This is a genomic window from Paenibacillus sonchi (assembly GCF_016772475.1).
Classification (GTDB): domain Bacteria; phylum Bacillota; class Bacilli; order Paenibacillales; family Paenibacillaceae; genus Paenibacillus_AQ; species Paenibacillus_AQ sonchi.
Genome location: NZ_CP068595.1, coordinates 402,711 through 518,053, shown reverse-complemented (window position 1 = coordinate 518,053; position 115,343 = coordinate 402,711). Strand labels below are relative to the sequence as shown.

The 115,343-nt window shown below is 45.0% G+C and carries 94 protein-coding genes, 5 pseudogenes and 1 riboswitch (2 of these 100 cut by a window edge); of the genes and pseudogenes, 90 read left to right on the top strand and 9 right to left on the bottom strand.

The features are described from left to right. The 21 genes and pseudogenes from JI735_RS02355 to JI735_RS02255 all read left to right on the top strand — a co-directional run. Positions 1 to 732, top strand: partial view of a YveK family protein gene (locus tag JI735_RS02355; RefSeq protein ID WP_020430234.1) — the 3' portion only. 45 nt of this gene lie to the left of the window's left edge; the window shows 732 of its 777 coding nt (coding positions 46-777); its start codon lies off the left edge, out of view; it ends in the stop codon at positions 730 to 732. Next, positions 713 to 1,399 carry a CpsD/CapB family tyrosine-protein kinase gene (locus tag JI735_RS02350; RefSeq protein WP_039838054.1) on the top strand — a complete coding sequence of 229 codons (687 nt, stop codon included), beginning with the start codon at positions 713 to 715 and terminating at the stop codon, positions 1,397 to 1,399. The genes JI735_RS02355 and JI735_RS02350 overlap by 20 nt, the downstream gene beginning before the upstream one ends. Before the next feature lie 42 nt (positions 1,400 to 1,441). Beyond that, positions 1,442 to 3,274: a polysaccharide biosynthesis protein gene (locus JI735_RS02345; protein WP_039838053.1), complete on the top strand. Its 1,833-nt coding sequence runs from the start codon at positions 1,442 to 1,444 to the stop codon at positions 3,272 to 3,274. Between the two features lie 24 nt (positions 3,275 to 3,298). Continuing rightward, a complete protein-coding gene (locus JI735_RS02340) occupies positions 3,299 to 4,009 on the top strand; it encodes a RodZ family helix-turn-helix domain-containing protein (protein WP_039838052.1) in 711 nt (236 codons plus the stop codon). Between the two features lie 2 nt (positions 4,010 to 4,011). Then, positions 4,012 to 5,055, top strand: coding sequence for a copper amine oxidase N-terminal domain-containing protein (locus JI735_RS02335; protein ID WP_202677012.1), 1,044 nt, complete (start codon positions 4,012 to 4,014; stop codon positions 5,053 to 5,055). 101 nt (positions 5,056 to 5,156) lie between these two features. Then, complete coding sequence (locus tag JI735_RS02330) at positions 5,157 to 5,762, top strand: sugar transferase (RefSeq protein WP_039838049.1); 606 nt, start codon at positions 5,157 to 5,159, stop codon at positions 5,760 to 5,762. A 31-nt stretch (positions 5,763 to 5,793) separates the two neighbouring features. Continuing rightward, positions 5,794 to 6,645, top strand: a complete 852-nt coding sequence (locus JI735_RS02325; RefSeq protein ID WP_039838048.1) for an NAD-dependent epimerase/dehydratase family protein — start codon at positions 5,794 to 5,796, stop codon at positions 6,643 to 6,645. Positions 6,646 to 6,662: 17 nt separating this feature from the next. Beyond that, complete coding sequence (locus JI735_RS02320) at positions 6,663 to 7,148, top strand: glycosyltransferase (RefSeq protein ID WP_202677011.1); 486 nt, start codon at positions 6,663 to 6,665, stop codon at positions 7,146 to 7,148. Further along, entirely contained in the window at positions 7,148 to 7,495 is a 348-nt protein-coding gene (locus JI735_RS02315; protein WP_202677010.1) for a glycosyltransferase family protein, read from the top strand. The genes JI735_RS02320 and JI735_RS02315 overlap by 1 nt, the downstream gene beginning before the upstream one ends. Before the next feature lie 58 nt (positions 7,496 to 7,553). Then, on the top strand, positions 7,554 to 8,426 hold the full coding sequence (locus JI735_RS02310; RefSeq protein ID WP_039838046.1) for a glycosyltransferase: 873 nt from the start codon (positions 7,554 to 7,556) through the stop codon (positions 8,424 to 8,426). Positions 8,427 to 8,445: 19 nt separating this feature from the next. Continuing rightward, positions 8,446 to 9,366: an alpha-1,2-fucosyltransferase gene (locus JI735_RS02305; protein WP_202677009.1), complete on the top strand. Its 921-nt coding sequence runs from the start codon at positions 8,446 to 8,448 to the stop codon at positions 9,364 to 9,366. A gap of 44 nt (positions 9,367 to 9,410) precedes the next feature. Next, positions 9,411 to 10,526, top strand: coding sequence for a hypothetical protein (locus JI735_RS02300; protein WP_039838044.1), 1,116 nt, complete (start codon positions 9,411 to 9,413; stop codon positions 10,524 to 10,526). Positions 10,527 to 10,550: 24 nt separating this feature from the next. Then, positions 10,551 to 11,465 carry a glycosyltransferase family 2 protein gene (locus tag JI735_RS02295; protein WP_039838043.1) on the top strand — a complete coding sequence of 305 codons (915 nt, stop codon included), beginning with the start codon at positions 10,551 to 10,553 and terminating at the stop codon, positions 11,463 to 11,465. A gap of 4 nt (positions 11,466 to 11,469) precedes the next feature. After that, complete coding sequence (locus JI735_RS02290; RefSeq protein WP_051052151.1) at positions 11,470 to 12,912, top strand: lipopolysaccharide biosynthesis protein; 1,443 nt, start codon at positions 11,470 to 11,472, stop codon at positions 12,910 to 12,912. A gap of 449 nt (positions 12,913 to 13,361) precedes the next feature. Then, positions 13,362 to 14,171 (top strand): hypothetical protein, encoded by an 810-nt coding sequence (locus JI735_RS35185; protein ID WP_157771458.1) that lies wholly within the window; start codon positions 13,362 to 13,364, stop codon positions 14,169 to 14,171. Positions 14,172 to 14,246: 75 nt separating this feature from the next. Further along, positions 14,247 to 15,412 (top strand): annotated as a pseudogene (locus JI735_RS02280) (nucleotide sugar dehydrogenase). Positions 15,413 to 15,446: 34 nt separating this feature from the next. Next, complete coding sequence (gene rfbA, locus JI735_RS02275; RefSeq protein ID WP_039838039.1) at positions 15,447 to 16,325, top strand: glucose-1-phosphate thymidylyltransferase RfbA; 879 nt, start codon at positions 15,447 to 15,449, stop codon at positions 16,323 to 16,325. Between the two features lie 21 nt (positions 16,326 to 16,346). After that, positions 16,347 to 16,907 carry a dTDP-4-dehydrorhamnose 3,5-epimerase gene (rfbC, locus tag JI735_RS02270; RefSeq protein ID WP_039838038.1) on the top strand — a complete coding sequence of 187 codons (561 nt, stop codon included), beginning with the start codon at positions 16,347 to 16,349 and terminating at the stop codon, positions 16,905 to 16,907. Positions 16,908 to 16,941: 34 nt separating this feature from the next. Continuing rightward, positions 16,942 to 17,937, top strand: a complete 996-nt coding sequence (rfbB, locus tag JI735_RS02265; RefSeq protein WP_039838037.1) for a dTDP-glucose 4,6-dehydratase — start codon at positions 16,942 to 16,944, stop codon at positions 17,935 to 17,937. 2 nt (positions 17,938 to 17,939) lie between these two features. Further along, on the top strand, positions 17,940 to 18,587 hold the full coding sequence (locus JI735_RS02260) for a YdcF family protein (protein ID WP_039838036.1): 648 nt from the start codon (positions 17,940 to 17,942) through the stop codon (positions 18,585 to 18,587). Between the two features lie 132 nt (positions 18,588 to 18,719). Next, a complete protein-coding gene (locus JI735_RS02255) occupies positions 18,720 to 18,869 on the top strand; it encodes a hypothetical protein (protein ID WP_157771457.1) in 150 nt (49 codons plus the stop codon). Between the two features lie 62 nt (positions 18,870 to 18,931). On the opposite strand, the gene fliB is transcribed toward JI735_RS02255, so the two are convergent. Further along, positions 18,932 to 20,137 (bottom strand): flagellin lysine-N-methylase, encoded by a 1,206-nt coding sequence (fliB, locus tag JI735_RS02250; RefSeq protein WP_233476441.1) that lies wholly within the window; start codon positions 20,135 to 20,137, stop codon positions 18,932 to 18,934. A 95-nt stretch (positions 20,138 to 20,232) separates the two neighbouring features. Continuing rightward, positions 20,233 to 21,342, bottom strand: coding sequence for an acyltransferase family protein (locus JI735_RS02245; RefSeq protein ID WP_039838034.1), 1,110 nt, complete (start codon positions 21,340 to 21,342; stop codon positions 20,233 to 20,235). A 310-nt stretch (positions 21,343 to 21,652) separates the two neighbouring features. Here JI735_RS02245 and JI735_RS02240 point away from each other — a divergent pair, with 310 nt between their 5' ends. The 44 genes and pseudogenes from JI735_RS02240 to JI735_RS02030 all read left to right on the top strand — a co-directional run bounded on the left by JI735_RS02240 (position 21,653) and on the right by JI735_RS02030 (position 77,596). Next, positions 21,653 to 22,753, top strand: a complete 1,101-nt coding sequence (locus JI735_RS02240; protein WP_039838033.1) for a hypothetical protein — start codon at positions 21,653 to 21,655, stop codon at positions 22,751 to 22,753. Further along, the gene (locus JI735_RS02235) at positions 22,740 to 23,777 is read left to right on the top strand and encodes an acyltransferase family protein (RefSeq protein WP_039838032.1); all 1,038 of its coding nucleotides are present in this window, start codon (positions 22,740 to 22,742) and stop codon (positions 23,775 to 23,777) included. Before JI735_RS02240 ends, JI735_RS02235 begins: the two co-directional genes overlap by 14 nt. Before the next feature lie 39 nt (positions 23,778 to 23,816). Further along, positions 23,817 to 24,992 carry a WD40/YVTN/BNR-like repeat-containing protein gene (locus JI735_RS02230; RefSeq protein WP_202677003.1) on the top strand — a complete coding sequence of 392 codons (1,176 nt, stop codon included), beginning with the start codon at positions 23,817 to 23,819 and terminating at the stop codon, positions 24,990 to 24,992. 162 nt (positions 24,993 to 25,154) lie between these two features. After that, positions 25,155 to 25,742: a CueP family metal-binding protein gene (locus JI735_RS02225; RefSeq protein WP_039838030.1), complete on the top strand. Its 588-nt coding sequence runs from the start codon at positions 25,155 to 25,157 to the stop codon at positions 25,740 to 25,742. A gap of 328 nt (positions 25,743 to 26,070) precedes the next feature. Next, entirely contained in the window at positions 26,071 to 26,814 is a 744-nt protein-coding gene (locus tag JI735_RS02220; RefSeq protein ID WP_039838029.1) for a LytR/AlgR family response regulator transcription factor, read from the top strand. Positions 26,815 to 27,017: 203 nt separating this feature from the next. Next, the gene (locus JI735_RS02215; RefSeq protein WP_157771456.1) at positions 27,018 to 28,166 is read left to right on the top strand and encodes a sensor histidine kinase; all 1,149 of its coding nucleotides are present in this window, start codon (positions 27,018 to 27,020) and stop codon (positions 28,164 to 28,166) included. Further along, complete coding sequence (locus JI735_RS02210; RefSeq protein ID WP_202677002.1) at positions 28,139 to 28,579, top strand: accessory gene regulator B family protein; 441 nt, start codon at positions 28,139 to 28,141, stop codon at positions 28,577 to 28,579. The genes JI735_RS02215 and JI735_RS02210 overlap by 28 nt, the downstream gene beginning before the upstream one ends. A gap of 141 nt (positions 28,580 to 28,720) precedes the next feature. Continuing rightward, complete coding sequence (locus JI735_RS02205; RefSeq protein WP_082726751.1) at positions 28,721 to 28,858, top strand: cyclic lactone autoinducer peptide; 138 nt, start codon at positions 28,721 to 28,723, stop codon at positions 28,856 to 28,858. A gap of 292 nt (positions 28,859 to 29,150) precedes the next feature. After that, entirely contained in the window at positions 29,151 to 30,725 is a 1,575-nt protein-coding gene (locus tag JI735_RS02200; RefSeq protein ID WP_039838026.1) for a radical SAM protein, read from the top strand. 59 nt (positions 30,726 to 30,784) lie between these two features. Further along, positions 30,785 to 30,997 carry an Apre_1838 family putative sactipeptide bacteriocin gene (locus tag JI735_RS37675; protein ID WP_039838025.1) on the top strand — a complete coding sequence of 71 codons (213 nt, stop codon included), beginning with the start codon at positions 30,785 to 30,787 and terminating at the stop codon, positions 30,995 to 30,997. Positions 30,998 to 31,077: 80 nt separating this feature from the next. Then, positions 31,078 to 32,886, top strand: coding sequence for an ABC transporter ATP-binding protein (locus tag JI735_RS02190; RefSeq protein ID WP_039838024.1), 1,809 nt, complete (start codon positions 31,078 to 31,080; stop codon positions 32,884 to 32,886). Next, positions 32,876 to 34,111 (top strand): insulinase family protein, encoded by a 1,236-nt coding sequence (locus JI735_RS02185; protein WP_202677001.1) that lies wholly within the window; start codon positions 32,876 to 32,878, stop codon positions 34,109 to 34,111. The genes JI735_RS02190 and JI735_RS02185 overlap by 11 nt, the downstream gene beginning before the upstream one ends. 122 nt (positions 34,112 to 34,233) lie before the next feature. Then, positions 34,234 to 34,928 (top strand): annotated as a pseudogene (gene vanR / locus JI735_RS35180) (VanR-ABDEGLN family response regulator transcription factor). Between the two features lie 13 nt (positions 34,929 to 34,941). Continuing rightward, on the top strand, positions 34,942 to 36,063 hold the full coding sequence (locus JI735_RS35175) for a sensor histidine kinase (RefSeq protein WP_063822070.1): 1,122 nt from the start codon (positions 34,942 to 34,944) through the stop codon (positions 36,061 to 36,063). After that, a complete protein-coding gene (locus JI735_RS02175; RefSeq protein WP_051051591.1) occupies positions 36,056 to 36,616 on the top strand; it encodes a VanZ family protein in 561 nt (186 codons plus the stop codon). The genes JI735_RS35175 and JI735_RS02175 overlap by 8 nt, the downstream gene beginning before the upstream one ends. Positions 36,617 to 36,773: 157 nt before the next feature. Next, a complete protein-coding gene (locus tag JI735_RS02170) occupies positions 36,774 to 37,664 on the top strand; it encodes an ABC transporter ATP-binding protein (RefSeq protein WP_039833786.1) in 891 nt (296 codons plus the stop codon). Further along, positions 37,661 to 38,920, top strand: a complete 1,260-nt coding sequence (locus tag JI735_RS02165) for an ABC-2 family transporter permease (protein WP_039833785.1) — start codon at positions 37,661 to 37,663, stop codon at positions 38,918 to 38,920. Before JI735_RS02170 ends, JI735_RS02165 begins: the two co-directional genes overlap by 4 nt. A 627-nt stretch (positions 38,921 to 39,547) precedes the next feature. Then, a complete protein-coding gene (locus tag JI735_RS02160) occupies positions 39,548 to 41,158 on the top strand; it encodes an RHS repeat domain-containing protein (RefSeq protein WP_202676996.1) in 1,611 nt (536 codons plus the stop codon). A gap of 350 nt (positions 41,159 to 41,508) precedes the next feature. Then, complete coding sequence (locus JI735_RS02155) at positions 41,509 to 42,549, top strand: RICIN domain-containing protein (protein ID WP_202676995.1); 1,041 nt, start codon at positions 41,509 to 41,511, stop codon at positions 42,547 to 42,549. 255 nt (positions 42,550 to 42,804) lie between these two features. Then, positions 42,805 to 44,283 carry a carbohydrate binding domain-containing protein gene (locus tag JI735_RS02150; RefSeq protein WP_202676994.1) on the top strand — a complete coding sequence of 493 codons (1,479 nt, stop codon included), beginning with the start codon at positions 42,805 to 42,807 and terminating at the stop codon, positions 44,281 to 44,283. Next, on the top strand, positions 44,228 to 45,346 hold the full coding sequence (locus JI735_RS02145; protein WP_233476212.1) for a GBS Bsp-like repeat-containing protein: 1,119 nt from the start codon (positions 44,228 to 44,230) through the stop codon (positions 45,344 to 45,346). Before JI735_RS02150 ends, JI735_RS02145 begins: the two co-directional genes overlap by 56 nt. Next, a complete protein-coding gene (locus tag JI735_RS02140; RefSeq protein ID WP_233476211.1) occupies positions 45,270 to 45,815 on the top strand; it encodes a GBS Bsp-like repeat-containing protein in 546 nt (181 codons plus the stop codon). The genes JI735_RS02145 and JI735_RS02140 overlap by 77 nt, the downstream gene beginning before the upstream one ends. Before the next feature lie 91 nt (positions 45,816 to 45,906). Next, entirely contained in the window at positions 45,907 to 47,010 is a 1,104-nt protein-coding gene (locus tag JI735_RS02135) for a hypothetical protein (RefSeq protein ID WP_202676991.1), read from the top strand. A gap of 317 nt (positions 47,011 to 47,327) precedes the next feature. Then, positions 47,328 to 51,503, top strand: coding sequence for an RHS repeat domain-containing protein (locus JI735_RS02130; RefSeq protein WP_202676990.1), 4,176 nt, complete (start codon positions 47,328 to 47,330; stop codon positions 51,501 to 51,503). A gap of 14 nt (positions 51,504 to 51,517) precedes the next feature. Next, the gene (locus JI735_RS02125; protein ID WP_202676989.1) at positions 51,518 to 51,862 is read left to right on the top strand and encodes a hypothetical protein; all 345 of its coding nucleotides are present in this window, start codon (positions 51,518 to 51,520) and stop codon (positions 51,860 to 51,862) included. A 205-nt stretch (positions 51,863 to 52,067) separates the two neighbouring features. Continuing rightward, on the top strand, positions 52,068 to 52,364 hold the full coding sequence (locus tag JI735_RS02120; protein ID WP_039832908.1) for a hypothetical protein: 297 nt from the start codon (positions 52,068 to 52,070) through the stop codon (positions 52,362 to 52,364). Positions 52,365 to 52,668: 304 nt separating this feature from the next. Continuing rightward, on the top strand, positions 52,669 to 53,418 hold the full coding sequence (locus JI735_RS37175) for a polymorphic toxin-type HINT domain-containing protein (protein ID WP_039832909.1): 750 nt from the start codon (positions 52,669 to 52,671) through the stop codon (positions 53,416 to 53,418). A gap of 15 nt (positions 53,419 to 53,433) precedes the next feature. After that, positions 53,434 to 53,772: a hypothetical protein gene (locus JI735_RS02110; RefSeq protein ID WP_039832910.1), complete on the top strand. Its 339-nt coding sequence runs from the start codon at positions 53,434 to 53,436 to the stop codon at positions 53,770 to 53,772. Positions 53,773 to 55,109: 1,337 nt separating this feature from the next. Beyond that, positions 55,110 to 55,619, top strand: coding sequence for a polymorphic toxin-type HINT domain-containing protein (locus JI735_RS35170; protein ID WP_051051466.1), 510 nt, complete (start codon positions 55,110 to 55,112; stop codon positions 55,617 to 55,619). 2 nt (positions 55,620 to 55,621) lie between these two features. Then, positions 55,622 to 55,870: a CPCC family cysteine-rich protein gene (locus tag JI735_RS02100; RefSeq protein ID WP_039832911.1), complete on the top strand. Its 249-nt coding sequence runs from the start codon at positions 55,622 to 55,624 to the stop codon at positions 55,868 to 55,870. A gap of 449 nt (positions 55,871 to 56,319) precedes the next feature. After that, the gene (locus tag JI735_RS02095; RefSeq protein ID WP_157771251.1) at positions 56,320 to 56,469 is read left to right on the top strand and encodes a hypothetical protein; all 150 of its coding nucleotides are present in this window, start codon (positions 56,320 to 56,322) and stop codon (positions 56,467 to 56,469) included. A 27-nt stretch (positions 56,470 to 56,496) separates the two neighbouring features. Beyond that, a complete protein-coding gene (locus JI735_RS02090; RefSeq protein ID WP_039832913.1) occupies positions 56,497 to 56,772 on the top strand; it encodes a hypothetical protein in 276 nt (91 codons plus the stop codon). Positions 56,773 to 57,111: 339 nt separating this feature from the next. Continuing rightward, positions 57,112 to 58,011, top strand: a complete 900-nt coding sequence (locus JI735_RS02085) for an RHS repeat-associated core domain-containing protein (protein WP_233476210.1) — start codon at positions 57,112 to 57,114, stop codon at positions 58,009 to 58,011. A 4-nt stretch (positions 58,012 to 58,015) separates the two neighbouring features. Beyond that, a complete protein-coding gene (locus tag JI735_RS02080) occupies positions 58,016 to 58,600 on the top strand; it encodes a hypothetical protein (RefSeq protein WP_039832696.1) in 585 nt (194 codons plus the stop codon). Positions 58,601 to 59,173: 573 nt separating this feature from the next. Continuing rightward, positions 59,174 to 60,580: an FG-GAP-like repeat-containing protein gene (locus tag JI735_RS02075; RefSeq protein WP_202676987.1), complete on the top strand. Its 1,407-nt coding sequence runs from the start codon at positions 59,174 to 59,176 to the stop codon at positions 60,578 to 60,580. A gap of 451 nt (positions 60,581 to 61,031) precedes the next feature. After that, positions 61,032 to 61,481, top strand: coding sequence for a hypothetical protein (locus JI735_RS02070; protein WP_202676986.1), 450 nt, complete (start codon positions 61,032 to 61,034; stop codon positions 61,479 to 61,481). Continuing rightward, positions 61,478 to 61,966, top strand: coding sequence for a hypothetical protein (locus JI735_RS02065; protein WP_202676985.1), 489 nt, complete (start codon positions 61,478 to 61,480; stop codon positions 61,964 to 61,966). The genes JI735_RS02070 and JI735_RS02065 overlap by 4 nt, the downstream gene beginning before the upstream one ends. Next, positions 61,963 to 63,018, top strand: coding sequence for an RHS repeat domain-containing protein (locus JI735_RS02060; RefSeq protein WP_202676984.1), 1,056 nt, complete (start codon positions 61,963 to 61,965; stop codon positions 63,016 to 63,018). The genes JI735_RS02065 and JI735_RS02060 overlap by 4 nt, the downstream gene beginning before the upstream one ends. A 396-nt stretch (positions 63,019 to 63,414) precedes the next feature. Continuing rightward, entirely contained in the window at positions 63,415 to 65,331 is a 1,917-nt protein-coding gene (locus tag JI735_RS02055) for a PA14 domain-containing protein (RefSeq protein ID WP_202676983.1), read from the top strand. Between the two features lie 301 nt (positions 65,332 to 65,632). Next, positions 65,633 to 66,772 carry an FG-GAP repeat domain-containing protein gene (locus JI735_RS02050; protein ID WP_202676982.1) on the top strand — a complete coding sequence of 380 codons (1,140 nt, stop codon included), beginning with the start codon at positions 65,633 to 65,635 and terminating at the stop codon, positions 66,770 to 66,772. Positions 66,773 to 67,101: 329 nt separating this feature from the next. After that, complete coding sequence (locus JI735_RS02045) at positions 67,102 to 72,558, top strand: RHS repeat domain-containing protein (RefSeq protein WP_039833647.1); 5,457 nt, start codon at positions 67,102 to 67,104, stop codon at positions 72,556 to 72,558. Positions 72,559 to 72,577: 19 nt separating this feature from the next. Further along, positions 72,578 to 73,027 (top strand): hypothetical protein, encoded by a 450-nt coding sequence (locus JI735_RS02040; protein WP_039833646.1) that lies wholly within the window; start codon positions 72,578 to 72,580, stop codon positions 73,025 to 73,027. A 1,284-nt stretch (positions 73,028 to 74,311) separates the two neighbouring features. Next, positions 74,312 to 76,126, top strand: a complete 1,815-nt coding sequence (locus tag JI735_RS02035; protein WP_039833644.1) for a hypothetical protein — start codon at positions 74,312 to 74,314, stop codon at positions 76,124 to 76,126. Between the two features lie 444 nt (positions 76,127 to 76,570). After that, positions 76,571 to 77,596: an HD-GYP domain-containing protein gene (locus tag JI735_RS02030; protein ID WP_233476209.1), complete on the top strand. Its 1,026-nt coding sequence runs from the start codon at positions 76,571 to 76,573 to the stop codon at positions 77,594 to 77,596. A gap of 98 nt (positions 77,597 to 77,694) precedes the next feature. On the opposite strand, the gene hpt is transcribed toward JI735_RS02030, so the two are convergent. The 3 genes from hpt to JI735_RS02015 all read right to left on the bottom strand — a co-directional run bounded on the left by hpt (position 77,695) and on the right by JI735_RS02015 (position 80,411). Next, a complete protein-coding gene (hpt, locus tag JI735_RS02025) occupies positions 77,695 to 78,225 on the bottom strand; it encodes a hypoxanthine phosphoribosyltransferase (RefSeq protein ID WP_039833642.1) in 531 nt (176 codons plus the stop codon). 76 nt (positions 78,226 to 78,301) lie between these two features. After that, positions 78,302 to 79,816, bottom strand: coding sequence for an IMP dehydrogenase (locus JI735_RS02020; RefSeq protein ID WP_039833641.1), 1,515 nt, complete (start codon positions 79,814 to 79,816; stop codon positions 78,302 to 78,304). A 34-nt stretch (positions 79,817 to 79,850) separates the two neighbouring features. Further along, positions 79,851 to 80,411 carry a phosphoribosyltransferase gene (locus JI735_RS02015; protein WP_039833640.1) on the bottom strand — a complete coding sequence of 187 codons (561 nt, stop codon included), beginning with the start codon at positions 80,409 to 80,411 and terminating at the stop codon, positions 79,851 to 79,853. A 150-nt stretch (positions 80,412 to 80,561) separates the two neighbouring features. Further along, positions 80,562 to 80,664: riboswitch (purine riboswitch) on the bottom strand. A 171-nt stretch (positions 80,665 to 80,835) separates the two neighbouring features. Here JI735_RS02015 and JI735_RS02010 point away from each other — a divergent pair. The 4 genes from JI735_RS02010 to JI735_RS01995 all read left to right on the top strand — a co-directional run bounded on the left by JI735_RS02010 (position 80,836) and on the right by JI735_RS01995 (position 85,570). Next, a complete protein-coding gene (locus JI735_RS02010; RefSeq protein ID WP_051051569.1) occupies positions 80,836 to 81,678 on the top strand; it encodes a protein phosphatase 2C domain-containing protein in 843 nt (280 codons plus the stop codon). A 267-nt stretch (positions 81,679 to 81,945) separates the two neighbouring features. Further along, positions 81,946 to 83,337, top strand: coding sequence for a glutamyl-tRNA reductase (gene hemA / locus JI735_RS02005; protein ID WP_039833639.1), 1,392 nt, complete (start codon positions 81,946 to 81,948; stop codon positions 83,335 to 83,337). Between the two features lie 5 nt (positions 83,338 to 83,342). Further along, positions 83,343 to 84,167 carry a cytochrome c biogenesis protein CcsA gene (ccsA, locus tag JI735_RS02000; RefSeq protein WP_039833649.1) on the top strand — a complete coding sequence of 275 codons (825 nt, stop codon included), beginning with the start codon at positions 83,343 to 83,345 and terminating at the stop codon, positions 84,165 to 84,167. Positions 84,168 to 84,922: 755 nt separating this feature from the next. Beyond that, complete coding sequence (locus JI735_RS01995; protein ID WP_039833638.1) at positions 84,923 to 85,570, top strand: precorrin-2 dehydrogenase/sirohydrochlorin ferrochelatase family protein; 648 nt, start codon at positions 84,923 to 84,925, stop codon at positions 85,568 to 85,570. A 36-nt stretch (positions 85,571 to 85,606) separates the two neighbouring features. Here the strand turns inward: JI735_RS01995 and JI735_RS01990 are convergent, their stop codons facing one another. Then, entirely contained in the window at positions 85,607 to 86,182 is a 576-nt protein-coding gene (locus JI735_RS01990; RefSeq protein WP_202676981.1) for a hypothetical protein, read from the bottom strand. 144 nt (positions 86,183 to 86,326) lie between these two features. Between JI735_RS01990 and hemC the strand changes: the two genes are divergently transcribed. The 5 genes and pseudogenes from hemC to JI735_RS01965 all read left to right on the top strand — a co-directional run bounded on the left by hemC (position 86,327) and on the right by JI735_RS01965 (position 92,349). After that, positions 86,327 to 87,277, top strand: a complete 951-nt coding sequence (hemC, locus tag JI735_RS01985; RefSeq protein ID WP_202676980.1) for a hydroxymethylbilane synthase — start codon at positions 86,327 to 86,329, stop codon at positions 87,275 to 87,277. A 5-nt stretch (positions 87,278 to 87,282) separates the two neighbouring features. Beyond that, positions 87,283 to 88,829, top strand: a pseudogene (cobA, locus tag JI735_RS01980) (uroporphyrinogen-III C-methyltransferase). A 94-nt stretch (positions 88,830 to 88,923) separates the two neighbouring features. Further along, on the top strand, positions 88,924 to 89,922 hold the full coding sequence (gene hemB, locus JI735_RS01975; protein WP_020426932.1) for a porphobilinogen synthase: 999 nt from the start codon (positions 88,924 to 88,926) through the stop codon (positions 89,920 to 89,922). A gap of 32 nt (positions 89,923 to 89,954) precedes the next feature. Beyond that, positions 89,955 to 91,255: pseudogene (gene hemL / locus JI735_RS01970) on the top strand (glutamate-1-semialdehyde 2,1-aminomutase). Positions 91,256 to 91,278: 23 nt separating this feature from the next. Beyond that, complete coding sequence (locus JI735_RS01965; protein ID WP_202676979.1) at positions 91,279 to 92,349, top strand: RluA family pseudouridine synthase; 1,071 nt, start codon at positions 91,279 to 91,281, stop codon at positions 92,347 to 92,349. A 251-nt stretch (positions 92,350 to 92,600) separates the two neighbouring features. Here JI735_RS01965 and JI735_RS01960 read toward each other — a convergent pair whose 3' ends face one another. Next, positions 92,601 to 92,834 (bottom strand): hypothetical protein, encoded by a 234-nt coding sequence (locus JI735_RS01960; protein ID WP_039833626.1) that lies wholly within the window; start codon positions 92,832 to 92,834, stop codon positions 92,601 to 92,603. Between the two features lie 576 nt (positions 92,835 to 93,410). Between JI735_RS01960 and ypfJ the strand changes: the two genes are divergently transcribed. Together ypfJ and ltrA are read left to right on the top strand one after the other, a co-directional pair. After that, positions 93,411 to 94,259, top strand: coding sequence for a KPN_02809 family neutral zinc metallopeptidase (gene ypfJ, locus JI735_RS01955; protein ID WP_039833624.1), 849 nt, complete (start codon positions 93,411 to 93,413; stop codon positions 94,257 to 94,259). Positions 94,260 to 95,889: 1,630 nt separating this feature from the next. Continuing rightward, the gene (gene ltrA, locus JI735_RS01950) at positions 95,890 to 97,224 is read left to right on the top strand and encodes a group II intron reverse transcriptase/maturase (protein WP_039832572.1); all 1,335 of its coding nucleotides are present in this window, start codon (positions 95,890 to 95,892) and stop codon (positions 97,222 to 97,224) included. Between the two features lie 156 nt (positions 97,225 to 97,380). Here ltrA and JI735_RS01945 read toward each other — a convergent pair whose 3' ends face one another. Together JI735_RS01945 and JI735_RS01940 are read right to left on the bottom strand one after the other, a co-directional pair. Continuing rightward, entirely contained in the window at positions 97,381 to 97,518 is a 138-nt protein-coding gene (locus tag JI735_RS01945; RefSeq protein WP_202676978.1) for a hypothetical protein, read from the bottom strand. Positions 97,519 to 97,701: 183 nt separating this feature from the next. Next, positions 97,702 to 98,943, bottom strand: coding sequence for a GGDEF domain-containing protein (locus tag JI735_RS01940; protein WP_039834169.1), 1,242 nt, complete (start codon positions 98,941 to 98,943; stop codon positions 97,702 to 97,704). A 163-nt stretch (positions 98,944 to 99,106) separates the two neighbouring features. Between JI735_RS01940 and JI735_RS01935 the strand changes: the two genes are divergently transcribed. The 14 genes and pseudogenes from JI735_RS01935 to JI735_RS01870 all read left to right on the top strand — a co-directional run. After that, positions 99,107 to 99,568 (top strand): glycosyltransferase, encoded by a 462-nt coding sequence (locus tag JI735_RS01935; protein ID WP_051051638.1) that lies wholly within the window; start codon positions 99,107 to 99,109, stop codon positions 99,566 to 99,568. Positions 99,569 to 99,676: 108 nt separating this feature from the next. Continuing rightward, positions 99,677 to 99,829 (top strand): hypothetical protein, encoded by a 153-nt coding sequence (locus JI735_RS01930; protein ID WP_157771305.1) that lies wholly within the window; start codon positions 99,677 to 99,679, stop codon positions 99,827 to 99,829. Next, entirely contained in the window at positions 99,819 to 100,514 is a 696-nt protein-coding gene (locus JI735_RS01925; protein WP_051051639.1) for a glycosyltransferase family 4 protein, read from the top strand. The genes JI735_RS01930 and JI735_RS01925 overlap by 11 nt, the downstream gene beginning before the upstream one ends. Positions 100,515 to 100,656: 142 nt before the next feature. Next, complete coding sequence (locus JI735_RS01920; protein WP_039834170.1) at positions 100,657 to 102,036, top strand: LysM peptidoglycan-binding domain-containing protein; 1,380 nt, start codon at positions 100,657 to 100,659, stop codon at positions 102,034 to 102,036. 578 nt (positions 102,037 to 102,614) lie between these two features. Continuing rightward, positions 102,615 to 102,866 carry a hypothetical protein gene (locus JI735_RS01915; protein WP_233476207.1) on the top strand — a complete coding sequence of 84 codons (252 nt, stop codon included), beginning with the start codon at positions 102,615 to 102,617 and terminating at the stop codon, positions 102,864 to 102,866. Positions 102,867 to 102,894: 28 nt separating this feature from the next. Then, positions 102,895 to 104,439: a right-handed parallel beta-helix repeat-containing protein gene (locus JI735_RS01910; protein WP_202676976.1), complete on the top strand. Its 1,545-nt coding sequence runs from the start codon at positions 102,895 to 102,897 to the stop codon at positions 104,437 to 104,439. A gap of 469 nt (positions 104,440 to 104,908) precedes the next feature. Beyond that, a pseudogene (locus tag JI735_RS01905) lies at positions 104,909 to 107,592 on the top strand (valine--tRNA ligase). Between the two features lie 6 nt (positions 107,593 to 107,598). Then, positions 107,599 to 108,975 (top strand): bifunctional folylpolyglutamate synthase/dihydrofolate synthase, encoded by a 1,377-nt coding sequence (locus JI735_RS01900; RefSeq protein WP_039834171.1) that lies wholly within the window; start codon positions 107,599 to 107,601, stop codon positions 108,973 to 108,975. Between the two features lie 7 nt (positions 108,976 to 108,982). Further along, positions 108,983 to 110,359, top strand: coding sequence for a UDP-N-acetylmuramate--L-alanine ligase (murC, locus tag JI735_RS01895; protein WP_202676975.1), 1,377 nt, complete (start codon positions 108,983 to 108,985; stop codon positions 110,357 to 110,359). 259 nt (positions 110,360 to 110,618) lie between these two features. Further along, complete coding sequence (locus JI735_RS01890) at positions 110,619 to 111,800, top strand: glycosyltransferase family 4 protein (protein WP_039834176.1); 1,182 nt, start codon at positions 110,619 to 110,621, stop codon at positions 111,798 to 111,800. A 192-nt stretch (positions 111,801 to 111,992) separates the two neighbouring features. Beyond that, on the top strand, positions 111,993 to 113,168 hold the full coding sequence (locus tag JI735_RS01885; protein WP_039834177.1) for a glycosyltransferase: 1,176 nt from the start codon (positions 111,993 to 111,995) through the stop codon (positions 113,166 to 113,168). A gap of 77 nt (positions 113,169 to 113,245) precedes the next feature. Next, entirely contained in the window at positions 113,246 to 114,541 is a 1,296-nt protein-coding gene (locus JI735_RS01880) for an SPOR domain-containing protein (protein WP_051051641.1), read from the top strand. A 286-nt stretch (positions 114,542 to 114,827) separates the two neighbouring features. Next, positions 114,828 to 115,073: a DUF4321 domain-containing protein gene (locus JI735_RS01875; RefSeq protein ID WP_020429308.1), complete on the top strand. Its 246-nt coding sequence runs from the start codon at positions 114,828 to 114,830 to the stop codon at positions 115,071 to 115,073. Between the two features lie 54 nt (positions 115,074 to 115,127). Beyond that, on the top strand, positions 115,128 to 115,343 hold the beginning of the coding sequence (locus JI735_RS01870) for a Maf family protein (protein WP_051051642.1). Its footprint extends 378 nt past the window's final position; the window shows 216 of its 594 coding nt (coding positions 1-216); its start codon is at positions 115,128 to 115,130; its stop codon lies beyond the right edge, outside the window.

The following is a 115,343-nucleotide window of genomic DNA, read 5'->3' as shown; positions in this document are numbered from 1 at the left end:
AGGAAGAGACTGTGGATGATTGTAAGCATTGTGGTTGCGGTTTGTATTCTTGCCGGAGTATACAGCCTATATATTAAGAATCCGGTGTATGAAGCCTCCACCAAGATTATCGTTAATCAGACGCCTACACAGTCTACTGTGGCACAGCTTGACCTTAATCAGATCAATACCAATATTCAGTTAATTAATACCTACAAGGAAATTATCAAGACACCCGCTATTCTGGATGTCGTAGCCAAGAACTATCCGCAATTCAATCTTACTGCGGAAGATCTGCTTAAGAAAGTTAATGTGAGTTCCGTAAATAATACGCAGGTGATGACACTTGTCGTTCGAGATAATTCGTACCAGAGAGCTGCAGAAATCGTGAATGCCATTTCACTTGTGTTCAAGCAGGAGATTCCGTCCCTGTTCAATGTGCAGAACGTATCCATCCTGAATGAGGCTAAGGTTGATCCGCCGGTTGCACCGGGACCTGTTGAGCCTAACGTTGTAATGAATCTGGCAATTGCTTTTATCGTTTCATTGATGATTGGTCTGGGTATCGCGTTCCTGCTGGAATATCTGGATGACACCTTGAAGACCGAAGAGGATATTGAGAAATATCTGGGTCTGCCTACGATCGCCATGATCACCAGACTGGGGCAAGAGGAAACGAAGTCCACAGAATTACAGGCCCAGAAGCTGACCAGAAAGGCAGGAGAACTCGAACATGTCACAGCAGCCAAGTAAACAACGCCATCTCATTACCGTGACCAATCCGCGTTCGCCTGTATCGGAAGCTTTTCGCGCTCTGCGGACGAACATTGATTTCTCTTCCGTAGACGAGCAGATCCAGATCATTATGGTTACCTCCTCCGGCCCTGAAGAAGGAAAGTCTACGGTTACAGCCAACCTTGCGGCAGCTTATGCCCAAGCGGACAAAAAAGTTTTGCTGATTGATGGGGATTTGCGCAAGCCTACAGCTCACAAAACATTTTCGTTAAGCAACCGTGCTGGACTGTCTTCGCTGCTGTCGCAGCAGGCTGATCTGGAGGATGTCGTTCAGGATTCAGGTGTAGCTAATCTCTCCATCATGACTTCAGGTCCAATTCCCCCAAATCCGGCAGAAATGATGGCCTCCAACAGGATGAGTGCTGTGCTGCAGGAGCTGCGTCAGCGCTACGATATGATTTTGTTCGATACTCCGCCCCTTTTGGCTGTCACAGATGCACAAATTATCGCCTCCAAGAGTGACGGAGTCATTATGGTGGTCAGCTATGGCAAAGTGAAGCGGGATATCGCAGCCAAGGCCAAGTCTAACCTTGACCGTGTTGGTGCGAAGATGCTGGGAGTCGTACTGAACAATGTGAAGCGCAAAGCCAGTGAAGGTTATTATTACTACTACTACGGAAATTAAGTTCTATATAGAAGAAAATTGTTATTTTTGGAGGCACTGAAAATGACAGCGAAAACCAGAGTTTATTTGTTATTCCTCATTGACCTTGCGATCATCTGGTTCAGTATTGTGACTTCTTATATGTTCCGGTTTTCCAAGGGCATACCTGACGAATATACGCTTCAGATGCTGGTGTTCGGTCTTATTGCGACAGTAACCTTTGGGGGCAGTCTGATCTATTTTGGCTTGTACCGCAGATTATGGCAGTATGCCAGCATTGATGAGATCATTTCTGTATTCAAAGCGATTGTTGTAGGAGCTGTCCTTTCTTTTGTGGCGGCATTTATCATTTTGCCGGAACGGGTCCCCCTCAGCATTGAGGTGCGCGCGATGGAAACGATCCTGCTCCTGGTGGGAGGAGTCCGCTTCTGCTGGAGAGTGTTCCGCAATGATCGTATTAACTCCAAGGATACAGAGACTCATACCCTGATTGTGGGTGCCGGTGACTGCGGAATACTGATCGCCCGGGAAATGATGGGCCCTTCATTTGCCCATACGCGAATTGTCGGCTTCATTGATGACAGTGCAGATAAATACCATCTGTCTATCTTGGGAGTACCCGTTCTCGGCAACCGTTATGATATTCCCCGGCTTGTGAAGGAACTCGAGATTCATGAGATTATTATCGCTATGCCTTCTGTATCCCGAACGGAAATCTCCGAAATTATTAACTTGGCGAAGGCTACCGGGGCCAAGCTGAAGATTATTCCAGCACTTAATGACTTGATTGCCGGCAAAATTTCGGTAAAAAAGCTGCGTGATGTCAGCGTAGAGGATTTGCTTGGACGCGAACCGATTGTGGCTGACATGAACAGCATTCTCGGGTATGTACATAACAAGACGGTATTAGTCACCGGGGCTGGAGGTTCAATTGGCTCAGAGCTATGCCGTCAGATATCCCCTTTTGCCCCAGACAAACTGTTAATTCTCGGACACGGCGAAAATAGCATTTACACGATAGAGATGGAGCTGCGGAAGAGCTTCCCGGATCTGAACATTGTTACCGTAATTGCGGATGTTCAGGACCGCACGCGGATGATGGAAGTATTCCAGAGTCACAGCCCGCATGTAGTCTTTCATGCGGCAGCGCATAAGCACGTTCCTCTGATGGAACGCAATCCCGCCGAGGCCATTAAGAACAATGTCTTCGGGACCCGCAATGTAGCTGACTGTGCTGACAAATATGGAGCGGAACGGTTCGTATTGATCTCCTCTGACAAAGCCGTTAATCCGACCAGTGTGATGGGAGCGACCAAACGTATCGCAGAAATGTATGTGCAGAGCCTCAACACCTCCAGCCCAACCAAATTCTCAGCAGTACGATTCGGCAATGTCTTGGGCAGCCGGGGCAGCGTCATTCCGGCCTTCAAGCAGCAGATCGCTGCGGGCGGACCGGTTACCGTGACCCATCCCGAGATGGTACGTTATTTTATGACGATTCCGGAAGCGGTGCAACTGGTCATCCAGTCCGGATCATTTGCGAATGGCGGAGAAGTCTTTGTACTGGATATGGGCCAACCAGTGAGGATTCTGACCTTAGCCGAGGACCTGATTACCTTGTCCGGCTATGAGCCTTACAAGGATATTGAGATTACCTTCTCCGGAATACGGGAAGGTGAGAAGCTGTATGAAGAACTGCTGACAGCCGAGGAGAATCTGGGTTCCACCCGGCATAACCGGATCTTCATCGGTAAACCCAACGTTCTTAGCCAGAATCAGCTGGAACTGGAGTTCAAACGTCTGGAACGTGTATTGGCTGAAGACGGAGACGCTATTCGTGAAGTCATTAACCAGATTGTGCCGATGCAGCCGGTAGCTCAAGCTGCGATTAGCTAATTCATTCCTATGGAGGTACCTGAAGTGTTCAACAAAAGATGGAAGAAAGTATTGTTCTGGACGCTGTCGGTGATTGTCGTGTTAGGAGTTGCAGGCCTGTTCGCTGCCAACTATGCAGTAGATAAGTTAATGAGTTCGATGGCTGACGGTTTCAACGTTGAAGCAAACGAGACTACCAGTAATGCTCAAGGAGAAATTGTTGAACCTCCTGTAGCTGCGGGTGACGCAACTGCGGAGCCAAATGCTTCAGCAGCACCAGGATCGAAAGTTGAGCCAACAACTGCGGTATCACCTTCGAGTACTCCGGCTTCAGATGGTGCCGGTGATAAAAAGGCGAATAATGGTGGAAAAGCGGCTGCCAGTACAAGCCAGCCGACAAGTACTCCGGTTCCAACACCTGAGGGTGTGGATGGTATAGCTCATATTTCTACTGATAAGGCTAAAGAAGTACAGGAGAGCGTAACGTTAAAAGATAAAGCTGATGTTGCATCAATAGTGGCACAACAGTTAAGTGTTTCGGATATCAAAAGACTTCAAGAGTTAGCCAAAGGCGGACTGACTAACGAAGAAAAGAAGGAAGCTCGTAGTATTATCCTTAGTAAAGTTTCTGAAGATCAATATAACGAATTAGTACAAGTCGCTAAGAAATATGGTTTGAGCCAAGGAAAGACCTATGATCAAGTAACTGGTAACAAGAAAGAAAGCGAAGAAGCCACCAAAGAAGGAAGTGAATGATGATGTCTAAAGCGAAATTTCCAGCAGTAGCATTGATGCTGCTGATGTTGATTGGGATAGCTCCACTAACTGCATCCGCTCCATTGTCTGCATCAGCATCTACAGTTACTGATTCGATCAAAGTTCCCACTATGGAAGTGAAGATGGTCTTTGACGGAGTGACCCTGCAGCCGCCTGCTGGGCAATATGTATTTATGTATAACAATACTACTTATGTACCCCTGCGTTTCATGTCCTACGCCTTGCAGAAGAGTGTGAGCTGGGACGCCAAGAATGTAAAAGTTACAGTGGCTGATCCGAGCAGTTCAGAATTGGTAGTGATCAAGGAGTACTTAATGAATGCCGGAAACGGGAGTGGCGCAGCTACTGCGAGCAAAAACATCGTACTCAGTAAAGTAAAAGCCAGCTACGTTTTTAGTGGTTCCACTAAGGCTGTTCCTTCCGGTCAAGGCAGCTATTTACTGAATGGATCGTTATATGTCCCCCTTCGTTTTTTATCGGAATCTGTAGGGAATTCCATTAGCTGGGATCAGAAAAATAAGACGATTACAGCTGCTTCCAAAACTTATCAAAAGCAATCGGATGGGAGTGCTAATGGAACAGGCCAAGGCAATGTCTCTGCTCCAGGAGCAACAGCGAATCCTACAGCTACCTCTAAGCCAAATGCGACATCCACACCAGCTGCTTCGGCTGCACCCGGTGCTGCGGGAGGAGCCACAGGCGGTGGATCTTCCAATGGTAAGGTATCTTATGAGGCTATTACTAGTGAAACTGAAGACAAGTTGAATGCATTGAAATCCGAAGCCCAATCCTCACTCGGCGGTCTTGCTTTTGAATATTTGGCAGCAACAGACGAAGCCACAAGGAATGCACTAATTGCCAAAGGTAAGGAACAACTCGCCTCATTCACATCCAGCTTTAATAGTATAGTTGCTGAAGCTGAACAAAAACTAAACAATAATGGCTATAGCACAGCGATCATTGCTGAGTATAGAAAAGCATTTAATGCGTCTGTGCAGCAGGGATTGTCGAAGCTTGGGGGATAAGTTGCAAGAGTTACTTTTGATCAATTACTGAATATCCCATCTCTTCACTTGGTAAGGGATGGGATTGCATAGTAAAGAGTTCTTAAGGATTAGGTGAACAAATGAGACCTTATATTGTAATAAAACAAATTTTAGATGTTATGATGGCTCTAATCGGAATACTCCTGTTATGGCCTTTTTTCTTGATTATCGCAGTGGTAATCAAGCTCACCTCAAAAGGGCCAGTACTATTCAAACAAAAGCGGCTAGGGAAGAACAAGAGTGAATTTTATATTTTGAAGTTTAGGACCATGCGTACGGATACACCAAGTGATATGCCGACGCATCTATTACAAGATCCAGATTTTTTTATCACTAAAGTTGGCAAATTTCTTCGGAAGACAAGTTTGGATGAACTTCCACAGATTATAAATATACTTAAAGGTGAAATGAGTATTATTGGTCCGCGACCTGCGCTTTGGAATCAATATGATTTGATTGCTGAGCGTGATAAATACAAAGCAAATAATATAAAACCTGGGCTAACTGGTTGGGCGCAAATCAATGGCAGAGATGAACTGCCTATTGAAGAGAAGGCTAAGTTTGATGGTGAATATCTAAATCTTTTATCTTTAACTTTTGATTTTCAAGTTTTTTTTAAGACGGTATACAATGTTGTTAAGAGAGAGGGGATTATCGAAGGTAACAAGCAATCTAGAACATTATAAATAAATAGATTCAATGATTCGGAGATCCTATATGAAAATACTTGTAACAGGTGAAAATGGTTATATAGGCAAGAAATTTGCAGCTTGGTTAAAACAGTGGCCAAAAGAATATAAAGTGGATTTTATATCTGTTAGAGACGATGAATGGAAGAAACATAAGTTTTCTGATTATGATGTTCTATTTCATACGGCAGCACTAGTGCATAAAAAAGAAAAGCAAGAAATGAGCGAAACATATTACAAGGTTAACAGGGATTTGACAGTTGAACTTTCTAAAAAAGCAAAAAAAGAGGGGGTTAGCCAATTTGTATTCCTGAGTACAATGGCAGTTTTTGGAATGGAGGGAAGCACCAAAAATGTGATGGTAATTGATAAAGAAACTGTAGAGAAACCAAATACTTTATATGGAAAATCAAAGTTTCAAGCTGAGAATGAAATTAGAAAAATGGAAGAGAAGAATTTTAGGGTAACAGTCATTAGGCCTCCTATTATTTATGGACCAAATTGTCCTGGAAATTACTCCAAATTAAAAAAATTAGTGCTTTGGTCTCCGCTATTTCCTGAACTTAATAATAAAAGAAGTATGCTTTATATAGATAATTTATGTGAATTTATTAGGGGAATAGTAGATAGAAAAGAAGCTGGTGTCTTCCATCCCCAAAATAAGGAATATGTTGATATTCAAGTGCTTGTTAAGCATATCGCATCAAATAATCATAAACAAGTAAGATTTTCGAGGGTTTTAGCTAATATTTTAATTTTTATTCCTGAATTCGGAATCCTTAGAAAACTATTTGGTTCATTAGTTTATGATTATGAGTTGACAGGAGATTACATGGTTGACGTTGAGGAGTTTGAAAGTTCAATTAATAAAAGTAACTAATAATTGGAGTACGTGCTATGAAAAATACAAAGTATTCTGTATTAATGTCTTTATATTATAAAGAAGATCCCAATTATTTGCGTGAAAGTATAGAAAGCATGCTGCAGCAGACTCTTAAGCCGGACGAAATAATTATAGTTAAAGATGGTACTTTAACACCATCACTTGAGCAGGTTTTGAATGAGTTTGCTAATGAGCCTTGCTTAAAAACTATACCGTTAAGGGAAAATAAGGGACTGGGCGAAGCTTTAAATATAGGAATGAATTATTGTAAAAATGAACTTATAGCTCGTATGGATACGGATGATGTTTCTAAGAAAGATCGATGTGAGAAACAAATAAAAATGTTTGAAGAAAACGAATTACTCTCAATAGTGAGTTCATCAATCATGGAATTTGAGGTTAATATTGATAAAGTCAAATCAATAAAAAGACTTCCATTAACACATGAATCAATTCTTAAGTTTGCAAAAAAAGAAATCCCTTTAACCATCCTGCTGTAATGTACAAAAAATCAGTAGTCTTACAAGCTGGGGGATATAAGCATTTTGAGCTATTTGAAGATTACTATCTATGGGCAAGAGTTCTTATGAATGGAGCGGTAAGCGCCAATATTGAGGAACCTTTACTTTATATGCGTGCTAATAGAAATATGTATAAGAGACGAGGGGGAGTTTCGTATTTTAAATGCATTATTCTCTTTAAGTGGCATCTTAGAAAAATAGGTTTTTATTCACTTTTAGACTTTTTTATGTCAGCTTTAGCTCAAGGGACGCTAGCTGTGTTACCAAATAGTATTAGAATGAAAATTTACAAGGTGTTTTTAAGAACTGGTGCTCAGGGGAAATAATATCTTTGGTATTTTGATAATTTTATCCTGTTTTTGGATGAATGTGAGGGGATAATAGATGGAGCTATGTTTGGGAGTGGTTTTGTATTATCCCAGCCAAGAAAATATAAACAATATACTATTGTATTCAAAGTTTATTAGCAAAATATATATATATGATAATACAGAGGAGCCAGATTCAAAAATTGCGGAGGCATTTTCAAATGAAAAATTCTATCATTATATGCCTCAGAAAAGCAATATGGGAATGGCAAAAGCATTAAACGATTTATGCAATAACGCAATTAAAGATGGATTTGATTATATCATCACCATGGATCAAGACAGTGTTTTTGAAAATTCGAGTTTAAATATTTTAATGGAATTTATTTCGAATAATGATTTAACGGATGTTGGAATTGTAGCGCCCAAGATAATATTCTTAAATTGGAAATCTAACAAATCAAAAACAAATTCCATGGCAAGTTTAGGCACTAACTTGTCTAATAACGTTAAATGGGTTATTACCTCAGGTAGCGCAATTAATCTTAAATCATACTCTTATACTTCAGGGTTTGATGAAAACTACTTTATTGACAGATTAGATTATGATTACTGCATGCAGTTGAACTCATTAGGCTTAAAGATAGTTGTTTTGAATAATTCCTACTTGAATCAAAGTTTAGGGGAAGGTACTAGAAATCTATTTGGGTTTCAATATTCGGAACATAATGCATTGAGGAACTATTATATTTTCAGAAATAGACTTTATTACTCAGATAAATATCTAAAAGGATTAAGAAGGTTTTCTTTTAGGTTCCTGGGAAGCTTAAAACAGATTATTTTTATTATATTTTTTGATAAAAATAAAGGTCCAAAAATCAAAATTATAAATAAAGCATATCAGGATTATACACAGGGAAGAATGAATAAGTATAATTCAATTAGGTGATGATGAAATGATAGGGTCTATGAGTAAAAAAAAGAAGATAATAATCCGAGTTATGGGTGGACTGGGAAATCAATTATTCCAATATGCGTATGCAAGATACTTACAAGAATTATACAATGCTGATATTTATTTGGATTTGAGAGGATATCAAAATTATAAAGTAAGAGAATTTTCATTAAACAAATTTCAACTGAATGATAGAGTCAATATTTTTAGTGAGGCAATGGTCACTCGTAATGATAGATATAGGTATGGGTTAACTAGGAGAATTTATCATATTGTACAGTTTATGATCAAAAAAATTACACGGAAAAATAAAATGGGAACTCTACTATTTCATTTGATGGCGAAGGGGGGGTATTTCTATAATTTTGATGTTTTTTATTACCCAACTCCAAAGTATTCGGGTAAAAAAGATATATTTGTATATGGCTATTTTCAAAGCCCCTTCTATTTTGAAGCAGTTAAAGAGGTACTGCTAAACGAATTGGTGGTTAAAAAAGATTTCCTGTCTAAAACTCAAAATATCGTTGAGGAAGTAATGTCAGTTAACAGTGTTGCAGTCAGTATTAGATGTGGTGAAGACTATTTAAATAGTAATTTGAATGTTTTTTCTGAGAGGTACTTTTACGAGGGAATAGATTACATAAAAAAACGGGTGAATAATATTAAAATTTATATTTTTAGTGATGATATTAATAAATGTAAAAATCTTTTTTCATTTGGTCAGGAAGTAACGTATATTGAAGGTGTGTCTGACTATGAAGGAATAACTATTATGAGTAAATGTAAACATTTTATTATTTCTAACAGCTCATTTTCTTGGTTTGGTGCTTATTTATCAAATTATGAAGAAAAAATAGTTATTGCACCAGAGAAATGGTATAAAAACAAAAAAGAGGGAGAAGATATTTATTTTCCTAATATGATAAGAATGTAGTTCATTTCTATATTACTATCAATCTTATGAGAGGGAACATAAAAATGAAAAGTGCAATTTATATTGTTTATGATTTTGAAAGTTATAGGAATAAAATATTGGGGCAGATGAGCTCTCTAAGAAATTTTGGATATGATACTTATCTTTTAATAATTTGTGAGAAGGGAAGTTGCGAGTTTAGTAGCTTCATTAATGGAGAAGTGAAAACAATAGAAACATTCAAGCTTCAGAATTACTCAAAATATACTTTAAAACCAAGATATGAGTTATGTTCTTATATAGATCAATTAATAAGCAGGTACGATTTTAAATTATTTTATTTCAGAAGACTTGGGTTAGATATAACAGGTTGGTCGTCAATCTTTAAAAAAATTAAAGAAAATAACTCTAGGGAAGTATTTTATGAAATACCTACATACCCCTTTGATAAAGTCAATAGAATTAAAAGTACTATTGCTACTTTTGCTGAAAATTTCTATTTTCAAAGGTTTATTTATAAGTACATAGATCGAATTCCAGTAGTCGTACAAAATGACTGTGTATTAGATCGTAAAATGGTCGAGTTTAACAATGCGATAGATATATCTTCTATAAAACATTCAAATGCAGAGCCAAAAAAAATAGTAAAGGAATTTAATGTTATGGCTCTAGCCCATGTTAATTACTGGCATGGTTATGATAGAGCTTTGCGAAGTATAGCTGCGTATAAAGGAGAAACAGAAATTTATTTTTATATCATTAGCAATGAGACTAAGGAACTCAATAACCTAAGAAAACTATCTTCTGATTTGAATATTGAAAAAAATGTGATTTTTAAAAAATATAGTGATATTGAAGATATCCAGTCGGAAGTAAGCAATTATCATGTAGCACTAGGAGGCTTGGGTTATTATAGAAGAAATGCAAAATATGATACCTCCATAAAAAATAAAGAATATTGTGCTTTTGGGCTACCTTTCGTAATAGCAAACCCTGATAAATCTTTTCCTAAGGATTTCAGATATCAATATAAGGTAATGGAAGATGAAAATATATTTGATTTTAATAATATTATTAATTGGTTTAAAGAAATATCAGCAGAAGATTACAAAAAAGAGATGATTAAATATGCATGTGAGAATCTAATATATGATTTACAAATGGATAAGATACTCAAATAATCTTTGAGGCAATAGGAGACTGAAATGGATAAGGTATGTTTTGTAGTATTGCATTATAAAGATGAAAAGGCCACATCAGATTGCATTAACTCATTGATCGATAATATCTTACGAGAAGATGTTCATATTATTGTTGTTGATAATGGATCGGGTGATGGTTCGGGAGAATTTATTAAAAAAAGCTTTGAGGCTTTTGATAATATCCACACTATAATTAATAAGGATAACATTGGCTACGCAAAAGGCAATAATATAGGGTATTGCTATGCCAAAGAGGAATTGCAGGCAAATTATATTGTAATACTTAATAATGATACATTGATAAAGCAATCTTTTTTTGTCGAGAAAATAATTCAATTATATAACGAAAAGCAATTTTATATTATGGGGCCAGACATTCTTTCATTAAGTAGGAGTCTTCATCAAAGCCCTTTAAGGGATAAACCGTTATCTAGTAAAGAACTGAGAGAGTATTTGAAGGTTTGGGATGACTTCGAAAATAAAATAATTAGAAATAGATTGAAGTATCTGATGAAAGGAGTAATTGGAAAAAAAACACTTCTATTATATAGGAAATTTAAGAATTCAAGAAGTATGAATGATAGTGATTTTTTGTATAAATACGAACAAGAAAATGTAGTGCTTCACGGGGCTTGTGTTGTATTTTCACCTTTGTACGTGTCTAGGGAAAAAGAGGCTTTTTTTTCGGAAACTTTTTTGTATTTTGAAGAAGATATTCTGACCTATCTTTGCAACAAAAAGAATATGAAAATAATATATTCACCTATAGTACAAGTATTGCACTATGAGGATCAATCAACTAATAAAGTTGTAAAAAAAGAGTTTGCTAAAGAACTATTTAAAATAAAACATCAACGGCATTCAGCAAAAGTTTTTTTGAATTTGATGGGATTAAGTCCTGGGGAGAAAGGTAATTGATACTGTGGGAAAACTTCGAAATGGAATAATAGTAACAATTATCTCTAAGTATTTATATATCATAATTATGTTTGTAGTAACCATGATCTTATCTCGAGTGCTTAGTCCAAAAGATTTTGGAATAGTGGCAGTACTTACAGTGTTCACAAACTTTTTTCTTGTAATTGGAGACATGGGCATAGGAGCAGCAATAATTCAAAAAAAGGATTTATCTGATCGAGATATTTCCAATATTTTTTTCATAATGATAATTCTAGGTTTACTTTTTGGTATATTTTTTGTAGGGATTACTGAGCTAATTGTATTGATATATAATGATACTGTTTATCGTTTGATAGGACGCTTATTGACTTTTTCTGTTGTGTTTAGTATATGGAATATTATACCTCAAGCGGTATTGCAGAAAGAAAAGAAATTCAAATTAATAGGATTGATAACTATTTTTTCTACATTGTTAAGTGGGGCAATAGCAATAATTAGTGCATTGTCTAATGTAGGTTATTTTTCAATAGTCTATCAGTCGATTTTTTACGCAATGCTCTTATTCAATATTAATTTGTATTATAGTAAAGTTAAATTTAAGTTGGAATTTAATGCTAAACCATTGAATAAAATTAAAGAATATTCAATATATCAAATGTTATTTAACCTGATAAATTATTTTGCCAGAAATCTTGATAGCTTTCTAATTGGAAAAACTATAGGTGAAGCAGCTTTGGGTTATTATAATATGGCATATAAATTGGTATTGATGCCAGTACAGTACTTAACTAATGCAGTAACACCAGTTTTACACCCGGTGCTTTCTGATTATCAGAATAATTATAGTATGATTTATAAACAATTTCTTAAAGTTGTAAGAGTATTGGCTCTATTAGGAGGATTCATTTCGATTGTATGCTTTTCTTGTGCAACTGAAATTATTACAGTCTTGTACGGATCCCAATGGAACGAAAGTATTGTTCCCTTCAAAATTATGTCCTTGTCAATAGGCTTCCAAATGATAATGTCAGCAAGTGGTTCGATATTTCAAGCTTCAGGAAATACGAAGTATTTATTTCTTTCAGGTCTAGCATCTTCTACATTAATTATTAGTGGTATAGTTTTTGGAATTCAAAAAAATGAAATAGTTTATGTTAGTATTGGAATAACCATTGCCTATATAATAAATTTTTTTCAAACCTTCTATGTACTGATAAAAGTAGTACTAAAGCAGAGTTTAAGAGAATTCATAGTTGTGATTAGATGGACTGTGATTTCAGCATTTATTACTTATATTGCAAGCGGAAATTTCAGATTATCGGGTACCCCTTTATTTACTTTGGTTTTTAAAATTGCACTTATAGGATTGATTTACTTAGGAATACTTTTAATTTCTGGAGAGCTAAAGAGAGTAATAAATATATTAGTGCCCCAAAAAAGGCCTGAGAATATGGTGAAACAATGAAAAAAATATATCAATCTATTGTAATTTTTCTACTTTTAATTGAAACGAATTTCTTTTCGTTGATTAAATTGCCGTCCTTCATTAGCGCATTAACATCATATCACACAAAGCAACTCACTTTAATCGTGTGCCTTTTTTCTTTTGTTTTATGGTTTTTATTCGAAAAAATGTCACGTCATACTGTGGTGAGGTACTATAATCCGCCGATTGTCATTTTTTTATTCTCAACGGTAGTTATTAGTATTATGAGCATGCTTATTTACAATCAATCAATTTTGAGTGTTTTGAGAGTTAGCTACTTCTACTATATTATAATATTGTTTTATTTTTTATCTTATTTTTGTTGGAAAGATAAAAGAAACTATCATTTTCTAATAAATAGCATTATTCTGTTTGGTACTATATACAGTATTTTACTTATAGTTCAATACTTATTTTTTAAAAGTGGGTTGAATGCATTTCTACTATTCGATGATGAAAATTTAGTTGTATTATCCAAAAGTATTAACCCGAGGATCGCCCGTCCAGCGGATTTTATAGCGTTTTCTTCGGTACTACTGTTTTCTAAGATAGTTAGTGGAAATGCGTTTAATAAAAGTAAAATGAAATTATGGATACCATTATTAGTTGAATTAATCTATATTCTTCTAGTTTCGCAAACACGTATGTATATAATTGCATTGCTATTTTCTTTCTCTATATCCATTTTATTTATTAAAAGAAGAAATCAAGGCATACACATAGTTGTCTATATAATCTTGGTACCCGTTATATTTCTGATGGCCAATGATGCTTTATCTAAGTTTTTCTCCTCATTTATGACAGGTGATAGAGTTAGTAGTACTCTTATAAGAAGCCAAGAAATATGGTTTTATTCTAGACAAATATTTAGCAATGGAATATTTGGTAGAGGATTTATAGATATATCTTCTCCAGATTATGTTCCCCTAAATCATGGGCCTTTTGGAACTTATAACACCTCTGATATTGGAATAATTGGATTTTTATCTATTTATGGACTTTGTGGAGGTTTATTTCTTGTATTAATAATATGGAAACTTATTAAAACTTTAAAGAATAACAAAGAAAATGCATTACAATTAAAAAGTATTGAACTTATCACCCTCTGTCCATATTTTTTGCTTATTTCCCTAACGCTATTTTATACTGACATTCAAAGAATTGTTTATTTGCCTATTATATTGACTATTTTTGAATTTGCTCATAAGGAATCAATTGAAAAAGCAAGGGATTCTTAAACCAGAGTTCGGATTGTCCTAATCCTACTTTTTATAATTGCTTATTATATATTATGTTATAAAGGTGGTTAAAACATGAAGATAACAGTTGCTGGCACAGGTTATGTAGGACTTTCAAATGCTGTATTGTTAGCTCAGTATAATGAAGTAATAGCAATTGATATAATTCAGGACAGAGTTGAAATGATTAAAAAAAGAAATCACCAATAGCAGACAAAGAAATTGAAGAGTTCCTATCTTCAAAAAGCTTGAATCTCGAAGCTACTTTAGATGAAAATAAAGCATATAAAGATGCTGAATTCGTTATTGTTGCAACACCTACAGATTATGACCCCGAAAAAAATTATTTTGATACAAAAAGCGTGGAGAGTGTTATCTCTAAAGTATTAAGAATTAATCCAAAAGCAACTTTGGTGATTAAATCCACTGTTCCAGTAGGATATACAGAAGACGCCAAGATAAAATTTAATACACAGAATATTATATTTTCACCTGAATTTTTGCGTGAAGGTAAGGCATTATACGATAATTTGTATCCTTCAAGAGTAATAGTAGGAGAGAAGTCAGAAAAAGCAGAGAAATTTGCAAATTTATTAATTGATGCCGCGTTAAAAAAAGACATACCTATCTTATTCACCAATTCAACAGAAGCTGAAGCAATTAAGCTGTTCTCTAATACTTATTTGGCGTTACGAGTTTCTTACTTTAACGAGTTAGACACATATGCTGAAACAAGAGGTTTGAATACCAAAGAGATTATAGAGGGGGTAGGACTTGATCCTAGAATAGGAAGTCACTATAACAATCCTTCTTTTGGGTATGGGGGATATTGTCTTCCAAAGGATACAAAACAATTAAAAGCAAATTATCATGATGTTCCTAACAACATTATAGGAGCGATTGTAGATGCCAATAGAACTCGAAAAGATTATATTGCATCAAAAATAATAGAAAAGAATCCTAAAATTGTAGGTATATATAGACTTACCATGAAAACTGACTCTGATAATTTCAGAGCTTCATCGATTCAGGGAATAATGAAAAGAATTAAAAGTAAAGGTATTGAAGTTGTGGTATATGAACCGGTATTAAAGGATGAATTTTTCTATGGTTCAAGAGTAGTAACGGACTTAAAAGAGTTTAAAAATTTAGCTGATGTTATAGTGTCCAATAGACAATCAAGTGAGCTTTCAGATGTTATAAGAAAGGTATATACCAGAGATCTATATAATACTGATTAAATTTTTTGATTACTAATCAAAAGGAGGAAGCATTTTGAAAGGCATAATCCTAGCCGGAGGCTCCGGAACCCGCCTATACCCATTAACTATGGTAACCAGCAAACAACTGTTACCTATTTACGACAAGCCCATGATCTATTACCCATTATCCACTCTAATGCTGGCTGGAATTAATGACATCCTAATTATCTCCACACCGGAAGATACGCCTAGATTCGAAAGTCTCTTGGGGGATGGGTCTCAGTTCGGTATATCCTTACAATACATAGTGCAGCCTAGTCCTGATGGTTTAGCTCAGGCTTTTCTTTTGGGTGAGTCTTTTATTGGGAATGACTCGGTGGCTATGATTCTTGGTGACAATATTTATTATGGCAACGGTATCCGCAAAATGTTGAAGCGTGCTTCGGAGAAAAAGCAGGGTGCGACTGTGTTTGGTTATCATGTGCAAGATCCGGAGCGTTTTGGGGTGGTGGAGTTTAATGAAGACGGTAAGGTGCTCAGTGTCGAAGAGAAGCCTGCACAGCCTAAATCTAATTATGCTATTACTGGTCTGTACTTCTATGATAACCGGGTAGTCGAGATTGCGAAGAATGTTAAGCCGTCTTCTCGGGGCGAACTTGAAATCACCTCAATTAATGAAGCCTATCTCAACCTAGGTGAGTTGGATGTTGAGCTGCTGGGCCGCGGGTTTACGTGGTTGGATACTGGTACTCATCAAAGTCTTGTGGATGCGACTAACTTTGTAAGAACTATCGAGGATCATCAAGGGATTAAGATTGCTGCTCTTGAAGAGATTGCCTATATTAATGGCTGGATCACCAAGGAACATTTGTTAAACTGCGGGCAGAAGCTGAGCAAAACAGGTTATGGTCAATATTTAATAAAAGTGGCTACCGGGAAGATTCAATATTAAGTTTTGAAGGTGTGAAAAGAAATGAAATTGACGGAAACAGCACTCCCTGGCGTAGTTATCGTTGAACCGGCGGTATTTGGCGACCATCGCGGATGGTTTATGGAAACATTTAGCGACGCGAAGTTTAAGGAGCAAGGAATAGATATTACTTTTGTCCAAGATAACCAATCTTATTCTGCTGTCAAAGGAACTCTTAGAGGCCTTCATTACCAATTGAATCCTAAAGCACAGACGAAGCTTGTCCGCTGTACACGTGGAGTCATCTACGATGTAGCTGTAGATATTAGAAAAGGCAGCCCTACATATAGTAAATGGTTTGGTCTTGAGTTAAGTGCAGAGAATAAGAAGCAGTTGCTTATCCCGAAGGGTTTTGCACATGGATTCATGACTCTTACTGAGGATGTTGAAGTTCAATATAAATGTGATGAGCTGTATGCTCCCGAATGTGATGGCGGTATTCTGTGGAATGACCCTGTAATAGGTGTTGAATGGCCCATACATGTGGTTCCTGTACTATCTGGCAAGGATGAGAAGGCTCCTTTGTTGAAGGATGCGAATTTCAATTTCACATATGGCGGCTAGGTAATTATTAATAGAGAGTTCTGAGGTGTAATTGATGAGTAAGCAAAAATTGCTGATTACGGGCGGTGCCGGTTTTATAGGCGGGAACTTTGTCCATTACATGGTTGATAAATATTCTGATTACGATGTAGTTAACCTGGATTTGTTGACCTACGCCGGCGATCTGACCAAGCATAGACAAATCGAGGATAAAGAGAACTATCGCTTCGTACAGGCAGATATTGCGGATCGGGAGGCAATCTTTGCTCTTTTTGAACAAGAGAAATTCGATTATGTGGTGCATTTCGCTGCGGAAAGTCATGTGGACCGCTCCATTACCGATCCGGCTGTATTCGTTCGTACGAATGTTATGGGGACACAAGTGCTGCTGGATGCTTCCAGGAAAATAGGCTTAACGAAATTCCTTCATGTCTCCACGGATGAGGTTTATGGTGAACTGGATTTTGATCCGAGCGTTTTCTTCACGGAGGAAACTCCTTTGCAGCCTAACAGTCCTTACAGTGCGAGTAAGGCTTCTTCGGATCTGCTTGTTCGAGCTTATTATGAAACCTACGGCTTGCCAATGAACATTACCCGTTGCTCTAACAATTACGGCCCGTACCATTTTCCGGAGAAGCTGATTCCTCTGACGATCTCAAAAGTTCTGAACGAACAGAAGGTCCCGGTCTATGGAGATGGTAAAAATATTCGGGACTGGCTGCATGTCTATGATCACTGTGCTGCAATTGATCTCGTATTGCACGAAGGTGTAAGTGGTGAAGTATACAATGTAGGCGGCCACAATGAGCGCACCAATCTGGAAGTGGTGAAGACCATTATCCATACCCTGGATAAGTCTGAGGATTTGATTAAATTTGTTGCAGACCGATTGGGGCATGACAAGCGTTATGCTATTGATCCTACCAAACTGGAGAAATTGGGCTGGAAGCCTACGTACACGTTTGAGACTGGAATTGCGCAGACGATACAGTGGTATACGGCAAATGCAGCGTGGTGGGAGCAAATTCTTAGCGGCGAGTATCGGAAATAGTTATGAAGAGTATAAAGGTTAAAAGGACGGGCAAGCGTAGAAAGAGAATTCTTTTTCTGTACTTGCCTGTTCTATTGATTCTTACATTGTGCTTCTTCGGTGCAGGGCGTTTTCTTCTCTTCAATCAATCTCCACAGCAAGCAGATGTTATTATTGTTCTTAGCGGTGGAGGCACGAATAGGATTGAGAAAGGAATCGAGTTATTTAAAAATGACTTTGCTCCATATATTCTTCTCTCTAACGCTAAGGAACCTGCGGGTACCCATGGTGACATGCTTCAAACCACACTTGCATTAGGAATTCCACAAGAAGATATTTTGACGGAGAATGAGGCTCAAAGTACTTACCAAAATGCAAAATTCACTCTGTCTATTATGGAGAACAAGGGCTTTTCGTCTGCTATTATTGTTTCTTCTGACTTCCATATGAGAAGAGTGAAATTTCTTTTCGATCATGTCTATAAGAATTCCGGGGTTGAACTTACTTATGTAGGTTCTATTTCAGGCTATGATGCTAATCATTGGTGGAGGGGTAAGTACAATCGTGAGGTAACGATTACTGAATACACTAAAATGATAGGCAATACCTTCGGTTATAATGGTTCTGAGGCAAAAAAGGTGCTTGAAAAATTTAAAAGTTGGTTGCCCTAGAGTTTACTATCACACTTCCAGCAAAACTACTAACATTTTCCCATCCCCTCTCCCACAAACCGACAAACAAACTAGGTATCCCGGTCTATAATTAGGATTAAATCTATTTTGTTGCGGTAGGAGAGAGGTCTCATGCCAAATTATTATTTTAAGGAAATCTGGACGCCTTTGAGATGGGTACATATTTGGTTCTATCGGGATGATGCGAATCGGTTGTGGGTGAAGCATGGATCGAAGCGGCGGCGGCTGGTGGGGAAGCGGGATAGTGAAACGGAGGCCTAAGGGCCTCCGTTTTTTGGCTAACTCAAATTCCGATAGTTACACTCCCGACTTGTATATCGTCGCTACTTTATCAATAAGGACATTCCCCCGAGGGTGTAATATCCCTGATCTTTTATATCTTTCAATATTGCGTTGAGGAATTTGTTGGAGAACTTGTAGTTTTTCGTATACGACTGAATAAGCTTGACGACCATATCGTCATTTAGCTCTTGTCTGTACGCTGCCATTCCAATGAGGTGAAGGCGAATGAAGGAATAATCTGCAACGAGTTTCACGAAGAAGTCGAACAGGCTGCCGCCTGCATAGATATCGGTCATGAAATTCTGGTACACATGATTAATCGCATAGTTCTCAAAAATGAACTCCTTCTCCCGGAGGTAGGGTTCATAGATTTCTTCGCGTACACTGCGGTAAGTATGTAACGATTCACTCAAGCTGCTCCCGTTGCTCTGTATGCCTTTGAGGTATTCATTCTTGCATTCATTGTAGCGGGCATTCCATAAAAACTCACTTAGGTGCGCCATTAGGGTATTGTTCAGAACCTGGAATTGGATCTGATCATTTGAGGGAAATACGTCATAGTTGCGCAGCTCCTCGTTAGTAACCAGCTCACCTCTGAATTCATCCACGAAAGAGAGAACATTATCATATGCCCCCGAACGCAGCAGCTCGTCAGTATTATCCAATAGTACTCCAATTATAATTAATCGGTGCTGAAAAGAGAACTGGCGATCACTTAAAACCTCCAGCATGATATCCCGCAAGTTCTGAATACATTGCTTTTTCTTGTTGTTGGCTCTGCCTAGTTGACTAATACGCAGATTCGGTGTATGCAGTTCATTAGTTCGGGTAAAGCTCATGGCGTCTTCAGAGAGAAGCACCAAGCGGGCGATCTCTGGACAGGACAAGAGTGCAGACACTTCAATCTCATCGGCCTCATTCAGAATTCGCGGGTAGGTCGAGCAGGTCTGTGAGAGGAATGTTTCTCCTACCTTGGCTTGAATCGTGCAGAGGCCGTCACAGAGCATAGAACAGTTGCCGGTTTTTTGGTTCATTTTAAAAGAAGCGTATGACTCAATGCTTTTTTTATTACGCACAAGATTCTTGTTAATCTCTTCGTGAAGGCTCGCATCAGGAATCTGCTTGTATTTTTCATAGGTTGATCGGTCTATGGTTATTTCCCATAAAGAGCAGCAAGTGTCTTCGCAAGCAGCCCCCGTACATTGGAATTGCCGTATATATTGAGGAGTCAGATACTCCTTCTGCATGACCTGCAAAAAAAAACCTCCTTGTGTCTCTGCTATAAGCAAGTTCATCACTTACTATATCGGGAAGAAGGAGGTAAATCTTTAATTGGCTAAGACTAGGAAGCGGCCCTCTCCATATAGCTCCTTCGAGGCGCAACTTTCTTTCTTGTCCTCCCCAGCACAAAACCGAGTCCCGGCACCCGCTTCACCGCCATACTCAGCAGCAGCGACCCTGCGACCGCAATGACTGTGGTCGGGAACCAGCCCAGGTAGCTGTCGAAGACGTAGCGTTCCACGAAGTTCAGCAGGAGGATGAAGATGCCGTAGTGGAAGATGAGGATGGCGAGTGATTCTTGGCCGATGTAGGTGAGGGTGGCGGCGAAGAATCTGGATGTGGAGAGAAGCTGGGTCATTTTGATGGCGAGCAGGCTTCCGGCGATTCCGGCGGTGTAGAAGAGGAACAGGTTGCCGTATTCTCTGTTGTTCATGTCGACATAGCTGTTGAAGTAGGCGGCTGTGAGGAAAAGCGCTATGCATACCAGGGTGCCCAGGTTGAAGACGCGGATCTTACGGAGCAGTTGGCGCTGCTTGAGCTGGTAGCCGATGAACACGAAAAGTTGGGCGACGAGCGCGACGTCGATGTTCCAGGGGAGGAAGACTACGGTGCTCAGCGCATAACCGGACAGGCTTAGGCCGGTCATGGCAGCAAGCTGCAGCAGCAGCGGGCGTCCGCTCAGATAACGCATGCTGAGGCAAAAGATGATCTGGGTCACGAATAGGCAGGTCAGAAACCAGATGGGAATATTCAGGAGCAGCCCCCCGGAATAGGTGCCGAGCGCAATAGCCTGCATAGGTTCATACCAGGCAATACCGGAATTGTGAGTGGGTTCAAGGGTGCGGAGAATGAGCCAGAGCAGGTAGCAGAGGAAAGCGGCAGAAAGATAGGGAACCACGAGGGTGAGGATACGGGTACGAAGCAGTGCGGTGAAATTGTCAAAATATTTGGAGGCACTGAACAGATAACCGGAGACGATAAAGAACAGCGGGAGCCGGAAATCTCTGAACATATCGTTCAGGACGACCGGGGTCAGACCGGCATGTCCCACAACGACGAGCAGAATGGTAATGCCTCTTACCATGTCGATTACTTTGAGCCGCGGGGTCCTGGAGGCAGCGGAAACTGATTCCGCTGCAGTTGTCACTGAAGTCGTATCCGAAGCTTGCATGGCTTGGCGGCAGCCCCCTTCCATATAAGTTATCAATAGGTTATAGGAAATAATAGGCAAGAACAATGGTACAAACTAGTTATTTCAATTACTACCTTAGTTGATTGATAAACTTAAGTAATAGTTATATAAATAAGGGTAGTTTGTATGACCCGTGCGGTGTAAATTGCATAATGATTAGAATTCATGTGAAATCTTACACTTTAGAGGGGTGGGAGATCGCAGGATTCATTTTATAATCTATATACATAGAAAACAGAGGTTTAATTTATATAGTGAAATCCATTTGAACGGAAAGGAAAGTGAGGGAATGAAGGAATATGACTATTCCTTGGATGCGATTAAGGGGATTAGCTGTATTTTGATGATCATGGCGCATATTCCGCTTTATTTTAACGGCAATGAACGGGTGTTCCAGATTGTTGCCGGTGTGGCCCCTGTACTATTCTTTGCGGTCTCAGGTGTGACTACCACCCTGCAGGTGAGAAGGCGCAGTTTCAGATCACTCCTTGGCTTCTATGTACTGTTCGCGGTCATCGGGTTTTCCTATAATCTGATGTGGAGGCCGGAGATTCAGGCTTTTCGGATCATGGACGTTCCCCAGATCATCGCGCTCGGAGTGCTTAGTGTATACCTCATAGAGAAATATCTCAAACCTCCACTCTATTTATATCTCCTGTTGTCGCTGCTAGTGTTTGCGGTACATTCGTTCATCGGCCACCGTCTGCCGGACTTTCCTTTTAAGTCTATATTGTTCACAGAAACGGTCGGGTTTACGTATTTCCCTTGGATGTTTGCGTTTGTTGCAGGAATCTTTGCCTACCGGTGCAGCAACCGGGTAAACCTTATGGCGGCTCTGGCTGCCGGAGTGCTGCTGGTTATCGTTAGTTTCGGAGGGGCGCGCGAGACGGATTTTGTGAAATACAATATGTCTGTGCAATATCTGCTGCTGTCTCTGTTTGTACTGTTCGGGGGCTTTTACCTCTTTAGAAGTAAAAAAAGCTACTCTCCCTCCAATCTGATTCTGTATTTCGGCAAGCATTCGTTTTTATTTCTGTTTACCCATCTGTTCCTGATCCTTGCTTTTGACCGGCTGGGTCTGGGACGCCTGTATATTGTGTGGATGTGGGGGCTGGTTCTGGTCTGCACCTATGCGGGCATGAACGTTCTGCTGTGGCTTAACCGTTTCATAGCACGTTACTTGGAACACCCGCTGCCTTGGGCGCTTGCCGTCATTGGTGTGGTTGCGGTTCCGCTGGTGATCCCGAACAGGGATCTGATTATTCTCGCGGAGGCTGCGCTGGGTATGCTGTTCGCGATGAATTACAAGCAGCTCTCCAGCCTGATGTCTGTCAAACCCTCTACCCGCCGCCAGCCGTCCCTTCCGGAGGTTGCCCATGAACAAGCTTAATTACAAAGCGATCAGCACGTACCGCACCCAGCTCATGGGACTGGCGATTCTGTGGGTGATGCTGTACCATTCGACGGTGAGTTTTTCCTCTGTTCCGGTGCTGGGCACTTTACAGGCCTATGGATACGGCGGGGTGGATATCTTCCTGTTGGTGTCGGGCTTGGGACTGTATTACGCCTATCGTAAAAATACTGGCACATTCACCTTCTACCGAAGAAGGCTGCAGCGGATTCTGCCCACGTATCTCCCGGTGGTGCTGATCTTTTGCCTGCTGTATTGGGGAATGGGGGAGATGCCCTTTACGGACGTGCTTCTGAATTTGACTACGCTTAGCTTCTGGCTTGGGCTGGACAGCCGGTTTGACTGGTACGTTCCCGCCCTGCTGGTGCTGTATTTGCTTACTCCGCTGTTTATGTATTTTTTCAGGGAGAAGAACAAGCTTGTTACGGTTACTGTGGCCAGCCTGGTTGGACTTCTCCTAAGCGTGGTTCTATCTGGAACACCGCTGTCTTATTTGCTGATTTTTACGATAAGAATCCCGATATTCTTCGTCGGCGTATGGGTGGGTTACCTGATCGACCAGAAACAGGCCATCTCGCGGGTGAATGGGATGCTGTACCTGGGGATGCTTCTGTCCGGTGTAGTGCTGCTGGCAGCAACCCAGAAATATATGAGCGAATATGTGTGGAGCTATGGGCTGTGGTGGTATCCTTTTATCCTGATTACCTTGCCCTTATGCCTGCTTACGGCGGGTGGGCTGCACTGGGCGGCAGAGCGCAAATGGACCCGGTATCCCTTCCTTACGTTTTGTGGCACACATAGTCTGGAAATATACCTGATTCATGAACGGGTGTTGAAAATACTGGCGGATCTCCGGCGGAGCCTGGAACTGCCTGTGAACGATTTTGTCCTGAATGCGGCGGGCATCCTGCTTACCTTGGGACTGGCCTTTGTATTGAAAAAAGCAGTTACCGGGTTCAGCGCCCGGATGAAACCCGGTACGACAGCGGCCGCCGCTTCGTGATTGCCGGGGAGGGTAAATATTCCCTGAGGAGGTGTCTCAATGATCTATACCAGAAAATTGCAGAAAAGAGCTTTAACCATTCTCTCAGCGGGCCTGCTCGCCTTTGCGGGCTGGGGAACCGCGGTGTCTCCGGCACAGGCGGCGCCCGCCGCACCGGCATCGTCCTGCAGTACGGGAGATCACGGAATTCTGCAGGATTTGCAGAAGAATCAGACGGCTAAGGGGGCGGACCCGCTTACTTTTGCAAGCGTGGACTTTCTGAATGCAGATACGGGACGGGCGGCCGGCAACGGCTTTGTGATTGGGACTTCGGACGGCGGATGCCACTTCCAGGAGATTTATCAGGGACAGTGGAGCTTCCAGCAGATCGAGTTTCCGGATAATGTGCACGGCTGGGCCCTCGCCTCTGTGAAGGGGGGACAGGTCAAATATCTGATCCGTACCACGGATGGAGGTTCCACCTGGAAGCGGCTGAGCAAGTATCCGGCGACCTTTGAGCGTATAGAATTTGTAGACGGTACAACCGGATTCGGCTATAACCGGGCTTCAACCTATTATACAAAAGATGGCGGAAGCACCTGGACCCGGATTCCTACTCCGGCCAATACGCGCGGGGCGGACTTCACTACCCGGAGCAGCGGCTGGGCGGTCGTGGTTGCACAGGGCAGCGGCTACCGGATCATGAGAACCACTGATGGCGGGGCAAGCTGGAAGCAGCTGAAGACAGTGGCCTACCCAAATCCGCAATACGCCCAGGTCTACGCTAACGCCTCGCAGGTATATACGGTGCTCTATGGCGGTTCGGGAATGTCGCAGACCTCGTACTCCCTCTATGGCAGCTCCGATGCAGGCCGCAGCTGGACCCGGATCATTGCCCAGGCAACAGCCGGCGGCGGTCCTGCTCCCGGAAGCGGACCGGCCAAACAGGAGAAGGGGCCGGCTTCAGGCAGTCCCGGAAATATGCAGGTGATCGGCAAAACCTCTGCCTTCCTGGCCGGCTATCAGCCCGCAGCCCAGATGGTCGGCACCGGCATGACCAAGAACAACGGCAGGGCGTGGAGCAACTCCAAGACAGTCCTGGGTTTTGAAGGTGTGATCTCCTTCACCGATCCTAATCAGGGCTGGCTGGCGGTACGCAATATGAACAGCTCCACCCTGTATGCCACCAAAGACGGCGGCGCGAGCTGGAAAGCTAAGTTTTCTTTTAAATTCTAGTCAGTTGGGACCCTTCGGGTCCCTGTTTTTTGTAAGTAAGGAAATTATGTGGAGTTGAACGGTGAATGAAGATTGCCTGACATAATTGTCACGCTTTCGTCTTGTCTACAATTGTGCTGGCTCGATTATAATAGGGACATAAGCCAGGAGGAGGATTCCCAAATGAAGAATAAAATGCTGGTAACCGCTGCCGGGTTGGTAGTTGTTATTGCCTTAGGAGCATACATGTTCGCGGGAAATGCAGACAAGAAAGAGTCGGGTCAAACGGATACACAAGCCGTCGGGGGAGATGTGCAAACTGCTGCAATGGATACGCCGGGACTGAAGCAATTGGTGCAAGATTTCAGCAGCCGCAGCAAAAAAGCGGAGTCCGCGTCCATTTCATCCACACAGCTGATTGTGAAGGAGAGCGATGGCAAGTCGGCAGCCTACGCATTGCCGGCCGATGAATTTTTTGTCTCTATCGCGCCTTACGTGGACCAAACCCATCCGTGCGCAACCCACAGCCTGACCGGCTGCCAGGGCGAGCTGACAGAGGAAGAGTTCAACATCTCGGTTACAGACTCGGACGGCACAGTAATTATGGACAACGAAACGGTGAAATCCCAGCCCAACGGCTTCATTGATCTGTGGCTGCCCCGGGACCGGACCTATCAAGTTACCATTGAACATGACGGCAAACAGGCAGAGTCCGAGATTTCCACGTTTGAGAAGGACGATACTTGTGTGACTACAATGCAGTTGGGGTGAAGGTTCTAGTGCAGTGTATGAACAACTGAAAAGCTCTGGTGTATTAGATTAACCTTGAATGGTACTGTGTCCATCAAGGTTTTTTTCTATGATTATTTTTTGATAAGTATTAGTTCTCTCAGATTTCAATAAAAAGAATACATTCCATTAAAATATAAAATATGGAAAAGGATTACACATTTATGTTATGATTATTATAAATTATTCCTAATGAATACTGAATTTTGGCGTTTTTTTATGGGGATAAAACCTTAAGAATGTTGTCTGGCCAGCCACTATCAAAGATTCGATATCTAAGTGAAGCCGGAAACTTATAGGGGGGAGAAGTATGTTAAATGTGGCATTGTGTGATGATGACAGCCGTTTTTTAGATGGAATTCTTCCTTTAATCAAGAAGTCGCTCACAGCTTTAAAGATCAAAGCTTCCATCTATCTATTTACAAATGCGAATACACTGATCCAAAGATTTGAAGAATACAACCCTTATTTTGATATCATTTTCCTGGATATAGATATGCCGCTGATGAACGGAAAGGAGGTGGCTAGAAGACTTCGTCTTATTGATCAAAAATTTAAGTTGGTGTTCATCACTTCATTCGAGCAGGAGGCTTTGAATACATTCCAATTTAATGTAAGCGGTTTTTTACCCAAATTATTGTTGGACAAACGTATGCCGGCAGTAATTGAACGAGTAGCCAATGCTATATATGAAGAAAACCCGCAGACGCAAATTTTCAAAATCAATGTTAACGACAACAGGAATAGGATTATCAAAGTACCTCTGAATGACATCATGTATCTCGAAAGTATTAACAGAAAAATTTACTTGCATACCAAAAGAAAAGCATATGTATTGCATTGTTATAAGTTTATGGACTTAATTGAACAATACAAAAATCTGGGGTTTGTTGAGATTTACAGAACCTGTATAGTGAATCTGAAATACATATTTTCCATCGATGATCTTGAAATCCGGTTGGATAACGGTACTACTCTACCCTTAAGCAGAAGAAAAAGACAAAACGTTCTCGACAATTTTTGCGAGATTATTAGTGAGATCAAGAGATGCTAGGGTTGGCCCATGGATTCATCTTTACATTCATAGAATCTATTCTCCAATATTGGATTATAGACGATCTTCTTAGCTGTAAAATTAAGGGGCGAAAGAGATTACCTGTACTTATTGCTGCCATATTGACGGATTCCCTTCTGGTCCAGTTTTGTCCTGTAGAATCGCCTAAGCTTAGAACATTGTTGTTGATTGGGACTTCATTAATGATCGTTCAACAATTATATAAAGACAGTATCTTCATCAAGATATTTTTGGTGGTACTTACTAACTATGTAATTATTATTAGCGATATTATGGCCGGTAACTTGTTGTCTCTGGCATACCGGACCGGCATAGATTGCATGATCTCAGAAATCTCTGGTTTAACGATAACCTTTTCTGTATTTTCCAAGATGATTGCTGTTGTGCTTGTGGCCTTATACATCCGTTTTTTTAAGAAGCTCGACTTTAATATATCAACTAAATATTGGGTTATTATGGATCTTGTTGTAGGTTTTTTTGTGGTTGTGATGAACTTTTTTATGATGGTTAACCGGATGCTGCAGCATGAGGGCTCCCTGTATTCATTATTGATGTTTAGAATATCTATCTGTTTCCTCCTCATGTCTGTATTAATCATCTATCTTTTTGGCGAGATTTGCTTGTTTTATCAGAAAGAGCAGCACAGATATACGCTTGATTTACAGAATAGGGCACTGGAGCATCAACTGGCCTTTCAAGAAACGGCAGCTTCCGACTTAAAGAGAATAAGGCATGATATACAGAATAACCTTGCGAATATAGGCTATTTATTGAAGGAAAACTACATTGAGGAGTCCGTGAAGTATATCAATGCGATTTCGGATACCCTGGAAGCGACGAAGTCAGTAATCAGCTGCGGCAACAAATATATCGATTCCATCTTGAATTATGAGCTTGCTTTGTGCAAAAAAATGAATATCGACGTACGGTTTCAGATTGATACTATCCCGGAGTTAGGCATTCCGCCTACGGAGTTATCTTCTATCATTTCTAATGTTCTTAACAATGCTATTGAGGCAAATCTAAAGCTCGCCGAGCAGGACAGATATCTTTCCGTGAAGATGTTCTGCTATAAGAACTTCTTGTCGATTGTAGTCGAAAATCCCTATAACCACACTCTATTGGAGGCTGGCGGGATGCTGAAAACAACTAAAAAAAACAAGTTATATCATGGCCAGGGATTAAAATCGATAAGAACCTCAGTTCAATATTGCGGCGGGACTTTTAAGTATTCATATGAGAGCAATGTATTTACGTCAACAATTATTATACCGCTAACCAAACAAAATGTAGGGGATGCTTTATGGTCAAGCAGATGGCAGAGAAGCTAAGTCGGCGCTTGGTAGCAAACCATATTATCACCATGGAGGACAGGAGATTTTATACATATGGCCTTGAATTGATTCTAAATGATATTTTGATTTTTGTAGTGATTGCCGTTATCTCTGTTGTTACAAATACGATAGGAATTACAGCCATCTTCACTGTTGTGTTTTGCGTGCTGCGTGCCTTCACTGGAGGATACCACAGCAAATCCTATCTCGGGTGCTTCTTAATTACGTTGCTGAATTATTTGGCGATGTTATGGGTAGTTTCCAACCTGGATGCTGCAGGATTAGCTGTTGGGTGTGGAATGATGTTTTTGGCTACAGCGGTTATTTGGAGGCTGGCACCCATTGAACATAGGAATAACCCCTTCGGTGACGATGAAAAAAGAAATACAAAAGAATCAGCAGGATTCTGAGCCTTATTCTTGTCTTTCTTTTCGTTATATCCGTTGCTTTTTTCCCAAATGAGATTATGTTCACCATATCCTGGTCAGTGTTTGCAACAGCGGTCTTAATGCTGTTAGCGATAATCGTTCAAAAAAAGGAGGGTACGACAAATGAAGAAAAAGCATCTTGAGGTTATAGCAGCTATGGCGCAAATGGCAATCAGACAGGCCAATAACACAGCTTCGCGTTACTGGTCCTATCAACCGCAGGCTCCAGAAGGAATCAAATCTTTTCATGCAGGTAAATAAATATTAGGATTGGATATGCAATATAGATTATAGGTAAGGCCTCTAATCGGCAGGTACTCTTTCTCATGGATTTCGGGAAAGAATATCTGTTTTTTTTATTTTTTATGAAAATACCATTCGGTTGGAAAAGGGTACCACTCGGTCGTAAAGCGTATACATTTTTTTTTAACAATGTTAATTTGTGATCAGAAAGATAAAGAAGCATACGAATGGATCTGCGTCATCAACTTTGTGAATTTTATAACAAAACAGATATTGGTTTTAGGAAATCATTAAACTGGAGGGATAACCTATGATTAATGAGAAGCTGGACTCCAAAATTATGAAGTACAAGCAGCAGTTCAATGACCTGAAAAAGGATAATCATTTCTACCGGTTAGGAAAACCTTTTGAAACGTCGGGAAAGAAATACTTTTATGATACAGGCACCGGTAAGATCTTTCAGATTAATGAAAATGTCTATTCCGTTTTATCCTGTCTCTTTGACTCGGATCAGTTCGATAGTCTTTTGGAGCTGGGTATGGAAGAGGATGCCTTGGAAGCAGCTTTGCAAGAAATCATAGAATGCATATCTGAAGAACATATCCTGTCAGCGCCGCCGGTCACTTGCTTCTCCGGACCCCATGTCAGCGCCCTGGAAAATTATTTACAGTACAATATGAATCAGCTCACTTTAGAGGTAACTGAAAGATGTAACCTGAGATGCAACTATTGCATCTATCAAGATTCACATAATGATTTTCATGGATACAATGACCGGGATATGACGTTTGAAACCGCAAAAAAAGCAATTGATTATACATACCCGAGGGTAGATGAAGATTTTTTCCTGGCCTTTTACGGTGGAGAACCTCTGTTGAACTTTAAACTGATTAAGCAATGTGTAGAGTATGCCGAGAATCTTGTTACAGATAAGAAATTGGGATTTTCAATGACTACCAATGCAGTATTAATTTCCAAAGAAATAGCTGAGTACCTGGTTGAACATAATTTTGTGGTTTTAGTAAGCCTGGACGGTCCTGAAGAGATTCATAATGAGAACCGGGTATTCCAGGATGGTACGGGGAGCTTCAAATATGTGATGCGCGGAATAAAACACCTGGTAGAAGCTAAAGAGAAAAATCACTCAAAGGATGAAAGCGGCGATACCCTCTACTTCAGCCTGGTTGCAAGTGGTTCCAATCTGGTAGAGAAATACTATAAAATTCAAGAGTTTTTTGATAATACAGAGTGGCTGCCCAAACCCGTAACGGTAAATGCTTCTTATGTGTCTTACGGCCGTACTGCAGAAGAGTATCTGAAACCAAGCAGTATCGAAGATAAATCCTATAGAGAAGATAAAACGATCGACCCTCTGTTTTCGTGGAGCGTTGAGAATAAAAGAGACAGCAGCAATGAGAAAAAATTATTTTCAAACGGCCAGATGAGAAAGTTTTTACACATGATTCACAGACGGGATATTAGACAAGTGCCTATGGAGAATTATTATTTTAACGGCTGCTGTGTGCCGGGTTCAAGACGTCTTCACGTAAATGTGGATGGAAATTTCCTGCCATGTGAACGTGTGGGAAGTGTCCCGTTCCTGGGGAATGTTGACAATGGGTTTGATATTCCGTCGATCAATAAACATTATGTTAATGATTTCATGAATAAATCTGTCGAATATTGTAAGGATTGCTGGGCAGTACATCTGTGCACAAGCTGTTATATCGATTGTTTCGACGAGGAGAAAGTGAATTTATCATATCGCCATAGCGGCTGCAGATATATCAGGTACCTGCTGGATCAAAGCCTTAGTCTATACCATGAGATTGTAGAACATGATCCGGAATCCTTAAGAGAGCTCAACGACATCATTGCTAAATAGCGGTAAAAATATACACCTGTATATTTTTATAAAATTTTACCAGGAAAGGAGGGCTATACATGAAATTGATTAATCCGATTGGACGGGATATTAATTCCGGTCTGGAAGCGCACTTTGAGCCGATGGCATGCATGTGCGGTTCCGGCGGAGGTCAATTCACTGGAGCACGCGGAAATAGTGACAGCTGTTTCCATTGCGGCTGCGATTGTACCTCATCTAGTTATGGTTCCGGCAATGATAGAAATGCGACGACTACCATTCACAGAAGCTAATGTAATCTGAATGAACAGGGAGAAGTTCTGGCGAAGGACTTCTTCCTGTTGAATTTTAGTGGGTGAATAGGATGAGATCAATGAAGAATAATTTAAGAGGGAATCTGGTTATTACCCAAAGAACTTTGCAGTTCGTCTGGAACGCATCCAGACAAACGATGACTGCTATATTAATCATAACTTTCCTCTTAGGTATTATTGTGCCCGTAAATACGATTGTCTGGAGCCGTTTTCTGGATGCATTGGCTAACATTAATTCGGATGATCATTTATCCAAGGTTATATTGTGGCTTGCCTTAAATTGCGGACTGTGGGTGCTGAATGGCATGCTCCAAAAAATAAATAAATATTATAAGGATATGCAGAGTGACTACGTGAATTTATACATAACCAATAAGGTTCTTGATAAAATCAACAGCTTAGAAATAATACATTTTGACGACCCCAATGTGTATGACCAAATCAACAAGGTGAACAGTGAGGCCTTAAACAGATCCATCAGTATTCTGAACAATCTGGTATCCATTATTCAGAATGGTGTGATTTTGCTAGGGGTCATTGGGATCATTATATTATATAAACCGGCGATGATAGCCTTACTATTGCTGACGTTTATCCCCATCTTGATTATAAATATTAAGATATCCTCCAAACTGCACAATATTTATAACAGCAGACTTGAGAATCTGCGCTTAGTCACCGCTATTAAGTCATTAATGATTAGATATGACAACATTAAAGAGCTTAAAATCACCCAAATGGGAAATGAACTCCTGCTTCGGGTTTCCAATACTTATAAAAAATATTTGGCTGAAGATAAAAAAATCAGAAGAAGGAATACAACAATTCAAACGTTTGGCGATTCGGTGGAACTGCTTACTAAATTTTTCTTTACGCTGTACATTATCATAGACTGCATCAAAAGGAAGTTTAGTGTAGGTAACATTGTAATGTATATCACCTCCATCGATAATCTTATGCAGGCTATTGGCAATATCATTGTTACTTTTGCAAACACCTACAATGATAATTTATATATGCGGACTTTATTTGATTTTTTGGATAAGGAAATTCCAGCCTCGGAACATGAGCGAACTGTGTCATTGAACCATTTTAAAAGCATTAAATTACAGCATGTCTTTTTCAAATACCCAAAATTGGATAAATATGTTCTGGAGGATATTAATCTTGAAATAGAAGCAGGCAAATCTTATCTGATTGTCGGACTTAACGGCTCTGGCAAAACCACGCTCATTAAAATTCTCAGCGGGCTCTACGAACCCAGTTCCGGAGAAATCTCCGTGGATGGTGTTGATGTATTAACCTATGACAAAAATTCTTACAGAAACAATTTCGCGGTGGTATTTCAGGATTTTATTCATTACCCCATGGATGTGGCCGATAATATTAAATTTGGCAGGTATGCGGATAAGGATAATAATTCGAAAATGTATAGGGCTGCCCAACAATCCGGAGCTATCGAATTTATTAATAAACTCCCGGATGCTTATGAAACACAACTGCAAAATGAATGGTCAGAAGGAACCGAAATATCAGTTGGACAATGGCAAAAGCTTGCCATCACCAGAGCCTTCTTTTCAGATGCCCCCATTACCATTATGGATGAGCCTACTGCTTCTCTTGATCCCATTGCAGAAAATGAATTTTATCTGGGAATAGAAGAGATGATCAAAAGCAGAACCTGCATAATGATCTCGCACAGATTCACTACAGCTAAGCTTGTAGATAAAATTATCGTGATTGATAACCACAGAATCAGTGAATGCGGTTCGTTTGAAGAGCTTATAAGCAGGGAAGGGAAATTCAAGGAATTGTTCACTCTTCAAGCTGAGAAATATAATCTGGGGGATGTTGTGTATGAAGCATGACCGTTTATCCATGGATGAAAATTTGAATATACGCTACATGCACTACATCACAAAAGACCCTGCCAATATAGCCAAAGTCACACTCGCTGTAAAAGTGGGTTCGGTCAACGATGGAGATTCTAAAGGAATCGCCCATTTTCTAGAGCATATGTTAATTGTATCGCTAAGCAATGCTGCCCAAATCGCTCCTGATAAATTCAGGATTAAAGGAACAACCGATTTTGACAAAACATTATATGAAATATCCTGCGCTGACACACCTGAAGATATCAATCAAGCTATTACTCTTCTGCTCGAAATCTATTCCGGACGGTTATTGAAGATCATCGACATGATTGAAGTCCGTAAAGATGTGGCAGAAGAACATGACCGGTTTGATGAAAATGGCCAGACGGGTCTATTCAGAACACTGATCGATAATGCTGAACTGCTGGACTCACTGCCAATTGGAAGCAGAAGGTATATAGAAAGGATCTCTTTTGAGGAATTGCAGGCATTTCATCAGAGGAACTATCTTACGACAGATGCCCATATATTAATTGTGAGCGGGAGCGATGATGAGTTCATTAGACAATTTCTTTACCGCAGAGTTGAAACACTTGGAATATTACGGAAAATAAATGATAGACAAAATCACAGTACGATTAAATATATATCCAAGAAATATCTTTTTACAACTGCCCATGACACCAAGCGGAGTATATTTCTGCATGATGCACCGGGAAGCAGCGTGGTGCCGGGCATGGGGAAGATTATTAAGGATGTTGCATTTGTAGTTTTGGATTATTGCTTAAACCATATTTTTGTAACAGACCGTATCTTTGTCACTAAGCTGCGTTACAGCGAAATTTATAAGTTTGTGTGTATCATCCTTCCAGTTCCATCCATACAGCGGCAAAGTACCTATGAAAATCAGGTTTCCAAATATCTGTTTCAAGAAACCTCATCATTATTAAATAAAGAGCTGTTTCGGGAAATTATGCAAACCTATATCCGCCAAATATCACAAAGCTCACTTACAAGAGACATAGCTATGAAAGAACTAATATCGTATGCCATATATAATGAACCTATTTTTGGAGGCCGGGTGTATTGTACGATGCTCCACACAGTATCCTATGAGCAAGTACTAGAGCAATTGTCGCAATGGCTTAATCAAGGAGAAGAAATTTCTATTATTGTTGATGACAGTTGGGAGCTGCCGGCTGTGCCTGACACTTACTGAAGAGTATGTGTTTGTTCATCTTAGGGAAATCTTAAGAATTTAACAAGAAAAATACCACATAAATTCCTGGGGTTTTCTGATACAATGGCTATATTTCATGCAGTAAAGGCAGGTGATACCACTTGATTGAAAATATCCTGGTGGTGGATGACGAGCAGGCCATTACCGATCTAATCGAAATCTACTTAAAAAATGAAAATTATAAGGTTACGAAGTTTTATAACGCGCAGGATGCCCTGAAGTATATTGAAATCGAAAAGGTAGACTTAGCCATTCTGGATGTTATGCTCCCGGATATGAACGGTTTTGCACTGTGCCGGCGTATCCGGGAAAACTACCATTTTCCTGTGATTATGCTTACGGCCAAGGATGAAGAAACCGACAAGATTACCGGCCTTACCATGGGGGCTGATGATTATATGACCAAACCGTTTCGTCCGCTTGAAATGGTGGCCCGGGTAAAGGCGCAGTTGCGCAGATATAAAAAATATCAGACGATGCCAACGCCAGATGAAGCGGTCATCTCTTATTCGGGGCTGGTAATGGATGTGAACACGCATGAGTGTTGGCTGAACGGGCAGCCTTTATCACTCACGCCTACGGAATTCTCAATCTTAAGGGTTCTTTGTGAGAATAAGGGTAAAGTGATAAGCTCTGAACAGCTATTCCATGCGGTATGGGGCAACGAATATTACAATAAAAATAACAATACCATCACTGTGCATATCAGGCATCTACGGGAAAAAATGAATGACTCGGTAGATCAGCCGAAATGGATCCGGACGATATGGGGGTGGGGTACAAAATTGAAAAGTAATAAACAGATCAATATGAATTATGCCAAGCTTAGAATGAAAGTATTCGTGCGAATGCTTAGCCTGATCCTCCTTGCTCTTATAGCGGTGGACGTACTTTATTCATTGGTTCGGGGGCGGCTGGGTGAGGCGGGGGTCCGGCTGTTACAATATGTTTTTGGTTACGAATATGATCATGCGCTTTCCATTTATGAAAGTGTGCTGCGGGATCATTGGGAGATCATCATGCTGATAGCCATATCGGCTTTTTTTCTTATATTCTTCTACTTTTCGTTATCGTGGTTCACCAAATACTTCAATGAAGTCAATGCAGGAATTGACGCTTTAGTTACGGATGAAGCAGACATTAAGCTGTCGCCGGAGATGTCCTCCATGGAGCAGAAGCTGGTATTCGTTAAGCAAACCCTCCAAAAACGTGAGCTGGAAGTGCAGCTGGCGGAACAAAATAAAAGAGATTTGGTGATGTATCTGGCACATGATATAAAAACGCCGCTTACCTCCGTCATTGGCTATTTGAGTTTACTTCACGAAGCCCCTGATATGCCTAAAGAGCAAAAAGAGAACTATACGAAAATAACCTTAGAAAAGGCGTATCATCTGGAGCGTCTGATCAATGATTTTTTTGAAGTCGAAAGATATAACCAGCAAACGATCCAGCTTAAGAAACAGAACGTCGATCTCTCCTATATGTTGATCCAAATGCCGGATGAATTCTATCCCTCTCTCACGCCTGCCGGCAAAAGGATGATTGTTAACGTGGAAGATACTATTACTGTGTATGGTGATTCCGAGAAGCTGGCGCGGGTTTTTAACAATATTCTCAAAAATGCAATTGCCTACAGTGATGATAACAGTACCATTGAGGTGTCGGCAAAAGTTCAGAAGGATATGGCAGCCGTTACCTGTACGAATACCGGAACAACGATTCCGCCGGATAAGCATAATCAAATATTTGATAAGTTCTACCGGCTGAATGATGCCCGTTCAACGAATACGGGAGGTGCAGGTCTGGGCCTTGCCATTGCCAAGGAAATTGTAGCTCTGCATGAAGGACAAATCGACATGCAGAGTGAAAACGGAAAAACCGTATTTAGTGTAAAGCTGCCGCTTATCTCACAAGGAGGTTACCATGGATGATTTAATGGGTTACTTTATTATAGGAGGCATACTCATCGGAGCAGTTATTATATTGTATCTGCCGGTATTCTTTTTGCTGAAGGGACGGGTAAGTGTAATCCGGCAGTTGAGCATAGTATTGCTCGCTGCATGCAGCTGTATAGTGTTATATGCAACCATAATTTCAGCATGGGGACAAGACGCATTCCATCCGGCGCAGCATCACTTGAATCTGCTCCCTTTACGCATGTTAGATGAGTCTGGGGGCATGTTAACGGATAAAATGGTGGTGCAGATTTTTGCCAATATCCTTATGTTTATCCCCTGCGGATTTTTGCTGCCCATCGTTTTTTCAGTGATGCGTTCTTTTGGGAGAACGGCATTAATGATTTTTTTTGCAAGCTTTTCAATCGAATTTGTGCAATATTTTCTTGGAGCGGCTGCAGACATAGACGATGTTATCCTGAACCTTCTGGGAGGAATTCTGGGATATGTCCTATTTGCCGGGGGTTCCCGCTATTTGCAGCGTAAACATGCCCGGTTAAAGCTGTCAGGCGGTAATCACTACAGATAATAGAAAAACTTATTGCTTTCTTAGGATTTTCTAAATAAATAAACGGTTCAATCTTAAAGTTCAGTCTGCTTGCCGGCGGTAGAATAAATACCGGGCAGGCGGATTTTTTTGTATGCAATGGCAATGCGGACAGAGTACCAGAGAGGGAGGACGAGATATGGAATTAGTGCTGAATAAACTTACCAAACAATTTGGCCGCAAAACTGCGGTCGATCAAATGACAATTACGATGAAGCCGGGAGTGTATGGCTTGCTTGGTGCCAACGGGGCAGGGAAAACAACCTTAATGAGAATGGTCTGCGGGGTGCTGAATCCTACCGCGGGCGATGTTTATCTGGACGGAAACCGTGCCGCGGATTTAGGGGAAGAGTATCGCAGCCTCCTCGGGTATCTTCCGCAGGATTTTGGATATTATCCCGATTTCACAGCCGGGGAATTTATGCTCTACGTCGCTGCACTGAAAGGTATTTCACCGGAGAAAGCAAGAATCCGCAGCAAAGAGCTATTAGCGTTGGTCGGCCTAACTGAAGTGTCAGCGAAAAAAATCCGTACGTTCTCCGGCGGGATGAAGCAGAGACTGGGCATTGCGCAAGCTGTTTTGAACGACCCCCGAATCCTGGTCCTGGACGAACCTACTGCCGGACTTGACCCGAAGGAGCGGGTTCATTTCCGCAATTTAATTGCGAACTTCTCCAAAGACAAGATTGTCATTCTTTCTACTCATATTGTATCCGACATAGAATATATATCCGACACGGTTCTAATGATCAAAGACGGCAAGCTGATTATCAACCGCCCAGCCGACAACATCGCGCACGAAATGGACGGTAAGGTGTGGAGATGTGTGGTTGCGAAGGAGGCGGCCCCTGCCATCAGCAGTTCCTTTTGCGTAGCCAATCTGCACCACGGGGACGATGATACCGTCATCCTTCGTGTTCTTAGTGATGAGCTCCCGATGGACGGCGCCATGAACGAGGTACCTACGCTTGAGGATTTGTACTTGTACCATTTTCAGAATGACATTGCCGAATATAGGGGGACCAAATGAACAATTTATTCAAATATGAGTTTATGAAAATTGCCAAAAAGAGAATGAACATTGTTGTTGTTCTGGTTAGTTTGTTCTTAACCCTTTTATTCTTTATCATGCCTGTCAAAAATTATATTGCGCTGGAGCGTGACGGCAGTCAGGTAAATGGTACGGCGGCAATCCGGCTTGAGAAAGAATACGCTAAAGAGCTTGAAGGAACACTGACTGAGGAACGGGTTGCCAAAGATATTAAAGCATATCAGGCATTGTTCTCTAATCCTGAGAATGTGGTGAAAGACGGGGATCAGGTGAATTTGAAGGATGACATTTATGCCCGTTCTGTATTGCCGCATTTCGCTTACTTTAAAATGATTGACGAAGCTTTTGTGAAGCCGCAGGTCACCGATAACGGACTTACCGCACTCAGAGATATGCGGCTCAACAAGGATACTGCGGGATTTTATCAGGCGCGCGCAGACAAAGTTAAGAGTTACTTGGATATGGACTATTCGGACTGGAAATATTCAGAGCAGGAAAAGCAATTCTGGAACACCCACAACAGCCAGGTTGAAACTCCTTATGAATACGGCTATCACGCCGGCTGGAAGAGCCTGTTCCAGTGTTTTGAATTGCTGATTGTTTCTATTATTGCTATCTGCATTTGTGTTGCTCCAGTATTCGCTGGAGAATATCAATCGGGTGCTGACAGCGTCATCCTGTCTACCCGGTACGGGAAATCAAAATTGATCCAGGCCAAAATATCAGCGGCCTTTCTGTTTGCACTGCTTGTCTTTTCCGTAAATCTTGTGTTGGCTGTAGGGATTCAATTATACGCGTTTGGGACCGGGGGCTGGAACCTGCCGCTGCAAATTTTGAATGTTACTGTTCCCTATAATCTATCCATGCTGGAAGCAGCAGTAGTATGTGTGTCCATCCTATATCTGGTTTTGCTGGGGATGGTCGCTGTAACCCTGCTTCTGTCCGCAAAAATGAAAACTGCATTTGTGGTGCTGGTGATTGATGTGCTAATCATATTGCTTCCTGTCTTTCTGGGGCTGAGCGGAACCAACGGCATCCTGAATCATATTCTGATGCTGCTTCCGTACATGGCAGTGCAGCCCGTTTTTCCAGCGGACTATACTTCATATTTTTCATACCCCCTTCCCGGCTTAACCTTGAGCATTATTACCGTGAGAATCGTCCTTTATGTGGTGATATGTTCAGTATGCCTGCCCTTTGTCGGGCGTGTATTTAAGCGTCACCAGGTGCAATAGGTCTTACTCCACACCAGATAGAGCCAGCACCTGACAATGGGCGCTGGCTCTCAGTTTGTCTAGAAGCTCAGGTTATTGTTGACCTTGGGTTTCTTTTTAGATTTAGCGTATCTGAATCGGAAAAAGAAGGGAGGCTCCCTGTTTTTCCAGGAGAACAGAAGGAGCGCCATCTTTTTCATGTTCTCCCTGGCAGCGGTCAATCGTTCGGTACTGGAGTTCGCTGCGCCTGAATCAGCCTATTTGGAGTGTTTATGGGACTGGCTTGAACGGTGTGTACATGTCTGGTCTATCCGCCGAATATCTCTTCACAAGATCAAGGCTGTTTGAAAGGGCACTAGTTGCAGAGAATGGCATAAAATATGGAGATCAAAAAACTTGAATCTTTTCTCAAGGTTTTTCTGTGATTAGGAGATCGAATGATTTTCTTATATTTACAAATTTATAAAATTACATCTTAGTTGTGGCTAATTTATTGATGCCTTCGACAAAACATATTTCAATTCGACAAAATACCACCGTTTGAAAAAAATAGAACGTGACTTATGATTGGTAAGAAGGTTGTCTTGGAAAATGGGGGGAATCCAAAGGTATTAAGTAATATAGATGGACATAATGAGGAGTTGTAATATGAAATTCACGTTTAATCGATGTATTTTTATTTTTGGCATTGCATTATTTGTGTTTTTAGATGTCACCTCAAATTCTGCATTGGCTATGAAGTCATATTTTTACGATACGAATGGAAGGTTGGTTCAAGAAAGTGCTCTAACAGGTGAAACAGTCAGATATTCATATGATCAGAATGGAAATCTTAAATCTAAAAGTTCAGGGGAATCTTTCTTTCAATATCTTTCAGCCTTCAGCTCAGAACAAGGGCAAAGCAATTGGTATTACCAAATATGGAACGGTACACGTTACGAAGATATGACATGGAATGCTGTAGAATCAAGATGGAGAGGGAAGAAGGATTGGGATATCATCAGCAAAGAGTGGATGCATCCGGACGGTAATGATGTAGCGCTGAAATGGGTCGCACCACAAACCGGCTCCATACGGATAACAGGGAAAGTAGCTAAACATCCGATCAACCTACAAGGGGACGGTGTCCGGGTAAAAATAATGAAAAATGGCACCCAAGTTTGGCCAGCATCGGGGTGGCAGAATATAAACGGCGATGATTCTGTTGGAGTTACTCCCACTGTTAATGTGAATGTAGTGATAGGAGACTCCCTTTACTTTATTGTTAACCAAAATGGGAACAATGGGTACGATGGTACGACATGGAATCCAGCGATAACCTATATCGAAAAGTTCTCATCCGCCTTCAGCACAGAACAAGGAAGAAACAATTGGTATTATCAAACTTGGAGCGGTATGCGTTACGAAGACATGGTTTGGAATGCAGCCGAATCGAGATGGCAGGGCAGAAAGACTTGGAACATCATCAGCAAAGAGTGGATGCATCCGGACGGTGATGTAGCGCTGAAATGGGTCGCACCACAGACCGGTTCCATACGGATAACGGGGAAAGTAGCTAAATATCCTACCAACTTACAGGGGGACGGTGTCCGGGTAAAAATAATGAAAAACGGCACGCAAGTTTGGCCAGCATCGGGGTGGCAGAATATAAATGGCGATGACTCTGTTGGAATTACTCCCACTGTTAATGTGAATGTAGCGATAGGGGATTCCCTCTACTTTATTGTTAACCAGAATGGTAACTACGGGTACGACGGTACAACATGGAATCCAGCGATAACCTATATCGAAAAATTCTCATCCGCCTTCAGCACAGAACAAGGGCAAAGCAATTGGTATTATCAAATATGGAACGGTACACGTTACGAAGATATGACATGGAATGCTGTAGAATCAAGATGGAGAGGGAAGAAGGATTGGGATATCATCAGCAAAGAGTGGATGCATCCGGACGGTAATGATGTAGCGCTGAAATGGGTCGCACCCCAAACCGGTCCCATACGGATAACGGGGAAAGTAGCTAAGCATCCTATCAATCTACAAGGGGACGGTGTCCGGGTAAAAATAATGAAAAATGGCACCCAAGTTTGGCCAGCATCGGGGTGGCAGAATATAAATGGCGGTGATGCTGTTGGAGTTACTCCTGCTGTTAACGTGAATGTAACGATAGGAGATGCCCTTTACTTTATTGTTAACCAAAATGGTAACAATGGGTATGATGCTACGACATGGAATCCAGCGATTAATTATCTCAACTAAAAACTTATATTTACTATTAGCTATAAAATATTATCAAAAGCCCTTGGGATTTCCCAAGGGTTTTTGGTTTCCGGAAAAGCAGTTTTTTACTCCTAGACACAAATTATCGATTTTCTATTTAAGATGTGACTAACTTATTGACGAATTCGACAAAATGAATACTATTTCGACAAAATACAGCCATTTTAAAAGAGGAGAGAGTGACTTATGATTACTGAGGAAGAATTTGAGCTTTATTTTAGAGTGGCTTAGGAGTGTGAATATCAATTGAAAAGAACTAGAATATCTATCTAGTTGCTACCCACTAGTTACCTAATCTCAACATATAAAAAGATTGGAGGATGCATTTTATGAAAAAGTATATATCATTTATAGTTATTCTCATTTTTATCATAGTTAATTCCCAGACAGCTGGCGCTATGAAATACACCTATACCAAAACAGGAGCGTTAAGTCTGGTGACTATTTCAGAGGGGAAATATGTGAATTTTCAGTATGATAACAACGGCAACCTGATTGGGAAGAAGAATCTAAGCTGCAAGCCTTCAGAATATAAATTAATGAATGTGAACAGTAACAAGGCTCTGGATGTTTTTGCGGGAAATACAACCAATGGCACAAAAATTCAGATTGAATCAGATAACGGAACAGATGCACAGCGGTGGTTGCTGTGTAGTACATTGAATAATTCCTTTAAGCTCATCAATGTAAATAGTGGAAAAGCCCTCGATGTAGCCGGGGGAGGAACTGCGGACGGGACAAACATCCATCTATGGAATGATAACGGCACAGAAGCTCAGGCATGGAACCTTGTAGATAAGGGTGACGGCACATATGAGCTTGTAAATATACATAGTAACAAAGTTCTTGATGTAACAAACGGAGCAACAACAAATGGAACCTCTGTGCAGATATGGACCCGGAATGGAACAACCGCTCAGAAGTGGAGACTCGTCAAGGCGATTTCAAATGGAGCTGAGTATAAGCTATTAAATGCTGGTAATGGAAAAGCGGTGGATGTCACAGGAGGAAATACTGCAGACGGAACACCGGTCCAAATTTGGACAGATAACGGGACGACTTCTCAAAGATGGCAGGTTTATGATAAAGGCGGCAATAAGTATAAATTGATTAATGTGAATAGCGGGAAGGCTCTGGAAGTATCAGGTGGCGGCACAGACAACGGATCAGCCGTTCAAATCTGGACAGATAATGGAACAACATCACAGGAATGGATTTTTAGACAGAATGCAGATGGCTCAATGAGCTTAATAAATGTTAATAGTAACAAAGTACTGGATATACCCGGAGGAAATACTGCGGATGGTACGCGCTTGCAGATTTACACTGACAACGGAACAAGCTCGCAAAGTTGGAAGCTGGTCAAATAGAAAGGTATGGATAAGATAGTTTAGAACTACGGCAAAATAAAGGAGAAAACTATGTCTAAAAGGTGTTTTACATTTTTGGTATGTTTCTTGTCAATACTGTTGTTTAGTTCACTAGCCCTGGCAGATAAGAATGAAAGCATCTATTTTTACAATGCTGCAGGACAATTAATAGAAGTCAGTAACTCGAGTGGAACCATAATGAGCCAATATGATAGTAATGGGAATTTAATTCATAAGTATAGAACAAATAATTTATTGGCTAATTCTAATTTTGAAGCTTATAGCGGATTAAACGGAATTGCAGATGGCTGGAACGCCTTTGCAAGCCCCGAAGCCATAGGGCAATATGAAGTGGTATCGAACCCGGTATCAGAAGGAAGCCGGGCACAGAAAATTAGTGTCAGCGATATGCCGAAAGCGAAGCAGGGCATGAATATCTGGCAGGATACGAACGTACGGGGAGGAAGTAAATACGAGATCAGTGGACGGGTGAAGCTGGAGAATATGGTCAACATGCAAATGTCGATCGTCATACATTACTTCGATTCAAATAACCAGTTGGTTGGTCAGTATGGAATGGATTACAAGCAGAATACGATGGACTGGGTAAAATTGTCGGGGATCCTGAACGTTCCGACGAACGCTACAACGGCCCGAATTCATTTTCATATGAGCTCCACCGGGGAACATGGGAAGGGAACGGCGTATGTGGATGGTACGGCTTTGGTCTTGGGGGAAAGCGTTAATGAGTTGTTCAATCCAGGCTTCGAGAAGAGTGTCAAAACTAACGGAGTAGCAGATGGCTGGAACGCCTTTGTAAGCCCCGAAGCCGTAGGGCAATATGAAGTGGTATTGAACCCGGTATCAGAAGGAAGCCGGGCACAGAAAATTAGTGTCAGCGATATGCCGAAAGCGAAGCAGGGCATGAATATCTGGCAGGATACGAACGTACGGGGAGGAAGTAAATACGAGATCAGTGGACGGGTGAAGCTGGAGAATATGGTCAACATGCAAATGTCGATCGTCATACACTACTTCGATTCAAATAACCAGTTGGTTGGTCAGTATGGAATGGAATACAAGCAGAATACGATGGACTGGGTAAAATTGTCGGGGATCCTGAACGTTCCGACGAACGCTACAACGGCCCGTATTCATTTTCATATGAACTCCACCGGAGAACATGGGAAGGGAACGGCGTATGTGGATGGTACGGCTTTGGTCTTGGGAGAAAGAGTTAATGAGTTGTTCAATCCAGGCTTCGAGAAGAGTGTCAAAACTAACGGAGTAGCCGATGGCTGGAACATCTTTGTAAGCCCCGAAGTCGTAGGGCAATACGAAGTGGTATCGAACCCGGTATCAGAAGGAAGCCGGGCACAGAAAATTAATGTCAGCGATATGCCGAAAGCGAAGCAGGGCATGAACATTTGGCAGGATACGAACGTACGGGGAGGAAGTAAATACGAGATCAGTGGACGGGTGAAGCTGGAGAATATGGTCAACATGCAAATGTCGATCGTCATACACTACTTCGATTCAAATAACCAGTTGGTTGGTCAGTATGGAATGGAATACAAGCAGAATACGATGGACTGGGTAAAATTGTCGGGGATCCTGAACGTTCCGACGAACGCTACAACGGCCCGTATTCATTTTCATATGAACTCCACCGGAGAACATGGAAAAGGAACGGCGTATGTGGATGATACGGCTTTGGTTCTTGTTGGGATTTAAACAGGATCTGGTGTTTAATCGATTCAATTTTCCGCAGTTTGCAGTGGACGGGAGAATAAGAAAAAAATCAATAATTAAAAGGGGGAACAATGATCCTATTACGAGATTCTCATGTATCAGAATAAATCAATTTAGAACTATAATTTTAAGCAGTCTCTTAATCTATTTATTTTCAATATTGTTTTCCCCTGCAGTTTGGGCAGAGGAAACGAAAACCTCCAGCTACATCATTGTCAATATGGCAGGAACTAGTCAGAAACAGAAGAATTTTGTGTATAACAGAGGCAGACTTGAAACAGAGATCTTGCCGGATAATTCGATGATTCAATATACATACGATCCTAATGGAAATCTGCTCAAGCGAACGAAGGGTTATTCTGTTGAGCCTTATGTGATCAGTACTTCGGCAGTCTCTTATGATATTTACTTAAAGAATGTTCCGGACGGTGTGCGGGAAGTCCGTTTTCCAACATGGACGGAACTGAACGGTCAGGATGATATTGATTGGATCGTCGGTGAGAAAGTTGCTCCAGGTTTGTGGAAATGCACAGTTGTCCTCTCCAAGCATGGTGGAATCACCGGTACTTATATTACGCATATCTATGCAGATGGTGTAGGCGCTGGAGGTTTGACGGCACAGATTCAAAACACACTCAAAGTCACTTCTCCTCAGGCAGCCTCGCTCGCCGATGGATCGTATGAGGTAAGAGTGGAAGGTGTGGCCAGAACCGTTAGTGAGGTGCGTTTCCCTACATGGACCGAAAATAATGGACAGGATGATTTGGAGAATCCCTGGATTATGGGGAAAAGGTCAATGATACCACATGGAAGATTCGGGTACCGTTTGCTAAGCACAATTTTGAAACCGGGAATTATTTCACTCATTTTTATTACTTTGACAAGTATGGGACGATGGCTGGAATTAGTGGTACGACCGTTACGGTTAAGGGGGCACAGGGGGCTCCAAAGAAACGGATATTTCAGGTGTGTCCTACGATGTTTTTATTTATGGGGTAGATCCGAAGGTCCAAAAAGTCCAATTTCCGACATGGACGGCCTATAAAGATCAGGATGATATTGAGTGGATTGACGGGGTGAAGATAGGGAACGGGGTATGGAAAGCAACGGTAGTCTACTCCAAACATAACTCAGAACTTGGGAGATACATCACCCATATCTATGCAGATGGAAAATATGCGGGGGCATGGGAATTTACAGTGGTAGATGCGTTGAAGCTTACGTATCCATCCGTCGCTTATCTCAGTAGTGGTTTCTATGATCTTACAGTTGAGGGGATTTCCTCCAATGTAACAACAGTACGCTTTCCCACTTGGACGGAAAGAAATGGTCAAGATGACCTGGAAAATCCTTGGATTGAGGGAGAACGGATAACCAGTACAAGCTGGAGAATCCGTATTCCATACCACAAGCATAACAAGGAGACGGGGGTGTACAACACTCATATCTATTCCTATGATGCTTATGGGAATAGCAGAGGAGTTGGGGGATTGACGGTGGAGGTACGGAATTAAATGAGTGAAGGGTTCTATCGTTAGGGAACGATTGAGTTTTTCACAATTATAGCGTGGTATTTTATTATTCATAAAGACAGGGGAGTTTACATTGAAACATTTCAAAAAGGTAAAATCTTTTCTATCGATCATTTTATCGATCGCCTTGTTATTATCATGTTTTCCAACGACTAATGGAACAGTAGCTGCTCAAGGAACTGGTCAGGAATCGTATGCTAAAACTACCTCGAGCGCTAGTGATACACCCAGTCCCACTCCATCCCCGGCTCCAGATCCATTGAACGATCTCCTTTCAAATTCTAAATTCTTACCTGAGCCTACACCTGGATATTCAGAACGTAACGCCAAGACCGTACTAAAAGTGAAAGTCCCTCCATTAGAAGTGGAAGCTTCGGTTCAAGGGGCCGTGTATGGGCAAGAACAGCCGGCCCTTTTCCTCGTTCCTAAAGCCCTAATGTTGGAGAAGCAAGGTCTCTTGAGCGATGCCTTGCTCCGTCGAGCTGCCTTGCAGTCTGAAGATGGAGATGTAATCCAATCCTCACACGATTTGAGTACAGAAGTGATCAAAACGTTGATGCAAGCGGGAGCGTCAAAAGAAGATCTGTACTGGGTGAATCTGTTGATGCTGGATGCGCCTCCTAAGCAGACCCCATTAGAGCTTCTGAAATGGCATCAGCAGGGGAAGTTAAGCTGGGAGGGAATTCAGGAGCATCTTACCTCCGCTCATACGGAATTCAACGCCGATGCTCCCGTCACTGATTCCGTATACCGAGAACCAGCGGCATCTTCCTTGCAGCAGCGAAGCACAGTGACATCGGAAGTTTATGGTGCACCTCTAGTCACGGGAGAGAAGATGAAGCGGGCGGCAGCTGTAGTGACCTCCTTTGATATGGCCGTTTCCAGTGTAATTGACGCGATCAAAATGGCCCAAATCAATCAGACAAATAAACCACAATTCGAAGATCGAAGCAGCACCAATGAAATGGTGGACCCGGTTTCGGGTGGCTTAACCTGGAAACAGAACCTGATCCATTTACCAGGACGGGACGGACTGGATTTGGATCTGGGCTTAACGTATACCTCCTCTTCCTTATATGCATTCACCAGAGAGTACAGCGACTATTACGGGTATAGGACTCGGGAGGAGCATATTCTTCCCTGGGACTGGGGTGGTCGTTCCAACTCCCTCATCTGAGCGGATCGGCACAGGAAAACAATTGGTATTATCATGATGGTAAAGGCAGTGCTTATCAAATTTTTGATGAAGGTCCTCTTGCTTCGTACACCCATCTTCGAAACTACAACGGCAAGGATAAACGTTTTGTATATGATCGATCAGGAACGTTCAGTAATGGTCAGCAAACAGGCATTTATTATTTGGAGTACGCGGATCACAAACGGGAATACTTTTCAGCTGTAGGCCAATTAGTCGGAATCGTAGACCGATTCGGGAATAGCATTACTTATAAATATGTAACCGAATCCCCCCTTCCCAATGTAGGACGTACCAATGTGCTCTCATCGATTACAGACTCATTGGGCCGGGAAATACGATTTTCGTATGAAAACAGCAATCTGGGTGAATCGGTTAACTTTAACGGGGAACATGTCTATATTCAAGTGTTCGATGGCGGACGAGAGGTTGAGAAGGTCACCTTGAATAAAGGCCGGGCGCAAGCGACAGTCAATGAACTTCAAATGTATGTGCCTTTTTTGTCATCCATTACGAATCAGGCAGGCGAGACGACTTTTCTGGAATATCAATTCGCATTTGGCAAATATAATCCGCATAGTTTGTTTTATGGGGAACAGGATTATAATATGTTCGGATTGCTCAAGAAAGTGAGTTATCCGCACTCCACAACGAATTATGATTACAACATAGTGGTTCGACATATTTGGTATTATGAGACAATGCAAGAATATCAGGTGACGGGGCGCAGTGATCAGACGGGGAATACACTGTATAACCAGATGAAGTACATGTATATTGGAAATTACACAGGGTCTTCACTTGAAGACTATCCAGGCATGATCCCTGAAAGCAATTACTATAGTTCCATCATTACCACTCAAAGCACGACGAATGAAAATGGGAAACAAACCACCTACAATTTTGACGGTAAAGGCCGATTACTGTCCTTGGATGTTCAGGCCGCAAACGGAGAACGGAAAGTTGAGAATTATTCAGGATTTCATCCTTTGTTTATTTACTCACCGACTAGAACGACCTTACTTGAATATGGGGTAGGAGATAACGAGACTACCGCAAATCAATTGATCACAGAAACAAGTTATAATGATTGGGGATACGTGGCTTCGCAAACGAAGCCCATGCCCATTGATCAGTTCAATAATGCAAATTTGCGGCAGCATTACACCACAAGCTACACGTATGAACCCAATTTTCATTTTCTGGAATCCAAATCGTGGTACCAGAATGAGAGTGATGCAAGTCCGCTTACGGAGCGCTATACGTACACCGGGAACGGCCGTCAAGAGACTGTGACCAACGCCAAAAACGAGCGGACGTTCTATACCTACGGCTACTTTGATGGATTAGGCAAGATTGAACGAGCAACCGTCGAAACCTGGGCAGATAATCGACTTGCCGCTAAGTCTGTGGTTCGGTATGGCAGTGAAAATGACTACGCTTATCCAACGGAACAACAACAGTGGTTCAATGTTGGTACTGCAGAGGAAAAAGTCGTCAAAACCTTGATCGCATACGATAAAGGAAACGGTCAAATTATCCAGAAAACGGATGGAAACAATCAATCGGTTACCTATGAATACGATGCTGGGGGCCGTCTGAAAAAAGAAACTCATCCAGTCCGAACCAATGCCAACGGAGAAAGATATAGTGATGTGACCGATTATAATTATTATTATCAGACCTCCGGAAACTTTGATTCCGTCAATGCAGGGACACCGATTTTAAAAGTCGATTCCATTCATACCGTTACGAACCTATCCAATAACAGTGTGATCAAAACCTATGCCAATGTGCTCTATAACGGGATGGGTCTCGTTCTGTTGGAAGAGCACTACGATGATAATGCGGGAAAATGGGTATACCAGCAATATCATTATGACGATATGGGGCGTCCGGTGTATTCCATTGACCCCGCTGGAAATACATTGACTGTCAGCTACGATGCGTGGGGCAGACAGAACCGGGCCACGAATGCCAACGGAGATCTCATCGTCAGCGACTATTCATTCAAAGCGCGCACCAACACAAGCTACATTCAGGATAAGAACACAGGCGAAAAGCTGAACTATGTCCAGGACACCTACGATGCCTGGGGAAATAAAATTTCGGCTTCCACCTATAAGGATTGGCCAACGAATCAACAACAGATTACCGAATCCTATCGATACGATATCGCGGGAAACATCACAGGTTACACCGATCCTAATCATAATGTGAACGAGGACGGGGTTACGACCACCTATGCCTATGATGCCTTAGGCCGTTTATCCGCCATAAAAGATGCGCTGAACCAGACCACCAACTACAGCTATGACGGGAATGGGCAGGTATCGAAAGTGACGATACAGGCTAAAAACGGCTCGCCGCAAACCCTGAATACCAAGACGTATAATGAACTGGGCCTGCTTAAAGTGAAACAGGACGGGGCTTCACAAAATGAAAGCTATACCTACAACAGCGCAGGCCAATTGGCAGCAAAAACAGACCGCAATGGCAGCACGTTTGGATATACGTATGACGAAAGCGGCCAACTGAAAAAGAGCACGATCAGCGGGATGATCAACAATGTAGCGCAAACGCAGGAAACGAATGTGATTTTCGGCAAGGATAATCCGAGAACTCAGGTGATTCAAACCCTTACGAATAACGTGGTGACCGCCACTCAAACGCAAGTGATGGATAGCTTGGGCCAAGTGCGTTCGACTTTCTCCGTTGCGGGCAATCACTCGGCGTCTATCGGGAACCAGAGAGATGTACTGGGACGGATGACACAGATCAATGACAGCTTTATGGGCTTTTACACGAACTATCAGTATAACAAGCAGCGGCTGGATAAAGTACAAACCAACGGGAGTTCCACGGTCACAGGTTCGGCTTCGGCCAATGTGCAGTACAGCTACTTCGCGAACGATTTGGTGAAGTCGATTACGTACCCGACGCTTACAGATGGCAGCATCCTGAAGACGGAATATACGTACAACAAAGCGCTGGGCTGGACCGAGAGCATGACGAACACCAAAGGGAGTGACGTGCTTTCGGGATACAGCTATGGTTACGACAATAACGGGAATCGCGTCTCCGTAAGCGAGGTGCGTAAAGGCAGCAGCACCGCGCAAACAACAAGTTATACCTATGACGCGCTGAACCGCCTGTTGTCCATTACCCGGCCGGATGGCGGAAAAACGACGTACACCTATGACGTGCGGGGCAACCGGCAGACGTCATCGGATACGGGCAACGTCAATCTGGACACGATGGATACGAGCTACACCTATGACTTGCAGAACACCTTAACCTCCGTCACCAAAGGAGGAAGTGCAACCAGCTTTAAGTATTATGCCGATGGTATGCGTTTCATGAAAACGAATGGCAGTACCCAGACCCAGGTGAACTATAACCTCAGTGGTGAGGTGATCTCGCAAGAAAAGATTGTGAGTGGCGTGTTCGTGGAACAAGCGAACTTTGTGCGTGGGGACCGGGTGTTGGTGAAGAAGGACAAAAAGAACAACAGCGTCACGGATTACTATTACCTGTACAATGGGCACGGTGACGTCGTGCAGATCGTGGATACCAGCGGGGTGGTAATCAACAACTATACCTACGATGAGTGGGGAAACATCACCAGCCAGGTGGAGGGAACCTCTAACTCCTTCAAGTACACAGGAGAAGTGTACGATGCCGAAACCGGGCTTTACTATCTGCGGGCACGCTATTATGATCCGAGCATGGGGCGGTTTTTAAATGAGGATACGTATGAAGGGCAGATTGATAATCCGTTAAGTCAGAATCTGTATACGTATGTGCATAATAATCCGTTGAGATATGCTGACCCGAGCGGACATTTTACGAAGGATACTTATGACGTTCAAGAATTAAAACAATTGCTGAGTGAAGCGAGTTCTATCAGTAAAGACAGCAAATATTTTAACGCATACAAAACAAAAATAATGGAACGCTACGGCTTTGACAGTATCATGGATGAGAATCAATATAATTACTTGTATGGCTTATTAACGGGAACGAGTGCATATGAGAACAGTGCTGGCAGGTCTGATTGGGCGAGCGATCAGTTCGTAAGTGCGTACTATGAGTCCCAAGAGGCAGCGTATCTTCTCATGTATGCTGCAGGTATGGCAGGTGGTGTAGGTGGCAGAGGGGGAGGTTCTAAAAAAGCAGGAAATACTTCAAAGTTTACTCCAAATGAAAATGGATATTTTGGAATAGTAGGTCAAAGCGGAAGTACTAAAGTAAGAAATCTAACAGGAGGAGATAAGGCAGCTAAACAATTTTTTGGAGAAAAAACTCGAGGATTCAAAACAGAAAAAGACCTTGGCAATGGTAAGGTCCTAAGGGTTATGGATGATGGAACAGTAATAACTTACAGGCCTATTTCGCATTCTGATGGTACTCCAGCGGTTGATATTAATGGGGGCAATACTTTCAGACAACAAAAAATTCATTTCATACCCTAGAAGGTGAGGATAAAATGGAATACGTTATTAAGAATAATATAGAGCTAGAGCAAATTAAATTATTAAAAAGTATTGAAGGAGCTTCATCATTGAGGCTCTATATCGAAGAGGTTGGAGAATTTGCACTCAACCTTTTTATTGAAAGTCATGATAGAACTATATGTATCAAAAATATTCCTAACATTGCATCTGATGGTGATGATTATCCCAAGTTAATAATCGAATATGTAATGACACCAAGTTCCGATTGTGAATTATTGTATGAAGGTAATGATTTTGAGTCGATACTTATTTTGAAGGATGCAATAACTTGGGAGGGGATGACATTAGTTGGAAGGTGGAAGTCGATATCGGCATAAAGATAGTTTTCCAACAAGAACAGTTTTTATTACTTGCTCAGGATTCATTAGCAGGACTACTCAAAGTATTCAGACTTAGTACGGTGCCTGTGGAGGAGGTATTAGAGAGCTACTGGTCAATGAAAACTGATAAAATTGATTCCTTAATAAGAAAAGAAATGAGAGTATAGTTGTGTAAAGCAACCATGATTTCCCCCTTTCAGGGTTGGGAAGTTTAGAATATGAAATAGGAATTTGGTCGGAGACAACTGATTTTTTTGAGAGACAAGATACTATTGCTGAGTTTTCAATTAAGTATAATGAAAATCAGTTCAACGTAGTGATTAAACTAAAAGAGTTTAGCTTTAATGCGATAAAAACTATTTTTGCTTCGTTGGTGAGGTTTATTGAGTATAAATCAACATTCTATGTCAGGGAAGATAAAGAAAGTTCAATCGAGTATTACCTGCTCTCTTCAACTGACAACAAAAAAGCGTTCTTGATTCATATCGTTTTTCAATAAATTTATGACCTTGGGGGCGATAATCCTCAAGGTCTTTTCTTTACCCCCACCCAGTGTCGAATGAACTGAATCGGTTCATTCAAATAAACTTAACTGTCGTATTCCCACGATAACTATTTCTCCGATTTAAGTCTAATACTATGAACCATTAAACAATCAAATGCCTATACCAATACAAGGATTGGAATGGTACCTGTTCCTAAGAAAATGGGGGAGTATATGTACGAATAGTGCTGGCAAGTCTGATTGAGCGAGAGATCAATTAGTGGATGCGTATTATGAATCACAAGAGGCGGCATAAGTTATGATGTATGCTGCAGGCATGGCAGGTGGTCTAAGCGGCCGAGCGGGAGGTTCCAAAAAGTCTGGTTGTAACTGCTTTAAAGCGGGGACAAAGGTTCAAACAGACGAAGGGGAGAAGAATATCGAAGACATTGAAGTTGGAGATGAGGTTCTCTCAAAGGATGAAACGACTGGCGAGGTAGCTTATCAAGAAGTTACCTATACATTCAACCATGAGACGGATGCGATCTACAATATCCATGTAGGCGGTCAGACGATAGAATCGACCTTTAACCATCCGTTCTATGTGAAGGACAAGGGATGGACGTATGTCAAAGACCTCAAGGTCGGTGACTTGCTAGTTCAGAGCGACGGGAATACACTGGAAATAACCAGTATTGAGCTGTTGCACAAGCATGTCACGGTTTACAACATGACGGTTGATGATTTCCATACGTATTTCGTCAGTGACCTTGGGATTTGGGTTCATAATAGTGAATGTGGTGTAACAATCTCAAAGGCGGCGGCTAGGGTAGCAAAGAAACTATCCCCCGAGGCAAAAAAAGGTTACGAGGCTGCAATTATGGGTCTTGAAACTGGAGATTTGAGAGGACTAAATGCTCATCCACTTTCAGGCACTAGAAAAGGCCAGTGGGCAGTAGATATCAAGGGGTCAGGAAGTGGCCGTGGGGATGCCAGGGTAATTTACACAAAAGATTCTGATGAAAATATTAACGTAGTAGAAGTAATAACAACCCATAATGATTACTAAAATTGAGGTGTTTCAATGAAGCTTAGGCATGTTCTTATAGAGGTTTATTGTGAAAACAATACTTCTCAGCCTCCTTTATGTTGTAAAGATGGAATAGGTAACCCTGGATATCATTGTTTATCAGAGAATTGTCCAAACGTTAGCTATACGTATGCTCCACATGAACTTGCTTACGCAGGAGAATTTGGGGTAGTACCCGACTCTAAAGCATGGATTGGGTTTGGGGGTGACATGTTCCCTGTTGATAAAGATGAAAATAAGGAAGCTGAGTTAAAAGAATTATGGGAACGTATATGTAGGCAGAAAATTCAGGAAGCCTACGAGGAGTACATGAAACAAATGAAAGAAATTTAGTATTTATGTTTATCTAGACCTTGAGGACATTCTCAAGGTCGTTCTTTTACCCCCACCCAGTGCCGAATGAATCGGGAGTTGAGTCCAAACATGCGTAACCCATGTAATACCAATATAAGAAAATCTTTAATTCCTTGTACGCACATCCATGCTTGAGAAAGTATACCTAAATAAAGCAATGCAGTTACACGATTCAGGTCGATTATGGTCAGATACCACCATGATTGACCTGTATTTTGTTATCTTCGCTTTCTTGCGTTTTTTCTAATATGAGTCGCAACTGTAGAATACCCTGTCCCGATAGATAAGGAGAGATGGTCAGAAGACACACCTTTTTGAATGAATGACACGACAATTCATAGTAGGGGCGGCAAACTTGAAGGATGATGCTGTCTGCAACTGAACTGACCTTTACAGCGATTGTTATCGTGAAAGAAAGAATTCTGCTGACGAGCAGTTAACATAAACAGGTAAGGCAATGTGAAGGCTAGCCGCCTTGCCCTCTAATTATAGACGGAAATTCGTTAAAAAATTTCCGCAGGGGGCTAATCATGGAAGGAGTAAAGGTTTCGATTGACCGTATTGTGGTGGACTTTACGAACGTGTATTGGAAGTTCTTCAATCCACTTCGTCAGTGACTTTGTGATTACTATAACGCTGCGTTTTACGTTAAGGACAAGGGATTCAAGTACCGTGTACGGGGCAGAGAGGGAAAACATTGGGCGTATCTTTCGTACCAGCTAGTTTATGCCCGAATGGCAAGAAAGCATACGCTTCGGCTAGAATGCCCTCCTTAAATTACAAGAAATGAGTATCGGCGGCAGGGGCAAAGACCGCAACCAACGGCAAGGAAACCGAGCATTGAACAAGATTCTGTGGGGATTAGCGGTTAGACAAGTGCATAACGCAAGAACATCCAGTAAGCCGCTCAATCCCTTATTCCGTGAATACTACGAGAAGCGGTTGAGTGAAGGCAAAAAGAAGAAGCAAGTCATCATCTGCATATGCGTAAGCTAGTGAAATTCTTTACAGCATGATGAAGAATAAAACCGAATACCGTCTTACCGCTTTAGCTGAACGGGTGGCGAGCTAATATACAATGGTGGTAGCTGAAACAGTTACCACCTTCTTTCTTCCCTGAATCAAGTTTCTAACTAACGAAGGGGAGAAACCTATCGAGGAAATCGAGGTAGGGGATAAGGTTTAGCCAAGTCTGATGAAACCGGAGAAGTGATATAAAGAGGTCGTGGGGCTGTTCCAAAAGCAGGCTGACGTCAATCTACTATGTCCATATCGGGGATGAAATCATCGAGGTTACGGGTGAACATCCGTTTTGGTTGGATGGTAAGGGATGGACGTTCGTTAAAGACCTGAAAGTTGGCGACTTGCTTGTTTCGAGTGATGGTTCTAAACTGGCAATAGATAAGATTGAGAAAGGGCCGAGAGAGGCAACAGTCTATAACTTTGAGGTAGCTGATTTTCATTCATATTTTGTGTCAAACCTTGGGATTTGGGTGCATAATTGTGCATGGGCTGCAAATACTTTTGCAGCCGGAAAACTTGATGAGCATTTTACTAAGCATGTTGTAAAAAAACAAGAATGGGCTGATCTAGGTTACTCGCTTACAAAAGAAGGTTACTTTAATAGGGCTAAAAATTTATTGAATAGCAGTATTGGTGGGGACGTACGGGGATTTACATCAAAGAATGGCTACGTTTTTCGATATAATTCAAAAACTAACGAGTTTGCTACAGCAAAACCTGATGGTACTATCGAAACATTATTTAGACCCAAAGATGGGATGAAGTACTGGGAAGATCAAGTTAAGATGTATGGGGGGAGCTAGATATGCCAAGAAAATATGCATGCCCTTGTTGTGGTTATTTAACATTGCCTGATGAACCACCGGGGACTTTTGAGATTTGTCCTGTCTGCTACTGGGAGGATGATAATCTACAGCATGCTGAACCGGAACGAGAAGGCGGGGCTAACTCTATTTCACTGATAGAAGCGAGAGAGAACTTCAAGAAACATGGGGCGATGTCTCTAGAGTTTTTGGATGTAGTACGATTACCGTTGCAAGAAGAACAACCATGATCGTTTGGTGACGGTTATTGAGACCTTGGGGACGTCAATCCTCAAGGTCGTTCTTTTTACCCCCACCCAGTGCCGAATAAACTCATCATTCAACTAATAACGCACTTAACCCCTGCAATACCGATACAAGGATACCTGCAATTCAATGTACGCATACGAAGGCTTTAATTTTATAACCTAATTAATGCCTTAGTGTTACATCTAACAGGTTGATTATGGTCGGATACCACCTTGATTGACCCGTAGTAGTGTGGTCTTTTTGGAATTGATGGATGATTTTATCTTTTTTGTATTGAGATTTTGGGAGAAAAAATGTATGGAGATGCTGGATTGGCCATGGAATTTACTGTTGATGCTAGTGAATCTGCGCAATTCAAAGGTCTAGTTTTCAAATCTGCTAGTGGAAATTGGGAACGTTATGTGACCCTTGGGCGACAAAAGAAAGTTAATTGATAATTGATTATGTTACTGGTCCATTTTTAGCAAATCCAAATGATCTTGGTAAAGGTAAAGCATTAACTCCAAAAGGAAACCAAATTGCGATTCGTTCTGTAAAAATGGCTGTATGGTTGTTTAAAGGTTTTGCTGGATTCGAATAATGATAGATGAATTAAAGGAGATGTCAAATGAAAAAATTTAGGTATGCAACAACAGAAGAAGCGCGGGAATTTTGTGAAGGAATTATGATTGAGATGATTAAACTGTTTAATATAAGTGAGGAAGAGGCATGGGGGAGAGTGAATGATTTCTGGAAAAGCCCTTTTAAAGAAGATTACGACATAAGTTACCATGAGACATTTAACTACTGGGCAAATACCATATATTTTGGTAAGGAAGCCCGGTGGTGGAAAAGAGAAGGTGATCCAACATTAATGCCTGTGCCTTATCCATATCAGAACTAATAAAAGAAGTGCAGTGCCCTATATATAGTTATATGTGGGGCACTTTTTTTAACTATAATAATATCCAATTCTTACTTATGTGTTACTGATAACCCATATAGAGGCAGATGGCGTAAGTTGTCCTGCGGTTGACGGCCATACTCACCGCAGCAGCGTAGTAATGCGGGGAATCATGACAATTCTCCCTGAATCACGCGCTTCACCATATGGTCATTTTCAATCCGATGCTTGTTCTGTGCGCTGTAGATCAAGGCGTGGGTACAGAACTTGTTTACAAACCAGGCGCGCCGTGAGCATATTATTATCTGTATAATGGTCACGGTGATATGATGCATATTATTGACACCAACGGCTAGGTTAAGAACAATCATGTGTTTGATGGACTGGGGAATATTACTTCTAAAAAAGATGAGATTTGAACTCCTCGAGTATGCTGGAGAATGCTTTGATCCAGAAACCGGGCTTTACTATTTGCGGGCACGGTATTATGATCCGAGCATGGGGCGGTTTTTAAATGAGGATACGGTTGAGGGGCAGATTGATAATCCGCTGAGTTTGAATTTGTATACGTATGTGAGTAATAATCCGTTGATTTATAGTGATCCAAGCGGTCATAGTCAAGAAATCGGAGGCTCAGCATTCGAAAGTAGAACAATAGGTTCAAATGGCGTTCTTTATAACAAAAATGGTAGCGTGGCATGGGATTATTATCTTGCTTGGCGGAAGAGTGATCGATTGGGGTTTGACAAACTTGCAAACTCAGGAAAAGGTATTTCTAAAGACCAGATGATGGTCATGCGACTTACGCTATCATTTGTGACATATGCAGATGATGGCACATTAGTATTATTAATGGAAAGTGACGGGCAGTATGGACTAGCTAAAGGAATTATGGAGAAGTATGGAGTTAAAGTTGAAGAAAAGATTGTTCTTAAGAACACAGCTAAAATTGCCAATTTTAATTCTATTAATTTTGACAATAAGCAGTTAGGGAAAAAATATGGAGAGCATAAGCTTGATTACCCTGGAATGACACATCAACAATACAAAGAGTATGCTATTAGCATATTCGAGAATCCAGATAGAGCTGTCTTTGACGCAAATAATAATGAGTTTTATTATATTAGAGGAGACGATTTGTTGAGAGTCAAAGAAAATGGCGATTTTATCAGTCTTTATCCTGGTGCTGATTCCACAAGAGTGAAAAGGGCAATTAATGAAGCGAATGGTGGAAGGTGAATAAATGAGTGCTAAATTCAATATAATCATATTTACAAGAAACGTAATTGATTTAAATTGGCTCCTTGGAGTCGTGGAAGCAAAAGGGCTTAACGCAACTATTAATGAGATTGAGTCTGTAGAAAATTGGGAATTCGAAGATTTGCAAATCCATGCGTGTGAAAATGATACTAATGAAATTTTAGGGCTTCTTGAAGAAGGAAGAATTATATCAATAATCGGGGAGGTTAATTCCAATAAATTTGCAGTGATGTTAAGTAAGATAGAAAACATCTATGAGATAAGAGTTTCCCTAGACACAAAGCACATTGTTTACTTAGACAGTGATATGCTTGATGAACTTACCCAGCCTATTTATGATGAAGTCTCGAATATATTATTATCTTCTGAGATGGTTGATAGTTTACTTATTTCTGCATTAGGTGTAGAGGTGATTGTGGATTACTATGACGATTTTCAAAAGATGAATCTTAATAGTTATAATGTGGTGAGATGGGTTTTTGGAACTCACAAGACAAGAAGTAATCATAGTCTTAAGGGCTATAGGCAGGTGTCAACCAATATTTGGGATAAAATTGGAAAGGTCTAATATTTTACAATAGCTATGAGGCGACGCTTGTTGTTTTAGTTTGGATTATGGTGATTGATCACTTTTTGTTCGTTAAAAAACTTTAGTTCATCATTTTTAGCTCTATTAGTCATTTATTGACCACATGGTATATCAACTCCCATGTGGTTTCTTTTTACCTTTTCGAGTTAGCCCACCCGTGTCGAATGGACTGAATCGGTTCATTCTGCCGAAAGAAAAAAAGTATTAGACTAAAAAATTTGGAGAATCGCTGTCTTGTTGTCTTGTCACAACCTCTAGAAAGATTGACTTCCCCGTATTATTATATTAAAGGTGGAATTTAAGGAGCATTGTAGTAGATGCTCCCCCTCAACTCTCCGAGGTGCAGTATGCGTTAAAGACAGCCTTATTTTTATGATTAGTTATGGGTTATCGAACTACAGTTAAATGAAACTGGCTGTGTAAGACAGGTACATTCTGTATTTTCGATACAAGTTTTTACTATGCTTGGAATGGAATGGCTGTTACATTATACTAGTAATTTCCTTACGTTTAATACATACATAGCAGTCAAATGAATGTGGAGGTTTTTTTGTGATTATTAAGATATGGCCGAATTCAGGTAAACTAGGAACAATTAGACGATTAATCTTAGCACTAGGTGTACTTTTTACTATGAGTTCAACTCTTGGCGCTGATAAAACAAGTGCCACAAATGCTGCAGCAGGCTATATGCCTTGGACTTGGAATTCAAGCGCAAGAATACTTGAGGACAACAGCAATATGTGGTTTGCCGATGTAAACGGAGATGGCAAGGCAGATATGATCTCTAAAGGTGAGGCAGGGGCATGGAATGCGGGTTTTGTATATGTAGCATTGAGTAACGGAACTGGCTATCCTTCATGGTCCTGGGATTCTGGAAAACGGATGATTGACGATAACAGTACGATCTGGTTTGCCGATGTAAACGGAGATGGCAAGGCCGATCTGATTTCTAAAGGACAGGCTGGAGCATACAATGCGGGATTTATATATGTATCTCTTAGTAACGGAAAAGGATATTCGGGCTGGACCTGGAATTCGAGCGCAAGAATACTTGAAGACAATAGTAAGCTGTGGCTTCACGATGTCAATGGAGATGGTAAAACGGATTTGATCTCCAAAGGTGAAGCCGGAGCATGGAATGCAGGCATTGTATATGTGGCTCTGAGCAACGGAACTGGCTACCCCTCATGGTCCTGGGATTCTGGAAAACGAATGATTGACGATAACAGTACCATGTGGTTTGCGGATGTAAATGGCGATAAGAAGGCCGATCTACTTACCAAAGGTCAAGCGGGTGCTGCGAATGCAGGTTTTGTATATGTTTCCTTAAGCACAGGTAGCAGTTACCCGTATTGGACCTGGAATTCAAGTAGACGGATGATTGATGATAACGGCAGTATGTGGTTTGCCGATATCAATGGAGATGGGAAATCAGATTTGGTTTCTAAAGGACAAGCTGGTGCCGCGAATTCTGGCCAAGTATATGTTTGTTTAAGTAATGGGACCGGCTATCCATGGTGGACCTGGGATTCGGGCTCCCGAATGATCGATGACAACAGTACTATGTGGTTTGCAGATGTAAACGGGGACGGAAAAACAGAATTGCTCACCATTGGACAAGCCGGAGCGATTAATGATGGTTGGTTATATTTTTCATTAAGTAACGGAACAGGTTTTGAACCCTGGACGTGGTACTCAGGCCGAAAGATTATTAACAATACCACAAGCTCATGGTTGGCAGATGTTAACGGGGATGGGAAGAGTGACATAATAACGAAAGGAGAGGCACCAGGGCCTACAGCAGGATATGTTTTTGTTTCTTTGAGCACAGATCTATTAATAACGAAGTACGAGTACAATGCTGCGGGGCAGATCAAGACAGTAACGTATCCCGACGGGATAAAAATCTACTATGAATATGACAATAACGGGAATTTAATTAGCAGAAAAAAGTAATCTCATAAACGTAATAGATCGAAAAAGCTCATGGATTGAATTCCAAGAGCTTTTTTAGTACCCCGGCATAGGCGTCATCTCTAGGGTGAAAGTCACGAATAGGGGCTGGCAAACGCCTACCGTTGACAACTCAATAGAAATAACAAGCCAATATAGGTGATTGGGTGAATTAATAAAAAAATGTGTCGAATATAAAGATGAAATCGACAATAAACTTGGTTTTTCGATAAATTACCACCATTTTCAAAATTGGACGAGTGTCATATGATTGTTGAGGAGTTATGACCTCCAACGAGTTTGAGAATTTTATCGATCTATATAAAAAGGGACAAGATAATGGTGAAGCATAGCAGGTTACATTTAATTTACTTGATTCTTTTTTAGTTCAAATCTCAGCCGCGTAGTAACTGCTAATTGAATTTTCCTATAGCCCCTAAGGAGTGTGAATCTTTTGAAAAGAACCAGGTTATTCATCTATTTAATACAGACTGTCTTTTTTATTTTTATGCTAAGTATTGGTCAGAGTAAAGCATTTGGAGCGGAAAATATTATCGTACCTAGAGAAACATACGAAAGTGGAAGTTATGCTGGCACTAGTTATGTTCCGGTCAATGGGACGATTACCAGTGATCCACAAAAAGTAGTGAATGGGAAATACTCTGCGTTCTTAAACGCCCTTCCATCAGAAGTCTGGAAAGAATTTAATTATACGGATTCAAGTAAAGTTAAATTCGAAAAGAATACTACTTATTCTGTGACTTTCTCTTATAAATCCATAGATATGAGCCAGCAGATGCCAACCGCTTTTTCTACTTTCTTGCGCGAAGTACAGATACAAAGGAGGATAATGGATATACCTCTTGGACGGATGCGAGCGGAGATGGTGGGATCAGAACGATGACTTTTACAACCGGAAATAAAGAAAACTATTATTTGATTTGGGGAATTCACGGAGGCGGAGCACTCTCCATTGATAACATTCAGATTGTGAAAACCACTCCTGCCAGTAGCGAATCTTTTGAAAAAGGTACGTTCGCTTCCACTAATTTTTTGGCAGGCTCCGGTATGATTACAAATGATCCAACAAAAACAGTGAGCGGACAATACTCGGCGTATCTCAGCTCCTTGCGGACAGAGGACTGGAAGGCACTCGCATACACAGATAAGAATAAAGTCAAGTTTGAAAAAAACACTACTTATAAAGTTACCTTCTCATATAAGGCTATTGATATGGAGCCAGCAGGGGCGAATCGCTGCTTCTATTTTCTGGCAAGGAGTACTGATGATTCAGAAGATAAGGGATGGACTACCTGGAATGAGGTCAGTGGAAACAAGGGAACCCGTACGGTAACATTCACAACGGAAACAAGGAAAATTACTATTTGATCTGGGGAATCTACAAAGGTGGAGCACTTTCGTTAGATGATATAGAGATCACCAAGACGAATGAATCTTTCGAAAGCGGTGCGTATACGAATACAAATTTTACTGCGGGCTCCGGTATGATTACAAATGATCCTGCGAAAGTAATTACGGGACAGTATTCTGCCTATCTTACATCACCGTTGAGTAAGGTGTGGAAAGAATTTACATATAGTGACCCCAGTAAGTTTAAGTTCGAAGGGAATACAACGTATTCAGTGACCTTTTCCTATAAATCATTAGATATGGATGCTTTGGAGAGTGAGCGATTTTTCTACTTTTTGGCTAGAAGCACCGATAATCTGGAAGATAAGGGCTGGATGACTTGGAAGGCTTCAACGGGGAATAAGGAAAAGAAAACTATAACTTTTACGACTGGAAGCAAAGAAAATTACTATTTGATATGGGGCATCCATAAGGGAGGCGCACTTTCCTTGGATGATATCACGATCCATAAAGTAAGTGAATCTTTTGAAAGGGGTTCGTATAGTGGGACTGACTTTTTACCTGTAGTTGGAATCATTTCGAGCGATCCTTCAAAGGTAGTTAACGGATTTTATTCTGCCTATTTGAGTTCCCCAACATCCAAGGAATGGATCGAGTTTGCCTCTACGGATACTAATAAAGTGAAGTTTCAGAGCAATACAACCTACACTGTGAGCTTTGCTTATAGATCCATCGATATGCAGCCAACAGATAGCAATCGCTTTTTTTATTTTTCCGCTCGTGGGATCGATAATACAGAAGTGAAAGGCTGGACCAGTTGGAACGATGTCACAGGTACTCAAGGAACAAAAACCGTAACGTTTACTACAGGAGATCAAACTAATTACTATTTGTTTTGGGGAATCCACGGGGGTGGTGCCCTCTCGATCGATGATATCGTTATCCAGCAATTAACAACCTATCAGTATGATGCGAATGGAAGATTAGTGCAAATAAGAATGCCGGATAATCAAGTTGTTAGATACTCGTATGACCTGAACGGGAATCTAATAAGTACGAAGGTGGATTGAGATATTTGGGATATTGGGGATTTTATGATTTAAGAGGGCTTTATCCTAAAAAGATTGCACAAAAATTCAGATCGACTCATATAACAGAACAAATGCACAGTGATGGTTGCTTTGAAGTACGTTAAACCCGGAATAATATAACAGCTCAGAAGTGGAGACTCGTCAAGGCTATTTCAAATGAAGCTGAGTAATAAGGTGTTAAATGCTGGTAATGGAAAAGCGGTGACCGGTAATGGATTAGATGAAATGGACATCATCAAGTTTTAACGATACCCAAGGAGACTCCATACTAGAATTAAAGTTGGTTTTACTACCTTTATAAGGGGAATGAGTATATTGAGACTAATAAAACGGATATCTGGGTTGGTAGTTACTCTTGTCCTGCTTTTCAATTTCATGGATATTATTCTTAATCAGCATTATTTAACCACATCTAATAAATGGATAGCTTCAGCAGCGGAGAGCAATGGGTTAAAAGGGGAGTACTATGATAATCTGGATCTCAATGGACTTAAATTAACACGAACGGATGCGAATATCAATTTTAATTGGGGTGAAGGTTCACCAAACTCTGCAATTGGGGTAGACACATTCTCTGTTCGGTGGACAGGCACCATTAAGCCCAAATATAGCGAAACCTATACGTTTTATGTGGTTGCAGATGATGGTGTCAGACTTTGGGTGGATGGCCGGTTAATACTGGATAAATGGGTGCCGCAGGCCAGTGAATTAACCAGTCTGCCGATTGCGCTAACCAGTGGGAAAAATCATGATATACGGATAGAATATTTCGAAAATGACGGGGGAGCGACAGCCATTTTACAATGGTCGAGTACCAGTCAAAATAAACAGGTTGTGCCTCAAAGCCAGCTGTATACTCCCGCTGAATCTCCTGGTATGGGTCTAAAGGGAGAGTACTATGACAATCTGGATCTCAATGGACTTAAGTTAACACGCACGGATGCCAATGTTAATTTCAGCTGGGGCTTAGGTTCTCCAAACTCCACCATAGGAGAAGATACATTCTCAGTAAGATGGACAGGGACCATCAAACCTAAATATAGCGAAACCTATACTTTTTATATGGTTGCAGATGATGGTGTCAGGCTATGGATCGATGGTCGATTGATATTGGATAAATGGGTGCCGCAGGCCAGTGAATTAACCAGTCTGCCAATCACACTGACAGCTGGACAAAACTATGATATATGCCTCGAATACTTTGAAAATGATGGGGGAGCAAATGCAATATTACAGTGGTCGAGTGCCAGTCAGGTCAAGCAAATCGTGCCCCAAAGTCAATTGTATCTTCCAGCGGAAGTTCAAGGGACCGGTCTTAAAGGGGAGTATTACGACAATCTGGATCTCAATGGATTAAAACTGACTAGAACGGACGCCATCGTCAATTTTAATTGGGGAACTGCTTCGCCGGATAGTTCTATGGAGCCTGATACTTTTTCTATTCGGTGGACGGGAAAGATTAAGCCAAAGTATAGCGAAACCTATAGATTTTATATCAATGCAGATGACGGAGCACGTGTATGGATTGACGGGAAGCTTATTTTGAATCGCTGGTTGAACCAATCTAATCAATTTGAAAGTCAGACGATTAATTTAGTTGCAGGCAATCAATATGATATCCAAATCGAATATTTTGAAAATTTAGTTGGTGCAGCAATTGGACTGTTATGGGAAAGTCCTACTCAAGTGAAAGAGTTCGTGCCTCAAAGCCAGCTGTATTCATCAGCTATTGGATTTCAAGGTGTGGGGCTTAAGGGAGAATACTATGACAAGACGGACCTAACAGACTTTAAACTCTCACGCACGGATGCCAGCATCAATTTTGGATGGGGTGAAGGTTCGCCGGATGCCTCCATAGGAGCAGATACGTTTTCAGTCAGGTGGACAGGAACCGTACGGCCGAAATACAACGGAACCTACACTTTCTATGCAGAATCAGACGATGGCGTACGTCTCTGGGTAAACGGCCAATTACTTATCGATAAATGGGTACCGCAGGCCAGTCAATTGACAAGTCTCCCTATTAACCTGATCGCAGGACAAAACTATGACATACGCATTGAATATTTTGAAAACGATGGCGGTGCTTCCTTTCAATTGTCCTGGTCAAGTGCTGCTCAGGTGAAGGAGGTTATTCCACAAGCCCAGTTGTATTTGCCCGCAAGATCTTATACTCCAGTAGAGTATCATTATGATGCTAATGGGCGGTTGGACTATGTACGAAATTCAGATTCTACTATTGTTCGCTACTACTATGATAACAATGGGAACCTGCTTAAGAAAACTCAATAATTGAACGGAGAAAAATAATCCTACTATGAAAGTCTCAAATATTTTACTTCTCTAACACCTGGGCAGAGGACATTAAAGCCTCCAGCTACGTCATTGTCGATATGGCAGGACCTAGCCAGAAACAGAGATCTTACCGGATAACTCCATGATTCAATATACATACGATGCAAACGGAAATCTGCTCAAGCGAACGAAGGGGTATTCCGCAGAGCTCTATGTGTTTAGTATTTTGGCAATTTTTATGATATTTATGTAAGAATGTACCGGATAAGAAAACCCTCTTGAACTTCTGAATTTTGAAATGGAGATAAAGATTATAATGAAAAATAAATGCGGATTTAACCTGATAATAAAGACGCATATTTTTGTGATCGTATTATTTATTGTATCTTCAACACCAATCTCAGCAAATGCTCAAACTGTAGAAGAAATGTATAAACTATTTGCTAATAATGGATATCTTTATTCTTACGATCAGACAGGTCGTTTAACGGATTATCAAAATCAAAGTTCAGTTACCAAATATGAATATGATTTAAACGGTAACATTTTAAGCAAAAAAACACTCTCAAGAACATTGAACCAGTGGCAATTAGGAAATGGAGTTGGCTCAAATTCTCAATTCGTATCGGATGTAAATGGAGATGGAAAGTCAGACGCGGTTTTATTTTTTAAAGATAGTGGAAGTTGGTATGTTTCACTCTCCAATGGTCAGCAATTTACAAGTTACCAAAAATGGATAGCTGGACATGGCGTAGGATCTGGACATCAATTTCTAGCAGATGCGGATGGCGATGGAAAGGCAGATGCTGTCATAGAGAATAATGGAAGCTGGTATGTGGCGTTGTCCAATGGTAGCGGGTTTGAAGGCTATAAATTATGGATTTCCGGTCATGGCGTAGGAGCCAATGCATTATTCCTATCGGACGTGAATGGAGATGGAAAAGCGGATGCGGTAATAGAAAATAGCGGAAATTGGTATGTGGCCCTTTCAACGGGCAAAGGCTTTGAGGCGTACAGCAAATGGATTTCTGGGCACGGTGTAGGAGCCACAAAGGAATTTCTAACAGATGTGAATGGAGATAAGAGAGCGGATGCTGTTGTCTTCTTTGAAAAAGAGGGTTCGTGGTACGTTTCATTATCCAATGGTAAAAGCTTTATTGAGTACAAACGTTGGATTTACGGTCATGGAATTGGATCAGAAGAACAAATATTAGCGGATGTGAATGGTGACGGGAAGTCGGATGCGGTCATTGTTAATCATGGAAGTTGGTATGTATCTATAACAGACGGTGAGAGATTCACAAGTTACGACATCTGGATCTCGGGCTACGGGTTCGGTTCAAAGTCATATTTGTTAGCTGATATTGACGGAGATCATAAAGCAGAGGCAATTGTAATTTATCCCAATGAATCCTGGTATGTGTGGGATTACTCGTAACCTAAACCAGAGTTCCTTTGGGGAAATTTACAAACTTAAAAATGTTTCAAAAGACAGAGGGAGGTTATATTGAAAGACCTTAAGAATGCATCCCGTTTCTATTACTATTTGATAAAAATTATACAATGACAGGAGAACTGTAGGATGAAGCTTAATTTCCAATTTAGTCGCTGTGTTAGCTGTTATTCTATCAATCACTTATATATGGAGTGGATTTCCACATTTTATCCTCAATAAAAATGGGACAGCAGCTATGATGGGGCGAATTGGAAGCCAGTATTCACGTATTTAGATTAATAATTACAAACATCCTAAGGAGGAACACCAAATTGAAGAATAACTCTTTTCTGAGCAAACTGTTCTTAATTATCCTGTCAGTTACAATCATGATGCCAAACTATCATTCAAGTGCAACCGGTATTAAAGAAGAGACGCTAAAAACTACGAATGACAATATTGAAAGTGCAGTTCCATCTGATAGTCAAACTTCATTAACAAAAACAAATCATAGACTCCAAGATGTGCCTTCAGTTGCAAATTCGGTCTATGACTCCGGGTTTAATCCAAAAATTGAAAGAATAAAAGCTCTGACTTTACAAAGTAAAAACAAAGCAAAACAGGCACTGAGCAGTGAATCAAATAAATCAAATCAATCAACTTTAAGAGATTTAACAAAGGAAGAAATTGACGAACTTTTTCTTTCGGGGGCGGGGAAAGAAGATGTTTACTGGGTTAATCTACTAATTAAAGACAGCAATCTGACTCCAGATAAGATATTTCAGATGAAAAAAAATGGGGGAAAGGCATGGGAAGACATACAGAAGCAACTGCTGAATGAGGAGATGTTACCTTCCACGGTTAAAGAAGCTGTTTATGATGATGTTTTAAATTCTGTTTCCGTAGAAGAGACAGTTTATACTGAAAATAAGTTGCCGTTAAGTACCTTTAGCAAATCTATTTCAACCTTTGATGCTATGGTAAACAGCGCATTTGATTCCTTGATTACCCAGCAAATGATCAATCAAACCAATAAGCCGCAATATGCAGATGATTATGGTTCAAGTGAGTCTATCGATCCAGTCTCTGGTTCATTGACCTGGAAAGAAAATGAAATCAGCTTACCTGGACGTGATGGACTGGATCTGAACATTGGAGTGATGTATAACTCCAATCAGTCTTTTGTTTATATGCGGGACTCCTCCAGTAACGGAATGATTAAAAAATATAATTATTTAATTTCCCGTTATGATTTGGGAATCGGTTGGTCCTTTCAGTTTCCTTCCGTTCAGTCTGCCGATGGATATCTGTTCTACCATGATGGACAAGGAGCTGTATATCGCGTTGACTTTAATGCGAGTGACAGCTTGGGAAGTTATACGCACTTGGCTGGATACCAAGGAAAAAACCTACAGTTTAATCAGGATAACGGCACATTTAATAATGGACAAGTCAGTTCGACGTATTGTCTGCAATATGACGACCAAAAGAGAGAATATTTCGCCTCAGATGGAAGATTGTTAGGAATTGTAGACCGATACGGAAATACAATCACGTTCCAGCATATCGACCGCGTTACCTATGATGGCGAGACAAATAAAGTCATTTCTTCGATTACGGATAGTCTACATAGAATTGTTAATTTCACGTACGATACGAATCTCAATACGCCCGATACGTTTACGGGAGAAAAAATTACGGTTACCGTGAATACCAATGGTACAGAAACAGAGAAAGTAGTATTTACTAAAAGTAGAAGCCCACTTACTTTTAATGGGAATCCTGATGGTTATGCGCCAATACTGAATATTGTCACTAATCAAATTGGTGAATCAACATATTTTGGTTATGACAGCTCAGTTTTTGCTAAATTTAATTACTACCAGAAGAACATTGACTCGAATGCGGGCAATAATAGTTATCTCAGATTAACTAATGTGAGTTATCCTAATTCCTCCACCTCGTATCAATATGAATTGATTACACGAAATTTAGGTCCTTATGGTGTAGGGGAAGAATATAGAATTACCTCTAGGAATGACACTATTAATAGCTCATATAATAAGGAGAATTATACGTACACTGGAGATTATACAGGATATCCTTTATATCAGGATATCAGTTATCTTCCTAGCACTTACACGTTCTCCTCAATAAAAACCCTGCAAAGCACTTCGGCTACCAATGGACTTGCAACTACAAGGGTTTTCAATGGGCAATCACAGAATATTCTTACCAGCACATTAGCGGCTAATGGAGAACGAAAAGAATCGCGAAATACGGCGTTTCATTCTGTGTTCAACTATTTACCCACGCAGACTACCTATGCAGAACTTGCTGCTGGAGGTACGGATAGTACGGGGAACTTGTTGTACTCGGAAGTTAGCTATACAGATTGGGGAGCTTTGCAAAGCGAGACAAAACAATTAACATCCGCTCAATTAAACGATGCAGATACTAAAAGCAAGTATACAACGACGTATACCTATGAACCGAATTTTCATCTGCTCAATTCAAAATCATGGTTTCAAAACAGCACTACATTATTAACTGAGAGCTATAGTTATAACGAATATGGGCGTGTAAAAACTTATACCAATCCGAAAAATGAGACCACTAATTACTTCTATGAAAATTTACCGGGAGACGTTAGGAAAGTAAGTAAGATTATCATAGAGAAACCTATGGATAATGGGTTGGTATCCAGAGTTACAACGACTTATGGTTCTCAATACAACTATGGCTTTCCTACTGAGGAAGTCAGTGACTTTACTAACATCTCTGCTACCGGACAAAAAACAGCTTCATCTACGAAGAAGCAAATATCTTATGATATGGGTTCCGGGAAAGTCATTGAAGTAACCGATGCTGCGGACAAAAAAACCAAATATACGTATGACCAACTAGGGAGAGTCAAAACAGTCACTTATCCGACCGTTACAAACTTAAACGGTGTACAATATGATTCCGAAGATCAATTTACATATACGAGGATTTATTCCGGCAGCAGCAGCATTTTCGATGCACAAAACAAAAGTACTATCTATCTTCAGGTCAACTCCAAAACGAAATATACTCAGAAATCGAATGGAGCCGTCACGTATTTATCGAACAAGAACTCTTATTATGATGGTTTTGGTTCACTGAGGCTGGAACAAACTTTGGATACCGGTGCAGTCACTCAATATCATTTGGATGATTTGGGCAGAGCGGTATATGTCATCGACCCTGTTGGGAATACGGCTACCGTATCCTTTGACGCTTGGGGAGAGCAAATTGAGGCGACAGATTCTTTTGGCAATTTACACGTTACTCAGAATAATAAATTTCGACGGAAGATCGAAACTTATATTGTAGAAGCTTCAAATATTGCAGCCTATCGTAGTAATCCTACTGCATCTTTAATGACGAGTTATAAAGAACAAAAATATGATCAATGGAAACAAGTGATTTCCAATGTTGCCTATGTGAATTGGCCTAGGTTATTCCCGATGGCGATGGAATTATACAGCTATGATATTGCAGGCAATATCATAGGATACACTGATCCTAATAACAACTTGAATTCGGATGGAGTGACAACAAAATTTACGTACGATACCTTGAATCGTCTGACTTCTGTCAAAGATGCTTTAGATCAAATTACAAATTATCAATACGATAGAAATGGACAAATCACACGAACAACGGTACAAGCAAATGCATCAAGCACACCGGTTGTCTTGAAAAGTAAAGAATACAATGAACTTGGTATGCTTATTAATAAGAAGGATGCCAGTTCGCAGAATGAAAATAAGACATATAATACTCTTGGATTACTTCAAAAAGGTGTCGACCGGAATTCTACAGTTTTCGATTATCAATACGATGAAACTCAGCAATTAGTACGCTCCACACTTACTGGAAATGGTGGAAATATACAAAAATCAAGTTTTATACTCGGAAGTGATGGAATTAAGAACAATAAAAATGAACTAGTTGTAAATGGTGTCACCTCTTCACAAACGACGACAATCGATTCAATACAGCGTGTAAGTACAATCTCGTCTACTTCAACGGGGTATTCCGCATCAGCGGGGTATGTTTATGACAAAGCAAATCGTACGACTCAATTCAAAAGTACTTTGAATGGAGTTGGCAGTTTCTATACCAACTATCAATACAGCAAAACACGTCTGGACAGAGTTCAAACGGACGGGCAAACTACCTTGAATGGCGCAGCAACTGTAAATGCCAGCTATGAGTATTTCCCGAATGGTCAGATCAAAACAATTACTTATCCTACATTGGCAGACGGAAGGATTTTAAGAACGACGTTTACGTATGACGGACTTAACCGGATGTATACGATGAAGAACACGATTAATACATCAGAGCTTTCTTCTTACCTGTATGTGTATGACTTTAATGGAAATATAACTTTAGTGGAGGAGACTCTCGACAATGGACTAGAGAAGACAAAGAAGACAACTGGGTACACTTACGATAAACTTAATCGTCTGATCGGAATTAAACGTTCTGATGGAGGAACCACCCAGTACACCTATGATTTGCAAGGAAACCGGCAAACTGTTACAGACATAGGTACAATACCAAATGAAATTACCGACACAAGTTTTACGTATGATTTACAAAATACCTTAATTGGAGTTACCAAAAATTCCAGCACGATCTCATTTAACTATCTGCCAAGTAACTTAAGATATCAGAAGAAAAAGGATACAGTAACGACACAATATAATTACAATGGATCGGGAAAAGTGATCTCGGAAACCCGGAGCGATGGGCAAAAAGTGAATTATATCCGTGGGGATCGACTGCTTGTAAAGAAGGATATCACTGGTGCTCAGGATTACTACTATTTATACAATGGACACGGCGATGTCGTTCAGATTGTGAACAAAGTTGGGGCGGTAGTAAACTCCTATGCCTATGATGCATGGGGGAATATCACAAATCAGACCGAAGGTATCAATAATTCATTTAAGTACAGTGGGGAAATGTACGATGAAGAAACAGGACTTTACTATTTAAGAGCGAGATACTATGATCCTGGTATCGGGCGGTTTTTAAATGAGGATACGTACGAAGGGCAGATTAATAATCCTCTGAGTTTGAATTTGTATACGTATGTGCTTAATAATCCGCTGATATATGTTGATCCAACTGGTAAATGGTGTGAATCAAGGGACGGAAAATATTCCCATCCAGGAGCTTGTAGTAATCCTAAAAGTGGCACGTATTCCGCTGATGTGAAACATAACGGTGAAGCAATGAAAAGTAACGGTAAATCAACGGGGATATATAAATTTGACTATGGTGATGGTGTACACGAGGATCACAGTTGGACTGGTGTGCTATTTGATACAGTTGTTACAGCAGGAGCAGGAGCCGCCAAGTCTCTTTTTAGTAAAGCGGTGTCGAGCGTTGTTAGTAAAGGGAGCGCAAGCGTTGTTAACAGTGCCGCAAACAGTGCAAAGGGACTAATAGGGAAAGATTTTGAGGATTTTCTTGTAAAAACGTTACAAGGTAGAGGAAGCTTCAAGATGCAAGGTCGAGAATTTGATGGGGCTGTAGATAATATTTGGTATGAAGCAAAGTCTGGAGGGTATTGGGACTTAATTACAAGTTCAGCTGATAAACTAAGTAAGTTTAAATCAGATATGGGAAGTAGATTGAAAATTGCAACTCAGAACGGTGCATCATATGAGTTGCACTCTAACACTGCAATTCCAGAAGCAATTAAAGATTGGCTAACATCAAAGGGAATTAAATTTACTGAGTGGTAACAAGAAGGAGGGGGACCTTGTGTCAATATCAGCCTCAATAAATATACATTTAGGCGAGCGTAGTGGTGCAAATTTATCACTACCTGATTTATTTCAGAGTTTTGTAAATGAAGGTTGGGATTATATAAACAGTAATGGGGAGGTTACAATATTACCTTTAGGTGACGTTGATGATTTCGATTGGACCTCTACCGTTCTCAATAATGACAGCCTCTTTGATATCTTGAAAAGAAAGAGAGAACAAAAGGAGATAATTGGAGTTGAGTTGATGAGGGCAGATTCAGAAGTTGGATGTGAATTGCTAATATTTAACAGAACCCATATGATGTTTAGTTTAACGGTAGCAAGAAAGAAAATTAAGGCGGGAGGTGATATCGACATCACTGATTTTAGTTGGTATTTAGGTAGTATTTTGCCAGTATTTAAAAATTTTCAGATAGAACAAATAAAATGTGAGCAAATGATATAATGCCTTTATTTGTAAAGTTATTGAAATTTGATTGGTGATTGGTAGATCTGTTGCAAAATCATATTTTTGTAATAAAAACCTTGATTGGATGTGTCTTTCAAGGTTTTTATTTTAAGGAAATCCGGTGTCAAGTGGAATCAATTAAGAAATAATTAAGCAATTGCTAAAGAATGCAAGTTATTGCTCAGAGTACTTATAAACGAGCGAGTGGAATAAGTCTGAAGATGAATTCTTTATTTGGTCACTAAACTTCCGCTCTACCACTTGAACATGCACTTCCGAACACTTCCAGATGAGTTTATAAACGGCGTGCCAATGAAAATGCCTTCAACTACATTTAGCATTCCAGTAAAACTACCGAGAACAATTCCTATTCCATAATCAAGTAATCATTGGAGGTAAAAATGCAATATTTTATTCAGGATTTTTTCGAAGAAGTTGAATACGGATCTGAGAAAGACAAAAAATTAATTCAACTTTGGGGGAGGCACAGGAGAAATATAAAGCATATCTTAAAACAATTCAAAATAAATTGTCTAAAAAACTCTTTACAATGATTGAGCAGAACGAACTGCACGATTCAAAGTTAATTAAAATGGAAATGGAAGACCATTATCGAATCTAAAAAGATTTTTATTTAAAGCTCGAGTAACTTTAAGGAACAACAGAGTCAGATTGTTTATAATGCGTTTTTTTACCTCAGAGCCGATTTAATTAGTCCATATTTTCACATTATGCTGGTCTTTTCATACTGAATTTCAAAAGATCTAAGAAAGAAATATATTAAATTTCATATTAAGATCATTGCCAAGAGAACGTACAAATTAATTACTGTTTCTGTTACCCTAAAAAGTCCAAAATCTAATGGAAGAGGTTGTTCGATAGTGGACGGAATAGGTACCGATAGTGTTATTGTAGTCTTGACGGGTGTTCCATATTCTAAAGTTCCAAGGGGCTAATCTGTCGCTGGGCTGTCACACGGCGAACAGTGGGGTGCAGGGGATGAGTCCCCTGCATGCCCCCTCAGGGGGACGGAAGGGGGGACGATACGCTAAAACTTCACCCGGTCGAATATTCTTGGGCGGCGGCCTCCTTGTTTTTTGGGGGCGGGACAACAGGGGGATCGGGATCAATTATATTCCACTACATCGGTTATCTCGTATCTTCGTCTCATGTTCCTCATTTTACCAGATTTCTACGAATTGTATGGTTTGCGTACAGGTCTTTAAATTCAAAATTAAAGGTGAGATTCTAGTTACGATTGTAATAGTTTTGGGGTGAATAATGGGGAAATTATCGAATGGTCAAATCGAAAGGCTGGCAATTGATGCGATAAGAAGTGAGGCTAATCGTCCAGAAGCGTGTTTATTACCTGAAATATCAGAAGGGGATAAAAGAGTTTCTTTTGACGGTGAAATTTCTGTTTTTGAGGATTCTTCAGGAAAAATTGAAACTTTTTTAGGGAAAGTTCCTGTGCAAGTTAAAGGTAAGCAAGTTGAAATATTTACTGAAGGGATTCGAACCTTTAGTCTTTCTCTTAAACATTTTCGAAATTACTATAGACATAGCGGAGTTCTACTATTTGTCGTTGAAATTAAAGAGGAAGGTCAGGTGAAAATATTCTACAAACACCTTTTACCCAAAGAACTTTCAAGTATTATGAAGGTTTATAGTGAGAAGAAAAAGCAAGGTTCACGGCGGGTCGAATTAAGATCTCTCCAGGAAACAAATTTAAAAGATGTATGTAGAAAGTTTTTATCTGAACAAAAACTTCAACCGTTAACTCTTATAGAAAGTAGTAAGTACCAGGAAGAGTCTTTTGAAAGATTTGGAATACATAGTTTAACATATGAACCTTCTAATGAAGCTACCAATAATCTTTTTGAGCATGATTTTATTCTTTACGGAATAGATAAAGACGTTATGATTCCGTTAAACTTAGGGCGAATTAGTGTTCTAAGGAATACAAGCCAAGAAGAATTAAATGTGGATGGTAAAACTCATAAATTTATCACTAAAAATATAATAAAAGAACACGTTACAATAAGAGAGTTTGATGATGCACTCCGGGTTATTTATGACAATGAAACATATCAAGTAACGTTTACTTTGTTGAACTTTGTCTCAGTAGCAGTTCAAATAAGGGTTCTAGCATTTCTAAAAGACTTTTTTTCTGAATCACATATGGAGGAGAACCTTGATAATTTTCGTGACCCAAAAGTAATTAAATGGATAGAGGATGTGAATCATTTACACAGCTTGATGCTAGACGTACAGAAAATATATAAGAGTTTAAATATTCCAGAAGATGTGATCATTAAACAGATTGATCCTCATAAAAGTATTTATGAACAATTTGAACATTTAGTCGAATTATATCATTTCAATAAAATGGAGGGCTTTTCAAGCCTTAAGAATGACATCTCTCGTCTTATTAACTATCGAGTTGGTGATAAGTTATTTATACTTTATTATCAACCTTTAGAACATAAAAAAATCGTTGATGCGTTCAATCCAGCGGTCTCAAAAATAGAATTATTATTGAGCAAGAATGATATTGATGAAATATACAAGCATAGTTTCTATATACAATTAGACAAGAATTCATTATCTTTTGGACTCAATGTGGATTTTCAAATGCTAAAAGATTCATTTGATGATTTTGATCCATATATTAATGAAGTGGTTTCTCCATATACAAATACATTCTATCTGCGCTGTATTAATGCTTATGATGTTTCAAATAGAACGGAACTTCTTGATATCGCAGAACATATATTAAAAAAATATTATAAAAGTACTCAATATAATCCTTCTTCTATAGATGCTGCAATTGTGAAAATTAATGAACTACAAATTTTAGCACGCAGAGTCAGTGGTTTATCAGAAGGCGATTTTGAGGAATTAATCAGTATTAAAAACAGATTCTCTTTCAATGAGTGGAAAAGTTTGCATTTTAGTTGCAATGTTTTGTTAGGAAATAAAATTGAAGCAAGATATGCTTTTCAAAAATTGGGAAATGAAAAACAAAATGATCTTCAAAATTATCCAATTTATTATCTATATAATCAGCTATGCCAAGAAACAGAAGTGGTTTGATGAGAACGTTAGGAAATAAACGATGTGCTTAATTAATTTTGTTGGATCCCTAAGCGATTCTAAGAATGATAAGTAAGCGGGACAAGCAACTAGTAGTAAATGCCTTGTCTAATTTCAAATCAATTCATGGAAAATTTGGAAATATGGAAGTATTGGTTGATAAAGCTGGAATGAAGCATGTATTAGAGAGACATACACTTAAATATTGGGCACGTGTCGGTACAATATTAGATCATAGATATTATCCTCAACCTTGACAATTGAAGTGAGTTATCCATATTACCCCAACTATGAGGAAGTTTTCTTCAAAATGCGCTTTTAGTCATGTAGAATCGGTCAGAGAGGGGTGTTAAGAACTATTTATAAAACGTTGTGTTCTTACGATAGAATTATAAAGGCTTAATCCATTCGGAGGGACACAAGGTGAGAATACATATTAAGAAATTGAAAATCGGCGATGTTCTGAAAACCGATATTTTTAACCGTCAGGGTCTTCATGTACTGGCAAAAAAGACAAAAATCCGTCTTGAGGATATTGCGTTGCTGAATAAGCACAGCATTAAATTTGTGGATGTTGAGGGCAGTGTAGAAGATCGTATAGCCAGAGAGGTGTTTAATGGCACTGAACGTCCTCTAAGAGTCAAACCTAATTATGATAAGTCTCTTAGGGAATACCAAGCCTTTTTTTTGGAGGCTATAATCTCGGGAGAGATTGACCGGTCGAAAATGGAATGGACGCTGATGCCCTTGCTGGAACAGCTGGATGAGCAAAAAGACGTGCTTACCCTTCTATTCAGTTTCCAAAAAGAAGATGAGACCATTTACAATCACTCGTTGCAGGTTGGTTTGTTGTCATACTATATTGCTGAGTGGCTAGGCTATCCGAAGAGCGAACGGTTTGAAATCTGCAGGGCAGGATACCTCCACGATATCGGAAAAAGCCGCGTTCGGTTATCCATCCGTAACCGGGTCGGCCACTTAAATGATGAGGAAGAAAAGGAGCTTCAGAAGCATACTTCGGCAGGTTATCAGATTATCCGCAATTCGTTGAGAGATGACACCGCTGCATTAGTGGCGCTGCAGCATCACGAACGGGAGGACGGAACAGGCTATCCGCTCGGAGTACATAAGGAAAAAATCCATCCCTATGCCCAGATTGTTGCTGTGGCCAATGAATTCATCAGCAAGACATTTGTTTCTGCAGAACAGCCAAAGCGAAACTTCTCAACAGTTTTGCAGGAAATGTATGAGCTTGGATTCGGTAAACTGAACGAGAAGCCCGTGCAAGCGCTAATACATAATCTGCTCCCTAATATGATCGGGAAGAAGGTACAGCTTAGCAATGGACACATAGGAGAAATTATATTGAACAATCCTATGGATTTTTTCAGACCCCTTGTGAAAGTAAAGGATGCATTTATAGATTTATCGAAAGAACGCAGTCTGGATATTCGGGAAATTATAGTTTAATTGAAGCGCAGAGCAATCTCCTGTACCGTAAAATCTAAAACAAGCCACATGTGAGTGTTTTACTCCATGTGGCTTGTTTTTTCTATATACTACAATGCTCACGCTTCCCCCGTCTTCACCACCCACACCTCCGGCAGGTTCCGGTATTGCTCGGCATAGTCCAGGCCATATCCGACGACAAATTCGTCGGGGATTTCGATGCCCGAATATTCAACTTCTACGTCGGCGAGGCGGCGGGAAGGCTTGTTAAGTATGGTGCAGATGCGCACACTGAGCGCGCCGCTGTTCAGGAAATGCTCCTTCAGATGCTTCAGCGTCAGGCCGGTGTCGATCAGATCCTCGACAAGCAGGATATGGCGGCCGCGGATATCGGTATCGATGTCTTTTTTGATAATGACCGCTCCTGAAGTGGTGGCCGCTGTGCCGTAGCTGGAGACGGCCATGAAATCAATGCCTACGGGGAAGCTGATTTCACGCATCAGGTCAGCCATGAACACGGCTGCTCCCTTAAGGATGCCGATGAGGACCAGGTCCTTGCCCGCGTAATCACGGGAAATATCCGCACCCAGCTCCCGGACTCTCTGCTGCAAAGCTTCCTTATGAACAAGCACATTCTGTAATTCTGTCATCGCTTTTGCGCTCCTTAATCTGTCTGTTTCATCTCTGAGAAGTAAGCCCGCGTACCCGTCGGCCTGCATTCATTGCTCAGGAAGATGATCTGTCCTTCTCCTTCAGCATAACATCATGTGCCCCTCCTTCGTAAATGGTGGTGGAGGAGACGAGGGTAATCTTCGCCTGCTGCTGCAGCTGCGGGATGGTCAGTGCGCCGCAGTTGCACATGGTGGATTTGATTTTGCTGATGCTGAGATCGAGGTTGTCTTTGAGGCGTCCGGCGTATGGAATGAAGGAATCGACGCCTTCCTCGAACTCCAGCTTGCTCTCCTTGTCGGCGTTGCCGAAGTCGTACCGCTGCCAGTTGCGGGCCCGGCTGGAGCCTTCGCCCCAATATTCCTTGACGAAGTTGCCGCCGACCAGCAGCTTGCGGCCCGGACTCTCGTCGAAGCGGGCGAAATAGCGGCCCAGCATGACAAAATCGGCTCCCATCGCAAGGGCAAGCACGATATGGTAGTCATGCACGATGCCGCCGTCGGAGCAGATCGGGACGTAAATGCCCGTCTGTTCATAATATTCCTGGCGGGCTGCGGCAACTTCGATGACCGAGGAGGCCTGGCCGCGGCCGATGCCTTTTTGTTCACGGGTAATGCAGATCGAGCCGCCGCCAATGCCGACCTTGATGAAGTCCGCACCTGCTTCGACCAGGTAGAGGAAGCCTTCTTTGTCCACGACATTGCCTGCCCCAACCTTTACATTGTCCCCAAACGTTTCCTTAATATAGTGTATCGTTTCCGCCTGCCATTCGGAATAACCGTCCGAGGAATCGATGCAGAGCACATCCGCCCCTGCCTCCACAAGCGCCGGAACGCGTTCCTTATAATCTCTGGAGTTGATGCCTGCGCCGACGATCAGCTGCTTGTTGCTGTCATGCAGCTCCAGCGGGTACTCCTGGTGGCTGTCATAATCCTTGCGGAAGACGAGGTGTACCAGATTACCGCTGCTGTTCACAATCGGCAAACAGTTCAGCTTATGGTCCCAGATCATGTCATTGGCTTCGGTCAGGGTAATGCCTTCCTGGGCATAGATCAGTGAAGACAGTGGCGTCATGAACTCAGTAATCCTGCAATCCGGCGGAAGACGGTTCTCCCGGTAATCACGGCTGGTCACGATGCCCATCAGCTGGCCTGTGGGTTCCCCGTTGTCAGTAATGGCGATGGTTGAATGGCCGCTGCGGGCTTTCAGCTCCAGCACATCTTTCAGCGTATCCTCCGGGCGCAGATTGGAGTCACTGAGCACGAAGCCGGCCTTGAACTTTTTGACCCTGCGGACCATTTCGACCTGCTGTTCGACCGATTGCGAGCCATAGATGAAGGAGATGCCGCCGTTTTTGGCCAAGGCAATGGCCATGTTGTGGTCGGATACAGCCTGCATTACGGCAGAAGTTACAGGCAGGTTCATGGTTAGGGCAGGCGTTTCTCCCTTGCGGAATTTGGTCACCGGCGTTCGAAGATCCACATTTCCCGGAATGCATTCTTTGGTCGTCAGATTAGGTACCAGCAGGAACTCGCTGAATGTTCTGGACGGCTGATCATAATAGTAAGCCATTTGGGGTCACACCCTCTCTAGGTTTGTTTTTTTGCTATGCTTTGGATAAGAATCGTACGGGTACGCCAATGTCCGTTTGCAACTGTTTGTAATGATCGCCTTTAGCCAGGATCGCCTGAACGCCGGTAAGCTCAATTCCCATGCGGACCATCTGCCGGGCGATGCAGCGGATCGTAGCGCCTGAGCTGATGACATCATCCAGAAGGAGCACCCGGTCTCCGGCAGTAAAACCGTCAAAATAAATATAGTTCTCATTATACGCCGTCTCGCGTTTAATGCTAACTTCATAGTTGTCGTATAATTCGGTGCTGAGACGCAGAATGTTCATCGGCTTCATCAGCTTGTAGGCGGCAAGCATACCCCAGGTATGTCCACCCGGCTCGGGAGATACGATATAATCAAAAGCAGGGAACTGTGCGGTGATGCTCTCGGCCAGGCTGTCTGTAATTTCGCTGATCAGCTCCGGGTCGATATAGGTGCCCCGTTCACCGAAGGGATAGAGCTTGAAATCATAGGCGGTGTCCTTATCTTTATAAATTCTCACATTTTTGGCTTTGCTGATGGATTCGCTGAGTTTTGCATAGGATGCGCTCATGGTCCTCACTCCTTAAAAGTTTGGTTAGCCATACTTCTTTCCCCTGGCTGAATATACAAAAAAACCCGGGACACAAGAGACACCTGGAAGCTCGGCGGCATCACGGAAGAGCGCACATCAATCATGCGGACTCTGGCCTTGAAGATCCATCTGCTTTGCGGTGCCTCCTGTAGCCTGGGGCAATTTACGGTTGCCTGTAGAAACGCTCAAACCAAATTAATGAGCTTATACAAGAGTTATACAATTAGGGAACATGAATGGAAAAATAACATTTGGATGAGGATTAACATGCTTTTGTTCAGTTTCATGTCAGAAACAATGACTTTAATCATTTGTTATATGCTATCATCCGCAATAATGTGTGTCAATCTTTGAGCTATATGTTAGATTTAATGACAATTATGGTTTTGGGGAGGATAAAAAGATGCCAGAAGTTCCGTATAGGAAAATAGACAGATATTCGCTTCAAGGTGACGGAGAGTGGAATGAGGATGCACTGGTCATCCATGACGCAGCGTCTGTATATGGGGTTGTAGATGGGGCGACTTCCCTTTCGGCTTACCGGAATCCTGAGGGACAGACCGGAGGTTATATAGCCGCGAGGCTGGCTGCCGCCTATTTTATGGGGATGAACCCTAACCGGAAGCTGGAGCAGATTGCAATTGAAGCCAACCAGGCCTTGCGGCAGCAGATGGTGGCAGAAGGTGTAGATACGGAGGAAGCGTCCAATCTGTGGTCGGCGGCTTTGGTCGTCGTGCAGATCCATGAATACAGCATTGATTACGTGCAGGCCGGGGATTGTATGCTGCTTGCCAGATACAAGGATGGAACGGTCAGAGCGCTGACCCATTCCCAACTCTCGCATATGGACCGGAAGACGCTGGAGCAAATGGCCGGATTGCGCGCCAAAGGTGTAAGCGATCCGGCAGAACTGCGAAGCCGGCTTACTCCCCATCTGATGGGCAACCGCGCCGCTGCCAATACGCTCGCAGGCTATGGGGTGCTGAACGGCGATCCGCGGTTCGCGCAATTTTTAGAGAAGGGAACGTTTAACCGGGCGAATCTGGAGAGTCTGTATATGTTCAGCGACGGCCTCTACACGGAAGGGACTAACTGGCCGGACTTAACCGCCGCACTGGACAGCCTGGGGGCAGAAACCTGCGCCCGTACTTTGTATGCTAAGGAACAAGAGGACCGGATGCTGCTGGAGGTGCCGCGCCTCAAGATTTCTGACGATAAGACCTGTGTGGTGCTGCACCTGGAGTAAGCGGAGTTCACGATTTGGACTGCTGATAAAAAAATTGAAATAACCGATCCTAACCATGTTTTTAAGGACGACAAATCCGTGTTGCTTGATTATAATAATTATTATCTGGATTTCATAAATAGTTCAAAGGTTTTGTCAAAAGCCGTATTTTCATGTGATATACTTAACACAGCGTTTATAGAACTTGTGAAAGTGGTACCGGTAAATTTACAGGTGAACAGCAAGATACCTGCACCAATGAATAGAGATTAGGATGGTGAACAAACGATGCATATTGTCGTGGTTGGCCTGAATTACCGTACGGCGCCTGTAGAGGTCAGGGAACAGTTTGCTTTTGCCGAAAAGGATCTGCCTGCGGCACTGCATCAGCTGATGCAGACCAAAAGTGTGCTGGAAGGCGTTGTCGTTGCCACCTGCAACCGGACGGAAATTTATGTGGTTGTGGACCGGCTGCATATGTGCGGATATTTCATCCGCAGTTATATGGAGCAGTGGTTTGGAGTGAAAAGCGATGTATTTGCGCAGCATATGTATATATATGAAGACGAGCAGGCGATTGCCCACCTGTTCCGGGTAACCTGCGGTCTGGATTCGATGGTGATCGGCGAGACGCAGATCCTGGGGCAGGTGCGCAGTGCTTTTTTGACCGCCCAGGCGGAAGGCGTAACGGGCACCTGGTTCAACCGGCTGTTCAAGCAGGCGGTCACATTGGGCAAACGGGCGCACAGCGAAACGTCGATTGGCGAGAGTGCAGTGTCCGTCAGCTATGCGGCTGTGGAACTGGGCAAGCGGATTTTCGGCATGTTCACCGGCAAAAGAGTGCTGATTCTCGGCGCAGGCAAAATGAGCGAGCTGACGGTGAAGCATCTGTACAGCAGCGGTGCGGCTGAAGTGATTGTCGCCAACCGTACGCTGGCGCGGGCCGCAGAGCTGGCCGAGAAGTTCTCGGGCAAGCCAAGCACCATTGAGCACGCCCTGCAGCATCTCGACGAAGTGGATATTGTAATCAGCTCGACGGGAGCGGACGGCTATGTGCTGACGGCGGATCAAGTGGCCGACAACATGAAGCGCCGCCCGTCGCGGCCGTTGTTCATGATTGATATTGCCGTACCGCGTGACATTGATCCGGCGGCGGCAAGCGTGCCGGATGTGTTCCTGTACGACATTGACGATCTAGAAGGCATAGTGGAGACCAACCTGGAAATGCGCCGCAGCGAAGCCGCCAAGATTGAAGTCATGATCGAAGCGGAGCTGGAGGACTTTCAGATGTGGCTGAAGACGCTTGGTGTCCGGCCGGTCATCCGTGCGCTTCAGGACAAATCGAACGGGATTTATGAAGACACGATGGATAGCCTCTTTAACAAGCTGCCTGAACTGGACGAGCATCAGCGCAAGGTGATCCGCCGCCTGACCAAGAGCATTGTCAACCAGATGATGCATGATCCGATCAATGTGATCAAGGAGCTGTCAAGCGGCAAGCAAGGGAATGAAGCCCTGGAGTATTTCACACAAATCTTCGCGCTTCAGGAGCAGCTTGGCTCTGACCCTGACGGAACCAGCCCCGCGAAGCCGGAACGGGAGGAAGCTGAACGCCCCGCCGCCAGTGAGTTCACACTGCCGAAGTCGGTGTTCGCCCCGGCAGGCCTGCTGGGCGGGTGAACAAGATGCAACTGCTGAACGGAATATATGATGCCGCTCTGCTGCTATATGCCCTGAGCCTGCTGTTTGTTTTCTCGGATTGCCTTAAGCGGAGTCCGGGCGGGAAGCGGCTGGGCACAGGGCTTCTTGTTGTTGTCGGGATTTTGCAGGCTGCCGGGCTTGCGGTACGCTTCTCCCAGGAGCAGGGATTGCCGATTTTTACGCCTTATGACTTCCTGTTCTGGTTCTCCTTCATCATTGTGCTGACCTCGCTTGCGGTTGCCTATACCCGCGGGGGAGAATTTACGATTCTGCTGCTCAGCATGGCAGGCTTCAGCGTTTTCCTGCTGAACCGGTTCTGGCTGACCGCCGAAGATCATACATTGCAGAGCTGGAGTGCGGTGCACGGATGGCTGGCGATGCATATTATTTTGGCCAATCTGAGCTTTGCCGCACTGACACTGGGGACGGTGTTTGCGATAATGTATCTGTTCCTTCATACCCGGCTAAAGCACAAAAAATGGGATGACCGCATCCGCCGCCTGCCCAGTCTGGAGACGATGGACAAATACTCGTATACCGCAATATTGGCTGGGGTTCCGCTGCTAATGGCTTCGCTGCTGCTGGCCGGAATGTCGATTGTCGCTGAAGGGCGCACGCCGCTATTCCAGGATACCAAAGTATTGACCACGCTGATCGGGCTTGCGGTATACATTGTCTATATCCTCCTCAAGCGCTCCGCCCGCCGCAGCGGCACCTCCATGGCCCGCTGGGCCATTGCCGGCTATGGTTTTATTATCCTGAACTTCCTGCTGAACTCCTGGTCCGAGTTTCATGGCTGGGGCGGTTAGGGCGGGCATATAGATTGAACTTGAAAACTCAGTCATCGTTAGTGGAAAAAGGATCACTAATCGAACTCATCCGGCTTACGGAGTAACCTATGTGGGAAGTTGTATGAGAAGCGGAAAAAGTAGGTGTATATGGAGTTGTACGAGAGGTCGAATGAGCAGCTCAATAAAATGCTGTCGTTATGAGATGAGTTCGTGGGGACTGCAACTGTTTATTTTGTAAGGTGACTCACAGACATGCATGCAAGAACAGATCTGGACTATAAATGTGAGACTGATTCCCTGCGCTTCCGGTCAAGTCGCGTTGGCCCGCTAACGGGAAGGTCAGGATTTGACAAAGGTGAATATCGGATTGGGGTAAGTATTAGATAGGATAGTACCGGATTGGAGTAAGTATTAGACGAAGTGAATTTCCCATAGAAGTTAAGTATAAAAAGAGTGATAAGTTGAGGGGTTCTCTTCGGCTATAACAGTAGTAAAATTGAGTTTGTGTTGACGGTATACTCGCTGGAGTGGCGCAGGAAATTGATGTACGGTTGAGACAGAGTTGACTGTGATCCTGGATGGAATGGTGTAGCGAGAATGATATGTGGTTGAAACAAAGCTGACGGTGATCCCGGATGGAGTGGTATAGCGAGAATGATTCGAGGCTGAGACAGAGTGCCGGTAATTGTGGCTGGAACTGGTGCGGGAGTTTGATGTATGGTTACCCGCAGCTTATGTTTCCAGTTTAGTGGCAGGAGTGGGGGTGTGACTGCATGGTGAGGTATTTGCCTATTATGCTGGATGTGCAGGATCGGCGTGTGGTTGTCATTGGCGGCGGCGCAGTCGCGGAGCGCAAGGTGGGCGCCCTTGTGGAAGCCGGAGCGGCGGTGGTTCTGGTCAGCCCATCGCTGACAGAAGTGTTAGCCGCACTGGCTGAAGCGGGGCGGCTGAGCTGGATCAGCCGCCCCTATGCCCCCGGAGACATACAGGGGGCATTCCTGGTCTACGCCGCCAGCAATGAGGCGGCGGTGAATGAGGCGGTGGCCCAGGAGGCGCGCAGCCTGGGCCTTCCGGTGAATGTGGCCAGCCGGTCCGAGGCTGGCAGCTTTATTACCCCTGGCGTGCTTCGCCGGGGGCGGATGACGGTCGCCGTGTCCACTTCAGGCGCGGGACCGTCGGCAGCTGCGAGGATCACGGAGCAGCTTGCTGAGATATTGGGCGAGGAATACGAGCCCTATCTGGACTGGCTGCACGACCTGCGCACAGAAATCAAGCGCAGAGAGCTGCCGCCGGAGCTGCGCAGAAGCCTTCTGCGCAGAGTCGGAAATCTCGATGTGTTGAATGAGATGCGCCGGGGCACCTTTATAGAGTGGAGCGCGGACGACATCGACAACTGGATCACCCGCAACCTTGAAATGTAGATATGAGCTCCCAGAGCCTGGAATAGGCTGGAAGTGTTAGCTACTTGAAAGGATAAGGATTAATGCCAACGCTACTGACAGCTGTGAGTTGGAAGTGAATCGACTGTTTAGCTGGAACAGATGAATCAAAGGTAGAAATACCTTTGGATAAGTTTCTAGAAGCTGACGCGTGCGAACGTTGTATTGCCTGGAATCGGCCAGCACGCCTGAAACAACGGCAAAAATGCCGTTGTATTGCCTGGAATCGGCCAGCACGCCTGAAACAACGGCAAAAATGCCGTTGTATGGGCTGGAACCGGCCAGCACGCCTGAAACAACGGCAAAAATGCCGTTGTATAGGCCGGAATCGGCCAGCACGCCTGAAACAACGGCAAAAATACCGTTGTATGGGCTGGAACCGGCCAGCACGCCTGAAACAACGGCAAAAATGCCGTTGTATGGGCTGGAACCGGCCAGCACGCCTGAAACAACGGCAAAAATGCCGTTGTATGGGCCGGAATCGGCCAGCACGCCTGAAACAACGGCAAAAATGCCGTTGTATGGGCTGGAACCGGCCAGCACGCCTGAAACAACGGCAAAAATGCCGTTGTATGGGCTGCAACTGGCCAGCACGCCTGAAACAGCGGCAAAAATGTCGTTCTTTCAGGCACAATAGGCGATGTGGTCTGAAATAACGGCAGAAACGCCGCTGCTTCAGCCGCAAGGGCCGGTGCGGAGGAGACGACGGCAGAGACAGGTTACCAGGAGGGGTGGAGGATGAGGAAGATTATTGTAGGCAGCAGACAAAGTGCGCTGGCGCTCACGCAGACGGGGCAAGTGATTGCGGATCTGGAGCGGCTGAGTGGGGAGCATGGGTTTGGGTTTACTTTTGAGGTGCATAAGATAGTTACGAAGGGTGACCGGATTCTTGATGTAACGCTGTCCAAGGTGGGCGGCAAGGGATTGTTTGTGAAGGAAATCGAACAGGCGATGCTGGCCCGTGAAATTGACATGGCTGTACATAGTATGAAGGATATGCCCTCCGAATTGCCGGAGGGCTTGATGAACGGCGCGGTTCCTAAGCGTGTGGACCCGCGGGACTGTCTGATCTCAAGCGGCGGACTTGCGCTCGAAGAGCTGCCGCAAGGGGCGCGCGTAGGCACAAGCAGTCTGCGCCGTTCAAGTCAGCTTGCCGCGCTGCGGCCTGATCTGAAGATCGAGCCGGTGCGGGGCAATATCGACTCGCGGCTACGCAAGCTGGAGAGCGGTGAATTTGACGCAATCCTGCTGGCGGCGGCAGGATTATCGCGGATGGGCTGGGAGGACCGGGTGACGGCATATTTGCCGCCGGAGGTCTGTCTGCCCGCTGTTGGGCAAGGGGCGCTCGGGATCGAGTGCCGGGCCGATGACGATGAGCTGCGGAAGCTGCTGGCGTTATATAATGACGAGCAGACGGCGCTGACGGTGGCGGCGGAGCGGACTTTTCTCGGGGCGCTGAATGGCGGCTGTCAGGTGCCGATTGGCGCTTTTGCGGTACTGGACGCGGAAGCTGCGGAGCCTGACTCCCCCAAGCTGATTACTTTGACAGGAATGGTGGGAACTCCGGATGGCTCGGTCGTACTGAAGGAAACCAGCAGTGGGCATGACCCGGTGCGGCTGGGTGAAGAGGTTGCGCGGAAACTTATTGCCAGAGGGGCAGAACAGATTTTGGCAGATGCAAGGGGATGAGGGAAATGACGGGGAAGGTTTATCTGGTAGGTGCGGGGCCTGGGGACGCGAAGCTGATTACGGTCAAAGGGCTGGAATGTGTCCAAAAAGCGGATGTGCTGGTGTACGACCGGCTGGCCAGTCCGCGGCTGCTGAAATGGATGAAGCCCGGCGGGCAAAAAATATACGTGGGTAAGCTTCCGGACCGCCACACGATGAAGCAGGAGGAAATCAATCAGCTGCTTGTGGATTTGGCGCTGGAGGGCAAGACGGTAGTGCGGCTGAAGGGCGGGGACCCGACGATTTTTGGCCGTGTGGGTGAAGAAGCAGAACTGCTGCGCAGACATGGCATCTTATATGAGATTGTGCCGGGTGTAACTTCGGCGATCAGTGTTCCGGCGTATGCCGGCATTCCGGTGACGCACCGGGATATGGCCTCATCGCTTTCGATCATTACAGGGCATGAAAGTCCCGATAAGCTCGATCATTCCATTCACTGGGATAAAGTGACGAATGCCACCGGGACGCTCGTATTCCTTATGGGTGTGGCTAAGATCGGCTACATCAGCGCCCAGCTGATCAAGCATGGGCGGCCGCCGGAGACACCGGTGGCGCTGGTCCGCTGGGGGACCCGCGCGGATCAGGAGACGCTGACGGGCACGCTGGCCGATATTGAGGCGAAGGTGAAAGCGGCGGATTTCCAGTCGCCGGCGGTCATTGTCGTCGGCGAGGTCGTGCTCCAGCGCGAGCGGCTCATGTGGGCAGAGGCGCTGCCGCTGTTCGGCAAGCGCATTGTGGTTACACGGGCCCGCAGCCAGGCGAGCGAGCTGGTGAACCGGATTGAGGAACTCGGCGGCGAGCCTTACGAGTTCCCGGTCATTGAGACGCGGATGCCCGAAGGCGACGGGCAGAGGGCAGACATTGCTGCCGCGCTGGCGGCGCTGGAAGAATACGATTACGTATTCTTTACGAGCGTGAACGGCGTGGAGTTTTTTGGCGTCACCTGGCGGAGCTGAAGGTGGACGTCCGCAGGCTGCACCGCGCCTGTATCGGCGCGGTGGGTCCGGCCACAGCCGCGGCGCTGGCGCAGCGCGGGCTGATGGCTGAGGAGCTGCCTGGGCATTTCCAGGCAGAAGGGCTGCTTGAAGCCTTCGGGCCCAGGCTGCAGCCGGGACAGAAGGTGCTGCTCCCGCGCGGCGACCTGGCGCGCGGGTGGCTGGCGGACAAGCTGCGGGAGCTTGGCCTTGAAGTGACCGAGGTGGATACCTATGAGACTGTGGTGACCGGTGAGGACGATGTGGAGCTGCTGAAGCTGCTGGAAGAGAAGCGGATTCATGCGGTGACTTTTACCAGTTCTTCGACGGTGCGCAACTTCATCAGCATTCTGCGGCGTATGGGGCTTGAAGATCCGCTTCCGCTGCTGGCGGGCGTCAAGATTGCCTGCATCGGTCCGGTGACCGAACAAACTGCTGTAGAGGCTGGGCTGACACCGGGACTTCTTCCCGGGGAAGCGACGATAGAAGGGCTGGTACAGGAGCTGTGCCGCTGGAACGAAAGCACGAGGCTGAGATAGATTCGGTTTGTTTTTTATGACTGACGAAGTCGGTTGTTTTTTGGGTTATCGCCCGATTTGTGTTTATGTATCTACTGTACAGGAGGATGAAAAGATGGGTTTTCCAATTACAAGACACCGCCGTTTGCGCGGGACAGCCGGAATCCGCGGCATGGTGCGGGAGACAATCCTGAATACGCTGGATTTCATCCAGCCGATATTTGTGACTTATGGAACAGGTGTGAAAAATGAAATCAGCTCCATGCCGGGGGTATACCATTTTTCGCTGGATACGCTGAAGGCGGAGGTAGACGAAATCGCAGCGCTGGGCATTCCGGCTGTACTGCTGTTCGGAATTCCTGAAACCAAGGATGCGGTTGGCTCCTCTGCCTTCGCTGAGGATGGCATCGTGCAGGAAGCCACTCGTTTGATCAAAAAATGGTACCCCGAGCTGCTCGTGGTTGCGGACACCTGTCTGTGTGAATTTACGGATCACGGCCATTGCGGGATGGTTCATACCCATACGGTGGATGGTGTCGTGCACGGCGATGTGATCAATGATGCTTCGCTGGACCTGCTGACCCGCACGGCGGTGTCACAGGCCCGGGCGGGAGCCGATATTATCGCGCCATCAAATATGATGGACGGGTTCGTGCATGCGATCCGCGCCGGATTGGATGAGAACGGTTTTGAGCATGTGCCGATCATGTCGTATTCGGTAAAATATGCATCGGCCTTCTACGGCCCGTTCCGTGAAGCCGCCGACTCCGCACCGCAGTTCGGAAACCGCAAGACCTACCAGATGGACCCCGCCAACCTGCGCGAAGCCATCCGTGAAGCGGATTCCGATGTGCTGGAAGGTGCAGATATGCTAATGGTAAAACCGGCGCTGGCGTATCTGGATGTCATCCGTACGATCCGCGACCAATTTGATCTGCCGCTGGTTGCCTATAATGTGAGCGGGGAGTATTCGATGGTCAAGGCCGCAGCCCTGCAAGGCTGGATCGACGAAAAAGCTGTCGTTCTGGAGATGCTGACCGGGATGAAGCGCGCTGGTGCGGATATTATTATTACCTATTTTGCCAAGGATGCAGCCCGCTGGCTGCGCGGATAAAAGGATTTAAGAACAGAACAGGAGTGGTGACCATGAGCAATTTGCCTTTGGCGCGGCGGGAAGAGGCTTCCCGCAAGGCTTTTGAAGAAGCGAAGCAGTATATCCCCGGCGGGGTGAACAGTCCGGTCCGGGCGTTCAAATCTGTGGGTTTGACACCGGTGTACGCGGATCATGGCGCGGGTTCGCGCATTTACGATATCGACGGCAACAGCTTTATTGACTACGTCTGCTCATGGGGACCGCTGATTATGGGACATGCCCACCCTGAGGTGGTCAAGGCGCTGCAGGAAACGGCAGTCAAAGGGACGAGCTTCGGCGCGCCGACACTGCTGGAAACGGAAATGGCCAAAACCGTCGTCGGCCGCGTTCATTCGGTGGATATCGTGCGCATGGTTAATTCCGGTACGGAAGCTACGATGAGTGCAATCCGCCTGGCCCGGGGTATACCGGACGCAGCAAAATCCTCAAGTTCGAAGGCTCCTACCACGGCCATGCCGACAGCCTGCTGATCAAGGCCGGTTCGGGTGTCGCTACGCTCGGACTGCCGGATAGTCCCGGCGTGCCTGAAGGTGTGGCTGTAAATACGATTACTGTGCCTTACAACGACCTGGAAGGGGTCAAAATCGCCTTCGAACGCTACGGCAACGAGATTGCCGCTGTGATTGTTGAGCCTATTGCCGGGAATATGGGTGTCGTACCGCCGCTGCCGGGATTTCTGGAGGGTCTGCGCAAGGTGACTAGGGGGTATGGAGCGCTGCTCATTTTTGACGAGGTGATGACCGGGTTCCGGGTGAACCGGGGCTGTGCCCAAGGGCTGTTCGGCATAGAGCCGGACCTGACCTGCTTCGGCAAGGTGATCGGCGGAGGCCTTCCGGTAGGTGCCTATGGCGGCAAAAGAGAGCTTATGGAGCAGATCGCTCCAACCGGACCGATCTATCAGGCGGGAACACTCAGCGGCAATCCGCTGGCGATGGCCGCAGGGCTGACTACGCTGAAGCTCCTGACGCCTGAGGTGTATGACCGCCTGGAATCCCTCGGGGCGCGGCTGGAAGCAGGGCTTCGGCGTAACGCGGCGGATACGGGGATTCCGCTGACCATCAACCGGGTGGGCTCCATGGTCTGCCCGTTCTTCACCGAAGGTCCGGTGACCAATTATGATACGGCCAAAGCCAGCAACTTAAACCACTTCCGTGCGTACTTTGGTAAAATGCTTGACCAAGGCATCAGCGTCCCGCCTTCGCAGTTTGAAGGCATGTTCGTCTCTGCCGCACACAGCGAACAGGATATAGATGATACGCTGGAGGCCCATTACCAGGCCTTGAAATCCCTGTGACAGCCGCGAAGGAGCCGCTGTCCGTGACCGGAGGCGGGCCCTGGACCCGCCGTGGGGAATGGCTGGAGGTTATGCCGGGCCGGGTGATTACCGCCGCCGGTGAGCCGGAAGCGGCCATTGACAAGTGGCTGCTGGCTACCGTAGGCATGCCTGTCAAACTCCATGAGCGCCTGCGCCGTGAAGGCGGTATCCAGTGGAAGGGAGACCGCCTGCGGCTGGCACTGTTCCCTTATCGTGAGGCGGGCATTGAGCCGGCATGGCAGGAGCTTGAGGTGCTGTTCGAGGATGATTTCTGCCTCGTTGTCCATAAGCCTGCGGGCATGGCGGTGCATCCGGATGGGAGCGGGACTGAGGTTACGCTGGATCATGTAGTTGCCGCCCATTATGCGGTTTCCGGCGGCGGGATCGCGGTGCGCCATATCCACCGTCTGGACAAGGACACGACAGGTCCGGTGCTGTACGCGAAGAATGAGTATGCGCAGCTTGCACTCGACGAAGATATGCGTGCCAAAGCCGTCTCACGGCTGTATGCCGCAATCGTGGAAGGCATCGTGCCGCCCGAGCTGAAGCTGATCGATGCTCCCATAGGCCGCGACCGCCATCATGCGGCACGCCGGCGGGTCTCGCCGGGCGGACAGGCTGCGGTGACGCGGATAATGGGCCGCGAGGTTCTTCGAAGCGGCACTGTGCTGAAGGTGCAGCTGGAGACCGGGCGGACGCACCAGATCCGCGTTCACCTCAGCCACCTGGGCCATCCGCTGTATGGGGACGCTTTATACGGCGGCCCGCCGTGGAGTGCTGCGGGCCAGCGTTCTCATTCCGGCGGCCCCACGATTAGTGAGTCCGCCTGGAGTACGGGCTTAGGACGCTTGGATCGGGAGAGCCCCGGCAGAACCGGGGGCGGGACCGGGAACAGTCCTGCCCGGTCCGGTACCGGTCCTGCCGGTTCCAGAGGTTCAGACCGCCAGGCATTGCATGGCGAGCTGCTGGCGTTCAGCCATCCATGGACCAGGGAACAGCTTGAAATAGCTGATCCATGGCCGGAGGATATGCTGCGTTTACGGATGCAGCTGGGTGAAGCGCCGCAGGCGTAAATCCGCTGACGGCGACTTTTAGATAATCAGAAGCCGGGCTTCAGGTGGTTTTCTTCGCCTGGCCTGATTGCCTATTCCAATAAAACACCCCCACAAGGCTGCATTTCGGCACTGGCTTGTGGGGGTGTTGTTGGATAGGAAGCTATGCTTTCCTTTTGATATAGATAAAACGGCTGCACCGTCCAGAGAAGGGCGGCGGCAGCCGTTTTATTCCTATGGGGCTGGTTTTGCCGGATTCGAACATACCCGGATTATGCCAGATCGCGCCGGGACACATGCGAATTGGAACGAAGCCTGCGTTCATAGGCTTGGATATACTTTTGGCCCGCCGGGGTCAGTCCGCCAGCGTCCGCATAGCCGGCCTCATGAATATGCTTAAGCACCGTCCTGAAATCTCTGGGGTCCATACCGATTTGCCGGAATTCCGGCCTTTGCTCTTGTTCCATCACTTTCAGAATTTCATACACTGGATCAATGCTGGTCATGTTACCGCATCCTTTCTCATGGGAGTTCAATAAAGCAATGAGACAGTATATTCCCGCCAGTCCACATAGGTGACACCTTAAATTATAGGAACATATAGGGAGTTCTGCCCGGACGGCAGGCGTAACCACGGGCTTGTAAGAAACTGGATGCTGTGAAGACAAGCAAACTAAGAAATTTTGGGTATAACACTAATAGACTTTTAAAATGTTTTGCTGAAGACCTATCTGCGTCATTGTAATTTTTTCAATAGATTGCTTAGATTGCTCATTGCACTGCTTGTAGACGGCCTTTGCTCTATTGTATGCAATTGATTACTGATACTTAGCTCCAAATAACTTTTCCGCTGGATTCTCTGTACTATGTGCATCAGGTTGTTTTTCGGCTGATTTTGGGGCAATCTGCTGCAGGAATGGCAATAATAGAGTAGGGCTGGGCTTGCCTGGAATGATAAGGGAAAATATCCTTCAGTCGATCTGATGGATGGAGTTCTCTTAACTCGTAGAGTACTGCCTGGCATGGGACTATTGGCATTAATTGCTTACATTTAAGTTGTAAAAATGACTGGGGGGTTACACATGAAATGGCAGGGAAGAAGAGGCAGCTCGAATGTGGAGGACCGCCGGGGCATGGGCGGCGGCGGGAAGCTGGTTGGCGGCGGAATAAGCGGAATCATTATTGTGGTGATTGTTACGCTGCTGAGCGGCGGAAATATCGGAGATATTCTTGGGGGCATCACATCCGGCGGGACCCAGTCTTCGGCCCCATACGAACAGACGGCACAGGAGAAGGAACTGGCCGACTTTGTATCCGTCGTACTGGCGGATACGGAGGATGTGTGGTCTGAGGTTTTTCAGGAAGAGGGGATGACTTATCAGGACCCGACGCTTGTGCTCTATACCGGCAGTGTGGATTCGGCTTGCGGGACGGCGACGTCGGCGGTGGGGCCGTTTTATTGTCCGGGTGATGCCAAGCTGTACATCGATCTCAGCTTCTATGACGAGCTGCAGCAGCGCTTCCAGGCTCCGGGAGATTTCGCCATGGCCTATGTCGTTGCCCATGAGGTAGGGCATCACGTACAGACGCTGCTCGGCACCACAAAGAAACTGGATTCGCTCCGCCAGAGCCTGAGCGAAACTGAATACAACAAATACCAAGTACGCTTTGAGCTTCAGGCTGATTATCTGGCCGGGGTCTGGGCCAAACACGCTCAGGGGATGAATCTGCTGGAGGAGGGCGATCTGGAAGAGGCGCTGACGGCTGCGAGTGCGGTCGGCGACGATACAATCCAGAAACAGGCGCAAGGATACACGGTGCCGGACAGCTTCACCCATGGCACATCGGAGCAGCGTAAGCGCTGGTTCTACAAAGGCTTCAATTCCGGCACCATTGAAGGCGGAGATACCTTTAACGCAGCTGAACTTTAGACGAAGAAGCGGGTACAACCACCGCAACGACTACAACGACAGCAACTGCTTGTGACTCCGTAAACGCTGGTTCTTCAACTACGCAGAACAGTCGCTATTGGAGCACTAAGACACGTCGGAGAGCTGCCACTACTGCTGAGCACTCAGGCACGCCGGAGAGCAGTCGCTACTGCTGAGCATTCAGGCACGCCGCAGAGCAGTCGCTACTGTGGAGCATTCAGGCACGCCGCAGAGCAGTCGCTACTACTGAACATTCAGGCACGCCGCAGAGCAGTCGCTACTGCTGAGCATTCAGGCACGCCGGAGAGCTGTCACTACTGCTGAGCACTCACGCACGCCGCAGAGCAGTCGCTTATGCTTCTTTCCCCTACTCTTTGTAGGAAGCTAAGTGGAAATAGTAAACTTAAAATTGGCTCAAAAGCCTTCTATAGAGGAAATAGTGGGAAAAAGGACACTTAATTTAAGCGATTTCAGCTGTAAGTAGGCGAATCGGCCAGATTAGTTATACTTTTTCCAACTAGCAGCCATCGGAGAGCGGGAGCGGTACAATTTAAGTTTACTTTTTCCACTTGGACACTTGTGCTACGCACTCCCGCTACAGTCGACCGCAGTCCTCGCCGCAGTCCCGCCGCACTCCCGCCGCACTCCCGCTGCAGTCGACCGCAGTCCCGTTGCACTAAACCGCAGTCCTGCTGCACTCCGCCACACTCCCCTGCACTCCCACCGCACTCCATACTTCCGCCGAACTCCCGCTGTACTCCGCCACACTCCGCCGAACTCCAATTGCACTCCCACTCCACCCCCACCGCAATCCATACGCATCCGACCGATCCGAAAGGACCGGGGAAGCACGGGGGTACCCGGCGGGCGGGGAACTACAGTGTTCCTGGCCTCTCTTAAACTTCAAAACGGCTGCGCTGTCCAGTGAAGGACGGTGCGGCTGTTTTGTTCTTGTATAGGAAATTATACAGTGTAAAAAAGTGTGGATATCTTGGAAGCCTCAGAGGATATAAGCGATGCAGGAGGATTGGGCTTCATCCGCAGGCTGAAGCGGACAGAGGAGCCCTTATTTTGCCAAAAGTCTCGCTTTTTCAATAGTTACGGACTCAGGAGCCGTGAGCGACCGAGCTAGGTTGCATGGTTTAGCGGGTGTGAACCCCGCTTGGTAAGATGGAAGCCACATCACCAATACCGAGTCTTGGGCTGTCTGCAGTAACGCAGAGTGCTAAGCGTAGACAGGAAGGTAGTAGGCCTGAAAGTGATAGAGCTCCGAAAAGGAGTACGTTGGGAAGGCCGACGGTTTACGGCTACTGGAAGGCAACATGTGATCACGCGGAAAAAAAATGGCGAGTGTGACCACGCTTCCCCGGAGTCAGAGAGCCAGGCATGCTGACCAATGACCATGCAGCAACTCGGGAGACCCTGCGGCTCTTTCGCGACGGAGTACTATTTAGGAAAAGTGCGAGAGTATGCCTGCAACCGATCAAAAGGAAGAAAGGCAAATGGTGCGCAGGGAGTCGGACCGACTCGTAGTACCGAAGAAACCGGGTAATGCTGGTGGAGGGAAGGAGAAGGCAGGAAACCGATCTGAGAGAGGGAAACATCGACTACACACGGAGGTAGAGAAGCGATGGATACGAAACTATCCAGAATAGCAGAAGTAGCAAGAAACCGACCGAAAGAGCGGATGACATCACTGGTCCATCTGTTAGATAAACAGAGGCTATGGGATTGTCATCTGGAGATGCAAGGAGATAAAGCGGCAGGAGTGGACGGTGTAACGAAAGCCGAATACGAAAGAGAGCTGGAGTCCAATCTGGAAGACCTCCTCTCGCGTATGAAGCGGCAGGCGTACAAACCGAAACCATCAAGGCGGACGTACATTCCGAAGGAAAACGGCAACAAACGCCCGCTCGGCATTCCCTCCTACGAAGACAAGCTCGTCCAGAAAGCCATGAGCCAGATATTGAACGCGATTTATGAAGAGAAGTTCTTACCCTGCTCCTACGGGTTTCGACCCGGAAGAAGCCAACACCAAGCCTTGCAGGCACTAGATCGACTTATCATGAAACAAGGCGTGCGCTACATTGTGGATGTAGACATTAGGGGATTCTTCAACTATGTCGATCATGAATGGCTTAGACAATTTCTGGAACATGACATCGCAGACCCAAACTTCTTGCGACTCATCGGGCGCTTCTTGAAAGGTGGCGTAATGGAAGAAGGGTTCTACCAAGAAACAGAGGAAGGCACGCCACAGGGTGGCAATCTGTCTCCCCTACTTGGGAATGTGTACCTCCACTATGTGTTAGACCTGTGGTTCGAGATCGAAATCAAGGGGAAGCGATGCCGGGGAAAAGCAGGGATGGTGAGGTTTGCTGATGATTTTGTGTGTGGCTTTGAGCGGGAAGAAGAGGCGAAGGCGTTCTACGAGGCACTGGAGGAGCGAATGGGAAAGTTCAATCTGACGATTGCGGAAGAGAAAACGAAGCTGATCCGTTTCGGATATGGTGCGGAAGTGGACTGTAAACGAGCCGGGTTGACCAAGCCGGCGACCTTCGACTTCCTGGGGTTCCGCCACATCTGGGGTAGAGGGAAAAGCGGAAAGTACCGACTCCTACGCAAAACAAGTCCAAAGAAGTTTCGACTGCGGGTAAAGGAGATTACGCAGTGGGCTCGTCAGAACCGACACCAGCCAGAGGGGATGTTCGTGGACAGCGTACGGAGGAAACTAAGAGGTCATTACCAATACTATGGCGTGTCAGACAACTGGCACGGGATCTCCCGCTACTACAGTCTGGTGTTAAATGCGATATGGAAATGGCGTAACCGACGGAGTCAGAAACGAACATTCACGCTGGAGAAGTTCAAAGCCTTCCTCGCACGAAATCCGCTGCCAAAGCCTCGCATCACGGTCAACTTGTATGCAACTGTGAATGGTAACTTGAAGAGCCGTATGCCTTAATTGGGCACGTACGGATCTGTGAGGGGTAAGGGGGCAATCCGGGATAGGAAAGCGCCCCCGCCTACTCGACTAGATCGTTCGATGGAGCCTGGAATAAAGGGGAAAGGGACAAATAAAGGCAACTGAGTCCGCTGTCCTGCGGAATAGATGAATCTTCTATCCATAACGGCTTTCCGGTCCGTAACGGCTGCGGATAGATCGCGAAGGAATGGGGCGATCCGTCTTCAGCATGCCCCCAATGATTTTGGACCGGTTGGGAATCCCTGCGGCCATAGGCCCCGTGTTGCTATTCACCCGCCAGGGTGATTTTGTTCTAAATATATGTTTCACGCCACAAATCATCCTTATATTTCTCGTTTCTGCTTAACCTATCAGAAAGTATATATTGGAGTCCCCGCCAGTACCTGAATCAGCTTGAGCTTCCAGTAGAAACCCCGCTTCGTGGGGGGATTTTGGCCGGAGGTATGTCTCTGTCCGCTATGCTTCCAGCTCATTTGTGGACGTAAGCCGGTTGCGGCCGAGTTTTTTGGATTCCAGCAGCAGCTGGTCGGCGTAGACATATGCTTTTTCCATAGAGGTCTTCTGTCCGGGGGCCGCTTGGTAATAATAGAGTCCAAAAGAAGCCGTATATTCAACATCAATCGTTTGATCCTCATACTCGGCGGTGACACTGTGCCCGGCAATGGTGTCCAGGATTCCCTGGATCTGTACACGGCAGTCTAAAAAGGATTTGTGCCTCAGGAACATGGTGAATTCCTCGCCGCCGCTGCGGAACAAAATATCCTCATCCTGCATATGTGCCTGCAGCGTATGGGCAAAATGGGTGATTACCCGGTCGCCGACGGCGTGGTTATAGGTATCGTTGATTTTTTTGAAGCGGTCGATGTCCGCTACGACGATGCCGATGTGCTCCCCGCTGTGATTCAGCTCCTGCATCATTTTGTCCATGTGGGCGCGGTTGAAGGTTCCGGTCAAAAAATCACGGTAGGCCATCTGCTCGAACTTGTCCCGTTCAAATTTATCCTGGGCGCTTTGCGATTTAGAATAAAAGGAGATGCTGACGATGTAATTCAGCAGGAAGAGCGCGATCAGCATTTCCCATTTTCCCATCTGCAGCAGGCGCAGGAGCAGGGCATTGGACAGGGCCACCTTACTGAAATCCAGCAGATTTCTGCTGCGCAGGAGCATGTTCATGGCCTCTTTGCGGGTGGTAATATCACCGGACAGGGCACAGGTAATCGTCAGAAAACCCGATGACAGGAGCGTCGTCACACAGACTACAAGGAGAAACAGCAGCCAGTAGCCCAGCGGAAGCTGTGCGGCATAAGGATAGAGCGAGGTGTACAGGTAATACCCGGCAGAACCGCCTAACGTAAAGGAACCAATATTGTAAAAAGTATCCAATAACTCTCCGGGGTCCGATGTTTTTGTTTTCTTTTTATAGAAAAACACAGTAAACCGGTAGAGCACCTCGAACCAAAAAGTGCCCAGAGGTCCTGCAAATATACCAAAAGATGAAGTATAGCTGATCGCATAATCTATCGTGGAGTTGCCGCTTCGGGTGACAATACGCAATTGAAAATAAAAACTGGAGAAAGCCCAGTAGAAAATCAGAGCTTTGAGATAAGTAGAGTCCAGCACCACAGCGTGCCTCGTGCCTAAGGCTACAGCCAGGGAGGCAACAAACAGAAATAGGTCAAATAGCCTTGCTTTGGACATCACAGTTGACTTCCTTTCAGGAGTTATCCCGATTATACCTGAAAATTTCGGACCGTGATCAAAAGATATTTTGGAAAGTTTATCATTTACCCATGTCTGGCTGCGGCTTCTGTTCATATAATACTTTGTTCCATTTATTTTTCAGAGCCGGGGTGAGAGGTTGATGAAGATACTGCTGGTCACCTACTGGGGACTTACGAATATGGGCGGAATCTGGACGTATATGAAGCAGTTGGCTGACAAGCTGAATGAGCAAGGGCATGAAGTGACGCTGAAGGGTTCCCGTGCGGAAGATCATACGCTCTACCTGCTGGATCAAGGCATTTCCTTTGATAAAAAAGTCCTATACAACTCGCTGCTGCCTCAGTTCGATACCAGCCGGTTTCCGCATCTGTACCTGGAGCATGGGATTTTCAGCTTTGAGCTTGGCCGTTATGTCTTTGAGAGTGGGGCAGCAGTTCTCGGCCTGGAGAAGTATGATGTGATCCATGCGCAGGATCCGATCTCGGCCTATGCCATCCGGCGGATTATGAAGGTGCGGAAGCCGCTGGTGGCAAGCTTTCACGGAGCGCTGGCTTACGAATCCTACTTCGAATATAAGGGGATTGAACCGGAACTTACCTGAATAGAATATGAGAAACGGGCCATCTGGCGGTATTTCCGCCGCCTGGAGGGGCTGGGTGTCCGATCCTCCGACCTGATCCTGGTCTCTTCGAACTGGATTGGGCAGCTGGTGAACCGGGAGGATGCAGGCAAAGCGGGGATTCATATACTGCCGTATGGAATGGATGTGAAGCAGTACGATGTCAAGGCGGCAATGCCTGCCCCGCTGAAGTTCGGAGATGGGCTTAAAGTGATTATGTACGCCGGACGTCTTGAATATTAAAGGAGTGCATGTGCTGATAGGCGCTCTGGGAATTCTGCAGCACAGCCGTCGCGACTGGGTATGTGCGATTGCCGGAATTGGCAGTCTTACGGAAGCATTGCAGGAGCAGGTGCGGGAGCTGGGCATTGAGGATCGGGTATTTTTTACCGGCAAAATAGACAATATTCCGGCGGCGCTGACCGCTGCCGACATTTATGTGCAGCCCAGCCTGCAGGATACACAGCCTTTTTCGGTGACGGAGGCCCGGCTTGCCGGAATCGCGCCGATTGTGGCCGGAACGGCAGGAATGCCGGAAATGGTGCAGCAGGGTGTGACGGGATTTGTCGTCCCGCCCGAGGACAACGCAGCTTTGGCGGCGCAGCTTGAACAGCTGCTGGGGGACGATGAGCTGCGGATTACCGGGAAGCAGGCGCGAAGCTGGGCCGCGCAGAACCGTTCGCTGGATGGGATGGCAGCGGGCACACTGATGGCTTATCACAAAGCGGTCGCGCTGCATCAGGGGAAGCGCGGCTGTATCTCAGACAGAAGCTGGCGCAAGGGTGCAGTGTCCTCAAGACTGCCTGATGCCTTTCATCCTGCCGATGTGCTTGAGCTGATGCCGGGAGATCCGCTGGCCCTTACCTTGCGTGAGGGACTTCCACAGAATTATAGCATTCCCGATGCCCAAATGGTTATTGGTGAGTAAGCGCACAATCCCTTCAATTAAGCTGCGTCCAAAGTTGTCATGCCTTAGGGATTCAAGCATATACATGAGGGGAGTAACATTTTGGGCTTATGCTCTGGGCTTGTCTCAGGGTTAGATTATGCCAAGAAGGAGGACATTTCCCGTGTTTGACCAGTCCCACGGCTTGCGGTTTGATATTTATGAACGCATTCATCTGCCTGCTGAACTTCCGGGAATCGCTGAGCTGGAAGAGGTTGAGCTGATCCCGGATATTCAGGTAATTCAGCGGGAGGATCGTGCCGAGCTGTACGGTCAGCTGCTGCTTACCGGGCTCTACCGGGGAGAAGATGACCGGACCCAGCGTCTGGAGCATGCGATTCCCGTTGAAATCACAGTTCCGCTGACACGGGTCAGCTCGCTTGATGACATAGGGGTGGAGATCGAGAACTTCGATATTGACCTGCTTACGATGCGGACTGTCAATATCACCGGCGTGCTTTCGCTGCGCGGAATCGGCAGTGGTGAAACCCAGCCGGCCTGGCAGCAGGAGGAGTACACGGTAGCTTATTCTGCTGAAGAGGCAGGGCAGAGACAGGAAGCTCCAGCTGCCAAGCATGAGCATGAGAATGAGGCGCTCTATGAGAATTCACTGTGGACCTACGGTGAAGGAGCAACGGATATCACGGCCCATGAGCAGGTGGAGGTCAACTCTGTGGAATCTACGGCTTCTCCGGTGAATCCGCTGTTTCCGGATGAAGCGGTATACACAGGGCCCGCTGCAGCAGCCCAGCCGCCGCATAAGGACAAGGAACCCAAGGCGCGGACACACAGTTTCGATTCTCCAACCGGCTATGCTGCCGCTGAACCAACCGCACATCCGCAGAAGGCGGATAAGGCCCCCCAGGAACCGGCTGCCAGCCACTTTCTCACAGCAAACGACTTGAACCCTGCGGAAACCGCCCGGATTTTAGGCAGTACGGAAGCGCTGGAGGCGGAGTCCGGTGAGCCGGAAGCGGAAATCCATGCCGTGCATAAGGAAGAGCCGCAAGCTGTTGCGGAGGCTGTGGAGAACGCGGCAAACCCGCCTGCTGAAGCTGCTGCGGAAACCCTGCCAGCCAGTGAGAATGAGCTTTTAACGGCGCCTGATGTCCAGCCGGTGCCCGAAGAGAAGCCTGATCTGAAGATCGCGCTCGGCAGCAAAAAAGAAGAAAAGGCTGAGGAACGGGAGCCTCTCACTTACTCTACACTGCTCAGCTCCAGCAGAGCCCATAAGGAACAAGAGAATCAGCATGCCCAGGAGCAGGAGCCTGCGGTCCCGGCGGCAGTACCGGATGCCGGCAATGATACGGAATGGAAAAGCCGGTTCATCGGAGGCCGCGGCGGTACGGAGCTGTTCCGCAAGGTTCGGCTCTGCATTGTCCAGCGTGAAGAAACGCTGGATACGATTGCTGAGAAATACCAGCTAAGCGCGAGAGAATTAGTCATGTACAACCGCCTCTCCGGACAGAACGTGGAGGAAGGCCAGGTCCTGTACATTCCCTGACTGGTGGAGTGAGAAGTCCGGTGTGCCTCAAGCCACCAATCATACAAAAACCAACAGACGTCCTGAGACCAGGACATCTGTTGGTTTTTTGCTGCATAAGAATTATACAATGTCAAAAAATGCGGAGATCTTGGAAACGTCAGAGGATATAAGCGATGCAGGAGGATGGGGCTCCATCCGCGGACTGAAGCGGACTGAGGAGCCCTTATTTTTCCAAAAATCTTGTTTTTTCAGCGGTTACGGACTCAGGAGTCGTTATATCGTTCGATGGAGCCTGGAATAAAGGAGAAAGGGGCAAATAAAGGCATCTCAGTCCGTTTGTCCTGCGGAATGGAGGAATTCTCCCGAATAACGGCTTTCCTGTCCGCAACGGCTGCGAATAGATCGTGAAGGGAGCTCAGCGTGCCCGCAACGGTTGCGGTAGATCGTGAAGGGAGCTCATCGTGCCCGCAACGGCTCCGGATAGATCGTGAATAGAGCTCATCGTGTCCGCAGAATGCTCCACACCATAATCATACGGCCCCCAATGCATGTCTTAACTGACTTCCGGGCGAGCGTTGTGCATGTGGTATAACAATATGAGCTTTTTAAGCGAGTCAAAGGAGGCTAAGCCTGCCTATGCTGCCTATAGTACAACGATCCGTCTTCAGCATGCCCCCGTTGATTTGGGAGCGGTGGGAATCCCTGCGGCCGTAAGCCCCGTGTTGTTATTCACCCGCCAGAGTGATTTTGTTCAAATCTCTTGTGAATGGTACAAGAAGGATTACCTGAAGTGCCAGCCGCTGATCGATCTTCACTGCAGTTCCGGTTATAATGGGGCAAACGGGTGAAGTTTATTTTTCAGGGAGCTGATGACTGGTGTTGAAGTTCGGGAAAACATTGATTGTAGGGTTAAGCCTGGCGGTGCTGGGTGCAGTAATCGGGGACATGAAGGCGCCTGCAGCTTATGCTGAGGGGCCTGACTATTATGTGGCGACAACCGGCAGCGATACCAACCCGGGAACGAGCAGTGCGCCGTTCAAAACCTTGCAGCATGCTGCGGATGTTGCGGTGGCCGGAAGCACGGTTTATGTCCGTGGAGGCGTGTACCATCAGAAACTCAAAATTACCGGCTCAGGCTCGGCAAAGGCAGGACCGATTACGTTCACCAGCTACAATTCGGAGACTGCGGTTATTGATGGAACAGGACTGTCTGTAAGCGGGGCTGAAGGGATTGTAGACCTGACAGATGCGAATTACATTACCATTCAAGGCTTCGAAATCCGCAATTATACCACAGCCGCCAAGAATGTGATGCCGGCCGGCATATATGTCCACGGCTCCGGCAGTTACATTACGCTTGCTAATAACAAAATTCATGATATTAAGAATACATCCACTCCGGCAGGCAGTGATTTGCAGGGACGGGATGCGCACGGCATCGCCGTATATGGCACCAAGGCGCCTGCTTCGATCAACAATGTCAGAATCAGCGGCAATGAGCTGTACAATCTGGTGCTCGGCTCCAGTGAATCGCTGGTTCTCAACGGCAATGTGGACACCTTCTCCGTGACGAATAATATCATCCATGACAATGACAATATCGGGATTGATATCATTGGCTATGAAGGCACAGCACCAAATCCTTCCTACGATCAGGCGCGCAATGGTCTGGTCAGCGGCAACCGGGTATACAATATTACTTCCAATCACAATCCTTCTTATGGTAAAAAGCTTCCTAACAACAGCAATTCAGCCGGTGGCATCTATGTCGACGGCGGCAAAGACAGTATCATTGAGCGGAACTACAGCTATAACAACGACATCGGCATTGAGATTGCCTCTGAGCATTCCGGCAAATCGACCAGCAACATCACCATCCGCAGCAACATGGTGTACGGCAACCGGCAAACCGGTATTGCCATGGGCGGATATGATAACCAGCGCGGGTCTACGGTCAATTGCACAATCGTCAACAACACGCTTTATAAGAATGACACCATCGGCGCTGGCGCCGGCCAGCTGTACGTGCAGTATGATACCAAAAACAATACGATCAAGAACAATATTTTCGTAGCCGGCTCTACTGATGTGCTAATCTACAACGAATACACGAAGAACTCGGGCAATGTCGTAGAATACAATCTGTACTACGCTCCAGGCGGCAGCTCCGGTGCGAATTGGACATGGAAAAATACCGGCTACACCGGCTTCGCCGCTTATAAATCGGGAACCGGTAATGATGCGCACTCACTGTTTGCCGATCCGAAGTTCGTGAACGTGAGCCTCAGTAATTTCCACTTGCAGACTGCATCTCCGGCGATTGATGCCGGTTCCGCGGATACCGCGGTTATCGGCACACTCGATATTGACGGACAAGCCCGCGTACAGGGAGCTAAGGTGAATATCGGTGCAGACGAATAAGTGAATTCGGCTCTGTAAGGATTGAATTGAAATAGGGAAAGCCTTTTTGTTGACTAGGAATAGTACTAAATGTATTATGGGAATAAGTAAAAGCAAAAGACTGGGAACGGGAAGAGTAGGCGGTGAGCCCTTCAGAGAGCGGAATTTGTAATTGCTGTGAACTTCCGCAGGATGCAGCCCCCGAAGTCGCCCCGGAGTCGCCCCTCTAAGCCTGTATTCATCATCTGAAAACCAGGGTAGGATGTGGCCGGACGCAGCCGTTATCTGCATGAGTGTCGCGCTAAGCTTTTGGAACCGTATGGGACTGGGGCGGACGTTTATTTTGTATAGCGCGAAACAAAGGTGGTACCGCGAAAGAATGACCTTTCGTCCTTTGAGACGAAGGGTCTTTTTGTGTTTATAACATGCTATTCAATTGGAGGGTTCAACAATGGCTGATCACAAGAACAAAACGGCTGAACTGCCTGATATGCAGGATGCGGTACAGGCTGATACGCCGGGCAGCAAACAGAACGACATGCCGACCACATATGATCCGAAGGCGGCAGAACAGAAATGGTACGCTTACTGGATGGAGCATGGCTTCTTTGAAGCCGGCAAACGTCCGGAAGCAGAACCTTATAGCATTGTCATCCCCCCGCCGAATGTAACGGGGATGCTGCACATTGGGCATGCGCTCGATTTCACGCTGCAGGATATTCTGATCCGCACGAAGCGGATGCAGGGTTTCGATACCCTTTGGCTGCCCGGAACCGATCATGCGGGCATTGCCACCCAGACGAAGGTGGAGCAGAAGCTGCGCCAGCAGGGGATTTCCCGGCATGATCTGGGACGCGAGAAATTCCTGGAGCAGGTGTGGGCCTGGAAGGACCAGTATGCCGAGACTATTCATGAGCAGTGGGCCAAGATGGGCCTGTCCCTTGACTATTCACGCGAGCGGTTCACCTTTGATGAGGGGATGGCGGCGGCGGTGCGCAAGGTATTTGTGGAACTGTACCAGAAGGGCCTGATCTACCGCGGCAAGCGGATCATCAACTGGGACCCGGCTGCGCGCACAGCTTTGTCGGATATTGAGGTGGAATACAAAGAGGTTAACGGCCATCTGTATCATCTGCGCTATCCGCTGAAGGACGGCAGCGGCTTCCTTACGGTTGCCACGACGCGTCCCGAAACGATGCTGGGGGATACGGCGGTTGCGGTGCATCCTGAGGATGAACGCTATCGGAATCTGATTGGCAAAACCTTGATTCTGCCGATCATCGGCCGCGAGATTCCGGTGATTGCCGATGAATATGTCGAGAAGGATTTCGGCAGCGGTGCGGTTAAGATCACCCCGGCCCATGATCCGAACGACTTTGAAGTGGGTCTGCGCCACAACCTTCCGCAAATTAATGTTATGGACGAGAGCGGAACCATGAACGGGGAAGCCGGTCCGTATCAGGGCCAGGACCGCAGTGAATGCCGCAAGAATATTATCGCCGATCTTCAGGAGCAGGGGGTTCTGGTTTCAATTGAAGACCATGTGCACCAGGTGGGACACAGCGAGCGTTCCGGCGCTGTAGTCGAGCCTTATCTGTCCACACAGTGGTTCGTAAAGATGCAGCCTCTGGCCGAGAAGGCGATTGCCGCCCAAAAAGACGGCAGCGGCGTCAACTTCGTTCCGGAACGCTTTGAGAAGACCTATATGAACTGGATTGAGAACATCCGCGACTGGTGCATCTCCCGCCAGCTGTGGTGGGGCCACCGCATTCCGGCCTGGTACTCCGAATCCACAGGGGAAGTATTTGTTGCCGACAGTGAAGAGGAAGCCCGCAGAATCAGCGGTCTTGACGATCTGAGACAGGATGAGGATGTGCTGGACACCTGGTTCAGCTCCAACCTGTGGCCGTTTGCGACATTGGGCTGGCCGGATGAGAACAGCAGCGACTATCAGCGGTATTACCCGAACAATGTTCTGGTTACCGGGTACGATATTATCTACTTCTGGGTGGCACGGATGATCTTCAGCGCACTCGAATTTACTGGGAAGAAGCCGTTCTCCGATGTGCTGATCCATGGTCTGGTCCGCGATGCCGAAGGACGCAAAATGTCCAAATCGCTCGGCAACGGGATTGATCCGCTGGATGTTATCGAGCAGTATGGCGCGGATGCCATGCGCTATATGATTTCCACAGGCATCACAGCCGGCCAGGACCTGCGTTTCCGCATCGAGAAGGTGGAGCAGGCGCGTAATTTTGCCAACAAAATATGGAATGCCTCACGCTTTGCCCTGATGAATCTGGAGGGCGTAAGCTTTGCAGATATTGACATTTCAGGCGAGCTTTCGACAGCAGACCGCTGGATTTTACACCGCCTGAACGAAACTTCTCGCGATATTACGCGTCTAATTGACGCGTACGAGTATGGCGAGACGGGCCGCCTCCTGTACAATTTCATTTGGGATGATCTGTGCGACTGGTACATTGAGTTCTCCAAGCTTACGTTGTATGGCGAAGACGCTGCTGCCAAAGCCAAGACGCAATCCGTGCTGGCCTATGTGCTTGACCGTACGCTGCGCCTGATTCACCCGTTCATGCCGTTCATTACAGAGGAAATCTGGCAGCATCTGCCGCATGAGGGGATTCGATTACGCTGGCCGAGTGGCCGAAGTATGAAGCTGCGCTGGAGCAGCCCCAGGCTGTGGCGGAAATGAATCTGCTGATGGATGTGATCCGTGCGGTCCGCAATGTCCGCGCTGAAGTCAACGTTCCAATGAGCAAAAAGGTGGAGCTGATCATCAAAGCCGCCAGTGAAGAGACCCTGAACATTATTGCCAAGAACGATAATTACATCGGGCGCTTCTGCAACACCTCTTCCTTCGAAGCCGGACTTGAGCCGGACACGCCGGATAAGGTGATGTCCGCTGTGATTACCGGAGCAGAGCTGCTGCTGCCGCTGGCAGGGCTGATTGATATCGAACAGGAAATTATCCGTCTGGAAAAAGAAGTGCAAACACTGAATAGCGAAGTAGAGCGCGTTGAGAAAAAGCTTGGCAATCAGGGTTTTGTTGCCAAAGCGCCGGCTAAAGTCATCGAAGAGGAACGGGCGAAGCAGGCGGATTATTCCGCCAAGCGTGAAAAAGTGCTGGCCCGCATCGCAGAGCTGAGAGGATAAGGGACTATGGACGAGTGGATCGGGAGCGGCGGAACCGCTCCCTTAACTTCTTATACAGAAGCAGTGGATTGGATTAACGGCCTCATTCCTTTCGGCATTCGCCCGGGTCTCGAACGGATTGAACGGCTGATGGAGAAGCTGGGCCAGCCCCATCGCAGGCTCAAGTTCATCCATGTGGCGGGTACGAACGGCAAAGGCTCGACCTGCGCTTTTCTGACCAGTGTGCTGATCAGAAGCGGGTACAGCGTGGGGACTTTTACGTCTCCCTATATCACCAAATTCACGAACCGTTTTCAGTACAATGGAGTGGACATTCCTGAGAATGTCCTTACTGAACTTGCGAACAGGCTGCATCCGCTGGTTGAAGAAATGGCACAAACTGAGCTTGGCTCACCTACAATGTTCGAGGTTGCTACGGCTCTCGCCATACTCTATTATGCGGAAGTCTGCTACCCCGATGTTGTCGTATGGGAGACTGGTCTTGGGGGAAGGCTGGATGTAACAAATATCGTAACCCCGATTGTGTCTATCATTACAAATGTCGGCCACGATCATACTGATGTTCTGGGCGATACGCTGGAGGCGATTGCCGGGGAAAAAGCCGGGATCATCAAGCCCGGTGTCCCGGCGGTCACCTGTGTAAGCCAGCCGGAGGCCATAGCGGTGCTTAAAGCCAAAGCGGCTGCCAGCAAATCCAAACTCTATCTTGCCGGAGAAGATTTCAGCTACGGCAGCGCCGTGGTCAGCGGCGGTCTTCAGACCTTCACCTTCAAGGGCCCTTTCCGTTCCCTTGAGCTTGGCATTGCCATGAAAGGCGAGCATCAGCTCAGTAATAGCGCTGCGGCGATGATGGCGCTGGAGGTCCTGCGTCAGTATATGGCTTTTATACTGGAGGACGAGGATGTGCTGGAAGGCTTCCGCAGCACCTTTTGGGCGGGACGTCTGGAGGAAGTGAGCACTTCTCCGCGGATTGTGCTGGATGGGGCGCATAATCCTGAAGGTGCAGAGAGCTTGGCCAAAAGCCTGCCTCAGTTTTACAAGTACGATAAATTAAATTTGCTCATGGGGATGCTGGCAAATAAGCATCACGAGTCATACTTCAAGCATATACTGCCTATAGTGGATACGCTCATCCTGACCGAACCGGATTTCCGGAAGAAAATGGACGCGGAAGATCTGCAGGCAATCGCAGAACGTCTGCGTGAGAAATATGCCAAAGAGAATTTGGTAATCAAAGTAGAACATGATTGGGGCCAAGCGCTGCAGCTTCTGCAGTCGATCACAGCGGAGCAGGACCTTGCGGTCGTCTCCGGAACGCTGTATTTGATTTCTGATGTGCGCAGTACGCTTTTGCGGCAACCCAATTCTGAAAAAGGCTGGTGACGAACTGTTGGATACTACTGAACGTGTGCATTTTATAGGGATCGGCGGCTATGGCATGAGCGCGATTGCCCGGGTAATGCTGGAAATGGGATATACGGTAACGGGCTCCGACGTGGCGGCTCAGGAATTAACCGAGAAATTAATAGCCAAAGGAGCCAAGGTGTATATCGGACATACGGCTGAGCAGGTCAAAGGCGCAGACCTTGTCGTATACTCAACGGCTCTGGCAAGTGATAATGTAGAATGGGTAGAAGCAGAGCGGCTTAACATTCCGGTCTTGCACCGGTCTCAGATGCTTGCCCGGCTGCTGAATGAGCGCAAAGGTGTAGCGATTGCGGGTGCCCACGGCAAAACCACTACCTCTTCCATGATCGCGCTGATTATGGAAGAGTGTGGAGTGGACCCCACTTATATCATCGGCGGGGAAATTATGAATGTCGGCACGAATGCCAAGGCGGGACAAGGGGAGTACGTTGTAGCCGAAGCGGATGAGAGTGACGGCTCCTTCCTGCAATACCATCCTTGGCTGGGGATTGTGACGAATATTGAAGCCGATCACCTGGAGAATTACGGAGGCGATTTCGGACGCCTGAAGGCCGCCTACGTACAATTCATGAACCAGATGCGTGAGGACGGCACCGCAATTGTATGTGCGGATGATGAGACGGCTGCCTCACTTCTGCCTGAAGTCAAAGGCAACGTAATCACCTACGGCATTCATTCGCCGTCTGCGGATTACACGGTGACCGATATCGTGCTTGGCGACCGGCAGGTAGCCTACACCATGAACTTCGGCAGTGCAGTACTGGGGCGCATCGAGCTGTCCATCCCCGGCAAATACAATCTCTACAACTCGATGGCGGCAGTCATTGCCTGTCTGAAGGCCGGAATTCCCTTCCAGGGAATTGCGGAGTCCATCCTCAAGTTCCACGGGGCAAAACGGCGGTTTCAAGTGCTTGGGGAGGCCAATGATATTCTGGTCATTGATGATTATGCGCATCATCCTACAGAAATTCAGGCTACGATCAGCGCAGCCAAGGCCACGGGCAAACGGATTATTGCCGTGTTCCAGCCGCAGCGCTATACGCGGACCTTTTTCCTGCTGGATGCTTTTAGCCGTGCCTTCAGTGAAGCCGATGAGGTGATTCTGACGGACATCTATTCCCCGGCCGGAGAGAAGCAGATCGAGGGTGTCAGCTCTGCCAAGCTGGTGGAGTTAATCGTGCAGAACAGCAATGCCAACGCAAGGCATCTGCCGACCAAAGACGCCGTATTAGCCGATTTGCAGGACCGGATTGCTCCAGGTGACCTTGTGATTACAATGGGCGCGGGAGACATTTGGAAGGTTGGGTATGCACTGGCCGAGGGACTGAAGAAGCACTGAGCCAGAGCATGCAATCTAACAGAATTCACATCGAAATGGCACAGCACTCTTTGCATTAAAGAGTACTGTGCCATTTCTTCTTTTTATGTGATAAGCGTTCATTTCGTTTAGAAACACGCTCTGGAAATACATTTTTTTGAAAATTATTTTTGGAAAATACATGAAACGACCAAACCGCAATGAAGTTTGGGGTAATATATGCTATGCACTTTATGACGCAGCATAGACATAGACCATTTGAGATTAGGAGACGAAGACAATGAGGGAGAAATTGCTATTCATATCTGCGGAGAATCCTTTTCCACAGGATAGCGGAGGCAAGCTGAGAACCGGCAATATCCTGAATATTTTGCTGGACAAATATGATGTGGATCTGCTTACTTACCGCAATTCAAGACCTGCAGATGACAAACATGAGGTGCCGGGGCTTGCAGTACACGAGGTCGAGCGAACGGTGAATTACCGCAAAGCCATGCTCCGCTCCTTATATAAAAGGCGCAACAGCTCCTACATGAGCCATGTGGATGTAGATATGCGCGGCAAGATCGGGGAGCTGTGCCGTAAGAACAGCTACGGCCATGTTTTTATTTCCCACAGCCTGCTGGGAATCTGCATTGACATTGTGCGTGAGGTACTGCCGGGTACCGTGATCATCACGGATGCCCACAATTTTGAGAGCGGCTTGTCTGCACAACTGGCAGCCAAGAAAAAGGGGCTTGCCAAGCTGTTTTATTCCCTCAATGCGCGTTGGACGAAGAGGGACGAACTCAAGCTGATGGACAAGACGAACCTGCTGCTGACCACCTCGGAGCAGGACGGCCTGGCGTTCAAATCGCTGTCCATCCCAAATTCGCATAAAGTCCATGTGATCCCCAACTTTATCCGCATCGAAGATTATCCGGCAAATACGGGCATCTCCAAAGAGAATTGGATCATTTTACCGGGTAATATGAACTACTTTCCGAATATTAACGCAGCCTCCTACTTCAACCGCGAGATCTATCCGCTTATAAAAGCAAAGGTGCCGGAGATCAAGTGGTATATTGTGGGCCGGGATGTACACCCTGAGGTCGCCGCGCTGGCAGAAAAGGACCCCTCGATAGTGATCACCGGTTATGTGGACAGTGTTGCCGATTATGTGCGCAAAGCGAAGGTCGTCATTGCTCCCTTGCGGGAAGGAAGCGGAACCCGGCTGAAAATCCTGGAGGCCTGGGCGCTGAAAACACCTGTAGTCTCAAGTACGAAGGGAGCGGAAGGCCTACTCTACGAGCATTCGCGGAACATACTGATCGCTGATGATCCTGTAACCTTTGCAGACAGTGTGATTCAGCTTCTTCATGATCACGAACGCGGAATAGTACTGGCGGACCGTGCTTATAAGACACTGCTGGACAATTATGAGGCAGGAAGTGTACGTGAGAAACTGCTTGGTTTGGTCTAAATGGTTACGACTTTCAAAAAAGATTTATTTTATTCCATAAATCGACAGTCTTTAGGGTAGGAATAGGGTACTATTAATCTACATCTAAAGTTTCATAAAAAGCGGCGGGATGTGATCCGCTTGCTTTTTTTTCTGCGTATATGTGTGCATATCCCGTTTGATCTTTTCATAGAACACCAAGGAGACAGAGCCATGAGAGAAAGAATGCTGTTCCTTTCAGCCCAGAAAGAATGCAGTAAGGAAGAAGAACACCGGACAGAAAGTTTTCTTGAAATCCTATTGGAGAAATTTGATATCGACCTCATTGAATTCCGCCAAGGCGGGCGGGAACGGGCTGCGGATTCCGGTTACACGCTTACCGTTCACCGGTTAGAGCAGGCAGCGGCTCCCCGCAGTGCGCTGCTGCGGCCGCTGGACAAGCTGCGCTCCATAGCTGCCTTTGAAGACATCAGTAAAGATCTGCGGACTGAGATCAGGCGGCTCTGCAGCCGGCATACCTACAGTCATGTATTCATTTCCCACAGATTTCTCAACAACTGTATCGACATGATCTCTTCCCTGCTTCCCGAAGCGGTCATTATTACGGATGCCCGCCGGACCTGGAGCAGGGCGGCGGAGAAGGGGGGGACTGTCCGGCGCAGGATCAAGTATCCTTACCACAAGCTGAATGAGGCCCGGACCCGGCGGGATGAGCGGAGGCTGATGAATAAGACCGGCCTGCTGCTGACGGCTAACGAGCGGGATGCCCTTTCATTCAAGGCGCTGTCCTTTGCCGATGCCGGCAAGGTGCATGTCGTCCCGCCTTTTGTGGATCTTCAGCAATATCAGCATGATGAGCCGGTCTGCAAAGAGAACGGGATCATGCTTCACTGGGATATACATAACGTACAGGGCAGGAATGCAGCCTTATTATTCCATGCGAAGGTTTATCCGCTGATCCGGGCTGAGGTCCCGGAGGTTCAATGCTACATGGTGGGCAGCGCTGCAGATTCTTCAATCCAGGCCCTCTCCAAGACGGATTCCTCTGTGAAGATTATTGAGGATACCAGTCTTGCCGGGGAATACATACGCCGGGCCAAGGCAGTGATTGCTTGTCTGGATGAAGGCTGCGGGGGCCAGAAAAAGATTCTGGAAGCCTGGGCGCTCCGGACTCCGGTCGTAACCAGCCCGCGCGGCACTGAGGCATTGATCTGCGAGAACGGCAGGGATATACTGCTGGCTGGAACGGCCAAGGAGATTGCTGAGCAGACGGTCATGCTGCTGCAGACCCCGGAGCTCGCCTCCCTCATATCTGACCGTGCTTACCGTACGCTGCTTAACCATTATGAGGTGAAGAACGTGAAGGCCAAAGTGCTTAGTCTCGTGTAATTATATTAAAATAGCATATCTTTCTCTCGTCTATCATATATTGCTTATAGAATAGACGACAGTGAGGTGTGAGAGCGTTGAGTAACGGAAGAATGACGTTCAAGTTTGACACGGATACCGGGAATACAAGAACTGGGCCGCTCAACCGCAGATCAGGGTCCGGGCTGGGCACTGCCAGGGAATACGCGGAAGCAGAGCAGCGGCGGGAAGCGGAGCTGCTTCAGCAGCGCTACCCGGCTGACACCGGCATGGAGAGCCCGCGCAAAGAGGTTCCTAAAGAACCGGAGGAGTATGATCCCGTCCTGCTATACCGGGAGGATCAGGGGGACCGGATCAATACACGGGAGGATACAAGATCATTTTTCTTTCCCACGGATCATCCGCCTGATTTATGGGACCAGCGCCCGCGTTATCCTCTTGCTCCTGCAGAGGACGATGAAGTTAGGCCGGAAGAACGCAGCTATGGTCCAGAGTGGTCCAATGAATACGGGCACTATGAAGATACGCCGCTTCGAGGAGGCAGTTATGGCGGCTCCTACCATGCCCGGCGTCCTTCCTATTGGTGGAAGCTCGCACTTTCCATCGCCGGAGCGCTCGGCACCGGCATCCTGCTTGGCTATGCGGCGCTGTCATTGATTGGCGGCGGAAGCCCTGCGGGAGGCAATAACACTCCAAATATGGCCTCGCCAGCCGTACAGAGCGGAACGGACACTAACTCAGCCCTGCCGCCGGACGCTGGCGGGGATGCAGGGGTGAACCGTATTCCGGTGAAGGTTGCAGCACAGACCTATTACCTGCTGCAGTACGGTGTATTCAGCACTCCTGAGGGGGCGGAGCAGGCCCGGCAGGAACTGCTTGCCGCCGGACTGGCCGCCGGGCTTGATCCGGCGGACGGCAACCGGGTGTACGCCGGGATGTCGCCTGACCGCGAACAGGCCAAGCTGCTCAGCAGCGGCCTCAAGAATCAGGGGATCGGGCTGTACGTCAGGGAGGTCTCGCTCCCTGCTGCGGAGCAGGCCGCCTTTGCAGGATCGGCTGAGACTATAGACAGCTACTTCACCGCCAGCGGGAAGCTGCTCGGCGAGCTCAGCAGGCTGTCCGCTTCGCAGTTGAGCGGGCAAGGAGGGGCCGCGGACAGCACTGCGGTCAGCGATCTCCATATGCAGTGGACCGAAGCTGTCCGGGCACTGGAGCCTGGCCTGCCTGCAGCAGCGCAGAAGCTCTGCGCCGGGCTGGAGAAATCCATGAGCCGGGGCATATCCGCGCTGAATGAGTATAATAAGAACCATGCCCAGGCCTTGCTGTGGGAGGTGCAGGAAGCGATGATGAGTTTTCTCACCACCCAGAAAAGCCTGATCTCAGCCTTGTCCTGAACGGGTCCATTCATAAATACTAGACACAGCAATCCCCCGTTTTGGCTGTTTGCCGGATAGGGATTGCTGTTGTTTTTTAAGAGGTAAAATATTCATGGATGATCTGCTTCTGATGCCTCCAAGCCCAGGTGGTGTAAGGGCTCTGCAATTGCAGCAGGCTGGCTTTACCCCGGTCTGTACTTGCCGGAGAGTGGTAATCATTTCCGTACCTGATTTTGCGTTTGTGTTGAACTCCGTTTCACCGTATAATAATTAGGGTGTCAAAAAATGGCGAGGGAAGACTTAGATGAAGAAGAAAAATGTGGGAATACTGCTGTTATTTCTTATTCTGGGCTGGCTGGCCGGGGCGTGGATCGCCAAACTGCTGGAACCTGTAAAAGGTCTGTCTTTTCTTACAGCCTCGACTGTACTCAAATGGTCGCCGCAAGCCGATTTGGACATCATAACCTATGACATCACTATTCATTTGAAACTGTGCTTGCTCAGTCTTGCCGGTATTATAACGGCCCTTTGGCTCTACCGGAGGCTGTAGCTTCGATGTTTACTGAGAAGGGACGTTTATTCAGTGGAGCATGACAACTCGCGAATGATTATTCTTGCATCGGGTTCACCGCGCCGCCGGGAGCTGTTAACTCTGCTGGGCTTGCCCTTCGAAGTCATCTCAAGCGATGCTGATGAGAGCACGCCTTCTGGCTTAGCACCCGCAGAAATTGTGCGCAGCCTTGCGCTCCGCAAAGCGGAGGCTGTACTGCCTTCTGCCGGAGAACGTGCTGCCGTTATCGTCGGCAGCGATACGATCGTG

What these genes read in the sequence shown, in the direction of transcription:
- JI735_RS02350 (WP_039838054.1), top strand. Translation starts at nt 713, where the DNA reads ATGTCACAGCAGCCAAGTAAACAACGCCATCTCATTACCGTGACCAAT.
- JI735_RS02345 (WP_039838053.1), top strand. Translation starts at nt 1,442, where the DNA reads ATGACAGCGAAAACCAGAGTTTATTTGTTATTCCTCATTGACCTTGCG.
- JI735_RS02335 (WP_202677012.1), top strand. Translation starts at nt 4,012, where the DNA reads ATGTCTAAAGCGAAATTTCCAGCAGTAGCATTGATGCTGCTGATGTTG.
- JI735_RS02330 (WP_039838049.1), top strand. Translation starts at nt 5,157, where the DNA reads ATGAGACCTTATATTGTAATAAAACAAATTTTAGATGTTATGATGGCT.
- JI735_RS02325 (WP_039838048.1), top strand. Translation starts at nt 5,794, where the DNA reads ATGAAAATACTTGTAACAGGTGAAAATGGTTATATAGGCAAGAAATTT.
- JI735_RS02320 (WP_202677011.1), top strand. Translation starts at nt 6,663, where the DNA reads ATGAAAAATACAAAGTATTCTGTATTAATGTCTTTATATTATAAAGAA.
- JI735_RS02315 (WP_202677010.1), top strand. Translation starts at nt 7,148, where the DNA reads ATGTACAAAAAATCAGTAGTCTTACAAGCTGGGGGATATAAGCATTTT.
- JI735_RS02310 (WP_039838046.1), top strand. Translation starts at nt 7,554, where the DNA reads ATGGAGCTATGTTTGGGAGTGGTTTTGTATTATCCCAGCCAAGAAAAT.
- JI735_RS02305 (WP_202677009.1), top strand. Translation starts at nt 8,446, where the DNA reads ATGAGTAAAAAAAAGAAGATAATAATCCGAGTTATGGGTGGACTGGGA.
- JI735_RS02300 (WP_039838044.1), top strand. Translation starts at nt 9,411, where the DNA reads ATGAAAAGTGCAATTTATATTGTTTATGATTTTGAAAGTTATAGGAAT.
- JI735_RS02295 (WP_039838043.1), top strand. Translation starts at nt 10,551, where the DNA reads ATGGATAAGGTATGTTTTGTAGTATTGCATTATAAAGATGAAAAGGCC.
- rfbC (WP_039838038.1), top strand. Translation starts at nt 16,347, where the DNA reads ATGAAATTGACGGAAACAGCACTCCCTGGCGTAGTTATCGTTGAACCG.
- rfbB (WP_039838037.1), top strand. Translation starts at nt 16,942, where the DNA reads ATGAGTAAGCAAAAATTGCTGATTACGGGCGGTGCCGGTTTTATAGGC.
- JI735_RS02260 (WP_039838036.1), top strand. Translation starts at nt 17,940, where the DNA reads ATGAAGAGTATAAAGGTTAAAAGGACGGGCAAGCGTAGAAAGAGAATT.
- JI735_RS02255 (WP_157771457.1), top strand. Translation starts at nt 18,720, where the DNA reads ATGCCAAATTATTATTTTAAGGAAATCTGGACGCCTTTGAGATGGGTA.
- fliB (WP_233476441.1), bottom strand. Translation starts at nt 20,137, where the DNA reads ATGCAGAAGGAGTATCTGACTCCTCAATATATACGGCAATTCCAATGT.
- JI735_RS02245 (WP_039838034.1), bottom strand. Translation starts at nt 21,342, where the DNA reads ATGCAAGCTTCGGATACGACTTCAGTGACAACTGCAGCGGAATCAGTT.
- JI735_RS02240 (WP_039838033.1), top strand. Translation starts at nt 21,653, where the DNA reads ATGAAGGAATATGACTATTCCTTGGATGCGATTAAGGGGATTAGCTGT.
- JI735_RS02235 (WP_039838032.1), top strand. Translation starts at nt 22,740, where the DNA reads ATGAACAAGCTTAATTACAAAGCGATCAGCACGTACCGCACCCAGCTC.
- JI735_RS02230 (WP_202677003.1), top strand. Translation starts at nt 23,817, where the DNA reads ATGATCTATACCAGAAAATTGCAGAAAAGAGCTTTAACCATTCTCTCA.
- JI735_RS02225 (WP_039838030.1), top strand. Translation starts at nt 25,155, where the DNA reads ATGAAGAATAAAATGCTGGTAACCGCTGCCGGGTTGGTAGTTGTTATT.
- JI735_RS02220 (WP_039838029.1), top strand. Translation starts at nt 26,071, where the DNA reads ATGTTAAATGTGGCATTGTGTGATGATGACAGCCGTTTTTTAGATGGA.
- JI735_RS02215 (WP_157771456.1), top strand. Translation starts at nt 27,018, where the DNA reads ATGATCGTTCAACAATTATATAAAGACAGTATCTTCATCAAGATATTT.
- JI735_RS02210 (WP_202677002.1), top strand. Translation starts at nt 28,139, where the DNA reads ATGGTCAAGCAGATGGCAGAGAAGCTAAGTCGGCGCTTGGTAGCAAAC.
- JI735_RS02205 (WP_082726751.1), top strand. Translation starts at nt 28,721, where the DNA reads ATGAAGAAAAAGCATCTTGAGGTTATAGCAGCTATGGCGCAAATGGCA.
- JI735_RS02200 (WP_039838026.1), top strand. Translation starts at nt 29,151, where the DNA reads ATGATTAATGAGAAGCTGGACTCCAAAATTATGAAGTACAAGCAGCAG.
- JI735_RS37675 (WP_039838025.1), top strand. Translation starts at nt 30,785, where the DNA reads ATGAAATTGATTAATCCGATTGGACGGGATATTAATTCCGGTCTGGAA.
- JI735_RS02190 (WP_039838024.1), top strand. Translation starts at nt 31,078, where the DNA reads ATGAAGAATAATTTAAGAGGGAATCTGGTTATTACCCAAAGAACTTTG.
- JI735_RS02185 (WP_202677001.1), top strand. Translation starts at nt 32,876, where the DNA reads ATGAAGCATGACCGTTTATCCATGGATGAAAATTTGAATATACGCTAC.
- JI735_RS35175 (WP_063822070.1), top strand. Translation starts at nt 34,942, where the DNA reads ATGAATTATGCCAAGCTTAGAATGAAAGTATTCGTGCGAATGCTTAGC.
- JI735_RS02175 (WP_051051591.1), top strand. Translation starts at nt 36,056, where the DNA reads ATGGATGATTTAATGGGTTACTTTATTATAGGAGGCATACTCATCGGA.
- JI735_RS02170 (WP_039833786.1), top strand. Translation starts at nt 36,774, where the DNA reads ATGGAATTAGTGCTGAATAAACTTACCAAACAATTTGGCCGCAAAACT.
- JI735_RS02165 (WP_039833785.1), top strand. Translation starts at nt 37,661, where the DNA reads ATGAACAATTTATTCAAATATGAGTTTATGAAAATTGCCAAAAAGAGA.
- JI735_RS02160 (WP_202676996.1), top strand. Translation starts at nt 39,548, where the DNA reads ATGAAATTCACGTTTAATCGATGTATTTTTATTTTTGGCATTGCATTA.
- JI735_RS02155 (WP_202676995.1), top strand. Translation starts at nt 41,509, where the DNA reads ATGAAAAAGTATATATCATTTATAGTTATTCTCATTTTTATCATAGTT.
- JI735_RS02145 (WP_233476212.1), top strand. Translation starts at nt 44,228, where the DNA reads ATGGAAAAGGAACGGCGTATGTGGATGATACGGCTTTGGTTCTTGTTG.
- JI735_RS02125 (WP_202676989.1), top strand. Translation starts at nt 51,518, where the DNA reads ATGGAATACGTTATTAAGAATAATATAGAGCTAGAGCAAATTAAATTA.
- JI735_RS37175 (WP_039832909.1), top strand. Translation starts at nt 52,669, where the DNA reads ATGATGTATGCTGCAGGCATGGCAGGTGGTCTAAGCGGCCGAGCGGGA.
- JI735_RS02110 (WP_039832910.1), top strand. Translation starts at nt 53,434, where the DNA reads ATGAAGCTTAGGCATGTTCTTATAGAGGTTTATTGTGAAAACAATACT.
- JI735_RS02100 (WP_039832911.1), top strand. Translation starts at nt 55,622, where the DNA reads ATGCCAAGAAAATATGCATGCCCTTGTTGTGGTTATTTAACATTGCCT.
- JI735_RS02090 (WP_039832913.1), top strand. Translation starts at nt 56,497, where the DNA reads ATGAAAAAATTTAGGTATGCAACAACAGAAGAAGCGCGGGAATTTTGT.
- JI735_RS02080 (WP_039832696.1), top strand. Translation starts at nt 58,016, where the DNA reads ATGAGTGCTAAATTCAATATAATCATATTTACAAGAAACGTAATTGAT.
- JI735_RS02065 (WP_202676985.1), top strand. Translation starts at nt 61,478, where the DNA reads ATGACTTTTACAACCGGAAATAAAGAAAACTATTATTTGATTTGGGGA.
- JI735_RS02055 (WP_202676983.1), top strand. Translation starts at nt 63,415, where the DNA reads ATGGATATTATTCTTAATCAGCATTATTTAACCACATCTAATAAATGG.
- JI735_RS02050 (WP_202676982.1), top strand. Translation starts at nt 65,633, where the DNA reads ATGGAGATAAAGATTATAATGAAAAATAAATGCGGATTTAACCTGATA.
- JI735_RS02035 (WP_039833644.1), top strand. Translation starts at nt 74,312, where the DNA reads ATGGGGAAATTATCGAATGGTCAAATCGAAAGGCTGGCAATTGATGCG.
- hpt (WP_039833642.1), bottom strand. Translation starts at nt 78,225, where the DNA reads ATGACAGAATTACAGAATGTGCTTGTTCATAAGGAAGCTTTGCAGCAG.
- JI735_RS02020 (WP_039833641.1), bottom strand. Translation starts at nt 79,816, where the DNA reads ATGGCTTACTATTATGATCAGCCGTCCAGAACATTCAGCGAGTTCCTG.
- JI735_RS02015 (WP_039833640.1), bottom strand. Translation starts at nt 80,411, where the DNA reads ATGAGCGCATCCTATGCAAAACTCAGCGAATCCATCAGCAAAGCCAAA.
- JI735_RS02010 (WP_051051569.1), top strand. Translation starts at nt 80,836, where the DNA reads ATGCCAGAAGTTCCGTATAGGAAAATAGACAGATATTCGCTTCAAGGT.
- hemA (WP_039833639.1), top strand. Translation starts at nt 81,946, where the DNA reads ATGCATATTGTCGTGGTTGGCCTGAATTACCGTACGGCGCCTGTAGAG.
- ccsA (WP_039833649.1), top strand. Translation starts at nt 83,343, where the DNA reads ATGCAACTGCTGAACGGAATATATGATGCCGCTCTGCTGCTATATGCC.
- JI735_RS01995 (WP_039833638.1), top strand. Translation starts at nt 84,923, where the DNA reads ATGGTGAGGTATTTGCCTATTATGCTGGATGTGCAGGATCGGCGTGTG.
- hemC (WP_202676980.1), top strand. Translation starts at nt 86,327, where the DNA reads ATGAGGAAGATTATTGTAGGCAGCAGACAAAGTGCGCTGGCGCTCACG.
- hemB (WP_020426932.1), top strand. Translation starts at nt 88,924, where the DNA reads ATGGGTTTTCCAATTACAAGACACCGCCGTTTGCGCGGGACAGCCGGA.
- JI735_RS01960 (WP_039833626.1), bottom strand. Translation starts at nt 92,834, where the DNA reads ATGACCAGCATTGATCCAGTGTATGAAATTCTGAAAGTGATGGAACAA.
- ypfJ (WP_039833624.1), top strand. Translation starts at nt 93,411, where the DNA reads ATGAAATGGCAGGGAAGAAGAGGCAGCTCGAATGTGGAGGACCGCCGG.
- ltrA (WP_039832572.1), top strand. Translation starts at nt 95,890, where the DNA reads ATGGATACGAAACTATCCAGAATAGCAGAAGTAGCAAGAAACCGACCG.
- JI735_RS01940 (WP_039834169.1), bottom strand. Translation starts at nt 98,943, where the DNA reads ATGTCCAAAGCAAGGCTATTTGACCTATTTCTGTTTGTTGCCTCCCTG.
- JI735_RS01935 (WP_051051638.1), top strand. Translation starts at nt 99,107, where the DNA reads ATGAAGATACTGCTGGTCACCTACTGGGGACTTACGAATATGGGCGGA.
- JI735_RS01915 (WP_233476207.1), top strand. Translation starts at nt 102,615, where the DNA reads ATGAGCTTTTTAAGCGAGTCAAAGGAGGCTAAGCCTGCCTATGCTGCC.
- JI735_RS01900 (WP_039834171.1), top strand. Translation starts at nt 107,599, where the DNA reads ATGGACGAGTGGATCGGGAGCGGCGGAACCGCTCCCTTAACTTCTTAT.
- JI735_RS01890 (WP_039834176.1), top strand. Translation starts at nt 110,619, where the DNA reads ATGAGGGAGAAATTGCTATTCATATCTGCGGAGAATCCTTTTCCACAG.
- JI735_RS01885 (WP_039834177.1), top strand. Translation starts at nt 111,993, where the DNA reads ATGAGAGAAAGAATGCTGTTCCTTTCAGCCCAGAAAGAATGCAGTAAG.
- JI735_RS01875 (WP_020429308.1), top strand. Translation starts at nt 114,828, where the DNA reads ATGAAGAAGAAAAATGTGGGAATACTGCTGTTATTTCTTATTCTGGGC.